We start from the raw sequence: 115,343 nt of genomic DNA, 5'->3' as shown, positions 1-115,343 counted from the left end.
AGTTTCAGGTTTGGTATGCTCTTCAATTTCTGCAACCATTTTGCGTTTCAATACTAAATCTTCAAATACTGCTTCGACTACAATATCAACCTGTTTGAATCCACTGTAATCCGTGGTTCCTGTCAATAATGACATCTGATGGGAACGCTCACTGGATTTCAAACGACGCTGTTTTACCCGTTTAGAGAGAAGATCCCATGTATATTTCAATGCCTGATTGATGCCTTTCTCATGAATATCTTTGATGCGAGCAGGCAGATTTCCTCGCGTTACGGTTACATTGGCAATACCGCCCCCCATCAAGCCTCCTCCCAAAATCCCTACATGTTTGATTTCGGCGGGCTGTTCTGAAGAGCCAGTTTCGTTCTTCAATGTTGTAGAAGCAAAAAATAGACTTCGCAATGCTTCTGATTCCTGCGTCATCGCCAGCTCACCAAATGCCTTGGCTTCAAGCTGAAAACCTTTCTCTGAGCCTTTTTCCAGGCCGGCACAAATCACATTGATGATTTTCTCTGGTGCGGGATAATGACCACGCGTTTTTTCTCGCGTTTTTTTATGAACCATCTGGAATAACAATGGCCGACCCAATGTACTTGCCAGTATACGCTGCGACCATGCCAATGGCTTACGCTTCACGATGCCTTTTTTAACATATTGCACCGCAACATCCAGCAAGATATCTAAAGGAACCGCATCATCCACAACACCCAACCGTTGCGCCTGTTTTGCCTTGAGCTGACGGCCTGTCAATATGATGTCCAAAGCAGCACTGACACCAATCAAACGAGGTAATCTCTGCGTCCCGCCTGAACCTGGTAATAGCCCAAGCTGTACTTCCGGCAAACCAAGGCGGGTTTTCTCATCCAAACTACAAATACGTGCATGGCAAGCCAATGCCAACTCCAGCCCACCGCCTAAGCACGCGCCATGGATCGCAGCGACAACAGGTAAAGGATAATTAGCAAGCTGCGCAAATAGTTTTTGGCCTTTTTCAGCCAATTTTGTTGCTTCTTCCTGGGTTTGGCAGTTAGCTATCATGCTAATATCTGCACCAGCAATGAAGGTATCTGGCTTGCCGGATACAATAACCAGCCCTTTCAAGCCTGAAACTTGTTGCGCTTTTTCAAACACTGTCAAGAACTGTTCAACAAATTCAGCTTTCAGTGTGTTGACTTTCTCTCCTGCTACATCAATGGTAATAATCCCCACCTTGTCGTCCCTGACAGAAAAACGGAATACTGATTGTTCAGGTTGCACTGCTGCTGAAATAACCGTTTCTTTTTCAGTCTGAGCCATTATTCTACCTCCAATACCATTGCTGCACCCAAACCACCCGCAGCACAAGCTGTCGTTAGCCCAAGACCACCACCGCGGCGACGCAATTCATTCAATGTCTGGGTAACCATTCTGGCTCCTGTCGCTGCAAATGGATGCCCATAAGCAATTGATCCCCCTAATACATTGAACTTGTCCATATCCACTTCACCCATTGCCTGAGTACGTCCCAACTTTTCGCGGGCAAATTTCTCACTGGCAAACATTTTTAAATTCGTCAGTGTTTGGGCAGCAAATGCTTCATGCATGTCGATAAGCGTGAGTTCATTCAGAGTGATACCCGCTCGATCCAGCGCCAGTGGTGTTGCATAAGACGGACCCAGTAACATGTCCTGCCAAACATCGATGGCAGAAAACGCATAACTACGCAAATATCCTAGTGGAATCATACCGAGATCTTTGGCAACCGATTCACGCATTAGCATCACTGCCGCTGCGCCATCAGTCAATGGTGTACTGTTTGCCGCTGTGACAGTACCATATTTGCGATCAAAGGCGGGGCGCAATTTGGCATAAGAAGCCAAAGTTGAATTTTTTCTGATGTTGTTATCTTCTGCCAGTGTTTGACTGTATGGCGGGAAATATGCCGATATGACTTCCTCTTGCAAAAATTCTTGCTCCCAGGCTTTAGCCGCCAGCACATGTGAACGGTGCGCCAATGCATCCTGCTCTTCACGACTGATATGATAAGTTTTTGCCATCTGCTCCGCGGTATCCCCCATTCTCAATCCGGTGGAATATTCAGCAACAGCAGGGGATACAGGCAATAAATCACGTAATTTCAAACGGCTGAGTAATTTTAATCGTTGGGAAAGACTTTTGGCTTTATTCATGTCAACTAATGTGCGTGCCAATGACTTAGTCACTCCGATGGGCAAAACGGATGAGGAATCTGCACCCCCAGCGATCCCTATATTGACTACCCCTGCCATAATACTTTCAGCCACGTTTGCAATTGCCTGAAAACTTGTCGCACAGGCACGGGAAACACTATAGGCATCAGTATTCACACTTAAGCCTGCCCCCAAGACAATTTCCCTTGCAATATTCGGTGCTTCCGGCATTTGAACAACCTGTCCAAAAACCAATTGGTCGATCTTCTCAGGCGACAAACCGCTCCTCATGACCAGTTCGCTTACAACAGCCCTTCCTAAGTCAACAGCCGGAATACCGTGGTAGAAAGTTGCCTGTTTCGCAAAAGGAATGCGTAACCCGCTGACAATAGCTACACGTTCCCTTTGTGGTATGACTTTTGTTGAAGAACGCCCCATAGCAACTCCTCATTATTATTAACTAAATCAATTGATTAAAAATATTTACCCACCTCATAAGAGGTCAGACCTGATGATGCATTGTTAACGCAATGTTGGAAAATAGCAAATAGGTATAAACTAAAAATGAGAACAAACTCAACTTTAAACTATTTATAATTTATACAACTTAAATGAGGAATAAGCGACAGGAGTAAAAAGAAAAGGCAATGATTTACAATCCGTTACAAGCAATTTTCTCACTGTTTGATATGGTAAAACAATGAGAAAACCGTTGTTCAGAGTAAATTAACGCAAGCCTAATTGAAAAATGAGGGCTTCTGCTTGACAACTAAAGGTAAAATCCACAGATAATTGCATTCCATCATCAACCGCTTCGATACTGTGGTGTATAACACACGGATCAGACTCCACTAATTTTACCTTTTTTATCAACATATTAAGCATAACTTTTGCTTCTTGCTCACTCGCAAAAAGACACTGGTAAGAAGCGGTACAATCTTCATTATCAATCACTGTTCCCACATCAACACAACAGCAGGCAGCCGTTTCTTCGGCACGACAACGGTTAATCGCATCAGACATTTAATTTCTCTCCGGCTAAAAAAACTTGCTGATAATTCTACGTTCTCCTAACTACCGATAACCAGCACTTACGCTGTTTGGAGCTATTTATCTCACGATTTATTGATCTGACCACGCCTTCAGAAATCCGTTTACACTTCATTAACGGAAGATGTCTATTTTTTGTTAAGCAAGTCCCAATTTAAGAATCATTTTAGTTATATTTAGAAAACATTATTGCAACATATTCTATTATCAAGCCTATACTTCGTTCGCTGGTCTGATTTGTCATTGTTGTCATTGCGACAAATCGACTCTACAATCCCGCGCTCTCAGCTACTTGAGTGGCATGTTAATAATAATTAGACAATGAGGTTTTGGTTATGGACCAGAAAAACCTATTTACACGTTCAGCGTTAGCAGTGGCGGTTGCAATCCTCTCATCCAACGCTAGTGCTGCTGGTTTTCAATTGAATGAATATTCATCATCAGGACTAGGCCGTGCATTTTCTGGGGCAGGTGCCGTTGCAGATAACGCTTCCGTAGGCAGTCGTAACCCTGCGGCCATGACCTTATTTAACAACCCATCGTTTTCTGGTGGTTTGATTTATGTCAACCCAAATGTTGATATTACCGGAAAGTCACCTGTGACTGGTCAGAGCACAGATGCTAAAAACATCGCACCACATGCCTGGATCCCAAACCTACATTTTATTACACCTATCAATGATCAATGGTATGTTGGCGCATCTGCCATAAGCAACTTTGGTTTATCCACAGAATTCAGTAATAATTATCCTGCTGGCCTAAGTGGTGGGAAGACATCACTCAAAACGTTAAACTTTAATCTAAGTGGTGCTTACAAATTTAATGATCAGTTTAGCTTTGGCTTAGGTGTCAATGCTGTTTATGCCGATGCCAAAATCACTCGTTATATGGGTGAAGTTGGTCCTGCAATATCCCGATCGATAGGACTTAATATCCCAGCAACTGCTGAAGCTGCCAAATTGGAAGGTAAAGATTGGGGCTATGGCTGGAATGCAGGACTCCTATATCAGTACGATGAAAACAACCGTTATAGCCTGACGTATCGCTCCAAGGTCAAAGTTAAGTTCAAAAAAGGGGATTACAGCAATGAAATGCCCGCTGCGCTCTCCGATGGCCTCGCTGGCAATACTATTAAAGGTACTCTGGATCTGAACTTACCTGATATGTGGGAACTCTCAGGCTATAACCGCGTTGCACCACAATGGGCAATTCACTATAGCCTCTTATATACAGGCTGGAGCGAATTTAAAGAATTACGCGGGAAAAGCAAAGATTCTGGCGCTACCTTATTCCACAAGCACGAAGGTTTCCGCGATGCTTACCGTATCTCGTTAGGTACAACTTACTATTATGATAATAACTGGACATTCCGTACCGGTATCGCCTTTGATGAAAGCCCTGTACCAGCTAAAAATCGTTCTATCTCCATTCCGGATCAAGATCGTTTTTGGTTTAGCTTAGGAACCACTTATGCGTTCAATAAAGATGCTTCCGTGGATGTTGGTGTTTCCTATATGCGCGGTAAGAAAGTACATGTTAGCGAAAAATTGAAAGAGGATGCATCAGCTCCTTTCGATAGACCATATGAGTTTGATTCTAAAGGAACCGCATGGTTGTATGGCATAAACTTTAACTACTCGTTCTAATACGTGTTCTAACCGAATAACGTAACCTAAAAAAGGATAGCACTCGCTATCCTTTTTTAATTATAGATACCTATTTAACCCGAATTCTGCTTAAGCCATCATTGGAACAGCGTCTTCTGAGTAGAAAACTTTCAGTGATGGTTTTTTCAATTTAAGGCAGTAAGCGATCAGTCCACCTAAAACGGTCAACATAAATCCTCTTATACTTCGGTGGCGAGAGTGCTCTATCTGAGAAATTAATTTTAATTGGCCATTAATCGTTTCAATGATAAAACGCTTTTTTAACATTATCTTATCCCACTCAGCTTGCATACGGGCTTTCATGTTACGCCGTTTTTTCGTGATGAAAGTGACACCGCTGTTGGCTAAATCGTCCGCCAATTCCTGACTCAGATAACCTTTATCGCCGTAAAGAGAACCCATTAATTCTGTGGTTAATTCGCGAACCGGTTCCCGATCATCCACATTACCGGCCGTGACTTTAAGCGCGAGAATTTCCCCCTGATGATTGACAACCAAGTGTAATTTGAAACCATAAAACCATCCCATTGAATTTTTTCCACGCTGTGCGATCCCCGCAAAGACCTTATGTCGAGGGATGCGAATGTTATGGCAGACACTCAAACTGGTGGAATCAATAAAAGCAATGCCTGTGGGTTTCCCTTTTAATTGAGTCAGATAGCTGCATAATGGCACCAAAACGGAAGGGGCAACGCTGATAAAACGGGTATAACTGAGTAAAGTGGCGAAGTCGCGGTGGTGGTATTGCCAAATATGTTTCAAATAAAAATTTTTAAAATCACGGTAATGCGACATATGAAAAAGGATCAAAATGGTCATGATTTCACTGGGATACATATGACCTTGTCGGCGGCGTAAACGATGCCCACTCTCAAGACAAAATTGTTCCCATTGAGAAATAAAAAAACGGCAAAAATCATCGACATCACAGAAAATTTCAACTAACTTGTCCATAGCCTGTTCCCCCTCGGAGTTGTTTTCGGTGTGCACCAAAACTTTGCTCCTGGAACAGGCTTCTCGTCAATTTCTTATCCAGAATTCGGGTTATTTAATCTATAGAATCCAATTCATCTTGAATAGTTGCCGCATTAGGATTATTTTCCGGCTCCAACTTACCGCCATTGGCCATAAAATCGTGGCGTTGGAAGTAAGCATCGCGCACCATCAAATAAGGATCCGAAGAGTTCTTTAATAACCCATCAGAATCCAGCAAGCGGGCACGGGTTTCTATACCCTCGACCATCCATTTTCCTACCGACATCCAGCCAGTGAGATAATACAGAACGGGATAAGTTATATCCGCAAAGTTACCACCTTCATCACGCAGAGTAAAACTTCCATAACCAGGCAGAACAACATAGGGACCATATCCCACGTTATAGTATCCCAATGTGCTACCAAAACGCATCGGATCTTCTTTTATCAGTTTGGGGTTCGCCATAGAAGCAACATCAATAAGTCCCCCCATTCCCAACAAGGTATTCAAAAAGAAACGGTTAAAGTGTTTTGCACCTTCATGAACATCACCACGCAAAAAACTGTTGACCATGCTGGCGGGTTCTTCAAGATTACTCATAAAATTGCTAATACCATTTCGAGCAGGCATCGGCACATAATTACGCCAACCTACAGCAACAGGACGCAGTACATACGGATCGAGAACATCATAATTAAAGTTGAACATAGCACGGTTAAACCCTTCCAGCGGATCAGAACGTCCCTGTTCCATCGTATTCGATGAACTGGCACATCCCACAAGTAAGACTGCTGTAAGAGCAACCCCGCTCAGACTATACTTCATATTGTTCTCCATAAAATTATTTTTAGATATTAACTATCGCGTTATATACCAGCTATTGCACCCAATATGTAAAATATACTGCCAATCTTTCATTAATGGTAATCAGGCAATCAAAAAGAGTGGTGATTATATAGGCAAACAGTTCGTTATGCCTTATCTCTGACAAGAAAAACAGGTATACTGCGTTTCGCTGTCCCCTTAGATGGATATAACAAATAAATTAATCAACCAATTGACAAATATACAAAAACTTAAATTACAAATAGATTAAAAGTACACAAATATGTACACAACCAATATCAACCGACTCATTTTATTGCTTCTTAGTTTACTATCCATATCCTAATTTCAAAAGATTTCCATTGCTGAACTATTAGTCAATCTAACAGTTTCAACCCGCAGGAATTGCGGGTTTATTTTATTCCCCCACCTCCCCCTGCCTCACATTCCACACCGAATCTTCCAGCATCTGGACACGGACATCTAAGCGAGTGCCTTCGGGAATGTCGCAGGGTTCACCGTCCTGATAGTAAACTTTTTCTCCGTCCACGATTTCCTTTATCCGCTTGTTCTGGAACCGTTCGGGTAAATGGGTATGCTGACGATGGAATGTCTTGATGGTAATGCAGCCGTCCTTTTGTATCCTGTCATCAATGTAGATAAGTTCCAGCCCGTTTGTAGTGGTCAGCGATTGATTCGCACCAGCCAGCTCCCCGTTCTCTGCATACATCGAATAGATGGAATATACGGCTGAACCCATCAGCACGATAATTACAATCACAGCGCCAAATCTTAATTGCCATTTCATGGCCGCCTACCAACAAATTGATTGTATTTCTTGCCTAAAAAACAGAATCCAAAAACAATCGGCATCAAAATGACCAGTAGTGGCCATATGATTGACATGAACAAAACGACAGCGAACTCCTCCGGATCGTTAGCTCGTTTTTCTATCAATGTAAAAATAATGCATGCCGCAATAAAACCGATAACGTAAATCATTGAACCCAGAATAATACCCATCGTTCAATTCCTCATAGCAGCTCAAACGCCCGCGTAAAAACATCATCTGAATACGGCTGCTTGCCGTTCTCGTGCCGGATAATGGATTTAGCCAGTGCAATCAGCGTCGGTTTATTGATGTCCAGAACTTGATGCTGTTCAGCATTCAGCGCCTTAGCAACACCCTTGATATAGGCTGAGGTGTTGTTTTCCACATTGGGTGCCCAGCGGTTGATGATTTTAGACACGCTGTTATGACCGCCTTTGTGGTAATTGGTCAGCAACTTCATGAGTGCCCGAATGCCATACTCTGGTGACTCGAACCGACAGAACCGCTTTTCAATCTTCGGGTTATGAGGCAATTGACCCTGCCATTTATTCTTTGGGTTGTGATCAATATTGCCCTGATTGTGATTCCTAATGCCTCTGGTCATCAGATTATCCCTCATGGTCGTTCAGCAATTTTTCAACATCCCAACTGCGCATACTGGTGCGAACCTCTCCCCCTGTATCCAGAAAAATAGCTGTACCGCGATTACCGTTGTAATCAATGGAATGAAAATGCGTAATACGTTCTAAAACAACCGTAGTGGAATACATCCGGCTACTGACGCCATAGGGCGGAAAATTATAGGTATTCATGATGCATTCCTATTCATTCGGGATGTTTCGCCAATTTCATACCGATCATCGATGAGTTCGTCATCATCACCATTGAATTTCGCCATCGCATCACAACAGATTGTGCAACAACGATAGTGTATGATTTCACCATCAAATACCCATGTTGATAATCTGGCGATGGATTTCAGGGGGATGATTTCATCGCAGATATGACAGCGAGCCGATTTGCGGGTTATACCGATTTTGTCTTTCAGGCAGCGTTCAGAACCGTCACCAAAATCACCCCAAAATAAATCAAATGACAGAACGGCATCCGTGTAATTTTGGTCTCTTGTCATTATTTATCCCCCAAGCGTTTATTAATGGCACGAACAGCAAACTCACGCAGCTTCTCAACACCAATAAACCCAATGGCACCCCCGATAGCCGGTGCGAAATTGGCAGGAATGCCGAACATCTCCAATCCACTGGATACACTCCATGACAGCGCACCACACAGTAGTGCCTCGACCCAGCGGTTCTTTCGTTCCACGCCGTCATAAATCAGGCGCCCGTAACAAATTAATGCCGCCAAAACAGAGCCGGATATTTGCGGCCATGAGTTTTTCAGGCCGTTTAATATGTCAGCCCATAAATCAGGATTTTCTTTCATCTTCATATTTCCACCCCATCAGAACAATGGGCGTCCGTGGGGTGAACGATGGTTACCCCTGTGAGTTGTAGTGAGTAGAGTGTTGAAACGTTGCGGTGGCGAATGCGTTGTTAATTTTATGATCGAGCTAACTATCCAAGAACAAAGCACCACTCTTTGTGATTTTTGACTAAAACGATCCTTATCAATTAGTTATGCATGTGATTTAATAGGCAAATTAATCACTATGAATCTTTTATACAGAAGGATCTTTCATGAGAGACCCCGGAAAACTAATCTGGCATGTGGCTTGTGATGAATCAGGTATAGATGGACAGCGCTTTTATGGCTTTGGTAGCCTATGGATGAAGTATCAACGCAGAGGTGATTTCTCCCGCATCATTAGAGAACTAAGAGACAAACATAGGTACTATGAAGAAATCAAATGGAAAAAAGCTAACTCCAAGAAATACGCTGATTTTTACAAAGAACTAGTTGATGTTTTCTTCCAGAATCCTTGGTTGGCTTTTCATTGCATTGTTATAGAAAAATCTATGGTCAATAAGGCATTTCATGATGGCGATTACGACTTGGCAATGAGAAAACACTTCACGAAATTAATTTCCACAAAAATAGGTAATGTTATTGCAGCACATCCTGAGCGTGATTGTTTTTTCCGTATAGAAGTCGACCCAATAGCATCCAGGTATAAAAAAGCAGATGAAGCTTTTCATGTAATCGCAAATAACACCCTATTAAAACAATTTGGTAGAAAAAATATTATTAGCTCTGTAGTGACAAAGGATTCAAAAGTCTCAGAGAATATCCAGATATCTGATTTTTTCCTTGGAGCAATAATGAGTTCATATCAAAAAAAAATATCGTCAGATACAAAGATACAGTTAGTGGAAAAAATCGCGGGACACCTTGGATGGAAAACGCTCTGCCACGACACATGGCCAAAAGAGAGAAAATTTAATATCTGGTTTTTTTATGATAAAACGCTTGGGTCAAGAGACATAGAAACAAGAAACGTACAATTATCCGTACCACTTCCTGTAAGAAAAAGAAAAAAGTAGGCGCCGACCTCTCAGCCGACATGGTTGGAGTCCCAGACCTAAGTCGAAGTGACCAACTTGGCGGTTAAACTTTTGGGAGCCGCCTCTTCATTCCCAAAACTATCAAATCTGTGTTGCTAGCATATTAAATAAAAACCAGATTTGCAAATGTAAAGAGTGCCATACAAAAGCTTTATCACTGTTTTATATTCAATTTGTTACCAACAAAATAGATTACGACTACCCACTCAAAACAAAAAAGCCACGCCATGCGCAGCCTTGGATAATTAACCCGAATTCTGCTTAAGCCATCATTGGAACAGCGTCTTCTGAGTAGAAAACTTTCAGTGATGGTTTTTTCAATTTAAGGCAGTAAGCGATCAGTCCACCTAAAACGGTCAACATAAATCCTCTTATACTTCGGTGGCGAGAGTGCTCTATCTGAGAAATTAATTTTAATTGGCCATTAATCGTTTCAATGATAAAACGCTTTTTTAACATTATCTTATCCCACTCAGCTTGCATACGGGCTTTCATGTTACGCCGTTTTTTCGTGATGAAAGTGACACCGCTGTTGGCTAAATCGTCCGCCAATTCCTGACTCAGATAACCTTTATCGCCGTAAAGAGAACCCATTAATTCTGTGGTTAATTCGCGAACCGGTTCCCGATCATCCACATTACCGGCCGTGACTTTAAGCGCGAGAATTTCCCCCTGATGATTGACAACCAAGTGTAATTTGAAACCATAAAACCATCCCATTGAATTTTTTCCACGCTGTGCGATCCCCGCAAAGACCTTATGTCGAGGGATGCGAATGTTATGGCAGACACTCAAACTGGTGGAATCAATAAAAGCAATGCCTGTGGGTTTCCCTTTTAATTGAGTCAGATAGCTGCATAATGGCACCAAAACGGAAGGGGCAACGCTGATAAAACGGGTATAACTGAGTAAAGTGGCGAAGTCGCGGTGGTGGTATTGCCAAATATGTTTCAAATAAAAATTTTTAAAATCACGGTAATGCGACATATGAAAAAGGATCAAAATGGTCATGATTTCACTGGGATACATATGACCTTGTCGGCGGCGTAAACGATGCCCACTCTCAAGGCAAAATTGTTCCCATTGAGGAATGAAAAAACGGCAAAAATCATCGACATCACAGAAAATTTCAACTAACTTGTCCATAGCCTGTTCCCCCTCGGAGTTGTTTTCGGTGTGCACCAAAACTTTGCTCCTGGAACAGGCTTCTCGTCAATTTCTTATCCAGAATTCGGGTTAATTAGCTGTTCGGAATTCCGATAACGATAAACAAGGATATTCATCTAACCATCCCTGACTTGCGGGATTTTGAACTACTGCATTTTTTGCAGGAGTTGAATAGGTTGAGTTATCTATGGTGATCAATATGTTGACCATATCACCCAAAAATCAATTTAATACATTGATTTAACAGTGATATTAGGTGCTGCCCGACCATGATCGAGTCGTCAACGCTAAGTTTACTACGGGTAGATAGCAAAAAACCCCGCGAGTGCGAGGCTATAAATTTATACTTTAGGAGTGTCAGTGACTGGTTTGTACTTTATGCACCACAATGCGCGTGTTGCAAACAATTTTCATCTGGGTCATGCCCCATAACTATTTGAGGAGCATTGCGTTCCAAACGCTCAGCTTGTTTCCAGTTGATACCAAATTGTTCCATCGGAGTTCTACCATTTGCAAAAAGTCTAGAAACGACCTCATCTGCCATTTCTTCTAGTTGCTGCATTGAGTATGACATAATATCCCCTTGGATGCGGTTCTTTTATTAAAGAAAAGACACGTCCCTTATGTCAGTATATGAATTTACTTGACAAAAAACCACTTTACATTTAAGTGGTGCTACATATTCTTTGTGCTCGCACAATATGCAATATAAGTTGGGTTATTTCAACTTATTTGTTCAATATTGTTCGTGATTATTCACTTCACTTTTAAGCTCAAGAATCATTGCTGGAGTGCCGTTGTCGTAGTCTTCATCATATCTAAATCCACTTTCTAAGTAGTATTTCTTTACATCTTCCAGTGGTGATACAATGGCTACCTTATCCACAGAATATCCGAATTCTTTCAAAAAGATGCCGTAAGTAGAGTATGAATCCAAGGCCAAACCAAGCATTTGGTTTTTTAAATCTCCATGAGCATCCTTTCTTTTTTCCATCCAAGCTATTTCAACAGATGAGCATTTTTCTTTATATCCGCCAAAAGCATAGCCAATCACTTGCCCCTTATAATAGACAACCAATTTAATAGGGTGATCAGGCTGAAGATAGCTGGAGTCAGTAAACACATTCCCTTTCAGCGAAGGGAACCATGTAAAGTTTCCTGAATTCTTCACAGAATCCAGTTCTTGTAGAGCTTGCTCGGTCGGGTATTCTAATTTCAATGATGGGTCTGGGTACTTAGATTTAAGGCGATCTTGAACAGCCTTGAAGACAACAGATTGGTAATCCTTGGACACTATCAACACTCCGGTATATTGATAATAATTATTACCGATCATACAGTATTTTGATGTCACGTCACATCCAAAACTCACGTATTAGAATAAAAGCTTTCCACAGACACATCATGTAAAAAAGAATAAGTTTTCAACAGCGATCTAGTCCCATTGTGAAGTTACCAAACCACTAAGGCAAGCCAAACCGCCCAAACTGGCAGTACAAAAAGTGCAATTGAATATACAACTATCAGTTGGATTTTACTCATAGTTAAGAACCCAAGAAACACTTACGGCGACCTTATCAATAGTTGTTGTCCACTTGGCCATTAATGTCAACGTGTTCTATGCAATCTTTTTAATTTTCTCTACACGTTTGCGTGAATTAAAGGTATTTTGCAGAGGTTGATACAAAAGGTACAGGCTTGCCTTCAAAATATCATCCACCTCAATACGTGAGTGGCTAGATAATGGTGGAGTCAACCGCTCTTGATCTGCTTAATATGCCAGAATACCTTATCTGCATATAGCTCATACGCCTCTTTTTGTTCTTCAATCCAATCGTGCTTATTATACACGGCCATCACCCCACCCAATTCGTGCCCCAGCATCTTCTCGGTGACATGGGGCGCGATCCCTTCACTTGATAAATTTGTCACCAAAGAACGTCTAAAGTCATGTGTACGCCATTCGGGTATATCAATTGATTCTCTTAGTTTCTTCATATAAAAGTTTGATGACGAACGGTCTATGGCTTTATCAAGTTCCTGTCCCGGAAATAAAACATCATTCCCCATACTTAATAGTCGTTCTATGTATGGTATCACCCGCTCAAATATAGGTCGCCTGATTACATTACCCATCTTTGAATGAGCAACTGGAGTTGTCCAAATCAAATCATCCATATTAAACTCGCTGGCAGTAGCAAGCCTTAACTCAGAAAGTCGAGCACCCCATAACAAAAGCAGTTGATGTAGCACCTTGTTAGAAGAAGCTATCTTATTATTTTCCAGCGCTAACCAGATCTTAGCCAGTTCCCTGTAAGTTAAAACTCGGCTGCCAGCGTCCGGTTTTTTGCCTATGTTTTTCAGACTAAGTTTCATGACCTCGCATGATGGAATAAATTGTCTACCTATACACCAATTAACAACTGAACGTAATTGAGTTAAAAGTACCCTAGCTTTTTTAGGGTTTTCTTTTTCCTGCTTATCGAAAAACTTAACCCAAGATGACACAGGTATGCTAGCTACTGGTGTACACAAGAATTGTGTGTACATCGTGTTGTACACGACTGACTTATAAAGTATCTGAGTGTTAGGTTTTAGCGTAGATGCGTACTTATCCCACCAGTAATCAAGACAATCTTTTAAGGTTGCCTCATCATCTGAACGAGAAAAATACGTTTTTGGATCAATCCCTTTTGTGTACAATGAGCGCATTTCGCCTACTGCTATTCGTGCATCTTTGAGCGTCATGTCTGGATAACGCCCCACAGTAAGGCGAACAGGTTTGCCATTCCAGCGATATCTATGCTGAAATGCTATGGTTCCGCTTGGGGTGATCCTGACACTTAAGCCATCACCATCAGTTAGCTCAGGTTTGCCTTTATAGGGCTTATTGTGGATGCCTCGAAGTTTGGTGTCGCTCAATGCCATATCTATAACCTGTATACAAGATGAAGTATGATTATGTACTCAATCTGTACACAATGGCAAGTGAATGAGCCAACCACAACCCAAAACGAGCCGGAGCAAATCGAAACAAATAAAGATAAAAAACTTGATTAAAACAGTTAGAAAGGGATAAGATACAAACAGCTCGATGCAAAATGAAACAGAGTAGTAAAAAGTCCCCTTAGTTAAATGGATATAACAAGCCCCTCCTAAGGGCTAATTGCAGGTTCGATTCCTGCAGGGGACGCCAGTTCAAGATATCCTGAAGTCCAATCAAATAAATCCCCCCTAATAAATTCCTTATAAATCAATAGAGATTCTTATTTTTACATCAACTTTAATCTATTTCAATCAAGATATAGCAAGGGACATAATCAGGGGCACCTAAAATTCAATTATAAAAATGCCCAAAAAAATGAAACAAATGAAACTAGATACACGACAAATCGACGCAGCAAAAGCCCAACAACAGAACGTAAGGCTAACAAAGGTAAGCTGAAAATTCAGACATACAAAATGAATGACAGCCAAAAATCACCGAGAATTGTTCATGTGCACGATCTCGCGAGTATATTGACGGGCAAAGAGAATTTGCCGCAAAAGAAGTGGAAAAAATACAGTCGGAGAAAAAACAAATTAGCAATACTATCTCAAAACCATTAGGTACTACTTTTATTGCAGCCCCCAATAGCACCCATTTATTTAATATATAATTGATTAATAACATAATAATAACTATGTTAACTCGATTACAAAAATGATTAATCCTCAATGAATAACAAACAGCTATACATTGACATTAAACTCTATTCCGCTTATTTCTGGTGATCCCTTAGTTGATGTTGCTTAAATAAGGAAGAGGAATGTCTGAATTGCAAATAACGCAAGGTAGTTTCCGTTTAAGTGACACCCGTATCCTACGGCTACCGTCACTGAAAATTATGTCTGGGGAAAATTGGGCTTTTGTTGGCGCAAATGGCAGTGGAAAATCTTCACTGGCTCGTGCATTGTCGGATGAATTAATCCAACTGACAGGTGACCGTCATTGTTCGTTTTGCACACCAATGCGTCTATCTTTCGAACAATTGCAAAAACTGATTGATGAAGAGTGGCAACGCAACAATACAGATTTACTCAGTGACGGAGAAGAGGATACTGGGCGTACTGCCGCAGATATTATTCAACTTCACCATAAAGACAACGAATTGTGCCTTGAATTAAGCGAATATTTTGGTATTAAAGATTTACTCTCGCGACGATTCAAATACCTCTCAACTGGGGAAGTCCGTAAGGTTCTGCTATGTCAAGCATTAATGGCAAACCCTGACCTGCTTATCCTTGATGAACCTTTTGATGGATTAGATAATTATGCCCGAAATCAACTTTCCCAATTATTGAGTTCTCTGGCTGCAAAAGGCATTACTTTAGTTTTGATCTTAACCCGATTCCATGAAATTCCTGATTTTGTCGAACAAGTCGGTGTATTGGCGGATTGCCACCTGACGCTGGTCGGAAAAAAAGAGTGCATTTTGGCGGGATCTCTTGTGGCACAGTTAGCGCACAGTGAGGAACTGAAAAATATTCATCTTCCCGAAGCAGATGAATACCGGACTAATGGACAATTTCCAACCGATCAACCCTTGGTATCAATGCGTGATGTTACTGTTCAATACAATGATAAACCCATTCTGCACGGATTAAGTTGGCAAGTGAATCCGAATGAACACTGGCAAATCATCGGTGAAAATGGTGCTGGAAAATCGACACTTCTTAGCCTGATTACGGGCGATCACCCCCAAGGTTACAGTAATGAGTTAGTATTATTTGGCCGTCAACGGGGAAGCGGGGAAACGATTTGGGACATCAAACGTCACATTGGTTATGTCAGCAACAATATTCATCTGGAGTATCGTGTCAGCACCAGTGTTCGAAACGTTATTCTATCGGGATTCTTCGATTCAATAGGAATTTATCAGGCTGTTTCAGATCGACAACAACAGTTAGCAGATGAGTGGCTGGACTTATTGGGGTTATCGGAACTAACGGCAAATAGCCCCTTTCATAGTTTGTCATGGGGGCAACAACGGTTAGTGTTGATTGCCCGCGCTCTGGTGAAACATCCCGCTTTATTGATCTTGGATGAACCTTTGCAAGGCCTTGACCCGCTAAACCGTCAGTTAATCCTGCGTTTCATTGACATCATGATTGCTAATGGTGATACACAGCTTCTGTTTGTTTCTCATCATCAAGAAGATGCGCCACAGTGCATTACCCATCGTCTGCGATTTATTCCTGATGGTGATATTTATCGGTATGAGACCGAGATTATTTCCGTAGGATCGCTGTAACCTTCTTTCTTCGTTCAGCATATTAATACTCCCTCTCTTAATAGAGAGGGATTCCAGTTACCGTTCTATTTAATCACTCTTTCATAAAATCAAGTCATTTTTTTTGATATTTTTTATTATTATTTTTGAATTTTTTAATCATTACTATAAAATCACCGTCCATTTTTAGATTATTTCATTGATTTTTTCAAAGATATTAGGGAATTATATGGCTTGGGCATTACTCGCCATTTCATTGGCTCTTTTAGAGAATCGCCAGAAAATTGCTTTTTTCGTCGCGCTCTTCGCTATCATTGCTGGGATCAGCACTAACGTACTTACCTATCCTGCTACAATCACACTGATAGTGATGGCTCTTTTAGGTATGGCATATATTTATTGCCAAAAAAACAGCGAAAAACATTTTGTCCCCAGAATCATCATCGAGCTGTTATTGTTTATCGGTGGTATTTTACTTTTTGTACATTACATTCCAGGGTTCCATAATCTCAAGTATCTGGATAAAGTGCAGGTAGGCTCGCTCAGCGCACCTTTTTCAATGTATTTTAACTTTGACAAGGCACTGCTGCCATTTATCCTAATATTCTGTATGCCAACTCTGTTCATCAGAAAACCTTTGGTTAATGCACCAGCTCATGGGTGGGCGTTGTTGATCGCAGCCATTCCAGCATTATTAGGGCTTGCAACAGTATTAGGTGGATTGTCCGTTGAACTTCATTTACCTAATTGGTTCCCTGCCTTTGTTATTGCTAATCTTTTCTTTGTCTCTTTGGCTGAAGAAGCGCTGTTTCGTGGCTATATTCAGCAGAAGCTCAGTCAATGGATGAATCCTTACTTAGCCCTGGTTATTACCTCCCTGCTGTTTGGCGCTGCCCATTTTGCCGGCGGTGGTTTACTGGTAATTTTTGCTACACTGGCAGGGTTAATTTATGGCCTGACCTGGCTGTGGAGCGGGCGTTTATGGGTAGCTGTTGCTTTCCATTTTTCACTCAATCTGATGCATCTGCTATTTTTTACTTACCCAATAAAATCAGTAGTCATACATTAAACTAAATTCCATTTGATCTGAATTGTCTCCCTCTATTCGGGAACAATTCAGATCACAAACTGCTTGCTAATCCCCTTTCCTGCCAGATATATGATCGCCGTCATTATCACCAAACATGATTTAAAACAGGAGATACGAGACTATTGTTTGCCGTTTTGGTCTATCGCGCCATATAATGCCCGCAGCGATCTTTTCATTTTGTATTAAAAAGTACTGATAGGAGTTTAAGCTATGGCTGTAACTAAACTGGTTCTTGTAAGGCACGGAGAAAGCGAGTGGAACAAAGAGAACCGTTTTACTGGCTGGACTGATGTTGAATTGTCCGACAAAGGCCGCTCTGAAGCACAACAAGCTGGTCAACTACTGAAAGAAGAAGGTTTCACTTTTGATTTCGCCTACACTTCCGTTCTAAAACGTGCTATTCACACTTTGTGGAACATTCTGGACCAGGTTGATCAGCAATGGCTGCCAGTTGAGAAAAGCTGGAAACTGAATGAACGTCACTACGGCGCATTACAGGGTCTGGATAAAGCAGAAACCGCAGCTAAGTACGGTGATGATCAAGTTAAATTGTGGCGTCGTGGCTTCGCTATTACTCCTCCTGATTTGACCAAAGATGATGAACGTTACCCAGGCCACGATCCTCGTTATGCAAGCCTGAAACAAGAAGAACTCCCAGTCACTGAAAGCCTTGCTACTACTATTGAACGTGTTATTCCTTATTGGGAAGAAGTTATCAAGCCACGCGTGGAAAAAGGCGAAAAAGTTATTATCGCCGCTCATGGTAACTCCCTGCGGGCATTAGTGAAGTATCTGGATAATATGAGTGAAGAAGAAATTCTTGAACTGAATATTCCGACTGCTGTACCACTGGTTTATGAGTTTGATGAGAACATGAAACCTATCAAACGCTACTATCTGGGCAACGCTGATGAAATCGCGGCAAAAGCAGCGGCAGTTGCAAATCAGGGTAAGGCAAAGTAATCCAAGAGAGTATGTAAAAAGCCGGAAATTAATCCGGCTTTTTTATGGCATTTTTGTGGTAAATTAACTTCTGCGGCTTTGGACGGCCTGAGACAACTGGCGCAGTAACGTTTCGGTATCTTCCCATCCAATACAACCGTCGGTCACACTTTGACCATAAACCAAAGGCTGACCACTCTCCAGATTTTGGTTTCCTTCAACCAGATGACTTTCAACCATAACACCAATGATCGCATTTTCACCCCCCGCAATCTGACCGCAAACATCAGCTCCGACATTCATTTGTCTTTTGAACTGCTTCGCACTATTTGCATGGCTGAAATCAATCATCACGCGGGGAGACAAGCCCGCTTTTTTTAGCCCTTCTTTAACAGCACTGACATGTCCGGCGCTGTAATTAGGTTCTTTGCCACCACGCAGAATAATATGGCAATCTTGGTTGCCTGCTGTATTAACAATCGCGGAGTGACCCCATTTCGTGACAGACAAGAAACAGTGCGATGAGCTGGCTGAATTAATAGCATCAATAGCGACTTTAATTGTTCCATCCGTGCCATTTTTGAAACCAACCGGACAGGACAATCCCGATGCCAATTCGCGATGAATTTGAGACTCTGTTGTACGTGCTCCTATCGCACCCCAGCTCATGAGATCTGCCAAATACTGAGGAGTAATCATATCAAGGAATTCACCCGCCGCAGGTAACCCCATATTATTAATATCAAGCAATAACTTACGGGCAGTACGTAATCCACCATTGATATTAAAACTGCAATCCATACTTGGATCGTTAATCAGCCCTTTCCAGCCGATAGTTGTACGGGGTTTTTCAAAGTAAACCCGCATAATAATTTCCAAATCGGCTTTCAATTCCTTACGTAATTTACTCAAGCGCTCTGCATACTCTAATGCAGCTTTTGGATCATGAATTGAACACGGGCCAATTACTACCAATAGACGATCATCTTCACCAATTAAAATATTATGAATAGATTCACGTGCTTTACGAACCGTAATAGCACTATCTTCTGTTGCCGGAAATTTTTCGAGTAATGCAACTGGTGGCAATAATTCCGTTATTTTTCTTATCCTTATATCGTCATTCTGGTAATTCATTATCCTTTCACCTAATACGTTGATAGTTATTTGAAATAATTTTGTGATCTCAATCTAACTGTTAGGCGTAGTTCTGTAAATAATATTTGTGAGTAGAAATAGGATACTTTTTTATAAAAAATACCATTGAGCGTAAAAATGATGTTAATTCAAATAAATGGCTTAATAAAAAAATATTTTTAGGAAAATCTTAAACAAGAGGCCATAGAAGTTATCTATGGCCGATAAACAACTCTAATTTACATTTTCTTGTGGTGGTTGTTCTTCGCTATGTTTCGCTGCCTTGATCCACAGGCGAGCACCATTTAGTGCAATACCTGTCAGGATAATATATTGCAGCGACATGGCTAAAACACCTTGATAGTAATAAATCACTACACTGATGACATCGATGATGACCCAAATTAGCCAGTTTTCTACATACTTACGCGTCATCAGTATCATTGCGACTATGGATAATACTGTCATCACTGAATCCCAAAATGGGAAAGCATCAGGCTGTAAATCAGGCATGATGATATCAGGACCCATTCCCTGTAGAGCGAGTACCACCACTTTTGCCATATAACCAAATATTCGATCGATATTAAATGTCATGATTAATATGGTAAAGATAGAAACCGCGGTAACAATCGCCATCTGTTTAGGGTTGAGCCACCGAATTTTAAGCTCTATTTGTTTTTGTTCATTAACTCGGCTCCATGCATACCAACCATAGATATTGGCCGCGAAGAAAAAGATTTGCAGAATGAGGCTGGCGTAGAGTTGAATTTGAAAAAAGATTACAGCGAAAAGTGAGACATTAATTAATCCAAACAGATAATTAATTATTTTCTCCTGACTAGCGAACCATATACATAACAAACCTGCTATCGTGCCAATCGCTTCAATATACGAAAGATTATAGCCACCCGTTCCTAGTGGAATATGCACGAATATGTTATCAATATTGAAAAAATCCATACTTTTTTATCCTTACCATAAATAATGTTTAGTATATCAATACAAAAAACATGAAATTACGAGATAAACAGGTTATTTTGCTCTTTGTTGTTTTGCATACTAAACAAGATAGCTAATTTAAGAAAAAAAGTCTTTAATTATTTTGAAGATTTAAAAACGATAAGGAAAAAATGTGAAGTCAGTGATCAAATTATTAAGTTATCTATCGCGATCAATCGATTATAAGAGCAATTGCCTTACTGACTGAGCTAAAGCTATCTAAGGAATGTTTGAGATGAGAATTTAGATGGTGGGTCGTGCAGGATTCGAACCTGCGACCAATTGATTAAAAGTCAACTGCTCTACCGACTGAGCTAACGACCCATCCAGAGAATGCTTGTGGTGAGAATTTAGGTGGTGGGTCGTGCAGGATTCGAACCTGCGACCAATTGATTAAAAGTCAACTGCTCTACCGACTGAGCTAACGACCCATCTAAATCCGCTTGGCAGTTATCCCTGCCAACGGCGGCATATATTACTGATTTCTCAGAATGGCGCAACGTTTATTTTAGAAAACTGGTTTAAATGCTTATTAAGCCATCAATCATCCCCAAAAAGACCGATATCTGACCTTTCGGGGATAATTATTACATGCCGGAAAGCTTTTTTTCAGCCATTTTTGCTGCATTCGTGCCAGGATATTGCTTAACCACCTGCTGATAAACAGCTTTCGCTTTATCCTTTTGTCTTTTTTCCTGCATGATTAAACCAACTTTATACAGGGAATCACTGCTTTTTTGTGACTTGGGATAGTCTTTCACAACTGTGGCAAAATAATAAGCCGCATCATCTTTCTTGCCTTTGTTGTAATTCAACTGTCCTAACCAATAATTGGCATTCGCCAAGTACTTAGATTTGGGATAGGTTTTGGAAAAGTTCTGAAATGCTGCAATCGCTTTATCATACTCTTTGGTGTTGATAGCCAAAGAGACGGCAGCATCGTAATCACCTTTTTCATTTCCTGTACTCGCCAACGCAGCAGGTTGTTTATTCCCAGCTTGTACCGAAGACTCCGCATTACGATTTCCTGATTCTGAACCCTCTGCACTTGATGGATTGGTGATTTTATCCAATTGCAGATAAAGATCTTTTTGACGTTCAATGACTTGATTTAATTGATACTGATTTTCCTGAATCTGACCGCGGAGTGTATCAATATCACGTTGAGAATCAGAAAGTTGTTGCTGGAGCTGGGTTAATAATTGACTGTGAGCGTCAGAAATACGCTCTAATTGGGAGAGGCGCTCATCGGTGGAGCCTGAGCCGACATTACTGATTGGCGCTTGGGCGGTAGCGGCCCAAGGAGCCGCTACGCCAACCAATAACGACAGACCCAACATATAACGTCTGAAGTTACTGTTCATGCATTACTCTTAGTATACGATCACAGCGCGACGGTTTTTCGCATATGCTGCTTCGTCGTGGCCAAGTACTGCTGGTTTTTCTTTACCGTAAGAAACGATAGCAAGCTGATCAGCAGAAACGCCTTTGCCTTGCAGATACATTTTCACTGCGTTCGCACGACGCTCACCCAGAGCAATGTTGTACTCTGGAGTACCACGCTCGTCTGCGTGACCTTCGATAGTCACTTTAACAGATGGGTTAGTACGCAGGAAGGCAGCATGTGCATCCAACATCTGAGCAAATTCGCCGTTGATGTCGTACTTATCGAAACCGAAGTATACGATGTTGTTGTTTTGCAGTTCTTGCATCTGCTGACGTGCTAATTCTTCGGCAGACAGAGTCTTAGAAGAATTATCAACAGTGCTTACACCAGACTGATCATTATTGCCAGTTTTGTTAGAACTACACGCTGCTACGGCCATGATTGGTAAAGCTAACATCAGCCCTTTTAGCACTTTGTTCAGTTGCATCTCTTTGATCCTTTTATAGTTTGCCATACATATTATTATGCATCACAGATACGGCGACCAGGCAGGAGATTTTACCTGTCCATCGGTAGCCGGAAGACGCGCTTTGAAACGCCCATCAGTCGAAACTAGCTGCAATATAGTTCCCCACCCTTGAGTAGAGCTATAAATCACCATAGTGCCATTAGGTGCGATGCTCGGCGTTTCATCCAGAAACGTATCTGTCAAAATTTGGACAGATCCCGTTGCCAGATCTTGTTTGGCGATATGCTGACTGCCACTTGCTGAGCTAACCATCACAACAAAACTACCGTCAGGGCTAACATCTGCATCTTGGTTCTGTGATCCTTCCCAAGTTAGGCGTTGTGGAGCACCGCCATTAATATCGATTTTATACAATTGTGGACGCCCACCCTGATCTGAGGTATAGACCAGTGTCTGGTTATCTGGCATCCAGCTTGGCTCAGTATTATTACTACGGCCATCAGTGATCTGACGAATTTGGCCAGAAGCTAAATCCATCACGTAAAGATTCAAACTACCGGTTTTAGATAATGCAAAGGCAAGTTTAGTTCCATCCGGAGAAAATGCAGGTGCCCCGTTATGGCGAGGAAATGAAGCTACTTGGCGAACAGCATTTGTTGCCAGTGTTTGGATAACCAACGCAGAACGACCACCTTCAAATGTAACATAAGCAAGTTTGGAAGCATCTGGCGACCAGGCCGGTGACATCAATGGTTCCGGTGAGCTATGTACGGTAAATTGATTATAGCCATCATAATCAGAAACACGTAGCTCATATGGATACTTACCTGCACTGTTATTTTTGACGACATAAGCTATACGAGTAGTAAATGCGCCTCGAATACCTGTCAATTTTTCAAAAATCTGATTACTAGCGGTATGAGCAGCGAAACGCAGCCATTTCTTTTCAACCGTGAATTGTTCTTGTGCCAATACCGTTCCTGGTGCACCGGCAACATCAATAAGCTGATAAGAAACCAAAAACTTACCATCTGCACTAGGCTGAATATGTCCAACCACGACTGAGTCGATCCCCAATGCAGTCCATGCAGCAGGCGTTACCTCTGATGCAGTCGTTGGTTGTTGCGGCATACGAGTAGGATCAATCGGATTAAATTTCCCACTGTTTCTCAAATCCGTAGCAATAATTGAACCAATATTTTCAGGAGACTCGCCTTCCCCAGTCCATTTAAATGGGACAACCCCAATAGGACGGGCAGAATCAACACCCTGTGTAATTTCAATGCGAACCTCTGCATGAGCAAGTGCTGCCCACATCATCAGAAAGCCCAGTATGACTTTAGACATCTGTTTAAAAGTTTGCTTCATCATCTCTCCCATATCGCGATCTTTTGCCTGCCGCAATAATTCGCCGGATTCTAACAAACGCCAACAAACAAAACTAGATACCTAAATAAAATCTGATAATTTTGTTTGTACATATAAATTATTCGAAAGTTCACCCAGAACATAACGATTATCTACCAAACATTTAACTTAATGCGGTTTAAATTCTAGAGTGAAACTCTTGAAATATTCATAAACCTCCTTGCTTGGTGGAGGTGGCATTTTTTTTGCCAAATTAGCAGCAGTAATCGCTGCCCGACATAACGCCGGATCACCCGCTCCCGCTTTGATATCAATCAATAATCCATCTGGCGCCAGTTTTATATTTAAATCACAAGTACGACCGATATAGAGATTCGAATCGTAAAATTTACTCTCTATTGCAGCCTGAACTTTTCCCAGATAACTATTAATATCTTGCTGAGAAAGACCACTTTTCTTACCGCCACCTTTTCCTGCGGTAGTCGCTCCACCCTGCTTAGGTGTATTAGACGTTAATCCCCCTAACAGATCATTAACCGTTTGAGTTTGCTTTGCCGCTTCTGCCTTAGCCTTGGCCTTGGCTTGTGCCTCAGCTTTTACTTTGGCTTCTGCCGCTGCCTTAGCTTCCGCTTCGGCTTTAGCCTGTGCCTCAGCCGCCGCTTTACGTTTTGCTGCCTCTTCCGCTTCTTTCTTCGCCTGAGCTTCTGCTTTTTGTTGGGCTTCAGCTTGCTCTTTTAGAATTCTTTCTTTTTCTGCCAGTGCTTTTGCAGCCGCTTCTTCCGCCTGCTTTTGTTCTTCACGCGCTTTAGCGGCAGCAACCTCAGACTGTTTTTTCTGCGCTTCAGCTTCCTGTAGTGCTTTAATTCTCTCTTCTTCCGCCGCTTTCAAGCGTTCCTGCTCTTCCGCCTGCTTTGCTCTCAATTCAGCAGCCTGTTGCTCAGCTTTTTTCATCCGCTGTTGTTCGGCTAACTTTGCATTGGCCTGTTGCTGTTGTTGCTGGTTATATTGCTGAACGACCGCATTCGGATCAACCATAACAGCATCAATGACAGTCCCATCTTGTCCACCGCCTCCCATTTCTGTTTTTTGCACCAAAGAACCCCAAATCAGAAATCCGATCAGGATAATGTGCAATATTACCGAAATGATAATGGCGCGATTCAGCCTATTATTTTGCTCGTTTGTCTTTCCCACGCTCGACATCCAGAAACTTTAAATGACAGCCATTGTCAGGCTCCGATAGGCTGGGTCATTAAACCCACCGATTTTACACCTGCCTGACGAAGCATATTCAACGCTTTGATAATTTCATCATAAGGAACTTCCTTAGAACCACCAATCAGGAAAACTGTTTTCGGATTGGCTTTCACCAAGGTTTGCGCTTCTGCAACAATTTGCTGTTCAGGTAACAATTCCAAACGTTCCTGATTAACAACCATGTTGTATTGCCCTACCCCAGAAACTTCCACAATGACCGGCGGATTATCAGTGCTAGAAACTGTTTTTGAGTCCACCGAATCAGGTAAATCGACTTCTACGCTTTGCGTGATAATCGGTGCTGTTGCCATGAAAATAAGCAGCAATACCAACAACACGTCCAGCAAGGGAACGATATTGATCTCGGATTTTAGCTCACGTCTGCGACTACGAGTGCGCGCCATTCGCTGATTTCCTCTTACGATTTATTACGACTTATTGGTATTGGCAGCAAAAGCCTGACGATGCAAAATAGCCAGAAATTCTTCCATAAAGTTATCGTAAACTTGTTCCAGTTTGTTAACGCGTTGGTTCAGACGGTTATAGGCCATCACCGCAGGAATTGCCGCAAACAGGCCGATAGCGGTTGCAATCAGGGCTTCAGCGATACCGGGTGCTACCATTTGCAGAGTTGCCTGTTTAACTGCCCCCAAAGCAATAAAGGCATGCATGATCCCCCAGACCGTACCAAACAGACCAATATAAGGGCTGATGGAACCTACCGTACCCAGAAATGGAATGTGATTTTCCAATACTTCCAATTCACGATTTAGTGAAATACGCATGGCACGGGAAGCTCCTGTAATAACAGCTTCTGGTGCATGATCATTTGCCTGATGTAAACGAGCAAATTCTTTAAACCCAGAATGGAATATCTGCTCAGTACCACTTAGCGAGTCACGGCGTGACTGACTTTCTTTGTAAAGGCGAGATAATTCAATGCCAGACCAAAATTTATCTTCAAATGCTTCTGCCTCACGGCTGGCGGCATTAAGGATTTTTGTCCGTTGAATAATGATTGCCCAAGAGGCGATAGAGAAGCCAATCAAAATCAGCATGATAAGCTGCACTAAGAAACCTGCCTTAAGAAATAAATCAAGGATGTTCATGTCAGTCACTGCTTAAACTCCGCGACAATAGACTTTGGAAGCGCAATCGGCTTCATTTGAGATGAATTCACGTAGACAACCAGGCATTCTGCGCTGCTGACAACTACGCCATTGCAATCAACAATTCGTTGAATAAATGTCAGAGAAGCGCCACGGATATTCGTAACTTCGCTTTCAACAACCAGTTGGTCATCCAGTTTTGCTGGTTTCCGGTAGTCAATCGTCATGCGACTAACAACAAAGCCAGCTTGCTCATCTAGCATAGGCTGTTGGTGAAAGCCTCTTTCACGCAACATCTCTGTACGAGCTCTTTCGTAAAAACACAAATACCGAGCGTGATAAACCACACCACTAGCATCTGTGTCTTCGTAGTAAACACGGATAGGCCAACGGAACAACATATTACTCATATAATCCTAATCAGGCGAATTGACGCTGTCACTATACTTAAGACAATCGCGCTTTGGAATGACCTGTCAGTAAAAAAAATTTATAGGCCATCAGCCTATAAAATTACAATTAGTTTACTTAAAGAAATGATATAAGCCAAAAAGAAGAATGAAAAATGCAGGTAACGGATGAAAAAACAACCGCCAGATAATACGTTTAGGATAAAAACCAATACCAAAAGTAACGCCAGAACAAACTGCCCAGATCAATAAAATACCTTGCCATATTTGTAGTGAACTAGTGTTGGCAGCAAAGCGAGCTGGCTCCCAAAACACACATACAGCAAGTATTAAAGCGATGATGAGGATAAGAGCCCTCAATAGGCTCTTATCCATAAGTTGGTAGCATTTATCAGCTAACATTATTTTTTGTCACTCTCAGGGACTTTTTGTGATTCGCTATGCTCAAGTGCCAAGGCAGCAATGACAGCGAAGCTACAAGCCAACAGCGTTCCGAGAATCCAAGCAAAATACCACATGACTATGCTCCTTAGTACAGTGAGTGTTTGTTGTTATCAATGTAGTTCTTATCCAAACGTCCGAATGTTTTGTAATAACACCAAATGGTGTAAGACAGCACAATAGGAACGAAGATAAGTGCAACAACGAACATAATTTGCAACGTCCACTGGCTGGATGTCGCATCCCACATAGTCAGACTGACATTCGGGTCAATGCTTGATGGCATTACGAACGGGAACATAGCAATACCTGAAGTCAGGATAATGCAAGTTACTGTCAGTGATGAGAACAAGAATGCCCAGGCTCCCTTATCCATCCAAGTAGTCAGCATAGTCAGCAAAGGAAGCAATACTCCCAACACAGGTATAGCCCACAGAACCGGATAGTTATTGAAATTAGTCAGCCATGCACCTGCCTGCTGAACCACTTCTTTATGTAATGGATTAGATGCTGCATTGACATCCAAACCTCCCGTTACAACATAACCATCAATGCCATAAATCAGCCATATCCCTGCTACCAGAAATGCAATTGCCGTTATTGCTGCACAAACATGAGTTGCAGTACGGGAACGAAGGTGTAGTTCGCCAGTTGTACGCATTTGCAGATAAGTTGCGCCTTGCGTCACAATCATCATCAGGCTAATCACTCCGGCCAGCAATCCATAAGGATTCAGCAATCCGAAGAATGAACCCTCATAGGAGACACGCAGGTAAGAATCTACCGCCAGCGGTACACCTTGCAGCAGGTTACCAAATGCTACCCCGATAACCAATGCAGGTACAAAGCTGCCGATAACCAGCCCCCAGTCCCACATATTGCGCCAATTGCTGTTTTCCAGTTTTGAGCGATAATCGAAGCCAACCGGACGGAAGAACAGTGCAGCCAAAACCAGAATCATTGCCACATAGAAACCAGAGAAAGCAGCTGCATATACCATCGGCCATGCGGCAAACAGAGCACCGCCAGCGGTAATTAACCAAACTTGGTTACCATCCCAGTGAGGGGCAACTGAATTAATCATGATGCGGCGTTCGGTATCATTTTTACCAATGATCCGCAGCAGGATACCCACACCCATGTCGAAACCATCAGTCACAGTGAAACCGATCAGTAACACACCAATCAGCAGCCACCATATAAATCTTAATACATCATAATCAAGCATAAGTGGACTCCTGCTTACTCAATATTATTCGCTGAAGAAGCGGTTTTTTGTTCAAAATGGTAACGTCCAGTCTTGAGACTGCTTGGGCCAAGGCGGGCAAATTTGAACATCAAGAACATCTCTGCGATCAAGAATAAAGTGTACAGACCACAAATCAGCACCATTGAGAAAATCAGATCGCCTACACTGCGAGTTGAAGATGCAACAGCCGTTGGCAACACTTCACCAATAGCCCATGGCTGGCGACCATATTCTGCGACAAACCAACCTGCTTCAACGGCAATCCATGGCAATGGAATGCTGAACAATGCAGCCCGCAGCAGCCATTTATGTTGACCGATACGGTTACGAAGAACACTCAAGAACGACAAACCGATAACCAGCAGCATAATAAAGCCAGCAGCAACCATGATACGGAATGCAAAATAGAGCGGAGCTACGCGTGGAATAGAGTCTTTCGCTGCGGCTTTAATTTGTTCTTCTGTCGCATCAGTTACGTTTTGGGTATAACGCTTCAAGAGCATGCCATAGCCAAGATCTTTCTTACTTTCATTGAATGCATTGCGCACATTTGGATCAACATTACCCGCACGCAGTTCTTCTAGTAATTCATAGGCTTGAATACCGTTACGGATACGCTGCTCATGCTGGCTCATCAAATCACGCAGGCCAACGACCGGTGTATCTGTGGAGCGGGTAGCAATTAAACCTAAAACGTAAGGAATTTGGATGGAATATTTATTTTCCATTTTGTCCTGATCAGGAATACCAATCAGCGTGAATGAAGCTGGAGGCGGCTGGGTTTCCCATTCTGCTTCGATTGCTGCCAATTTGGTTTTCTGCACGTCCCCCATTTCATATCCAGATTCATCACCCAGAACGATGACAGACAGTACCGCAGCCATACCAAAACTTGCTGCAATGGCAAAAGAACGTTTGGCAAACGCCAAATCGCGCCCTTTAAGCAGATAGTAAGAGCTGATACCCAATACAAAAATGGCACCAGTAACATAACCGGCTGCAACAGTGTGGACAAACTTCACCTGTGCAACTGGGTTAAGTACCAGTTCACTGAAGCTCACCATTTCCATTCGCATAGTTTCGAAGTTAAAGTCAGACGCAATCGGGTTTTGCATCCAACCATTCGCAATCAGTATCCACAATGCAGAGAAGTTAGAGCCTAATGCAACCAGCCAGGTAACTGCCAAGTGTTGTTTCTTACTCAGTCGATCCCATCCGAAGAAAAACAGGCCAACGAATGTGGATTCGAGGAAGAATGCCATCAAACCTTCGATGGCCAGAGGCGCACCGAAAATATCACCAACATAATGTGAAAAATATGACCAGTTGGTTCCGAACTGGAATTCCATGGTCAAGCCCGTTGCGACACCCAGAGCAAAGTTGATACCAAATAACTTACCCCAGAATTTTGTCATATCTTTATAAATTTGTTTGCCAGAAAGGACATATACCGTTTCCATGATCGCAAGCAAAAATGCCATACCGAGCGTTAATGGTACGAACAGAAAATGGTACATGGCAGTTAAAGCAAACTGTAATCGTGACAGTTCGACAATATCAAACATCTTGACTCCTTGCTCCTAGCAGGAAGACACCGACTTGCGGCAACCCGACTTCGTAAAACGAAAGTCTCGTAACTACCAGCAATAAATGCCTCAAACACAACAATGAATTATTACAAAATCAAAAATTCAATAGATACCACAATAATATTACGCCTATATTCACATACAATAAATAGCTTTTACGTGACTCAGCTTAGAATTCTGAATATAAGTCAACAACACCATACATTCTCAGACTAATATCTATATATACTAGATCAATTTAATCAAGTTTAGCGAATACAATCTAGAGTAATAAATTGATTTTAGTCAATTTTTTCCTTTTTTTGTTAAGCTTTACAGTTATTATTTCATTATAGTTTATTTCATGTTAATAAGTTGTTATTTGCGATGGTTTGTAATTTATTTTTTGCTGTAAAATTCGTTAGAAAATTAACTTTTCGTTTTCATTCTTTAAAAAATATATTTTTCCGATATTTCCAATTTAATTAACCAAATAAATAGATTTCCCTAAAATCTGGTTCAATTAAATTGAGAAATAACTTCCCTTATAAATGAACTAACTTACTGTTAATATTATAAATAAAAACAAAAGGCCACCCTGAGGCAGCCTTTTTCTATAAAAATAGTTTATTTTGAGATTCTTATATCAATAACGCTTTTACAGCATTGCCAATGTCTGCAAGGCTACGGACAGTCTTCACACCCGCAGCTTCCAGTGCAGCAAATTTTTCATCTGCTGTCCCTTTACCACCCGCGATAATCGCTCCGGCATGGCCCATACGCTTACCTTTAGGTGCAGTCACACCAGCAATATAAGCAACAACTGGTTTAGTCACATGTTCTTTGATATAGGCCGCCGCTTCTTCTTCGGCTGAACCACCAATTTCACCAATCATGACAATCGCTTCTGTCTGTGGATCTTCCTGAAACAGTTTCAGAATATCAATGAAGTTTGAACCTGGGATCGGGTCACCACCAATACCAACACAGGTCGATTGCCCTAATCCAGCATCTGTGGTCTGTTTAACGGCTTCATAAGTCAATGTACCTGAACGGGAGACAATGCCCACTTTACCTGACTTATGAATATGGCCAGGCATGATACCGATCTTACATTCATCCGGTGTAATCACTCCCGGACAGTTAGGGCCAATCATACGGACACCTGCTTGATCCAGTTTTACTTTAACTGTCAACATATCGAGTGTCGGAATGCCTTCTGTAATAGTAATGATCAGTTTAATGCCTGCATCAATCGCTTCCAGAATGGAATCTTTACAGAATGGTGCCGGAACGTAGATGACAGAAGCGGTTGCGCCAGTTGCTTCAACGGCTTCACGTACGGTGTTGAATACAGGTAATCCTAGATGCTCAGTACCACCTTTACCTGGTGTTACGCCACCCACCATTTGAGTACCGTAAGCTATCGCTTGTTCGGAGTGAAAAGTACCCTGGCTGCCAGTAAAACCCTGACAAATCACTTTGGTGTTTTTATCGATTAAAATAGACATTATTTATTCCCCGCTGCTGCTACTGCCTGTTTAGCTGCGTCTGTCAAACTGGTAGCCGCAATGATGTTTAAACCGCTATCCGCCAGTTTTTTAGCACCCAGTTCAGCATTGTTTCCTTCCAGACGAACGACTACCGGTACGTTAACACCCACTTCTTCCACCGCACCAATAATGCCGTCAGCAATCAAGTCACAGCGGACGATACCACCAAAGATATTAACCAAAACAGCTTTAACATTTTCATCTGACAAGATGATTTTAAATGCTTCAGTAACACGTTCTTTTGTTGCACCACCACCTACATCAAGGAAGTTTGCCGGCGCACCACCGTGCAGTTTGACAATGTCCATCGTTCCCATTGCCAGACCTGCACCATTCACCATACAACCAATGTTGCCATCCAGTGCAACATAGTTCAGTTCCCATTGTGCAGCCTGAGCTTCACGAGGATCTTCCTGTGAAGGGTCATGCATTTCACGCAGTTCAGCCTGACGGAACATAGCATTACCATCAGCGCTCAATTTTCCATCCAAACAAACCAGATCACCCTGAGTTGTGATCACCAGAGGGTTGATTTCGACTAATGCCAAATCACGCTCTAAGAACAGGTTAGCCAATCCCAAGAAAATCTTGGTGAATTGGCCAACTTGTTTACCAGTCAAACCAAGTTTGAACGCCAATTCACGGCCTTGATACGGCATAGGGCCAGACAGTGGGTCGATAATTGCTTTATGAATTAGCTCAGGCGTTTCTTCCGCCACTTTTTCTATTTCGACGCCACCTTCAGTAGAGGCCATGAACACTACACGACGTGTACCGCGGTCAACAACAGCACCAAGATACAGCTCCTTGGCAATATCAGTTGCCCCTTCCACCAAGATCTGATGAACAGGTTGCCCCTGCACATCAGTCTGGTAAGTTACCAGTCGTTTACCCAGCCATTGTTCAGCAAAAGTGCGGATATCTTCCTTACTATTGACGACTCTCACACCACCAGCCTTACCGCGGCCACCTGCATGAACCTGACATTTAACGACCCAAGGGCCTGAACCAATCTTGGATGCTGCTTCTTCTGCTTCGCGCGGAGTGGTACATGCATAACCAGCAGGTGCTGGTAAACCATACCGTGCAAAAAGTTGTTTTGCCTGATACTCGTGTAAATTCATGATGTTCTATCCATAATTTAATTTAAGAAAGGTAAATTACCTTCTATTTTGTTGCTCTGGATATGACCAGCCCCAAGGGGCTGGCCTGCATATATTTTTACATCAACGTCGTACTACTTCAGACTGGCGGAGTTAACACTCTCCGCCGATAGTGATGCTATACATCCAGCAACAAACGTGTTGGATCTTCCAGCATTTCTTTAATGGTCACCAGGAAGCCGACTGACTCACGACCGTCAATCAGACGGTGGTCATAGGACAGTGCCAAGTACATCATCGGAAGGATCTCAACCTGACCATTTACAGCCATTGGGCGATCTTTAATGGCATGCATACCAAGGATCGCGCTTTGTGGTGGGTTAATGATCGGGGTGGACATCAGGGAGCCGAAAACACCGCCGTTAGTAATGGTGAAATTACCACCGGTGAGTTCTTCAACAGTCAATTTGCCGTCGCGGCCTTTGATAGCCAGCTCTTTGATGCTTTTCTCAATATCAGCCATACCCAATGCATCTGCATCACGCAATACCGGTGTAACCAGACCACGCGGTGTAGATACAGCAATACTGATATCAAAATAGTTATGGTAAACCACATCTGTGCCATCAATGGAAGCGTTCACTTCTGGATAGCGTTTCAACGCTTCAACAACCGCTTTCACATAGAAAGACATGAAGCCCAGACGCACACCATGACGTTTCTCAAACGCATCGCCATACTGCTTGCGCAATTCCTGAATTGGCTTCATGTTGACTTCATTGAAAGTCGTCAGCATTGCCGTATTGTTCTTCGCTTCAAGCAAACGTTCTGCAACACGCTTGCGCAGACGCGTCATTGGGACGCGTTTTTCACTACGATGTGGCAATAAGGATGGCTGTTCAGCAGAGGCAGCAGGCTTATCATTCCCTTTTTTATTTGCAGCGATATATTTTTCGATGTCTTCACGGATAAGACGACCACCAACACCACTGCCTTTAATTGCAGCCGGATCTAAATCATGCTCTGCAATCAGACGACGAACAGCCGGGCTTAGTGCATCGTTGCTTTCTTCTTCCAAAGACGCAGTCTGACGCTGTGCTGGCGTTGCCTCTGTTTTTACTTTTACTTCGGCAGGTATCCCCGTGCTATCACCCAAACGAATACGACCTAACAGTTGTTTGGACAGTACTGTAGCACCCTCTTCTTCCAAAATGGACTCCAAAACACCTGCTTCACTTGCTGGTACTTCCAAAACAACTTTATCTGTTTCAATTTCAACCAGCACTTCATCGCGCTCTATGGTATCACCTGGTTTTTTATGCCACGTTGCAACAGTGGCATCTGCGACAGATTCAGGAAGGTCTGGAACCAGAATTTCTACGCTACTCATTTTCTATCCTTAATTTATTCAACGTTCAGTGCGTCATTAACCAGTGCTTGCTGTTGCTGCTGGTGAACAGACGGATATCCCACTGCCGGGGAAGCAGATGCCGGACGACCTGCATAACGTAAAGAAGCCCCAAATGGGATTGCTTCACGGAAATTATGTTGACTGCAATACCATGCCCCTTGGTTCAGTGGTTCTTCCTGACACCAGACAAAGTCATGGACATGGGCATACTGCTCAAGCTGAGCTTGCAGGTGCTGACGTGGGAATGGATACAACTGTTCAATACGCACAATAGCAACATCGGTCTGTTCATTTTTACGACGCTGCTCCAGCAGATCGTAATAAACTTTACCGGAACAAAGCACTACGCGCTTAACACCTTTTGGATCCAAAGCGTCAATCTCACCAATCACTGGCTCAAATTTGCCATTCGCCAATTCATCCAGAGTAGACACCGCCAATGGATGACGTAGTAGTGATTTCGGTGACATAACGATGAGCGGACGACGCATACCACGCAGAGCCTGACGACGCAGCATGTGATAAACCTGGGCTGGTGACGATGGTACGCAAACCTGCATGTTTTGTTCAGCACACAGTTGCAAATAACGCTCCAGACGTGCCGATGAGTGCTCTGGTCCCTGCCCCTCATAACCATGTGGCAGCAGCATAACCAAGCCACACATACGGCCCCATTTCTGTTCACCAGAGCTGATAAATTGGTCAATCACAACCTGAGCCACGTTGGCAAAGTCGCCAAATTGAGCTTCCCAAATCGTCAGGGTACGAGGTTCAGTTGTTGCATAACCGTATTCAAATGCCAGTACAGCTTCTTCTGAAAGGACAGAATCCCATACGTTAAATACACCCTGCCCATTGTGGATATTTGCCAAAGGCACATAAACAGAAGCATTGTTTTGATTATGGACAACGGCATGACGGTGGAAGAAAGTACCACGTCCCGCATCTTCACCAGAGATACGTACAGGGATACCTTCATCAACCAAGGTCGCGTAAGCCAGTGTTTCCGCAGCACCCCAGTCAAATAATTTATTGCCATTAGCCATTTCTGCACGGTCGCCATAGATTTTCGCAACACGTGAGTGCATGACGACTTCGGCAGGAACGGTGCTGATGCTTTTGCCAAGATCTTGCAGACGTTTCATATCCATCTTATGTGGATACTCTTCATCCCATTCATGGTTCAGATAGGGTTCCCATGTGAATGAATGCAGTCCCATTGGACGCCATTCATCAACGACACACTCCCCATGATCCAGTGCATCACGGTACAGATTCACCATCTCAGTAACGTCGTTGGCTTCCAGCAAACCTTCTGCTACCAGCTTATCTGCATAGATTTTACGGGCAGTTGGCTGTTTTTTGATTTGCTGGTACATCAATGGCTGAGTTGCACTCGGCTCATCAGCTTCGTTATGGCCGTGGCGACGGTAACAAACCAGATCGATCATCACGTCACGTTTGAAGGTGTTACGGAAGTCAAGCGCCAAACGTGTGACGAATGCAACAGCTTCCGGATCATCTGCATTAACGTGGAAAATAGGCGCCTGAACCATTTTCACAATATCAGTACAGTATTGTGTTGAACGGGCATCTTTCGGGTTAGAGGTGGTGAAACCAATCTGGTTATTCACAACGATACGAACAGTACCGCCAACTTCATACCCGCGAGCCTGAGACATGTTCAGCGTTTCCTGAACAATCCCCTGCCCTGTGACTGCGGCATCACCGTGGATGGTGACAGGCAGAACCATGTTACTGCGACCTTCATCAAGACGATCACGGCGGGCACGTACAGAGCCGATAACAACAGGGCTGACAATCTCAAGGTGAGATGGGTTAAAAGCCAATGCCAAATGCACCAAACCACCTTCGGTTTCAAAATCAGAAGAAAAACCTTGATGGTATTTTACGTCACCTGTACCCAAGTGCTCTTTATGTTTACCCGCAAATTCGTCAAACAGATCAACCGGCTTTTTACCCAAGAGATTGACCAGAACGTTGAGACGACCACGATGTGCCATTCCCAATACCACCTCGCGGGTACTTTGTTTACCTGCGTGACGGATCAATTCTTTTAACATAGGGATAAGTGCGTCGCCACCTTCTAGAGAGAAACGTTTCGCCCCCGGGAACTTAGCACCTAAATAGCGTTCCAGACCTTCCGCTGATGTTAATTCTTTCAGGAAACGACGCTTTTCTTCTGCACTAAACTGTGAACTTACGGTCACTGACTCCAGGCGTTGCTGGATCCAACGTTTTTCTTCCGTATTGGTGATATGCATATATTCCGCACCAATTGAACCGCAATAAATGCGTTTCAGTGCGTCATACAGATCAGCCAATTTCATTGTCTCTTTACCAATGGCAAAAGAGCCTACATTAAACGTTTCTTCAAAATCTGCTTTTGTTAAATTATGGAAAGCAGGATCAAGATCAGATACAGGTTCCTGTTTCCATAATCCCAATGGATCAAGGTTTGCATGTTGGTGTCCGCGGAAGCGGAATGCATTGATGAGCTGCAAAACTTTGACTTGTTTTGCATCCATTGCTGGATCACTGACTGAAGTGTGGTAACGTGTAGCATCCTTTGCCAGACGACGGAAATAATCGCGTGTCTGTGAGTGAAGTTGTTCGCCACTAAGTCCTGCATCTGGCAATTGTTGGAAAATTTCTCTCCAACTTGCATCAACAGAATTAGGATCGGTTATATAGTCTTCATAGATTTGCTCTATGTAAGACTGGTTTGCACCAGCCAGAAAGCTTGAGTCCAGCCAGTCCTTCATTGCGCCGTTCTGCATTGTGAGCCCTTAAGCTTTAAAAGCTTTAGTTTTCGCCGTGGTTAACAAATACCGCTTAATTAGCGGTGTTGATAAAAGGTTCATTTGGACGTGCTTAATGCATGTTCTTCTATGGGTTTTCCTACCCTTCAAGGAACCTTTAAAAATTGGTATTCAGTTTTTAAAGGTTCCTTTATTTAGAAACATATTTCGTCTTTAGCAGCAGGCAATTTATCATTTTTCATTCTTTATGCCCTCCACTGATTTGATATTTATTTCAAAATTGTGGAGGGCAACATTATATGCACTATTTACACACTATTTATGTGTTATTTATGCACAATTTTTTATTTCGCTACGCGCTATGTTTCAGCAACATAGATTTAATATGACCAATTGCTTTTGTTGGATTTAATCCTTTAGGACATACGTTGACGCAATTCATAATTCCATGGCAACGGAAAACACTGAATGCATCATTCAGATTATCCAATCGCGAACTTGTTTCAGTGTCACGACTGTCAATCAGAAAACGGTATGCCGCCAAAAGACCGGCTGGACCGATAAATTTATCTGGATTCCACCAAAATGATGGACAAGATGTTGAGCAACAGGCACATAAGATACATTCATACAAACCATCCAGCTTTTCACGCTGAACTGGTGACTGCAGGTGCTCACGTGCGGGTGGATTTTTACCATCATTAATCAGATAAGGACGGATTTTTTCATATTGTGTGTAGAACTGCCCCATATCAACAACCAGATCACGAACCACAGGCAGACCTGGCAATGGGCGAATAACAATTTTCTTATTGCCACGACGCAATGCTGAAATGGGTGTAATACATGCCAAACCGTTTTTACCGTTCATATTCACGCCATCAGAGCCACAAACACCCTCACGGCAAGAGCGACGGAATGACAAGGTTGGATCTTGCTCTTTTAGCTGGATGAGCGCATCCAGCAACATCATGTCGCGCCCTTCCTGTGCTTCCAGTGTGTAGTCCTGCATACGAGGTACATCATCGACATCTGGATTATAACGATAAATCGAAAATTCAAGTTTCATAATCTATTTCTCCGCAACTAGAACACCAGCAACGCAATTAGTAAGAACGCACTTTCGGCGGGAAAGCTTCACGCAGCGTTGGCTGCATATTCACTTCACGACGGGTCATGCTCTCAGTTTGCGGTAAATACAGGCTATGACACAGCCAGTTAGCATCATCACGTTCAGGATAATCAAAGCGGCTATGGGCACCACGACTTTCTGTACGGAAGTTAGCAGCAACCGCAGTTGAATAAGCCGTTTCCATCAGGTTATCCAATTCCAAACATTCGATACGTTGGGTATTGAATTCTGATGAGGTATCATCCAGACGAGCACTTTTCAGACGTTCGCGGATCACTTTCAGTTCCTCCAGCCCTCTTGCCATCGCATCACCTTCACGGAATACCGAGAAATTATGCTGCATGCAAGCTTGCAATGCTTTGCGGATTTCAACTGGGTCTTCACCTGAACGGGTATCATTCCAACGGTTCAGACGTTGCAATGCTGCATCGACATCCGATTCGCTGGCATCACGACTAGTGCCTTGTTCCATCAGACACTCTTTCAAATGCAAGCCTGCGGAACGACCAAATACCACCAGGTCAAGCAGTGAGTTACCACCCAGACGGTTTGCACCGTGAACAGATACACAAGCAATCTCACCCACAGCAAACAAACCAGGGATCACCACATCTTCGCCTTTTTCATTTACTGTCAACGCCTGACCCGTGATCTTAGTTGGGATACCGCCCATCATATAATGACAGGTTGGGATAACAGGGATAGGTTCTTTTACCGGATCGACGTGAGCGAAAGTACGGGATAATTCAAGAATACCTGGCAGGCGAGATTCCAATACTTCTTTACCGAGATGATCCAGTTTCAGTTTCACGTGCGGCCCCCATGGACCTTCACAGCCACGACCTTCACGAATTTCGATCATCATAGAACGTGCGACCACATCACGGCCAGCAAGGTCTTTAGCATTTGGTGCATAACGCTCCATAAAGCGTTCACCATCTTTATTCAGCAAATAACCGCCTTCACCACGGCAGCCTTCTGTAACCAGAACACCTGCGCCAGCAATGCCAGTTGGGTGGAATTGCCACATTTCCATATCCTGAACAGGGATACCTGCTCGCAATGCCATCCCCACACCATCACCGGTATTGATATGTGCATTAGTTGTGGATTGGAAGATACGGCCAGCACCCCCTGTTGCCAGAATAGTCGCTTTGGCTTTGAAATAGACCACTTCACCGGTTTCAATGCAAATCGCGGTACAACCAACGATTGCGCCATCCTGATTCTTAACCAGATCCAACGAATACCATTCGGAGAAAATAGTCGTGTGGTTTTTTAAATTTTGCTGATACAGGGTATGCAATAGAGCGTGACCAGTTCGGTCAGCAGCGGCAGCAGTACGAGCAGCCTGCTCACCACCAAAATTTCTGGATTGCCCACCAAATGGACGTTGGTAAATACGGCCATCATCCAGACGTGAGAATGGCAATCCCATGTGCTCCAGTTCTAAAATTGCTTCTGGGCCAGTTTTACACATATATTCGATAGCATCCTGGTCACCAATATAATCGGAGCCTTTCACCGTATCATACATGTGCCATTCCCAATTATCTTCATGGGAATTGCCCAAAGCAACAGTGATCCCGCCCTGTGCTGACACAGTGTGGGAACGAGTTGGAAACACCTTGGAAATCAAAGCACAGGATAAACCCATTTGTGAAATTTGCAGTGCAGCACGCATACCTGCGCCACCAGCACCAATAACAACAGCGTCAAATTCTCTTACTGGTAGTTTCATTTATGCACCCCACACAACCATTGTTCCGTAAATCAAATAAGTTAACAGCGCTACAATAATCACCAGTTGAAAAACCAGACGCAGAGCGAGCGGTTTGACATAATCTGTCAGTACCTGCCACATGCCAATCCATGCATGAATTAGAATGGAAAACAGAGTCAACACGGTGAATACTTTAGTGAGGGATGAAGAAAAGAAACCACGCCAAACTTCATAGGTAATATCCGACGTTGTTGCAACAAAACCAACGAGATAAAGGACGTACAAAACAATAATAATTGCGGATGCGCGCAGTAGCAGCCAATCCTGAATACCCGTACGACCCAAAGCGGATGCGTTGCTTACCATAATAATACCCCAGCCAGAATAGACAGAATAACCGCGATTGCTATTGCTACTTTGGCAGATGCACTACCGGTAGCGAGATTTTCTTCCAGAAAACCAAAATCCATCAATACATGGCGAATACCTCCACAGATGTGGTAAGCCAGCGCCGTCAATATCCCCCACAGGATAAATTTGGCGAAGAAGCCAGTCATGATGTCAGATGCTTGCAGGAAGCCTTCTTGCGAAGACAACGACATCCCCAATAACCACAGTAGAATACCAACTGCGATAAAGGTAATGACGCCTGAGATACGGTGCAAGATCGAAGCTATCGCGGAGACGGGTTGGTTAATCGTCCGCAGATCAAGGTTGACAGGTCTTTGTTTTTTCACAATTTTGCCCACAAAGCTTTTTTTATTTTCCATCCTCCGGTCCTGGGCGGGAATCAGACAGCGCTTAAGAGGATACAAAGACACAACATATAGCTTAAACAATCCTTACTGTTCATTAAAAGTTGTGATTTGGTTACGCTGGGTGCTCCTACATCAGGATAATCCGGAGACCTTACGGAAGTATAAGTACTTCACATTGTTATTACAATTCCCACACAATATGATTATTAACATTTAGCTTGAACAGTGAGAAAGATCACGCTTCAAACATTACTCATGAAATTCACAATCTTGTTTGACAAAGATTAAACATTTATCTTACATATATATCGCTATATATTATTTTCCATCATTTTATGATGAAAAATTAATCTTAACGAAAAATAAAAGTTATGCAAAAGTATCATATCAGCACAAAATGATAACATTTTATGTCAATAATACTTTAAACATAACTTCCAGAAACTTTTTAACAACCTGAAAACCATTGTCATCCGTAATGAGATTTCAGCGTTAAATGTGATACCAGCCTGATTTTAAATTCTCTCCGGTAGCACAATGCCTTTGGCACAGTATAAATTGCGCCTATCTGGTTGTTAGGGGTTATAAAAATAAGCGCTAAGGAGATATAAATGGCTGATAAAAAGGCTACGTTGAACATGAATGGTTCAGCTGCTATCGAACTAGACGTACTAACGCCGACCATAGGTCCTGAAGTGATTGACGTTCGTACCCTCGGCTCAAAAGGCTTCTATACTTATGATCCAGGTTTTACTTCCACTGCCTCCTGTGAGTCGAAAATCACCTATATTGATGGCAATGAAGGCATTTTGCTACACCGTGGTTTTCCCATCGATCAGCTTGCAACGGAATCGACCTATTTGGAAGTCTGTTACATACTGCTATATGGCGCTCCCCCTACTCCCAAAGAGTATGAAAAATTTAAAACTACGGTGACCCGCCATACTATGATCCACGAACAGATCACTCGTCTGTTCCACGGTTTCCGTCGTGACTCCCATCCAATGGCCGTACTTTGTGGTGTTACAGGCGCACTGGCTGCCTTCTATCATGATGCTCTGGATGTCCATAACCCTCGCCATCGTGAAATCACTGCTTATCGCCTGCTGTCCAAAATGCCAACTGTTGCAGCAATGTGTTACAAATATTCCATTGGTCAGCCTTTCGTTTATCCACGCAACGATCTGTCTTATGCGGCTAACTTCCTGCACATGATGTTCTCAACACCGTGTGAGGAATATAAGGTTAATCCAGTATTAGAACGCGCTATGGATCGCATTCTCATTCTGCATGCAGATCACGAGCAAAATGCTTCAACTTCAACGGTGCGTACCGCTGGCTCTTCTGGTGCCAACCCATTTGCTTGTATTGCTGCGGGTATTGCGTCCCTTTGGGGACCAGCACATGGTGGAGCAAATGAAGCCTGCTTACGAATGCTGGAAGAGATCCAAACTGTCGAACACATCCCTGAATTCATCGCTCGTGCCAAAGACAAAAATGACTCTTTCCGTCTGATGGGCTTTGGTCATCGTGTTTACAAAAACTATGACCCTCGCGCGACAGTGATGCGTGAAACCTGCCATGAAGTGCTAAATGAGCTTGGTCTGAATGACAGTCTGCTGGAAGTGGCAATGGAATTAGAACGCATTGCCTTGCATGACCCATACTTCATTGAGAAAAAATTGTATCCAAACGTCGACTTCTATTCAGGCATTATCCTGAAAGCCATGGGTATTCCGTCAACCATGTTCACCGTGATTTTCGCCATAGCCCGTACTATTGGCTGGATTGCACACTGGAATGAAATGCATGATGAAGGCTTGAAGATCGCACGTCCGCGTCAGCTTTATACTGGTCATACAAAACGCGATTTCGAGAGCCAGTTGAAAAAGTAATTTGATCAATAACACTATTCATGCTTTGGTCATATTATGCACATTTTGAATAGTGTATTTCTGCACCTCTTATACCAGTTTTTGTTCTGATATTAGAGGTGTAGTTTTGTTTTATCTCTCTGAACCCGCCATATATTCCCTTGGCGGTCTCCCCATAATTTTGCGAAAAAATGTCACAAAGGCACTATCGTTGGCAAAACCGAGTTCTTGTGCAACGTAGGATAACGTTTTATTCTGCGCCAATAATTCTATCGCCTTTACCAATCGCCATTGCTGCCGCCACTGTTGATAATTCATTCCTGTTTCACGCTGAAATATCCGGGTAATGGTTTTCTCACTGGCGCCAATATCAGTAGCCATTATGTGCAATGGTGACGGCAACTGATCAAATGACAAATGTGTTAACCGCCGATCGGACGGTAATGGCAATAAAGTTGGTTCCCTACGCGCCTCGCGAATTTCATCAAAAAATAGTGCTAACAAATTTGCCATTTTTCCCTGATGCCAATCAGAGTCAAAAGAAGATACCGCGATACGCTCCAAAAGAGCCTGTAATAGTGGTGTGGCTTCCAATACTTCACTTTGTGTCGGAAGTAACACCATTTCAATTGATTTCAAGTAATTAGAATTTAAATAAATAGAACGGTAACCTACAGAGCTGCGCATTTCTGCCCGATGTTGTGTCTTAGGAGGGATCCATGCCACTCTGGTTGGGGGCAGAACAGAGATCTGGTTTGCCAATGTGATCTTGATACAACCCCGCTGGGTAAACAACAATTGCCCCATATCATGTTGATGAAAGCCAGAATCGTGTTGTCCCATCTCTGCAGCAATCCCTATCACAGGCATATTTAAGTTATCGGGATCAAAATAATCACTTTGTTGCAACCATGCCATATTCATTCCTTCTGATTTAATGTCCGATAAGATAAATAAATAGTCTTTATTACCATAAAAAGACAATAACCATAATGCTAACCTTTCAAGTCATTACTTATCAGCAAAAGAAAAAATCATGCAAACTAAACCACCACTTTGGCTTGCTATCGCCTTGATGATGTTCCCGCAGATTGTAGAAACCATCTATAGTCCGGCATTAACCAATATTGCCGTTGGGTTTTCCGTCAACCCGGAGCAAGCAGCCCAAACATTATCACTCTACTTTTTTGCTTTTTCCTTTGGTGTTGTCATATGGGGACGTATGTGTGATGTCATTGGCAGACGCCCAACTATTATTGCTGGCCTATCACTCTATGGTCTCGCTTCCCTGCTGGCATTATTGACACAACAATTTTGGTTATTACTCGTTGCCAGAATGCTGTCTGCTTTCGGAGCCGCAGTTGGCTCTGTCGGCACACAAACCATTATGCGTGATGCTTATCGTGGGGAAGAGTTAGCACGCGTCTTTTCTATCATGGGAGTTGCCTTAGCAATCAGCCCTGCCATTGGTATGCTCAGTGGTTCAACATTGAACTATTTTGCTGGCTATAAGGCTATCTTTACTGGATTAATTATTCTGGCAGTTATCCTGACCTGTTGGTCTATTGCCCGATTACCAGAAACTCGGCCAACCAACGTAACAAAAGTCGCTTTATTCAGCACAGTAATTATGATGCTTAGAGATATTTCAATTTGGCGAAATGCGTTCCTGATCGCATTTTTCAATATTTGTTTGTTCAGCTATTATCAATTAGCGCCATTTCGTTTCCAACAATTTGGATTATCACAGAAAGTATTTGGTTATACTGGCCTGTTATTAACTTTTGGCGTTGTATTAGGCTCGCTATTAAACAAATATCTATTAAAGCAACAATGGATATCAACCCAATTAGTTGCCCTTGCTTCATTAATTAGCTTATTCAGCGGGATCGGTGTATACCTGCTCGAAAATAGCTGGCTCTTTATTTTTCCAATGTCAGGAATAGTCATCGCTTATGGGTTGGCGATACCGAATATTTTAGCGTCTGCATTAACCAACTATTCAGATAGGGTAGGCACTGCCGGTGCTTTACTTGGGTTATTTTACTATTTGCTACTGGGATTTGGTTTGGCGCTAGCAGGCTGGAGTCAGGCATTAGGCAGCGTATTGATAGGTTGTGGGAGCGCAATAACTGTTTTATCCCTCTTGCAAGATAAAAAGCCCCCATTCCAAAAATGGAAATAAAATCAAGGGGCTATATAGCTAAAAAATCAAGCTGGATTAGGAATATCGATAAAAGTCACATCCAATCCATAATTATTTGCCAGCCATTCACCGAGCGCTTTGATACCATAGCGCTCGGTCGCATGGTGCCCTGCTGCAAAAAAGTGTAACCCCATTTCACGGGCAACATGGATAGTTTTTTCCGATACTTCTCCCGTCACAAAGGCATCAACACCAAACTCAGCCGCCTGTTCAATAAAACTTTGGCCACCGCCTGTACACCATGCCAGTGTGCGGATCTCTTCTGGTGCACTATCACCACAGTGCAGTATCTTTCTCTTGAGGCTTTTTTCAAGACGTTCAGTCAATTCTGCTGGTGTAATAGGCTGATCAAAAGCACCATGAGGAAGAAGAGTATCAATTTCGCCGATAACCTTTACCCCCATTTGACGTGCCAGTTGGGTATTGTTACCCAAAGCAGGATGGGCATCTAACGGAAGATGATAGCCATACAGGTTGATATCATTGCAAAGTAGTGTTTGCAAACGACGACGCTTCATGCCACGGATAACAGGAGATTCATTCTTCCAAAAGTATCCATGATGAACGATGACAGCATCCGCCTCAAGGCGAACAGCTTCATCCAATAGTGCCTGACAAGCTGTCACACCTGTAATCACCCGCTGGACATGGGGACGACCCTCCACCTGTAATCCATTGGGAGCATAATCTTGAAATTCACGGATCTTCAATTCCGTATTAAGCACATACTCCAATTCAACATTATTCATCACATCCCCCTTGTCACTTAGCATTTTTTTCATCATAAAATACATACCTGCCATGAATTAACTAAATCCAATATAAAACAAAAACACCTTGCCAGCATAAACCGGCAAGGTGCCAAAATATAGCGTTCAATATGTATATCCAAAATGCCCAGTCAGGCTTAATCATAATGCTATTTTAGCGATTTCGTATATCTAAAGTCATTTCTGAACATTCCAGCCATACTGGCTTATCGCTGGTTTTTAGCCATACTTTATACAGATAGCTATAAAAACGGGCGCGATCACGACGAAATAGCATAACAGGAAGCGCAATGACACCCAGTGATATAGCACCAATACGCCGCAATAAAACCTGATGCCAAGAGTATGCTCGATATATAGACATTAATGCCCCCCATGGGCTTACTCTGTAATATGTATAAAATTTTATCCGATAAAATGAAAACTTACTACTCATCCGACCACTATTTAGTGGTATAAATCACTTTTTTTCCATGATTGCGTAATTGAATTACAAAATTATACTTAAACAGAAACAAAACAAACAAATTGAAAACAAAAAATTAACTCGACATAGTTTGCTACACTTGCTTTATGATGCTTTGTCGATGAATTCCGCAGATTATTTATATTTTTTTACGCTTTCGAAAACCCTTTTAATAACTTCTTTGTATGGTATTTCTATGCTGTAACTGACTGTTTCTTGAAGAAATAAGCAAGGAGATACATCACCATGAATATCTTCCTGATCCTTGGCATTTTTCTGGTAACGCTATTACTGGGTTATCTCATTTATGCGTTATTGAATGCGGAGGATTTTTAAATGGCAATGTCCGCTTTTTTACTGATTGCCAGTTTCCTGCTCATGCTGTTTCTATTGGGTAAACCTCTTGGTATTCTGATTGTCAGGCTCGTCGAAGGAGAGCTACCTCGCAGGCTGATCAAAACAGAAAATATCTTATGGCGCTGTTGTGGCCTGAAGAAACCGGGTAGTGATGTCAAAGAAATGAACTGGTGGCAGTATGCTCTCGCCATCTTAATATTCAACATAGCCGGACTATTGCTACTGTTTACTTTGCTGATGAGCCAAGGCCATCTGCCACTAAATCCACAACATCTTGTTGGTATGAAATGGGATCTGGCCTTTAATACCGCTATCAGTTTTATCACTAATACCAATTGGCAAGCTTATAGTGGGGAAAATACCCTCAGTTACCTGAGCCAAATGGCCGGATTGACTGTTCAGAATTTTCTGTCTGCGGCAACGGGAATTGCTGTAGCTTTTGCCTTAATGCGGGCGTTTTCCCGCCAAGGTACTAAAACAGTAGGAAATGCGTGGCTCGACATCACACGTATCACAGTATATCTTTTGCTGCCGCTGGCGATCATTTTAGCTTTATTCTTTGTCAGTCAAGGCGTTATCCAAAACTTTTCTCCCTATGCCCTCATCCACTCTCTTGAGGGGCAACAACAATTGCTGCCTATGGGACCAGTCGCTTCCCAAGAGGCTATAAAACTTTTGGGAACCAATGGCGGAGGATTTTTTGGCGCAAACTCAGCCCATCCATTTGAAAACCCAACTTCACTGAGTAACTTTGTCCAGATCCTGGCTATTTTCCTGATCCCTTGTGCATTATGTTTCGCATTCGGTCTGGTTGTTGGCGACAAGCGACAGGGATATGCCTTGCTCTGGGCTATGAGCATTATTTTCATTATTGCCACCAGCGTTGTCATGTATGCCGAAAACGCAGGTAATTCCCATCTCATACATCCTAATATTGGTAACCACTTTAATATGGAAGGTAAGGAAGCTCGCTTTGGCATCCTTGCCTCTTCTCTCTATAGCGTTGTGACGACAGCCGCTTCCTGTGGTGCCGTAAATGCGATGCATGACTCCTTTACCGCGCTGGGTGGCATGATGCCCCTCTGGTTGATGCAGACTGGTGAAGTCATATTTGGAGGGGCAGGCTCTGGCCTTTATGGCATATTACTATTCGTCCTGCTTGCCGTATTTATTGCAGGTTTGATGATTGGCCGTGCACCGGAATACTTAGGCAAAAAAATCGATGTTTATGACATGAAAATGGTCGCATTGGCGATTTTAATCACCCCTTCACTTGTGTTATTAGGCACTGCTCTGGCAATTTCAATCGACGCAGGTCGTAGTGCTATTTCAAATCCTGGTGCTCATGGTTTTACCGAAGTGCTTTATGCTTTCTCATCCACAGCCAACAACAACGGCAGTGCCTTTGCTGGACTCAATGCCAACAATATCTTTTACAACCTATTGTTGGGCGTCATCATGTTTCTTGGGCGCTTTGGTCTCATTTTGCCTGTTCTGGCAATCGCAGGTTCCATGGTTACCAAAAAACGCCAGCCGATTAGCAGCGGCACTTTACCGACCCACGGCTCGCTCTTCATTGGATTATTAATTCTGGTCATTCTACTTATTGGTGCCCTTACGTTTATCCCTTCCCTGGCTCTAGGCCCTATCGCAGAACACCTACAACTTTGGCCATGAGAATGTGAGGTAACGTATGAAAAACAAACAACAAGTATTATTTGAACCTGCTTTAATTCGCAATGCGCTTATCGATTCGTTAAAAAAATGCCATCCGGCTCAACAATGGCACAATACGGTCATGTTCGTTGTTTATGTGGGAAGTTGCCTGACCACCGCCTTATGGATCAGCATATTAATGGGACAATTAACGGGCAGCGCGCTCTTTACTGGTGCCATTGCTCTCTGGCTATGGTTTACCGTACTGTTTGCCAACTTTGCAGAAGCGCTGGCTGAGGGACGTAGCAAAGCTCAAGCATCCAGCCTGAAAGGGGTAAAAAGAACCAGTTGGGCAACTAAATTAGCATCATGCAGCCATCAAGCCGCAAAAGAAAAAGTCACTTCTGACACTTTGCGCAAAGGCGATATTGTGCTGGTGGAAGCAGGAGAAATTATCCCTTGTGATGGCGAAGTCCTTGAAGGAGGAGCTTCCGTTGACGAAAGCGCGATTACAGGAGAATCAGCCCCCGTTATCCGTGAATCCGGCGGTGATTTTTCCTCTGTCACCGGCGGTACGCGGGTTTTATCAGATTGGTTAATCGTCGAATGTACAGTCAACCCGGGAGAAACTTTTTTAGACAGAATGATCTCAATGGTTGAAGGGGCTAAACGGCGTAAAACACCCAATGAAATAGCGCTCACCATTTTACTTACCGCACTGACCATTATTTTCCTGCTGGTTTGTATAAGCCTGCTGCCTTTTTCCTTGTTTAGTGTCCAAGCCAACCAATCTGGCGCGCCAATCACACTTACCGTATTGATTGCCTTACTGGTTTGTCTGATCCCCACCACGATTGGCGGATTACTGTCAGCCATTGGGGTTGCAGGCATGAGCCGTATGCTGGAAGCCAATGTCATTGCCACCAGCGGGCGGGCCATTGAAGCTGCTGGGGATGTAGATGTTTTACTACTCGATAAAACTGGCACTATCACGCTAGGAAACCGTCAGGCATCCCAATTTTTACCCGCATCGGGCGTAACAGAACGGCAGTTAGCTGATGCTGCCCAGCTCTCTTCCCTTGCAGATGAAACACCGGAAGGTCGTAGTATCGTGATCTTAGCGAAACAACGTTTCAATATGCGTGAACGTGATCTGCGGGAATTAAAAGCGACGTTTGTCCCTTTCTCTGCAATGACGCGCATGAGTGGCGTCAACATTGGTAACCGCATGATCCGCAAAGGTGCCGTCGATGCTATTCGCCGCCACATTGAAGCTAATCATAGTCATTTCCCAGATACTATCGATAAATTGGTACAGCAAGTTGCGCATAAGGGAGGAACCCCTTTGGTTGTTGCTGAGAATCAGCAGGTCTTAGGCGTTGTTGCCTTAAAAGATATTGTGAAAGGCGGAATTAAAGAACGTTTCAGTGAAATGCGCAAAATGGGGATCAAAACTGTCATGATCACGGGTGACAATCATCTCACTGCAGCGGCAATTGCCGCCGAAGCAGGCGTTGATGACTTTCTGGCAGAGGCCACTCCTGAAGCGAAACTCGCCCTTATCCGCCAATATCAATCCGAAGGGCGTCTGGTTGCCATGACGGGGGATGGCACAAACGATGCACCAGCTCTGGCACAAGCAGATGTTGCCGTTGCCATGAATTCAGGGACACAGGCGGCGAAAGAGGCAGGCAATATGGTTGACCTGGATTCCAATCCCACCAAGTTAATCGAGGTTGTACATATCGGCAAACAGATGCTAATGACGCGCGGGGCTTTGACCACATTCAGCATTTCCAATGATATTGCTAAATATTTTGCCATCATTCCCGCTGCTTTTTCGGTCACATATCCACAACTTAATGTGTTGAACATTATGCACCTGCATTCGCCAGAATCTGCGGTACTGTCTGCGGTTATCTTCAATGCGATAATCATCATCTTTTTACTGCCATTAGCCCTAAAAGGTGTCAGTTACCGCCCAATGAATGCATTGTCACTCTTGCGCCGGAATCTATGGGTATATGGCCTTGGTGGCTTGCTTGTGCCTTTTGTGGGTATCAAGCTGATTGACCTATTGCTCACTGCCTTAATGTTTAACTAACGATCTTTTAACTATCGCGTATTTAAAAATCGAGCTTCAAATAAGGTGATGAAAAATGATCTGGTTACGTTCTTCCATTGTTCTGCTGGTATTTCTTAGCTTAATCACTGGGATTGCCTATCCATTACTGGTGACGGGAATAGCAGGATTTTTATTTCCCCATCAAGCCAAAGGATCGCTAATAGAGCAGAATGGCGAACAAGTTGGCTCTGAATTAATTGGTCAAAATTTTACCAAAGCCATCTATTTTCATGGACGGCCTTCTATGACGGCCGAAAAACCGTACAACACCCTGTCATCAGGCGGCAGTAATCTCGCTATAACCAATCCTGTGTTGAGCAGCAAAATACACCAAAACATTATTCGGGTACGTTTATTTAACTATCCCGAAAATTCTCCGATCCCTGTTGATTTAATCATGGCATCGGGTAGCGGTCTCGATCCCCATATATCCCCTGAAGCGGCTGAATTCCAGGCACAACGTGTGGCGATAGCCCGTCACATGCCTCTTGAAGTCATTCATCAACTCATCCAACAGCACATTCAATACCCCCTGCTGGAATATATGGGGCAACCTATAGTCAATGTACTGGAACTGAATCTGGCGCTGGATAATCTGGATAAAAAGGCAGATTAAGATATGGAACAGAATGAACTACTGCGCCCTGATCCTGATGAATTACTGACACTGGCTAACGAAAAACCACGTGGCAAACTAAAAATATTTTTTGGTGCTTGTGCGGGTGTCGGCAAAACTTATGCCATGCTGCAAGAAGCCCAACGGCTATTGGCACAGGGTTTAGATGTCATTGTCGGTGTAGTTGAAACCCATGATCGACAAGAAACCGCAGCCCTGCTAAAAGGTTTACCTCAATTACCCGCAAAATATTTCCGCCATAATGAACGCAGGATAGCAACGTTTGATATTGATGCCGCCCTTGCCCGCCATCCGGCCATTATTCTGATGGATGAACTGGCATTCAGTAATCCCAAGGGTTGCCGCCACCCGAAGCGCTGGCAAGATGTCGAAGAATTACTGGAAGCTGGTATCGATGTATTGACAACCATCAATGTGCAACATTTGGAAAGTTTGAATGATGTTGTCGGCGGTATTACCGGTATTCGTGTACGGGAAACCGTGCCTGACCATATCTTTGATCAGGCCGATGATGTGGTGCTGGTTGATCTTCCGCCTGACGATCTGCGTCAGCGGCTCAATGAGGGTAAGGTTTATATTTCAAGTCAGGCAGAGCGTGCCATTGAACATTTTTTTCGCAAAGGAAACCTGATTGCCCTGCGTGAATTGGCTCTGCGCCGCACAGCAGATCGCGTAGATGACCAAATGCGCGCTTTTCGTGATACTCAGAGAAAAGAACCCGTATGGCATACGCAAGAGAATTTACTGTTGTGTATTGGCTACAACGCCGGCAATGAAAAACTGATTCGGAAAGCCGCTCGTCTGGCCGCAAAGCTCAACTGCATCTGGCACGCCGTTTACGTTGAAACGCCCAAACTACATCGATTGCCAGAAAGCAAACGACGTACCATTTTGCAAGCCTTAAAGCTGGCACAAGATTTGGGGGCTGAAACCGCAACACTCTCCGATTCTGACGAAGAAAAAGCCATCCTGCGTTACGCCAGAGAGCATAATCTGGGTAAAATCCTTATTGGCCGCTATTACAATTCACATGTAAATTTTTTTGGCTTTAAATGGTATCGTGACTTTTCAGAGCGTCTGGGAAAACTCGGCCCTGATTTGGATTTGATTATTGTTGCCTTGGAAGATAAAAAAAGCAGCGATAAAGAGCCAAAAGATAGCCGAACATTCAATGACAAGTGGCGAGTCCCGATTCAGGGTTTTTGGATGGCTATTGTACTCTGTGCCCTGATAACTCTTTTTTCCCGAACCTTCTTGCTGACCCTTGATAAAGCCAATCTGGTGGCGCTCTACCTGCTCGGTGTTGTCATTATTGCTCTGTTTTATGGTCGTTGGCCATCTGTCTTTGCTGCTTTTGTCAATGTCATCAGTTTTGATCTTTTCTTTGTCCAACCACATTGGTCATTGGAAGTCAAAAACATACAATATTTGCTCACATTGGCTGTCATGCTGATTGTCGGGGCAGTTGTTGGAAACCTCACTTCAGGTATACGCTATCAAGCCAGAGTCGCCCGTTATCGCGAACAACGAACACGGCATCTATATGAAATAACTCGTACACTGAGCAAGGCTCTGAACGAAGAAGACGTAGCGCGTATCAGCTATCATTTTCTATCCAATAGCTTTCAGGCCAAAACAGGGCTGTTACTGCCAGATAGCAACCAACATTTATATCAAGTAAAAGCCAATAATGGTGGTCAAATGCAGATCGATGAAGCGATCGCAAAATGGTGTTTTGAGAAAAAACAACCTGCTGGAGCTGGTACTGATACACTACCAGCAGTTCCTTATCAATTACTGCCTATCGCTACATCCTCGCAGGTCTTTGCCGTCCTTGCTATTGAATCTCCTAACCAACGCCAATTACTAGTACCGGAGCAACAGAGGTTATTACAAATCTTCGCGGGGCTTATTGCCAATGCGCTGGAACGCTTGCACCTTGCCCGTAGTGCAGAATCCGCCAAGTTAGAAACTGAACGGGAACAACTGCGTAATTCATTGCTGGCAGCACTATCTCACGACTTACTTACCCCGTTGACCGTACTATTCGGGCAGGCTGAAATACTGATGTTGGATTTATCCACAGAAAACTCTCCCCGTATCCAACAAGTTAATCAAATTCGCCAGCAAATTCTCAGCCTTTCGCGGCTAGTTAATAACCTGCTTGATATGGCACGACTGCAATCAGGTGGCATTCAGCTTAATCTTGCATGGTATCCACTGGAAGACATTGTCGGCAATGCTTTGCGCTCTCTGGAACAACCCCTTAATCACTATATTATCGAACTTTCTTTACCTAACGATTTATTATTGCACTGTGATGCCACCTTATTGGAACGTGTTTTTATCAACCTGCTGGAAAATGCCATTAAATATGCTGAGGAACAGACTCCACTGGGGATACAAGCCACAATAGAGAGCAAAACAGATCAAAAGCAGGTACATATTGAAATCTGGGGTACAGGAACAGAAATTCCACAAGAGCAAGAAAAACTTATTTTTGATAAATTCTCACGCGCCAGCAAAGAATCGGCTATACCTGGTGTCGGATTAGGTTTGGCGATCTGCCGTTCCATTATTGAAATCCACGGTGGAAAAATATGGGCAGCTAATAATAAAAAAGGCGGTGCTAGTTTTCATTTTCGTCTGCCATTGGAAGAGCCACCAAAAATTGAAAATAATCTCAAGGAGATGTAAATAAAAATGAGCCCGCCCCCAAACTCAATATATTCAAACAATGCGCCTGTCAAACAATATGCCTGATTTCATTATTTCCTGCGAACAGGCAAACCTGTTCCACGAATTCCTTCTTGTGGCAGAACTAACACGGCTACCGACCATGCAGGCATGATTACCTCACCATTTTCTGTTAGTTGCATTCCCGCAGCCAAAGACTTTTCACCTAATTCACTTTGAATATCATTTAATTTCAGCCCCTTGACATTAAGATCGTTGACAATCACAGACCAAGGTGCAGCATTAATGACGACGACCAAACCATCAAACCGCCAGTCACGATCACTCGACGTCATATTGCCATCATCAATCGTCATGACCAGTAAACCAAGTTGCTGATGCGAACCAACATTAACGAAATCAATACGCTGCCTGATAGCAGCACCATCGCCAAGTGTCATCAATGGTGAAAACTGACGTAAGCGCAATAGCTCCTGATAAAACGCCATCATCTGTAATAATTCATTTTTCCCTGGTTTTTCCACCTGATTTTTCACCCGACTAATCAGTGGATAATTTTTGCCGTCATTACCACGTTCAGGTAATCCCACGTCATAATTATTGTCTTTATAGTCATAGCCAACGCGATTAAACCAATCGCCAGCATCATAAGAATCACGGGTAAATGATTTTGAACGCAATAATTCTGACCCTTGTTGATCAAAAGCCAAACCTTGCCCAAGGAATACCGTCGCAAGAGAGATCGCCTGCATACGAACCCTTGTCATCAAATCCGCCTCTTGGGCAGCTTTATAGCTAATCATGTCCCACAGTGTTTGATTGTCATGCTTAGATACATAATTCAGTACTTCAATGGGATCTAATGCATAACCCGCAGCAGTACCCTTATAATCAATTTCCCTGCCTGTTTTTATCTCGCCATCTTTATCAATCATGACGAAATCCGCCAAATTACCAGCCATACCTAGACGTACCAGATCCCATAAATGACGAGCTTGATCTGCCTCTAAGTTAGAAATTTCGTTCGGTAATATTTCGGCACCATTGCCGACTCCCTGATGACTGCGAATACTATCAGCAACATCAAAAGGCCCGCCACCACGTACTGCATCTCGCAAACGGTCAGAGAAAGTTCCAATGCCACTCCCCTTAAGATTCACTTGTGATGCAGTTTCAAATCGATCATCCTGCCCAGAATTCCAGCCCTCTCCAAAAAAGTAGATCGATGGGTTAATAGCCCGTACTTTTTCTAATGCCGATATAATTTGTGCTTTGGGGTGATAACCCATTAAATCGAATCGGAATGCATCTATTTTATAATCTTTAACCCAGGTCACCAGTGAGTCTTCAATCAGCTTGGCAAACATACGACGTTCCGGTGCCGTGTCAGCACAACAGGTATTATTTTCAACCTCGCCGGTTAGCTCATCCAAACGGTGGTAATACCAGGGTACAATCTTATCCAGCACCGACGTTCGGGATGCAGGGCCTGACGCATCAGCATGGTTATAGACAACATCCATGATCACATTCATGCCCAATTGCTGTTTGATAGCCTGTATCATAGAGCGAAACTCTTTTATACGACTGGAACCTTCTGGATCAGTGGCATAAGAGCCTTCCGGCACTGAATAATGAAACGGATCGTAGCCCCAGTTATAAGAATCCGTTTTTGCCACCAGCGTATTTAATTCCTGTACTTGCGGATTATTGATATTGTCATCATGCTGTAATTGCTGCAAAACCTCCCGCACAGTCAATGAGCTATGACAGTAACTAGCAAAACGGCTCTTTTTCACCATCGGATTGATTTGACACAGACGTTTAAAAGAGTGATCAAGATCAGCCACCTGATGACTAAATTCATTAACGGAAGCGATATCAAACACAGGCAATAACTCCATATGCGTCATCCCTGCCTGACTCAACGCCTTAAGATGCCTGAACATATCGCTGTTATTATCAGTCAGTGCCAGATACTTACCACGCCAGGCTGTAGGTAACGTGCTGTCTGTAGCGGAAAGATCGCGAATATGTGCTTCATAAATAGCCATGCGGGCAATATCCGTGGGTGTCTTTTGTGGATGTGGCATTAACAGATTATCCCAATTTTGCGGTTTCAGTGCTGCATCATCCAAATTGACGACCTGACTATATTCTGAATTCGTAGACAGGCTATAAGAATAGGGATCGGTAACTTCATAACGTTCAATATTGCGGGAATAGGGATGGTAGACTTTTAAGGCATAGCGATAATAAGCGCCAATTAAATGCTTATCCCCTTGCCATGACCAGGCGCCACTTGCTGCATCACGCTGCATTGTATGATGGGCGATAACCTGCTTATTTTGATTGTAAATAACCAGCCCAACCTCTTGGGCAGTAGGCGCCCACAAACGGAAAACCACTCCCTTGTCGTTTATCCGTGCCCCATATTCCAGCTTATCAGCAGCATCGGCAAAACGATCATCCAACACACCCGCCGTTTGTACTTGAGTTGCTGATATTAGAAGACCTTGCTCATTAGCAGCCAAAGCCACCAAATCGCCCATCAAAAGCAGATCAATATCCGTACCCTCTGGCAGACGAAACGCTGCCCATTTCGCCAGATGAGGAAACTTTCTTGCTGTCTCCTGACTCAGATTCGTCTGTGTTAGCGTCAGATATTTATCGGTAAAATAACCTTGGTTATCAGGCGCAACCTTATTGTTGTGATTGTAATATAAGCGAACAATAGGCTTGCCTGCTCCACCTGACCATAATAATGTTTGTCGATCAACCCAATGTGCGGAAGCTTGAGAAATGTCTGACTCAGCATGACAACGATAGATTTGTTCACTACCCGATATTTGCTTCAAACTAGGTGCCATCAGTTCCTCCTGGGTTTTGAGCGAATGATTTTTATCTTGTATACAGCTAGCTTGTGCGCAACTTGTCAGTGATAAAATAAATAAGCTGCCGAATACAATAAGATAAACCTTTCTCCAAAAGTCAGATTTCATAGTCAAACCTTTTTAATAGAAAGATCACATCAACTATCTTATTTTTAATAAAATGAAAATAATGATTAGACATTGTATTAGATAAGTTCACCTCCTCCTTTATTGATAAATATCAGGAGGAGAATAAAGGATGAGTTACCTTCTGTGATGCACATCATAAAAAACATTCCGCAAGAAAGCTGAGTTCTATTTTTTACATGGATTAATTTACCACTTCTTGGGCAATCTTTAATTAATGGTGCTTTCACATAATTAAAATTTGCAGAAATTCGAAAAATAAAGTGCATAAAAATTTTTATGTATTTTAGTGGAATTCTATATATTCAGATCAACAAAATTAGCCTATGATTCATTCCTCTGATACAAACGTTAATATCAAATACAGGATTAATTCAATATGAGTACCTGGCTGATTTATGCCTTACTCTCCGCGCTAACAGCAGCGCTGGTCGCTATCTTTGGAAAAATTGGGTTGCAAAATTTGGATGCCAATACAGCAACCGCCATTCGTGCTGTCATTATGGCACTGTTTTTGGTAGGCGTTGTCGTTGTGCAGGGCAAATTGAATCTTATCAGTGAAATTCTAGCCAATCGTAAAGCGCTACTGTTTATCCTGTTAAGTGGTGTTGCCGGAGCCCTCTCTTGGCTATTCTATTTTCTGGCGATCAAACATGGTAATGTTTCTCAAGTAGCTCCTATCGATAAATTGAGCGTGGTCTTTGCCGTCGTTCTGGCGGTAATTCTATTTGGTGAGAAAATTTCTCTGATTGCCGCCGCAGGTGTCGCACTGATTACCGTCGGTGCGTTGATGGTCGCTTTAGGATAATCCGGTCGTCCACAATAACCCGATATCTCATGACAATGAAAACACGCTATCACGGCCATAAAAACGAAAAAAGCCGCAGCAACCGCGACGGCTTTTATCGTTTCCAATCAGCAGTAACAATCAATCCGCAGCAAATACCTGATTGACAATTTCCTGTGCTTCTTGCTCAATTTTTTCACGATGCTCCGCACCAAGGAAGCTTTCGCAATAGATTTTATAGGCTTCTTCCGTACCAGAAGGACGGGCAGCAAACCAACCATTGTCACTCATCACTTTCAAACCACCAATGGAAGCACCATTACCCGATGCGGTGGTCAAACGAGCGGTAATCGGGTCACCTGCCAATATGTCGGCCTTGACCATTTCCGGTGACAATTTGGACAGCAATGCTTTTTGCTGATGGGTCGCTGGTGCCTGAATACGGCTATAGCTTGGTGTGCCAAATCTGGCTGCCAGTTTATCGTAACGTTGTTGTGGATTCTCACCGGTAATTGCAGTCATTTCAGCAGCCAGCAAGCAGAGGATAATGCCGTCTTTATCGGTTGACCACGGAGTACCATCAAACCGCAAGAAAGATGCGCCAGCACTTTCTTCACCACCAAAGCCCAATTCGCCTTTATGTAGCCCGTCCACAAACCATTTGAAACCGACAGGGACTTCCACTAATTCACGCCCCAGATCAGCGACAACACGATCAATCATGGCACTGGAAACCAGTGTCTTACCCACTGCGATATTTTTCGACCATTGTGGACGATGACGGAATAGGTAATCGACAGCCGTTGCTAAGTAATGATTAGGATTCATCAAACCAGCCGGTGTAATAATCCCATGACGGTCATAATCAGGATCATTAGCAAAGGCTAAATCAAATTTACCCCGTAATTCCAGCAAGCCCGCCATTGCCCAACGGGATGAGCAATCCATGCGGATCACACCGTCATGATCCAGTGTCATAAAACGGAAAGTTTGATCGACTTTATCATTCACCAAAGTCAGATCGAGATTGTAATATTCCCCAATCCGCTGCCAGTAAGTAATTCCAGAGCCACCCAATGGATCAATACCAATCTTTAAGCCAGCCTGTTGGATCGCCGCCATATCCACAACTTCACCCAGTGCAGTGACATAAGGGTCGATTAAATCTTGAGGATGCAGATATTCACTTTTTAATACCTGTTCATAAGGCAGGCGCTTGATCCCATTGAGACCAACAGCCAATAATTCATTTGCACGTTGTTCAATGATTGCCGTCAAATCGGTATCGGCAGGCCCACCGTTAGGCGGATTATATTTAATACCACCATCTTCTGGCGGGTTATGGGATGGCGTAATCACGATACCATCAGCCAAATTTTTTCCCTGACGGTTATGGCATAAGATAGCATGGGAAATGGCAGGAGTCGGCGTAAATCCATTATTTTCCTGCACAATCACATCCACATCATTCGCCGTTAACACTTCCAATACGGAGATGAATGCCGCTTCTGAAAGTGCATGGGTATCTTTACCCACATAACATGGTCCAGTAATCCCATGTTGTGAACGAACTTCCACAATCGCCTGCGAAATAGCCAGAATATGCGCTTCGTTAAAACTATTGCGCCCAGAACTGCCACGATGGCCGGAAGTACCAAATTTGACCTTATGTGCTGGGTTTTCAGGATGTGGTTGTAAGGTGTAATACTGTGAGGTGAGCTGAGCGATGTTGATTAAATCATGTTGCTGGGCGAGCTGCCCGGCTCTTGGATGAATTGCCACTTTATTATTTCTCCTGGGAAACCGCACTGACTTATTGCCAGCGCAGTACTAATAAACTAAGCGATTGTATTAATAGTTGGGCAGCTAACGCATTGAATTAAATAGTGCCACACACTTTTTCAATCAAATTTGCCGGAAACTTCATATCCTGCATAATATGTTCAATCATGCTGCGTTTACGGTCAGTGTTGGTATTAGTGATCACCCAAAAAGGTGTACCGGAAACGTGACGTGGCTTAGTTTGCTTGCCATTAGCCAATAAGGTGTATTCATCACCGGCGAAATAGGTACGGGTGCGGCCATGCATCGCTTCCGTTGCTTTAGAAAAACTCTCGCTGTTCAGGCTATACAATGTCGACAAGATCAGCATAAAGCGCTCAACAGATTTTTTCTTTTCAGCATATTCATCAGAAAGCAATAGTTCACGAATAACGCGGACAGCATCACGAGAACGGGCAACCGGGGTTTTAACAACAGGTGCAGGGTCATTGGCAGGCTCTGTAATTTGTACTGGCTGCCCGACGTCTAACTTCAATATGCGCCGTAAAATATCAGATGCACTTTCACCGATATGCAGAGTTTGGCTTGCAATAAAGCGGTAAAGTTCTTCATCAACTTCTATCGTTTTCATTTCTATCCAGTACTGTTCTTAATGAAAAAATTATCTTGGGATTATAAGATATAATGCCACAAAACAAAACAATTAAACTTTCAATAACTTAAAGTGATTCTTTTTAAAATTGAGAATCTTTAGGAAAGCAACTTTCCTTTAAAATAAATCAATTAGTTACAACTATTTCATCCCATTGAGTTTGTCACAATTCACGCATCATGATATTAAGCATCTCAATATTAAACATTGTATAAATGGTATTAAATTCAGGCAAACCATGAAATCAAATCGTCAATTAAATTATCATCTTCACACTGTAAAAAATCCGCAATCTTCAACTTCCATTGTCTTGATCCACGGGCTTTTTGGAGATTTAAACAATTTGGGCGTATTGGGGCGTGATTTACAGCAACATTATTCGGTGATTCAAGTCGATGTACGTAATCACGGTCTTTCACCACGTATGGAAAATATGGATTATCGCGATATGGCACAGGATGTCCTGACATTGCTTGATGAGCTAAATGTGCCCAAAGCTACTATTATTGGGCATTCCATGGGTGGCAAAATCGCCATGACCATGACAGCTATTGCACCAAAACGGATTGAGAAAATCGTGGTGATTGATATGGCTCCCGTCGTTTATCCGGTTCGCCGCCATGACAGCATTTTCGCAGCACTGAACAAAGTCACGGCAGCCGATATACAAACCCGACAAGCAGCAGCAGATATTATGCGCCAGGATATTCGGGAAGAGGGTGTTATTCAGTTTTTACTGAAATCATTCCGTCAAGGGGAATGGAAATTCAATTTGCCCGTTTTGCAAAAAGAGTACGAAAAAATTATCGGGTGGGAGACTATTCCTGCCTGGCACGAACCTGCCCTGTTTATTCGCGGTGGAAATTCAAATTACGTTACTGAAGAATATCGGGAAGATATTATCAACCAATTTCCACAAGCAACAGCATGGGTTGTTGCTGGTTGTGGGCATTGGGTGCATGCAGAAAAACCTGAAGCTGTACTCAGGGCAATTCATCGTTTTTTAGGCACAAAATAATGACGGATATCAACCCATCTGAATATGGGTTGATAAAATAAAGAGTTAATATAAAAATAATTATATCTAATTCATTACTGGCGATTTAATATATAAAAAAGAAAAAAGCAATTAGTAATCATCACACCAATATTAAATAATACATCCTACAGATAAATAAAACATATTGACTTTAATTAAGGACAAAGAATTATGAAAGATAACATCTTATATAATCCCATTGCTCATCTTTACGAAGATTTTTCAGACTCTAGTGCCCAAATAAAAATAGTCACTCGTACTCTCCTCAATCTGGCAGGGGATGTAAAAGGAAAATCGATGTTAGATTTAGGATGTGGATATGGCTTATTTAGTCGGGAATTCAGAAATCGCGGCGCTTCAAAAGTTATTGGCGTTGATATATCAGATAAGATGATAGAAATTGCTAAAAACAAATCACAACAATATGGCGACGACATAGAATTTCATATCAGAGATGTCAGCAAAATGGAGTCATTTGGCAAATTTGACCTGATAGTTGCCGCCTGGTTATTTTGCCATGCGGAAACACTTGAACAACTTGAAAGTATGTTTCGTGTAATTGCAGATCATCTTAAACCTTCCGGTAAACTTATCGCTTATACCTTTGAACCTGATTATCGTTTAGCAAAAGGGAACTATGAAAATTATTGCATAAAAGTGCTAAGTGAAGAACCTGTGAAAGACACAACCCTTGTGAAGGCTGAATTTCTTACTACCCCCCCCAGCCCTTTTACTATGCATCGTTGGAGCCGTGAACAATATAAGGATGCAATCACTAAGGCGGGATTAAAATTTGAATGGCATAAACCCATGCTGTTGGAGAGCGATATTGAAAGTTATCCACCAGGTTTTTGGGATGATTTTCAAAGAAATTGCATTGATGCAGCCCTTGTTTGTCAGCTCTAACAAAATAATCCCCCACGGTTTTTAGGGGGGTTACTTTATGAAATATTTTTATTAGCTACTAAACTAACAAAAAATTTCATTACAAAAATAATATAAATTACTGATATTATTTATGATAGCGTTTTCATTATACCCTAATGTATTTTTCTATTGTTTTATTTAATAATTATACCCTCTAAAAACTCTCACTACAAACACAGCATAAGCCTCTCGTAAAAACAACCTTACCCATCATTCTTATTAATAAAAATCATTATAACAACATACTTCCATATAAGATTTTTTGTGATTGAAAAATGAACAATTTTCTGATTAATAATATCATTGAAATAATAAGGCAACTTATGTTTCTTTAATTTTTATTTTTATAATTACATAATAAATGAGATATATATGAACATTTTAAATAATAACACAGCAATTTCTAATTACACATCAGCAGCTTTACATTTACTTAATCAAACAATGGGGTATACCTATCAAGCGGCACTTCGTGCTGCCACGGTTCTCGGTGTAGCTGATCATTTGAGCAATGGGCCAAAAACAGTGCATGAACTCGCCAAAACTGTCGGAGCCCAAGAGCAACAATTACATCGAGTTCTGCGGCTGCTTGCCACACGAAATATCTTTCATGAAACCGAAGAAAAATCGTTTTCACTCACTCCAGCCGCAGAGTTTCTGCGCAAAGACACACTCCATTCCCTCCACGCCGCAGTCTTGATGTTGACTGACCGGACATGTTGGCAATCTCTTGGTGAGATTGTAGAAAGTGTCCGTGGTAATCCTGCCTTCAAACACCTCTACGGACTTTCTTTCTTTGATTATTGGGCACAGACGGACACGCAATCTGATGATTTTCACGTCGGTATGTCCTCAATGTCTAAAGTGGAAAATCTGTTTCTCGTCCACAGTTATGACTTCCCGAAAAATGCAACAGTTGTCGATGTAGCTGGCGGGTTTGGTGGCCTGTTATTAAACGTATTACAGGCTAATACGACTCTGCGAGGGATCCTTTTCGACCAACCACACGTACTGGCCAGACATGAACTTGGTGCGCTAGGCGACGATACGCGGTGGGAGATTACTTCTGGCGACTTTTTCGAGTCATGTCCTCAGGGCGATATATACCTGCTCAAGTACATCATGCACGACTGGTCTGATGAACAATGTATACACATTCTACGTAACTGCCGACAAGCGATGTCCCCTGATGGACGAGTATTGGTGATGGATCCGGTGATCCCTAACGGCAACGTTTCACATGCAGGTAAGGAAATGGATCTTCTCTGTATGGGGATCTACGAAGGAGGACGTGAACGTACAGAAGATGAACTCCGACAATTGTTGGCTAACGCAGGCTTGAAACTCAATCGTGTCATTAATACAGGCTGTCACATTTCGATTGTTGAAGCCATTGCCGAATGAGTTCCTGCGCATGAAGTCAGCCAGGTAAAGCTTCCTTATTTTCACAATATATTGAGGAAATAATCATGTCTTTTCACAAAAGAAGTCTTGCTATTGTCGGAGGCGGGGCTGCTGGGGTGGCGACATTCATCGCAGCAGTGCAACATCGTGCAGCGCAAATCATTTATATTATTGAACCTGGGCCAGTTGGCCCAGGAATGGCCTTTTTCAATTTGGATGGCGATATACTGTGCAATACCTCAGTCGATACCATGTCAGTCGTGGCAGATAATCCTCTGGATTTTCTGGATTATTTGCATAAACACGGCCATAGCGTTACACCAGAATCTTTCGTGCCGCGGCAGTGGGTAGGCAACTATCTGAATGAAAGATTTCTGGAATTTAGTACTCTCGCTCTTAAGGCTGGTATTGAGGTTTTCCATGTATCTGACTGGTTTCGGGGATTGAAGGTTAATTCACATCGTTGTTATACACTCTGGCATGGTGATGGCTTGACACCTCACTCTCTGGAAATAACTGATGTCATTTTCTGTACAGGCTTAGGTGCTTCTCGGCTCCCTGAAGTGTTGAAACCCCACTTGACTCGCCCAACGTTTATTCACAATCCCTATCCAGAGAAAGATATGTTAGCCAGAATCCCCCCGCAATCACGGGTATTGGTTATCGGCAGTAAACTTTCAGCCATCGATGCGGCTATTCTTCTCTGCCGTGAAGGCCATAACGTCACCATGACATCGCCGTCCGGAGATATTCCCGCTGTCCGTTCGCGGTTTATACGAAGCCCCGGAACCTTTTTTGAACATGAAAACATAATGTCGATAATGACCCGTAAAGGGAATCAAGTGACAAATATTTTCCCTGATTCATTGAAACATGCGTATCTAAAATATTTCTACCGCGCACTCAACAAATACACAAAAATACCATGGCGAGAGCAGTTTTCTAATGCCAATAGTTATCGCGAGCGTCTTCGTGAAGAAATCGCGATTGCCGAGCAAGGAAAGAGTCAATGGCAAGATATGATAGTCAATTTCATGCACGTCATTAACGAAGTGCATTTAAATGATAACGCTTATTTCGGCGGTTCATTTCATCCCAACGTCGAAAAAATGCTTCATCGCTATATCACTGCCATTGCATTACCCAATGCACGGAAACTTCTGCACTATATGGATAGTGGTTCTCTGATCATTCAGAAAGGAGAAATTCTAAATGTTGCCATAGAGGAAGGAGAGATAAATACCTGGTTAGTCAACTTAGGGCAGGATTATCAACCATTTGATGCTATTGTCGCTGCGGTTGGTTATCACCGACCTGACTTTATCATTGATGAGGATGGGATACTTGAGATTGATACTCACGGCCAGCGCTCAGAACGCGCCATATCGATCTCGCCGGAAATGGCCGCTATCCTCCCTGACTTTAAGGAAAAAGAAAGTATTTGGTTTGTCGGAACGCCTGCACATAAGCGGCTATGGGTGCCCAATGCCCTCGTTGTGGTCACGAATATCGCGAATCGGGTTATTAAAAATATGCTGAGATTAGATGTTCAGGTCACATCAACTATCAGCAATACCGAAAAAGAGCTGGAAATCAGCACATAATTTTAACTGCTCCACCCAACATGGATTTTACTTCAAGCCAGGATGGTAATCACACAATCCAAAGTTAGACTTAGTTCAAATTTTTATTGAAAAATGGCTCACGCTTGTGAGCCATTTTCTTTAATAAGATCCCGTTAATAAAACCATCAAACCAGTTTAGATTTACCGTTTATGGTATCCGCCCAAGCTGTCATGACAGTTGATTTCGTTTTATTATCAAGCGCATCAATAAAGCCGCTGTCCCCCATATTCGGGGCAAATCCACTCATGGCCTGTACCAAAGAATCTACCGCATTGGCAGAAAGTGCCGTATATTCACGCTCGCCCTGAGCATCTTTATCCCCCATTTGGGTGATGATATCCGCACGGTTACCATTAAAGTAATCGTCGAAAGTCACAGAACCCATTGCTTCAAACTGCCCCTGTGCGGAAGTCTCTTTGATATTACGCTGGGTCAATAGCACCAAATCGTAACCGCTGCGTTGGAACCACAGGTTTTGCCAGTTGATATCGTTGAAAATAATTTTGTCACCTTGCTTGATATCTTCAACCACGTTATCGATGGCATCACCGCTGACTACAAAGCTATTCACACCTGTGCCACCCTTAAAGCGGTTTTGGTAGCCGCCCAGTATCAGCAGATCATCACCGTCACCACCGTTAAGCTGGCTGAATTTCGATACCACATCAGCAATCAGATGATCGTCACCTGTCCCACCATTGATTACAGCGTGATAACCCATCAGTTTGATGGAATTGTTGCCCGCATTGCCATTAATCTGGTTATAATTGCCGAATACCGTGGCAAAATCGTTACCTGCGCCCAAATTGGCTCGGTTATTATTGCCAATGGCTACAACGTAATCCTGATCTTCTCCCGCTTCAATGCGGTTAAAATTGCCGGAAGTCACGATATAGTCACGTCCCTTACCGCCATCAATGACACCACCTTCACCAAAAGCAAAGACCTGATCATCACCGTCCCCCATATAGGCGTAGTTAATCCGTCCAGCCAATACCGCAACATCGTTGCCTGCACCACCAAACATCATGTTTTCGCGTCCCATCATCACGCCCGTATCATTACCTTCACCGCCCGCAAAGATATTCGAGGTGCCTACGGAATAGAAGACGTCATCACCACGGCCGCCCCAGAAGTTGTTGTTCTCTCCTACATAAGCGCCGAGATCTTTACCGTCACCGCCCCAGTTAAAGTTGTAGTTACCGAGGGAGATGTTGATATCACCATCACCTTGCAGATGACCGCTCTTTTGCAGGAAGTCGAAGGTGGTATCCTGCATATTCAGCAAATCGGCTGTCAGGTTCTGTTTCAGATTAGTAACCAACGATCTCATCTCGGCCTGTTTATCCTGATTGAACAACGTTGCAAACAGATTTGGCAGATTCAGGGAAGTTAACCCAAAATCACGATCTGCCTGAGAAGCGGCTGCTTCCGGTGCTACTTCACCCTCTTTAGTAATGGTTACAAGCTCTTCTTGCTTTTCATCAGGTGCTTTTGTTTTCAGACCGTGGCTTTCCGCAAAAGATTTCACACCATCAGCCCCCATATTCAAGCCGGCTTTCAGGCTGTCGAGCAATTTTTCTGAATCAGTGAAGGCTTGCAGTTGATCACTACTGAATTCACCGATGATTTCCAGCATTTCACGCAGAATGGCAACACCATCAACAGATTGACCTGAGCGGGAAACAAGACCGCCTTGCGGGGTATAATCCACGCCAAAGATATCCGACAGTGTGGTATCCGCGCTGACACCTGCCAGCTCCCTCTGCAATTTGTTTTTGATCTGACGTGGCAAGTCCGTAGGACTAAAGGTAAATGTGTTTTTCGCCATGCCCGTTGGAGTATAGCCTTGCGTCATCAAACCAAACAGCGATCCCATGTTGGTATCCAGAATCGACTGGATATTGTCACCAAACATAAAGTTCCAGTTACCGGTCGTTACCTGAATATCAGCCCCTTGCCCACCAACAGCAAAGTTGAAGGCCAGCTTTTCATTCGCTTGACGGAATTTATCCGCCCGACTGATTTTGCCCATTTCAGGCGTATTGCCATTTCCACCCAACCATTGGCTGTATTGCGTGTTCAGCGTGCTTTCGAGATCACTTTTCAGGCCACGGCTGCTACGTTCATTGTGGGAGTCGAGATCCGTCAGGGTCTTATAGTCCACACCGCTGGTCAAATCGAGACCGGACAGATCACTGACATATTTTTTCGCACTTGCCAATGTCCATTGCTGCTCTTGCGTCGCCAGCCAGTCTGGTGAATTAAACGATCCGGCAATGTTTTGCAATACACCAGAAATACGGGCTGCACCACCAAATGGGTTGACCAGTGGCGGTGTTGGAATGGATTTATCCAACATAACGATCAGATCGTTACTGCGTCCCATATTAAAACTGATGTTACGGTTGCCTACGAACAGTTGTGCCCCTTCCAATGCCTGATAACCCGCAATATCAACACTGTGTTTGCTGTTACCATCGCCAATATGAACCATCACATTGTTATCACCAAAGGCCAGAGACTTAAAGCCACCTGTACCTACCTTGATCCCCACATTGGTGGTTCCCCAGTTAATGGCCGTAAACTCACCATCACCAACCTGCACCTGAATATTGCCGGAATAACTCAGTTGCTTGTTTGATGAACCCGCTGGAATTACAGACTTATTGTCATCTTTTGCCTGATCGATTTTTGGTGCATGGAATGTTTCGCTATTGTCCGCAATAGCACCTTGTGCTTTTGCATCAACACCAGTCTGACCTACACGGGACAAGCTGATGTCATTTTCAGAAATACCGCGACGGAGCCGATCCGTGTGGCTTTCCACTTCACCTTTATCATTCCATCCCAACACGATCTTATTGTCCGTGAGTTTGTGCACCCATTGTGCCTGCGCATCTTTGGTGTATTTGCGGCCAATGCTGTCTACCGCAACTTCACTGCTGCGCGCCGATACGGTGGTACGGATACCCTGTTTATCCAGTGCCGAAATAAAGCGCTGGGCGAAACCATTGCGGTTGTCATCGCCTATCAAAGAACAACCCACAAGGCTGATATGGTCTGGTGTGCCGGCCAGTTTGAAATCAGTACGGAACTGTTTCAGTCTCAGAGCCAATTCATCCGCACTGTAACCGCTCATGCGAGTATGATTCTGCACTGACGCTTCACGTCCATGTCCAACAATCTGCCAGCGTAATTTGCCAGACTGTAATTTATCGGACAAGACAGCCGGATCACCATATACCACACGATATTGACCGTTGGTATCAAGCTGAACAATAATACTGGAATCAGGATGCTTGCTCGCCAGACTTGCAGCGGCTTGCGCAGCAACAGGGTCATTTTCTGTCTGAATAATGATCTGACCGTTAAAGCGGCTATCACTATTTTCAGGCTGTGGTTTGACATCAACATTGCCCCAGGAATCAACATGTTGGTTATTCACATGCATATGGCTTTCCGGCGAGTTATTACCCAATGGTTTTTTCACCTCGTCAGCACCATCAATCTCTACACCCGCTTTTATGCCGCCGTTTTCACGCTGGGGTTCGGAAAGTGCTGAGATAATCTGATCGGCATATTGGTGCATCAGCCGACTGCTGGCCTCATGACCATAGAAGGTTTGTTCACCCGATACCTGATAACCCGCTGCAACCAGTTTGGCACGCAGTTTTTCGCCTTCGTTACCCAACCCTTCGTTATCGGTCAAAAGCATAATTGGTGTCTGTTTCGAGATGCCATGCAGATTTTTCTCAAGCGAAAACTGGCCATTAACCGCTTTCGCCAACACACCGATGATACCCGCTGGGTTTGGCACTTCATGAGCGGTAATGGCTTTAGTCATGCTTGGCATTGGTCTGTCCAGCAATAAACCGGAAACCGCCTGTCCGTTGCGCTCGGCATAACGGGCAAGATCTGCTGCCACAGCTCCCCCCATAGAATAACCATGAATAATGATATTTTCTGGCTTAATACCACGGTCATTAACCAGATAGTTGAACATGGTACGGGCATCCTGATACAGTCCTTTTTCACTCGGATGACCATCGCTGGCGCCATAGCCCCGCATGTTCACCGCCAGCATATCAACACCCTGTTTTTGATAGTGGCTTTGGATGGTACTCGCCTGCTCTTCCGCAGATGAACCGGAACCGTGAATGAAAAGCACGATTTTTTTCGCCGGACTATTTGCCGCCAAGTTATGTTCACCCTGATCCGGTTGATCACCATTATGGTAATAACCTGTCAGACGCCCCGCCTTGCCCTGTAGCGTGATCTTATCCGCTGTACCTTTGGTGACAGCTTCATCCAATATTAGCTGAGTGCCATCATCGACGTTGCGGCGATTTTCTCTGGCGCCGTAAAGCTCATCGTTAAGGAAACGAGTTACTGGATTGAATGGCTCTCTGTCACGCGGAGGTGTACCGTCGTTATCAATGGCAATTTTTTCCAACACTTCATCTTTTCTATCGGAGTGACTCAGTGCTTCCCGATCTTCGCCTGCAACCTGCTTCGGCTTATGAAGGTTTGTTTCAATCTGTGCTTCCTGCAATGCCTGTGCAAAATTGAACAGTTCGGTAGGTGTCCAGACACCCAATTTTGGTCGCCATGCATGACCTATCACTTTATCAGCACCACCCGCCTTAAGTACTCTGGCAACAATGCTGGAACAGTTGTCGGTCAGGAGTTGATAACGGGCATCAGGGTTTTGGCTGATTTTCTGCCATTCAGCCTGCATTGCCGCCGCGTCCAATCCCGCCAGATTAATCCGGAATACACGTCCCTGATCGCCCTCACTGGCCTTGAAGTCCTGAATATTGCTCAGCTCTCGTTCAGCAAACTGGCGGATAACATTGGTAATGCGTTTTTCTGTCAGCTCAGGCGATTGGCCGGCAGCCCTGCGCAGCGCCTCAGCAAAATCTCTGCCCACTTCAAACATGTCAACGCCGCCATCTTCCCACTGTTTGATAAACGGTCGGGAAATCGCTTCTGGTACGCCAGCAGACTGTAATAGATTAGGGTTCGCCAGTGCAGCTATAGCAAAACTTTCACTGATATCCTTGAATTTTGCATCAATACCTTTGGCTATCTGGAGTTTTTCAATAAATTTCTCCAGCTTGAGCTTCCCATCGTGCATACCAAAGTTATCTTGTTCTTCAGACGCGACATCGTGTTCCAGCGTGTTATTCTGGGACGCTGGTTGACTCAGGTCATACCAACGTACCCTCAAGTCAGGGTATTGCTCAGAAGAAACATTGAGAATATCGCTGAGGTTGGAGGATTTGCTGCCTTTTGGCCACCAACTGACGTAGTTTTTCTCATTAAATTCACCCGCCTCTTCTGCATTGATCTGAACACGCCCTTGCCCGATTTGCAGGGCAGCATGTCCCAAGCGGCTGTGATCACTCGGTTTCCAGACAAACAGGGTTGCACTGACGGGAGATAATTGTTGTTCAATCGCCTGATGTACTTTTCTCAAACCGGAGATATCGATTCCCTTGCCATCTTGCGACAACTCAGGGGAAGACAAGTTTGAAAAGACCGCATCAGCCACTGATTGACCATATTCTTTAGTGACAGCAGCCTTAACCTGTTCAACGGCTTTTTCTGCACTTTCCGCTTTCATGGCAATCTGGATATTGGATTTACCGCGGGTAACAAAATCTCCCTGCTCATCAATATAAAGATGTTTGGGATCTTTGAGGTTGGCATTGCCCAGTTTGTTATATAACTCACTGAAACTACCTTTGCCTGCGTTCACTGTCGACTCAGCAAGTAGCAGAGATTCTTCCATGCGCACATTGATCTGTGACAGCAAGTTTTTCAACGCAGGTGTACGTGCTGAATCCGGATGGCCTAACAAATAACCTTCAACCTGATGACGTAAATGAGTCAGTTTTTCTACCGCTTCAAGGTCATAATCTTCGCTGTTTTGCAGGCTGTTTTCATAACTCCTGAGGGCGTCCAGTATATTACGGTAGCTGTCACCGAGAATTTTACCTTTAACGTAAGCGGCTTCCTGCAACTCGCTGACAGACATCAGGTTAATTTCCGGTTTATATTTCCAGCTACCCTCTACTTTTTCAGCGATAATGCGGGTACGCCCATGATCGAGGGAAATAATTTGCTTTTCTGACAGATACAATGATTCAGGCAGTTGGTTGTAACTTTCGTAGTTGGCAAGGATAAAACGCTCAGCAGCTTTGATCTGAGCTGAATCGTTTGGATCTTCCACCATGATAGTTTTGGAGACGTCACTGTTATTGCCTGGCCACGGGCGGACATCAAAGCTGCCATCATCGGATTCACGCACTAACAAATTACGTTCTGTACGCAAGCCATAGAATGGCAATGCTTGATTTAGCAGGCTATCGATGGCACTGGTTTTGATATCCAGATCAACCAACGTATCCGGCTTATATTTGTCAGGGTCCAATGCACGCAACTTATCCTGCTCTGCAAAGCTGAGTGAATCAAAACGCGCCTTTACAGAAACTCCCGCTTCTGTCAATCTGCGTCCAATGGATTCTGGTGACACCCCTTGATACTCTTTGGCCGCTTTATCCAGCAGGCGGATTTCGCCTACCAGGCCTTCACGCTGCAATTGACGCAATACCGGCAATTCAACATTCCAGAAGTAGTTGCCAAGACGTAATCCCCCTTCCGCAATGACATAGACATCATCACGCGATCCGGTTGCATAGAGAGAGCTCCAGAATCCGGTATTGCTGTATGCCGAAGCGTTAATGACCGATTGCAAGGCTTTCTGTTCCGCAATATCAGAATCGAGGAATATACCGCCCCAACGCATCAGTGTCTTGTTCAGTTCAATGGCAAAAGAGTTACCTTTTACATCAATATCGTAAACTACCTTCTTGCCATCAGTCTGTACTGCATCAAGAATGTCACGGTATTGTTTGAAATTTCTGCCAGACCAAAATGAAACGATGCTTTTATCACCATGTACAGGCTCGAAGCTATAGCCATAACTTTCCAGCCTTGAGACGAATTCAACACGCTTATCCCAGTTGTAATCAATTGTGGCATCAACAAATAGTTTCGCCAGAGAAGTGATCTGGTCTTTCGGTACGCTATTTTCTATAGCATTCAGGTAGCCTTCAACAAAGGTTACCATTTTCTGTCTGAGGTCATCTGGAATATCTGCATCAACACGGTTAAAGCCAGGGACAGGAATGTAGCTATCTGTCGCAGCCCCCTTGTCACTATCCAGCCAATGATAAACATCAGCCACTTTTTGTGCCCTTTCTGCCGTCGCAGACACTTTTGACGTATCAATGGATTCTGGCTGAGCCAGAGCTTCACCCAGTGCTTTCAAGCCACTGAGATCCAGTCCTGAAATTTTCGGGGTGTCTCTTACCCATTCAGCCACAGTATTAGTGGATTGACTAACAAGCGGATTGGCCGATGTTTCTCCCTGCATTGATGTCAAGATAGAACCACCAGAGGCTTTTTTAGCACGTATCCCCGCATTGATCTGTAAACGATTCAACGCCTCTTTGGCATCGCTCAGTTCACCCAGATCTTCATCCAGATCGTATAATTCTTCACTAAACCCACCATCAGCCTGAACAATCGATTCAGGGTTGATGTGACTCTTGGTGCTTTCTAGTTTTTCAATATTTTCAGAGTGGTGAGTGTTATCCGCTGTAGCTGACAGTCCACTGCCTGCTGTACCTGTGCGCGTCGGCTTATAATTGCTATCCAGTTTAGAACCCTTGGCATTATTTTGTACTTGCGCAGTTTTACTGTCTGCCGCCGAGACTTCATGCTGACCACGCTGTTTTGCTTGCTGTACTGCTGCCTCACCATCACGTTCCGCCTGCTCAGCCCGTTGCTTATAGCTGATGGCTTCTGTTTCCCTGTTTTCAGCCTGGATACGAGCGTCTTCAACATCTTGGTTGGCATTCTGATGGTTTTGTTCGGCCTTGAGTATTCCCACTTCCGATTTGGCAACAGCATCCTTGATATCACTCAACCGTCCTGCCGCCGCTTTTTGTGAATTATCCAGTTGGTTCTGCGCAATTTCGTCAGCTTTGTTCAATTCGGTCTGAATACGCTGCTGCAAGCCAACAGCAAACTGATCACGCCATTGTTGACCGGCTCCCCCATGATATTCAGCATGGTTATCCAATGCTTCCAGACCCTTGGCTTTCGCCATCAGTTCCGCTGTCACCGCTTGAGCTTCGTCTTTGATCGCATCACGCTGCGTCTGACCATTAGCGTTCAGGGTATCCAGATCGGTGGCTTCCAGTTGTGCTTGAGTACCGGCAATTGCAGCCAGTTGTCGATCTTTTTCCTGCTCTAAACGCTGACGATCCGCTTGTGCCTTTTCCTTATCCTGCAAAGCGTTATGGGCGGCCTTATCCTGCTGCACATGGTCAGTAATAGCACTGTCTGACAGATAAGAGGATGAAGTTGCAGAAACGTTGTCCAGAACGTAACCCAAGCCATCACTCAAGCCGATTCCAGAAAATCCCAGTAGGTTTTTGCCCGCTTTGGCGGTTAAGGTCAGTGTCTGGTTTTGCCACTCGCTTTTACCATTGGCAGCCGCATAAACAACCTTACCATTCCACCACACTTCCAGCCCGTTATCAGCAGAGCTGCCAACACGCCTTGCAAAATCGAATTTGACGGTAATTTCTTCGCCCTCTGTCAAATTCTGGATATTCTGGCAGATATGCGTGTTACCCTTGACATCAAGTTCACTGACGCGATCGCCATGCCCTTCTGCACTCAAGCCGTATGACTTAGCTGAATGACTAGCTTCAATGCCATTGGTGTATGTCCATCCCTTGTCGCCTTGCTCAAAATCACCATTGACGATCAAGTTGCGTGACTGATTTTTTGGATCCAGGTGTTTTTCGTTACCGAGTGTCTTTTCGATATTTCCCACATTCGGGGTATCCACCCCCGTCACAGAACCTTTCAGGCTGTCCTTCAAGTCAGAAGTGACTTCATCCATTTCTGTCAGCTTAAAGCCATTCAGAGAGGAGACTTCCGGCAGCTCAATGGCTCCGCGTCCTTTATGGGTTCCTGATGTATTGGCCTCATCCCCATTCACCAGATAATTGATGCCCTGACTGCACGCGCTGCCAAGCACTGTCTGCTTGATATTATCGAACAACGCATTCAGTTTATTGCTCTGGGTATTGCTTTCCGCCACGGCAAGGCTATAGAAATCACCGTTACCTACCTGAATGGCCACGTTGTTACGAGCATAAGAAGCGTTGATGTTCAAGCCATCACCCACATGGATATTGGCATTGCCTTTGCCTTTCATGACTGAAACATTCAGGCCATCACCCACACGGGTATTAACGTTGAATTTGCCCCAGGCCACATTGACGGAAACCCCATCACCCACTTTGGTATTAATATTCAGGTCGCCATGAGCAGCCGTCACGCTAAGACCATCACCCACGGTAGTCGTGATATTGCCTTTACCTTTGGCGGCCGTGACCTGTATGCCATCACCCACTTTGGTGACAATATTGCCCTGGCTCCATAACGCGTTGAAACTATCGCCGTCACCAATCTGAGTCACGATATTGGCTTCGCCCTTGGCGAGCACGACGTTGCGACCATCACCGACTTTGGTAATAATGTTGGCTTTGCCCCAGGCACCAGTGTAGTCATCCCCTTCACCGATATGAGTCACGATGTTGGCTTGCCCTTGAACAACGGTAATTTCCTGACCATCGCCGACTTTGGTCATGATATTCGCGTCACCTTTGGCAAAGTTATAGCGTTCACCGTCACCAACATGGGTCATGATATTGGCTTTGCCCCAGGCTACATTGATACCCAATCCATCACCGACTTTGGTGATGATATTGGCTTCACCTTTTGCAAACCCGACTGTCGTGCCGTCACCAACATGGGTCATGATGTTGCCGATTTTGGAAATCAACAAACCGACGGTAGTTCCATCACCCGCTTTAGTCAGAATATTGCCTTTGCCAGCCAGCAAAGCCGCCGTAGTGCCATTTCCGACATGGGTCACCACATTGGCTTCAGAAGCCGCCACAACGCCCATAAAATCATTACCGACTTTCGTCACGATATTGACTTTGCCTAATGCCACTACCCCTGTCAAGCCATCACCGACATGAGTCATGATATTGGCTTCACCGAACATAGCCGCCAGCGTTGTACCATTGCCCACTTTTGTCATGACATTGGCGGTGCCCGCAAACAGGCCAATGCTCGTACTTTCTTCCCCCTGACGGGTAACATGAGTATAAATATTGGCTTTACCCACCATTAACGCGGCAGTCAAACCTGTGCCCACTTTGGTGAGTACATTCGCCCCGCCGATCATGGCAGCAAAAGTGGAACCATTACCAATCTGGGTAAAGAGATTGCCTTTGCCAATCATGGCAGACAGCGCATCACCATTACCGACTTTGGTCGCAATATTGCCTTTCGCGATCATCAAGGCAACACTCATGCCATCACCAATGTGGGTGTAGACGTTGCCGAACGCCAGCATCAATGCCAATGCATCGCCATCGCCGACTTTGGTAAAGATATTGCCAGCACCACCCATCAGCGCCCAGGCATCTCCATCACCGACATGGGTGAAAATATTGCCTGCCCCCACCATTGCCGCAATAGCTGTACCATGACCTGCTTTAGTGAAAATATTACCTGCCGCAGCCATGACGCCCAGTGTTTGTCCATTGCCTGCATGAGTCAAAATGTTGCCGAGACCCAACATGATGCCCGTGGTATCGCCATGACCGACTTTAGTCAGGATATTCGCCCCACCCAGCATAACGCCGGTGGTTTTGCCGTTACCGACATGGGTCAGGACGTTGGTGCCACCGCCCATGACAGACAAGAGATCGCCTTTGCCCTTTTTCGTCAGGACATTGGCTCCACCCAGTGCGATTACCGCCGTATCTGAGGATCGGCTATTTGAAGAATCGGTATTGGAAGTATCTATATCATCGCTGATATGGCTAATAATATTGGCACCGCCAAACATCGCTGATTTCAGAGTACCTTCACCGATTTTGGTCAGAACGTTTGCGCCCCCCACAAGAATGGAGGAAACGTCACCCTTCCCTATTTGGGTCAGGACATTGGCTCCACCAACTCCAGACCACAATGCGTCACCGTTGCCAATCTGGGTATGGGTATTAAAACCACCGCCCATCGCGATCCGGCTATCACCATTGCCTTTATGAATAGAGATATTACCTACGGCCAAAAGATGGGCAAGATAGCGACCGTCACCAACGCGAACCAATACGTTTGCCGCACCGCCAGCATTGACATTCATTTCCCCTTGCTGACTTTGGTGAAGCAGTACGTTAGCAATACCGGCACCATTGAACTTAAGGTTGCCTTCTTTGCCTTTTTTGATAATAACGTTTGCTCCGCCACCACCATTGAATTCTGTGTCACCAAACTCAGCGCTATGTTCAATCACATTAGCAATGCCGGCGCCTTTAAAGCTGACATTACCACGGGTGACGTTGGATTTGATGATATTGCCACCCCCGCACCTGCATAATGGATATCACCAGAACTGTCACCACTGACCGTTGCCGATTTGAACAGATCAAGTTCACTGTATTCATGCATATCAGGCACACGACTGGATGTTTTGCGCACAGCATTAGCACTGTAATGAATATCACTCAGCGAGTAGCTACCGGTTCCCATATCGTGATAACCGTTAGCATAAGAGATATTTTCGTTTGCCAGATTTGCTGTATGGTGACCTTCTTTATACCAAGGGCGGGCGAAATATTGCAGCGTTCCTGTTTTTGGATCGTTCCTCAGCTCAACCACTACAATCTTGGTATATTCACCAAGTTGCTTACCATAAATGTAGGTGTTTGGCATCCGGTTGGATTTCACGGCCTTCACATCAACGGTGATTCCATCACGATAAATGGCATAACCACCCATTTTGGCATCAGACAAGGTGATATCTGCCGCGTCAATCTGGACACCATTACCATAATTCACCCACTCGTTTTCTGTCAGTTTTTTCTCAACTGCATAAACCGTTACCTGCTTTTGTCGTTCAACAGTCAGGTTTGACAATGTGTATGCGCCGTCAGTATCAACAGAATTAAAGCCACCTTGAGCAGAGATATCTTGTTTTTCCAGCCCTTTGAGATGCTTCCCTTCTTTATACCAGGCGGTCGATAAATATCTCAGTTTGCCCGTTACAGGATCATTACTGAGCTGAACTTTGTTAATTTTAGTGTGAGTACCATCCTCAAAGGCAAACAGGTATGTATTCGGCTCCCGTGTGAATTTAAGCCCCATGACCTGATGGGGATCACCAATCCACGTACCGCTCATCGTGGCATTGGTCAGTACAATTTCTTCTGCCTTGGCATATTCCATCCCTTCTCTGCCGAAGTCATTGGCCGTACCCTTGCGGGTAATTTCGTTATAGCCCCCCGCCCCCGTGAAAGAGATATTACCGTGCGCAACATCGGAGTAGAGGCTGTTATAACCACCTGCGCCTTCAAACCGGATATCGCCTCTGGTTTCAGAATATCTATCATCTATCTGATGAATACGTTCAATACGGTTAGACGCGCCTGCACCGCGTAATGTAACGTCGCCAATTTTCCCTTGACGAACAATACTGTTGGCTGCTCCCGCGCCCTCAAAATCGATGTTGCCACTCTCAACTCTGGAGCTAATAATATTTGCCGCTCCGGCACCCTTGAAAGTCAAATCACCATGAGAATCTTGATAACGGTTGAACCAGGTACGATCAATCTTGTTGGCACCACCTGCTCCGGCAAAGTAAAAGTTTCCCTGATTGGTTTCATGCCAGAGTTCGTTGTATACACCTGCCCCCTTGAAGCTCACATCACCCTGTAAGCCTTTGCGGGTGATGCTGTTGTATCCGGCTGCGCCAGAATAATCGATACCACTCTTATCACCGGTATGCTGGATTTTCACTCCACCAGCGGCACCCTCAAATCGGATTAGCCCACTCTGAGTTTTGTTGATTGAAGTGAAACCGGAGCCCCCTTTCACTGTCAGATTGCCACTCGTGTCATTGACTTTCAGATAGCCAGTCGCTCCCGAAATAGTGTCGTCGCCCCATGTGGTATTGACTGTCACATTAATAGAACCGACGACTATGTTGTCATTTCCGCCATAAGCATTAATGACACCATTAACGCCGACGCCGAAGGCGTGTATTGCGTTTCCATCATCATCATCTTCGTATCTCTCAGTAAAGAAGTATTCCGCACTGCGGCTAGATGACTTTCCCATAAAATAATCCTGATATCGGGTAAAAATTAAACAGTAAACCACTGTACCCGACGGATACAGCGGTTATTTGGAACATCCAGAGTTCCCCTGACTGTGCAGGCTTTTTGCCCTTTCCATGCGGCAAAGACACGCCGACGCAGATCGCAGGCGATATCACGCGCATGTCCAAAGGGCGCGATCATCTCTGGAAAAAAGATATGCTGGCCGGAACGCCAATCTTCCCGCGAAATTTCCCGTTCGCCGGAAAGGATCGCATCCCGACTGTGGTCAGACAAAAAAGCCCAATTACAAAAAGCAACTGGGCGTTGATGTTCATCTTCGTAATAGCAAAACTGATTAAGCTGAAATGCTGGCAAGATACGTTGTTGCCATTCAGCAACTAAATAACGCCGGTGTAAGGGGGAATGCTGACAAAGCAACATTACCCCACCAATCATTGCCTGTATTTCATTCGCACTCAGTGTTGCCGGTTGATGTGTAATCATCATAGGTAGCAAAACTGCCTGATTGAATTTGGCTGATGTTATTTTGATGTTGCAGAATTACGTGTTGAACGTTTTTTCGGTTCAGTCGATTCTGAAATAGCCGCATCTGTTTCAGCCGGTTTTTCGCTTTCATCTATTTCAGGCATAGGTAAAAAGCCAGCAGCGACCAGTTTATTGATTTCAGCTTCCATTCTTGGATCTTCCAGCATACTTTTGACCATAGAAACCATATACATAAAACCAGAAGCAGGCATATGAATAACTTGCTTTAACTGTAATTCCTGATCATTTTCTGCCAGCATACCACTCGCCATTCGGTTTGGCTCTTGCCCCACAAAATAAAGAGAGAATACGCCTTTGTTATAATTAACGCTTGAGATGGTTTGAACAAATTTTTCAGACATAGCACTATCCATTAACTAAATATTAATTTAATGTTAAATTTGCATTAAATTAAAATGATTAAATCATAAATGAATTCATATACATTATGGCTTCATTTATGATTAAACCTTATTGCTACAATTCCCTGAGTAAGCTAAAGTAACTTATCTTTCCTTAATTTTTCAAGAACTATTATTTTTTATTTTTCAAGCGCTATCCAACATACAAAATGGCAAAAATAAGGTATCAACATATAATAAATAGTAAAATATTTGTTTAGGCGCTACATTTTCCCTAATTATTCACAGACACCTTGATAAAAGGTAATATCTTTTAACAAATTTGCTAAAATTATTAATAAATCAATGCCCCATACGTTTTTGGGTCATTTTCTTAATCAAGCGTATGATTTTTATTTAAAATAGATTTAATTTAATGAATGAAATAGAAAAAACAACAATATCATTAATTAATTTAATAATAATGATATCTAATAAAACCCAGAAATCCACATTAAATAAAAACTTAAACAATAATGATGATTATATTTCCACTCTGAATAATTTAAAAAAAGAATGTAACATTAGAATTAAAAATAAACACTCTATAAATAAGCAGTTAGGTGACATATCACTACCCGCCGTTTTGTTCGGCAATGATGGACACCCTTTCATTCTGGCAAAATATGATGAACAGCGAGTATTAATCCAAAAACCTCATCAAGAAACACCAGAGATATTAGGTAAAGAAGAATTTATCAATTTATGGAGCGGCAAGTGGATAAAAATAACACAAAAAAGCAATCAATTTAATATTCATTGGTTTATTCCTGAATTTATCAGGCAAAAGAAAAACCTGATGGAGATACTCCTGTACTCCTTCGTTTTGCAAATTCTGGCACTTATTTCCCCGCTGGTTGTGCAAGTTGTCATGGACAAAGTTCTCGTGCATCAAGCATTTTCCACATTGGATGTGCTGATTTTTGGACTTGTGGTTGCCGGACTGGTTGAAATCATTCTGCGGGGCTTGCGCGAATATCAGTATGCTCACACCGCCAACCGGATTGACATAAAACTGGGGTTGAAGCTGGTTAAGCACTTGTTTGGCCTGCCGTTGCTGTTTTTTAAATCCCGCCAAGTGGGTGCGATTGTGACACGAGTACGGGAACTGGAAACGGTTCGGGAGTTTTTAACCGGCTCCATGTTCACCTTGTGCATCGACGTTTTATTCATGTTCATCTTTATTTATGTCATGAGCCTGTTGTCCGGTATGCTCACCTTAATTTTCCTGCTTACCCTCCCCTGCTATGCCCTGCTTGCCTGGTGGGTGACACCCAAAATGGAAAAGGCAGTGGAAAAACAGTTCACTCATGCGGCAATGAATACCTCTTTCCTGACCGAGACCGTTGCCGGTGCTGAAACACTGAAAAGCCTCGCTGCTGAACCCCGCTTTATTCGCCGTTGGGATAACCAGACCGAAAATATGGTCAGCACCAGTTATGATGTGCAGCAATGGGATAATCGTTCCAGTCATCTGGTGACGGTGATACAAAAAATCACCAGTGCTGTCATTATCTGGCTGGGCGCTTCCGAGGTGCTTTCCCTGCACATGACGATTGGTCAATTGATCGCCTTCAATATGATGGTAAGCCATACCCAGCAACCTCTGGCTAAGTTGGTGCAGCTCTGGGGGCAATTTATCCGTTCACGCATTGCCGTTGATAAGCTGGGAGATATGCTGAACCTGCCAACAGAGCAACAATCAGGCAACGAACAGGTTGTATTACAAGGAGCTATCTCATTTTCTGATATCGTCTTTCACTATCAACCCGATCTTCCACCCACTATCAACCATTTCACGCTCGATATTCGGGCAGGAGAAAACGTAGGCGTTGTGGGCACTTCAGGCTCTGGGAAAAGCACTCTTGCACGTTTGCTGTTACGACTTTATACCCCAGAGCGTGGAACTATCACACTGGATGGCATTCCCTTGCAAAACTTCAAGATTGCATCCATCCGGCAGCAGATTGGTATCGTTTTGCAAGAAAACTTCCTGTTTAATAAAACTGTGTATGAGAACCTGTCCCAGTCATGTCCTGACGCCCCGTTATCCGCCGTCATTGAAGCCGCAAAGCTGGCAGGGGCACACGATTTTATTCTCCGATTGCCGATGGGGTATGACACGGTGATCGCCGAAGGGGGACAATCGTTATCAGGCGGGCAGAGACAACGTCTTGCCATTGCCAGAACCCTGTTATCCGATCCCAAGATCTTGATCCTTGATGAAGCCACCAGTGCATTGGATGATGAATCGCAAGCCATCATTCAATCCAACATGGCTGAGATTGCCCAAGGCAGAACGGTCATCACCATTGCACACCGGCTCTCCACGGTACGCCAATGCGACCGGATCATTGTGTTACATCAAGGCCAAATCATCGAACAAGGCAGCCACCAACAGCTTCTGCAACAAGGCAAACACTATCGGAAACTTTGGCAGTTACAACAAGAATTAAAACAGGAAACAACACAGGAGGAGCCTGCCCATGTTTAAGGCTATCTTGCGCAAAGGGATTAAACGGTTACATACTGCCACTCCCCACTATGATTTTTTACCGACCCATCTGGCATTGTCACAACGTCCACCTTCCCCGTTCGCCCGCTATACGGCAATAACGCTGAGTATCAGTGTTCTGGTTGCGGTGCTCTGGGCTTGTCTGGGGAAATTGGATGTACAGGCAACAGCAACCGGACGCCTGATCGCTTCTGGCCGTTCCCAAATCATTCAGGCTTACGAGCAAAGCCGCCTGATCGCCATTCATATCACAAATGGTCAGCATGTTGAGAAAGGGGCACCACTGTTAACGCTCAATACACTCGGCGTCAATCAGGATATTGCCCGTTTGATCGAGCAACGCAATTATCTGACGGAAGAAGAAATTCGTTATCAAGCTCTGCTGGAAAAACAATTCCCTAAATCTCTGCCGCTTTTCCAACAACAATCCGCCGATAAGCAGGAAAGAATTCTGGCACATTACGCCCACGAACAGCAGGAGTTCGACTCAATTATGACCACTATTCACGCGGAAATGGAAGAGAACCTGACTTCCCAAAAAGCGCGGCATAGCGATATACGGTCATTAACCCACCTGCGCGAAAATATTAACCAACGTTTGCAGGCGCGAAAAACATTGAGCCAAAAGCAGGTTATCAGCAAGGTGGAATATCTCGAACAAGAAAAGGAACTTCTGGAAACAGAAAGGGTGATCGCGCAACAAAAATCGGAACTCGATATTCTGATGGCGAAATACAAGAGTCTGGAAGAGCAGTTAAAGAGCGTCAAAATTAAAAAAGAGCGGGAATGGTTTGAGAAAAGGAAACAGGCAAAAATTCAGTTGGCGGTAACACAACAAGAAATTTCTAAAATGCAAGAGCGGGAAGAACTTGAGGTTGTGCGTGCTCCCGTGACCGGCACAGTTCAACAATTAAGTGTCCATACCCTCGGCGCTGTTTTGCAACCTGCGCAGAATCTGATGGTGATTGTTCCTGACGAGCATGTACAACTGGCTGAAATCCAGATCCTGAACAAAGATGCCGGTTTTGTCCGGCCTGGTCAGCATGTCACTGTTAAAGTCGATGCATTTCCTTATACTCGCTATGGCACGATTGAAGGAGAGTTATTGAGCATTTCACGGGACTCCACCACCGACGAACGGTCAGGTCTGGTTTTTCCCGCGCAAATCAGCCTCAAACAGAACAATATTATGGTGGATGGAAAACCTGTTGAAATCACGGCTGGGATGTCTATTGTTGCGGAAATCAAGACGGATCAACGCAGAGTGATTGATTATCTGCTCAGTCCAATCCGAGAATATCAATCTGAAGCGTTAAGGGAAAAATAATCATGACTGATACTTTTTCCTTTGCAAACAATTACGCCCTGGATTGTCTCGTTCATTTAGGGAAACAGTTCCATAAAGTGGCTTCTGTCGGGCAATTACATCATTCCCTGGGGCTGGATTCCCTTGCACTGACAGATCCACAACTACGTGAAGCGGCGGATGCTATTGGGCTGTGCAGTAAGTTTGAACGTTTGACACCTGATAGCGTTGCCACATTACCTGTACCTGCATTGATTGAATTGGATAAGCGTTGGTGGATTCTGTCAGAAATTCGTTCTGATGCATTTAAAGTGTTCGATCCTATCACCGGACAATATGAAGTGCATGCACTGACTCATCCAATGCGGGGTGAACAGGATCACAGCGGGTGTGAATATAAGGTGCTGCTGGTAGCGGATAAATTCCTGACCAAGCAGCAGGTTAAATTTGGCCTAAGCTGGTTTTTCCCTTCTATTTTCAGGCAAAAAAGCCAGTTACGGGATATTTTTCTGTATGCCATTGTATTGCAGCTTTTTGCATTGGCGGCGCCTTTATTATTTGAAAATGTCATCGATAAGGTGCTGGTTGGGCGGAGTATTTCCAGCCTGCATGTTTTAGGTATGGCGATGCTGGCACTGGCGTTGGCAGAACCTCTTTATGGCTTCCTGCGTAATACCGTGTTTGGGCATATGGCCAGCCAAATCAATGCTGAACTCTCCGGCAAATTGTATCGCCACCTCGTCGGTTTGCCCCTGCCCTATTTCAAACAGCGGCAAACAGGACAAATTATTGCCAGAGTCAGGGAGATGGCGCAGATCCGCCAATTTTTGACCGGTTCTACCCTGATGCTGTTGCTTGACCTGATTTTCATTGTTCTGTTTCTGGGTGTGATGTTCCATTATTCCTCCCTGTTAACCTGGATCGTAATCAGTTCGCTGGTTCTCTATTTCTTGCTCTGGATCGCCGTCGGGCCAATCATTCGACGCAAGGTAGAAAAAGAGTATGAAGCTGATGCTAATGCCACCAGCTTTCTGACAGAAGCTGTCACGGGTATTGAAACCATTAAAACTACTGCGACAGAAAAACGCTTTCTGCACCAGTGGCAAAAGGTGCTCAGCCAGCAGTTAATCCGGCGTTTCACGGCGCAAAAAAGTGGGCTTGCCGCCGGACAAGGCATTGAACTGATCCAAAAAGTAGTTGCTGCTCTGCTGCTATGGTGGGGAGTTCGGGGTGTACTTGATGGGGATTTATCCCCTGGTGAATTAATTGCCTTTAATATGTTGGCGGGGCATGTTACCCAACCCATCCTAAGATTGGCACAAGTCTGGCAAGATTTTCAGCATACGCTGATCGCCCTGCGTCGGGTGGGCGATATTCTTGATGAACCTATGGAAAGTAGTAAACAGGGGCTGGTATCAGCTCCTGAACTGGCAGGCCAGATTGAATTCCGCAATATACGCTTCCGCTATCATACTGATACGCCAGAAGTGCTGGCAAATTTGTCACTGAACATTAAGGCCGGAGAATTTATTGGCATTACCGGACCATCGGGTTCCGGCAAAAGTACATTAACCCGCCTGTTACAACGCCTATATGTGCCACAACACGGTCAGGTTTTGGTGGATGGCATGGATTTAGCGATTGCCGACCCAGTATCACTGCGCCGTAATATGAGCGTAGTCTTGCAGGAGAGCATTCTGTTTTCCGGCAGCATTGCGGACAATATCCGCCTGTGCAAGCCCAATGCCAGTGATGAAGAGGTCTATCGGGCTGCAACCTTGGCGGGGGCGGTTGATTTTATCAATGCATTTCCACATAAATTTGACCATTATGTTGGCGAAAAAGGGGGTAACCTTTCTGGTGGACAGCGGCAACGTATCGCATTGGCAAGGGCATTGCTCAATGATCCCAAGATTCTGATCCTTGATGAAGCGACCTCCGCACTGGATTATGAGTCAGAAGCCGCCATCATGAGCAATATGGATGAAATATGCCGAAACCGAACCGTGATCAGCATTGCTCATCGGTTAAATACCCTCCGCCATGCCGATAAGATTTTCGTTTTAGATCTGGGGAGTATCACTGAATCAGGTTCACATGATGCTCTGGTACAGCAAAATGGCTTATATGCACAACTTTGGTATCAACAAACGAAGTGATGACTAAAAAAGAAACTTATCTTATTCACAAACAGCAGCCCGATATCATTCTGGTTAGGAGTATCGATAAAAATATCATCACTGACATTGTACACAGAAAAATTACCTCAAAAGGGGACTTCCACCGACAAAAAGCGGAAAGGGAAACTAGTAGCGACACGCGTCCAGCTAAGGTATTATTGCCCGCTATATTATTGGTACACGCCCATTATCAATTGAATTTATGGCAAAAGAACAAACTGATCGCACCACACTGGATTTGTTCGCAGATGAACGCAGGCCTGGGCGACCTAAGACAAACCCGCTGTCCAGAGATGAACAGCTTAGAATCAATAAACGCAACCAGTTGCGGCGAGATAAAGTCAAAGGACTGCGGCGAGTGGAACTCAAGCTCAATGAAGATGCCGTCGATGCACTAAACCATCTGGCAAAACAGCGCAACATTAGCCGCAGTGAATTGATTGAACAAATGTTATTAGCTCAACTGACAGAAAAAAATCACCTTGCCGATTAACGGCTTTTATTAAACACAATGAAGCGCTATCACCACACAAATCTGACAGATTTGTCATGGATGTTTGGTCAAAATAACGCTTTTCATGTTACTGAAACTGACATTTTTCTAGCTGATTTCAGCGTGATGTGTATAGATTTAATACACTAATAAAACAAGAGGTTAACCCATTTTATGGCAATAATAGGTATATTCTTCGGTAGTGATACAGGCAACACAGAAAACATCGCCAAAATGATCCAAGAAAAATTGGGCGGTGCTGATGTTGCTGAAGTCCACGATATTGCCAAAAGCAGCAAAGAAGACATTGAAGCCTTCGATATCCTGCTGCTTGGCATCCCAACCTGGTATTACGGCGAAGCTCAGTGTGACTGGGATGATTTTTTCCCAACGCTGGAAGAGATCAACTTCGAAGGGAAACTGGTTGCTTTGTTCGGCTGTGGTGACCAGGAAGATTATGCAGAGTACTTCTGTGATGCTATGGGCACCATTCGCGATATTATTGAACCTCATGGTGCCATTATTGTAGGCCACTGGCCAACCGAAGGATATCACTTTGAAGCCTCTAAGGGCATGGCGGACGATAACCATTTTATTGGTCTGGCCATTGATGAAGATCGTCAACCAGAATTGACGGATGAGCGCGTTGAAGCCTGGGTACAACAGATCACGGCTGAAATGAGCCTGTCAGAAATTCTGGGTGCTTAATAAGAAGATAAAAGCCCTTTCAGGCAGGATTATTCTTGCATAATGTGTCATGATATCTGAATAGGCATGGTTTTCATTTTTAATATCCATGCCTATAATCAGCAACGTGAAACAGAATCATGATTCCCTCACGATACCCCCAAGTATCACAAGTTCACTTAACTCAAGTTACAGGACTGAATCCGCATGACCGACAACAATAAAGCATTGAAAAATGCTGGACTTAAAGTAACACTTCCACGACTGAAAATTCTGGAAGTGCTACAGGACCCAGAATGCCATCATGTCAGTGCGGAGGATCTCTACAAAAAGCTGATTGATATCGGTGAAGAGATTGGCCTCGCCACTGTCTATCGCGTGTTGAACCAGTTCGATGATGCCGGCATTGTCACGCGCCACAATTTTGAGGGCGGTAAATCGGTTTTTGAACTCACTCAGCAACATCACCATGACCATCTGATTTGTCTCGACTGCGGTAAGGTCATTGAATTTAGCGATGAGTTTATTGAAGAGCGTCAGAAAAATATTGCTGAGCGTTATGGAATCAAGCTCTCAAACCACAGTCTTTATTTATATGGTCACTGTGCTGCTGGTGACTGCCGCAAGGATAACGCACTGCATGATGAAAAAGCATGATAGGTAAACAAGCGCCAAATAAGGTAACTGAAATAATCCGCTTCTGGTGTTTGTTCGTCTGAATAAGCTACTGCCGATTAGAATTCCAACTAATCGGCAGATTACCTTATTAATCTATTGCTCTGATTTCCCCTCATTGCTCAAAAGCAGCCGTTAGAATTTAACTTCATCGATACGGCTAAAGCGTTTTCCATCAGTACTGACAGAGCGAATTTTCACATTGCCGCTGACATGAGGTCGCTGCCTGTCATTGTAATCCTGCCATGTTTTCCCATTATCCAATGAGTATTGGATAACCATTCCCGGTAATGCAATATTGGCTTCCAGTGTTCCAGAAACAATTCGGCCGCCCGGTACAGGCAAACGATATGAAATTTTGTCTTTATCCAGCTTAGCCAGCTCACGCTGCCCGATCAGATTAGCAAAGCGCTCCCAGTCATGTTGCAGGAGAGTTGTATCAACATAGTGTGTTATTCCGCCTTTATATTCTCTGCCTTGCTGGTAATTCTGCTCCCATCTGGCTTGATGCCATGCCCGTTCCGCCAGCGGCAGTAAACGCGGATAAATCATATATTCCATTTGATCATCGGTGCGCACGGTTTCACTCCATAATTGCCCCGATACACCATAAGCGCCCGGCCAGCGTTTATTGCTATGAGCATTAAAGTGATTGCCATCCCGATCCACCGAGGTTTCAGCATTTTGTGGCATATTGTTCGGAGCAAAGCTGAAAATTTTCGCTTCATCATTAAAGCGAGTTGCCCAATAATAGCCCCGCTCTTTCGGATGGACTTCATATGGCATATCCAGATAGACATAATCAGGGCTGGAAACAATGACCCGATAACCTTTATTCGCCCAGTCATTGACAGAATCATAACCTCCCCAATACAGGGTATCCCAGAAGTTCACCGTCACCTGTTTAGTCGCAAAATCTTTTGCCGATTTAGCCTGTTTCAGTCCATCCTGCCATACCTGCATGGTGCTGATACCGTGGGCATTAACGATTTTGCTGACTTCAATGGCAAAATAACTGGCAAGTTCATCTACATCTTTAATAACACCTTGCGCTATCATTTTCTGACAAGCCTGAGATTTTGCCCACGGCTTGTCTTCGATTTTTTGGTTGATAATCCCTTTGTCTGGCACAATTGTCCCATTTTTGTCCTGATATCCTGCCCCCAAACGGATATTTTTCGCCTCATCGCCACCAAAATGCCATGTATTTAACGGCAGACCCGCTTCTTTGTGCATGGCAACAATTTCGCTAATCACTTTATTGATAAATCGTTTTGCCGAATCCATGCACGGGTTAAGGTAACTGTGGCGATCATAGAACTGCACGGAGGTGGTATTCGAGGTATCTGTCTGATCAAGCAGGCGATATTCATTAGCTTCCTGCTCTTTGCCCTGCGCCATCAGTTTCTTATAGCGCGCTTCCATCGACATCACTGCGGCACGAGCGTGGGCGGGTATATCAATTTCTGGGATCACTTCTATCTGACGGGCTTTGGCATAGTTCAGAATATCAATGTAATCCTGACGGCTAAAATAGCCACTTCCCATATTGTTATTCTCTGGCCCTGATCCCAATTGCGGCAATAAGCACTGAGTCTCACTCAAATCATGGCAACGTTGACTGCCGATTTCAGTCAATTCCGGTAAATCAGGGATTTCTAAACGCCAACCTTCATCATCACTCAAATGGAAATGGAACTTGTTCAGTTTATAGCGGGACATTTGGTCAAGCAGACGCAAGACAGCTTCTTTGCTATGAAAATTTCGCCCAACATCAAGGAACACACCGCGATATTCAAACCGAGGTGCATCTTTTGCCGTCAGTGTCGCAATCTTTGGCATACCATTGGCAGGAAGTAAGGAAAACAGCGATTGTAGGCCATAGAATACACCAGATTGATCAAATGCGATGATTTGTGCCCCTTTGGTGGTAATCTCCAATAAATACGCACCTTTTATTCGCCAAGGCTTGGTAAATTGGTTTGCGTTGATTTGAGTTGCTATTCGGTAACCGTTATCCGTTAAATGAATATCACGGGCTTTAAAACGTTCCCTGATCACGTTAATAGTTTCGCCGCTCAACCCGCCCAACTCTAATTTCACGCCACGGGATAAATCCACATCCTGGGAATGAACGGAAAGCTCTCTCGGTGTCGGAATAATCTGCCCTCGCAGTTTATCTTCACTGATCGTTGCCACTTGTTGGTTTTTTGCAAAGCGGTTTTCAGGCGTCATCAGGGTATTGTTATCCGTTGTGGTTCGTTGCCACTGTTCGCCTTTCAGATCAGATAAAAATTCGCTGATGTTTTCAGTATCGGTATTTGCCAAGATTTTGGGCGTCGCATCACCAGAAGTTGCATACCAACGCGGCATAAAATCTGTACTGTAAATCTGCCAATATTCACCAATAATGGGTAACACGATCTCTTCATTGGCTTTGATGCCCGTAAATTGCTTCGTTGGCTCCAGTTTATGTAAGTCACCGGTAATATGGGTGATTTTGTATTGATCATTATCCAATTTCAGGATTTGGCGAATACTGTGAAAATAGAGCGCCCAATCGGAAGAGTTGATTGCCTGATCACCATTGCTCAAGGTAATGTTAACCCGATTACAGGCCGCCGAATCAGCGCCAAGAATGGCACAATCTGTACCATGTGCACCCGCCTGATTATCAATGACTTTGAAATTAACTTTTAACTGACTGAGTAAATCCACAATCTGTTGTGATGACATGGATTGCTGCAATGACATTGGTGATGCCATTTCTGCATGAGCGTTGCCTATAAATCCAACTGCCGTGATAAATGCTGCCAAAGTACGTAATTTAATAGTTTTCATAAATTACCTCGTCCGAACTTATTATTTTTTCAATGGGCAAATTTTGGGGCAAATAATGTACAAGTCTGGCCAGGCAATAACCCTACATAACATGTGACTATAAGGCAATTTTTAATCTTACCTGAAGGAGTTAATTTTCATTACAAGGCTATCAAGCACAAAAAAGCGTGAAAATAATCACGCTTTTTTGTGGGAAGGATCACATTATCTTGGTGAGATTATTACTCTTGCGAAATTTTTGCCCAAGTATCGCGCAGGCCAACCGTACGGTTAAAGACCAGATGTTCAGCACCTGAGAGACGGCTATCAGCACAGAAATAACCTTCGCGCTCAAACTGATAGGTTGTTTCTGGTAAAGCATTTGCCAACCCTGTTTCGACAAATCCTTTACGGATCACCAGCGAATTCTGATTGATAGTAGACAAGAAGTCAGCTTCTGCCCCTGGGTTTGCTACGCTAAACAGACGGTCATACAGATAGAATTCTGCCGGTACACCGTGTGCTGCGCTTACCCAATGAATGACACCCTTAACCTTGCGACCATCGGCTGGATCTTTGTTCAGGGTTTGCTCGTCATACTGACAATAAATTGTCGTGATATTGCCTTCTGCATCTTTCTCAACTCGCTCGGCTTTAATCACATAAGCATTACGCAGACGGACTTCTTTACCCAGAACCAGACGCTTATATTGGCGGTTTGCTTCTTCACGAAAATCTGCACGATCAATGTAGACTTCGCGACTGAACGGCACTTCACGGCTGCCCATTTCTGGTTTGTTCGGATGGTTAGGCATTGTCAGAATAACTTCACCTTCCGGCATGTTTTCAATCACCAGTTTCACTGGATCAAGAACCGCCATCGCGCGCGGTGCATTTTCATTCAGATCATCACGGATGCAGGATTCCAATGCGGCCATTTCAACGTTGTTATCCTGTTTTGTCACACCAATACGACGACAGAATTCACGAATAGAAGCCGCAGTATAACCACGACGACGTAATCCAGAGATAGTTGGCATACGTGGGTCATCCCAACCATCAACGATTTTTTCTGTCACTAACTGGTTAAGTTTACGCTTGGACATCACCGTATATTCCAGATTCAGGCGAGAAAACTCGTACTGACGTGGATGACAATCAATCGTAATGTTATCCAATACCCAATCGTACAAACGTCGGTTATCCTGAAATTCCAGTGTACAGATGGAATGGGTGATCCCCTCCAGCGCATCAGAAATACAATGCGTGAAATCGTACATTGGATAGATGCACCACTTATTGCCTGACTGGTGATGCTCGGCAAATTTAATACGATAGATCACCGGATCACGCATAACAATGAACGGGGATGCCATATCAATTTTGGCACGCAGACACGCCTTACCTTCAGCAAATTCACCGGCACGCATTTTTTCAAACAGAGCCAGGTTTTCTTCTACACTGCGATCACGATATGGACTGTTTTTGCCTGGCTCTTTTAACGTACCGCGATATTCACGGATCTCTTCTGGACACAGTTCATCGACATACGCCAGACCCTTATTGATTAATTCAATCGCGTATTGATACAGGGTATCGAAATAGTCGGAAGAATAGCGAATATCCCCACTCCACTGGAAACCCAACCACTGAACATCAGTTTTAATCGATTCAACGTACTCGATATCTTCCTTGACGGGGTTTGTATCGTCAAAACGTAGGTTGCATTGTCCCTGATAGTCTTGAGCGATGCCAAAATTCAGGCAGATCGACTTGGCATGGCCGATATGCAGATAACCGTTGGGTTCAGGTGGGAAACGGGTATGTACGGATGTATGTTTACCAGTTGCCAGATCTTCGTCAATAATCTGACGAATAAAGTTTGTCGGGCGGGCATCTGCCTCACTCATCGTTTTTTCCTCAATGCAAAAAGCGCTTCAACATAACCTTCTATAATCTAATAAGCTGAACCGAGAAACAATACTTTGTTCGTGGGAAATGGTGGAATGGGTAAAGTTAGTGCGGAAAAGCGGGAAGTTCAAAAGCTTCCCGCTACAAAATCAACCAATTCGATGATTATTCAATACCACAATTAGTTGATCTACTTAATAAAACCTTTCGCTAATAAGTCACGCATAGCATTAGCTATCAATTCCGCGCGAGTCCCAACAACAATTTGTACACTCTGTTTATTCAGGCGAATAACCCCTGAAGCACCAAGGTGTTTCACCAATTGATTATTGACTAAATTTGAGTCTTTAACTGACAAACGCAATCTGCTGATACAAGCATCAATACTTGTCAAATTATCTGCCCCTCCCACAGCGGCAATATATTGACGCGCTTCTTCCTCAATATCGTGTACAGAGTGACGGTCTTTCTTCACCATATCGACATCATAGCCATCAGTTTCATCTGTGGCCGATAATTCACGTCCGGGGGTCATCAAATTGAATTTTTTGATGGTGAAACGGAAGACAACATAATAAAGGCAAAAGAACACCAAACCCTGCAAAATCAACATGTACCAATGGACAGCCAGTGGATTACGCGAGGAGAGTAACATATCAACAAATCCCGCACTGAAGCCGAAACCGGCAATCCAGTGCATTGCCGCTGCAATGTAAACCGAAATTCCCGTCATGATGGCATGCAAAACATAAAGCACTGGTGCAACAAACATGAAAGAGAACTCTAGCGGTTCAGTTACGCCTGTAAAAAAGGCCGCAAATGCTCCGGCCATCATGATACCCGCAACTTTGGTTTTATTTTCAGGCCGAGCACAGTGGTAAATCGCCAACGCAGCTCCTGGTAAGCCAAACATCATAATCGGGAAAAAACCCGCCTGATAACGACCAGTGATCCCCATAATAGCAGTGCCTGCTTCAATGGATTTCTGACCACCGAGAAAGTTAGGAATGTCATTAATACCAGCAACATCAAACCAGAATACTGAGTTCAGAGCATGATGCAGACCAACAGGTATCAATAGACGGTTAAAGAAGGCGTAAAGACCTGCTCCCGTTGAACCAAGACCCATGATGCTTTCACCAAATGCCACCAGCCAATCATAAACTACGGGCCAAATGACTATCAGGATAAAAGAGACAATAATCATCAAGAAAGAGTTCAAGATGGGTACTAAACGACGACCGCCAAAAAAAGACAAAGCCTGTGGCAGTTCTACTCTGCTGTAGCGGTTATACAGCTCAGCGGAGAATACACCTACCAAGATCCCAACAAATTGGTTATTTATCTTGCCAAATGCCTTGGGAACTTCTTCAATCGGAATACTTTTAATCATTGACACTGCTGCCGGAGAACATAATTTCATGACAACAATAAATCCGATAAGTCCAGCTAATGCAGCGGCTCCATCTTTATCTTTCGACATACCATAGGCGACACCAACTGCAAACAGCATTCCCATGTTATCCAAAATGGCATTACCTGATGTGATCAAAAATGCCGCCAACGCGTTATCGGCTCCCCATCCCGTTGGATCAATCCAATAACCTATACCAACTAATATTGCCGCTGCCGGCAATGTTGCCACAGGCACCATCAATGCCCGCCCAATTCGTTGTAAATAGTTCAGAATGTTCACTTATGCCCCCTTGAAGCTCCGTTAATGGAGTCTTTTAGTTAATTAATGATAAATGCCATTATTTATCTATTTATTGTGAAAGGATTTTTTAGTCTAAAAAAAATATTTTGTATCGCAAATTAAATCCCTCTGATTTGTGATTAACATCACCGCATTAGGTGAATTATCAATCAAAAACATAGCTATAACACAAAACTTATTTTATTATGAAAAATATCTCTATCACACTGAATGGGGCAAGACTCCACATAGAAAAGTATGATGTGCGCTTCTGTTCCAAAACTATCACGCACTACACTGATAATATTGAAATTCAAATATCACGTATGTCGTGTATAACTTATCTTCATTAAATTTTTTAATGCTTTTTTAAGAGGTAATCATGAGGCTAATTCCCCTAACGACGGCAAGTGACGTTGGCCGATGGTCTGCTCACTATATTGCAAGCAGAATTAATGAGTTCAATCCAACGGCTGAACGCCCTTTCGTACTAGGGCTTCCCACAGGCAGTACACCACTGGCAACCTATAAGGAACTGATTTCCCTATATCAGGCTGGAAAAGTAAGCTTCAAACATGTTGTGACATTTAATATGGATGAATATGTTGGACTATCGGAAGATCATCCCCAAAGCTATCATTCATTTATGTACCATAATTTCTTCAACCACATTGATATCCCAAACGAGAACATCAATTTGTTAAACGGAAATGCGGAAGATATTAATGTTGAATGTCAACGTTACGAAAATAAAATCAAATCCTATGGCAAGATACATTTATTTATGGGGGGTGTTGGTAATGATGGGCATATTGCCTTTAATGAACCGGCATCTTCTCTTTCTTCACGTACGCGAATTAAAACACTGACCCTTGAAACGCGAACTGCCAATTCCCGTTTTTTCAATAATGATGTGGAACAAGTTCCCAAATATGCATTAACCGTTGGTGTAGGTACGTTAATGGATGCTGAAGAAATCATGATCTTGGCAACCGGAATGAATAAAGCGCAAGCTCTGCAAGCCGCAGTAGAAGGGAATGTTAACCATATGTGGACAGTAAGCTGTCTCCAGATGCATCCAAAATCACTCATTGTCTGTGATGAACCCGCCACCATGGAATTGAAAGTAAAGACTGTGAAGTATTTCCACCAGTTAGAAGCTGACATCGTTAATGAATTCGCCAGCTAAACTGATTCAGGAGTAAAGATATCAATGTACGCATTAACTAATAGCATTATTTATACCGGATATGACAGGCTCGATAACCATGCAGTCATTATTGCGGATGGTTTGATTAAACAAGTCTGTCCGGTCAACGAGTTACCAGAAGAAATTGAAAAACACGATTTACATGGTGCAAATCTCGCTCCGGGATTTGTTGATCTACAAGTGAATGGTTGTGGTGGTGTCCAGTTTAATGAGCGATTGGAAGATATTTCAGAAGAGACTCTGCATGCCATGCAGCAAACCAATCAGCGTTACGGTTGTACCAGTTTCCTGCCTACCCTCATTACCAGTCCCGATGAATTAATGATAAAAGCCATTGAAGTGATGCGCGCCTATCTGCAAAAAAATCCCAATCAGGCATTAGGACTGCATCTGGAAGGACCTTATATCAACCCCATAAAAAAGGGGACTCACAATCCAGCTTATATTCGCAAACCCACTCTTGAAATGGTTAATTACCTGTGTCTGAATGCGGATGTTATTACCAAGATCACACTCGCTCCTGAAATGGTAGAAAGCAAATATATTCGACAATTGGCCGAAGCGGGCATTACTGTTTCTGCTGGTCATTCCAATGCCACCTATGAAGAAGCTCGGCATGGTTTCCAAAATGGTATTACGTTCTCTACCCACTTATATAATGCCATGCCGCCGATTTCTGGCCGTCAGCCAGGGCTGGTTAGTGCCATTTATGATTCACCAGAAGTCTATGCCGGCATAATCTGTGATGGAATGCATGTATCATGGCCAAATGTCCGCAATTCCAAGAGATTAAAAAATGAAAAACTTATCTTGGTAACGGATGCCATCGTTCCTGCCGGACTTGCTTCCGATGCTATGGAACAATTTACCTTTGCTAATAAAACAATATATTATCGAAATGGCTTATGTGTTGATGAAAATGGAACACTGAGCGGCTCATCAATCACAATGATTGATTGTGTTAAAAATAGTGTGGAACATGTTGGTATTGCTTTGGATGAAACGTTGCGAATGGTAACGCTTTACCCAGCCCGCGCAATCGGTATTGATAAACATCTCGGTACGATTGAGTCTGGCAAGGTAGCGAACCTGACCGCATTTACTCACGATTTCAAAATCTGCAAAACCATTGTTAACGGAAATGAAATTAAACAGCCGTGAGTATAGAGACTGATGAGTAATGAGAACGCACAGAAGCAAATTGGTAATATTGATTTAGTCAAACAGCTAAATAGTGCTGTGGTCTACCGGCTGATTGATCAGCATGGGCCAATATCACGTATCCAGATTGCGGAAGAGAGCCAACTTGCCCCTGCTAGCGTAACCAAAATTACTCGTCAGTTACTGGAACGTGGCCTGATAAAAGAAGTCGAACATCAGGCCTCCACTGGCGGAAGACGCGCAATCTCTATTATTACTGAAACACGCCATTTCCATACTATTGGAGTCCGACTTGGGCGCCATGATGCAACCGTGGCGCTATTCGATATGAGTGGCAAGACGTTAGCGGAAACACATTATCCTGTGCGGGAAAATACTCAGCAGGAAGTCGAGAAACGGATTATTTACGCCATTGAAAGTTTCATCGACAAAAACCAGCACCGGATCCGTGAATTGATCGCAATTTCCATTATTCTGCCCGGACTGGTTGATCCCGACCAAGGTATTATCCGCTATATGCCCCACATTAAGGTAGATAACTGGCCTCTGGTTAAGAACCTCAAAGAACATTTCAATACCTGCTGTTTTATTGGTCATGATATTCGCAGCCTTGCATTAGCAGAAAATTATTTCGGGGCAACACGTGATTGTGAAGATTCCATTCTGGTGCGTATCCATCGCGGTACGGGGGCGGGTGTTATTGTTAACAACAATATTTTACTCAACAAACTCGGCAATCTGGGTGAGATAGGCCATATCCAAATCGATCCTCTGGGTCAACGTTGCCATTGTGGTAATTTTGGTTGTCTGGAGACCATCGCTTCTAATTCAGCAATAGAAACTAAAGTACAACAACAATTACTCCAAGGGTTTCCAAGTCAGCTTGCCTTGGATAATTGCAATATCCATGCAATTTGTCTTGCAGCCAATGCAGGTGATCTGCTGGCAACAGAAGTCATCAGACAAGTAGGGTTCTATCTTGGCAAGGCTATCTCAATCGCGATTAACCTATTTAACCCTCAGAAGGTAGTGATTGCCGGAGAAATCACTGAAGCAGAACAGGTATTGATGCCGACTATCAAAAGCAGCATCAATACCCAAGTATTAAAAGCATTCCGCGAAGACCTCCCCGTGGTGGTTTCTGAGCTAAATCACTGTTCAGCAATTGGAGCATTCGCATTAACGAAACGCGCGATGCTTAATGGCGTATTGTTGCAACATCTTCTTGGAGGATAAATCCCACTATTTTCGCCGAGTTTGTCGGCAAAACGATTATAAGACAAACAAACAAACGATTTTGTGCATATTTCTTCAAAAAAGCAGTTGACGCATCTGTCTGATATACGCATAATTCGCCCCGCACCGCCGATGAAGGCAAAGCGAAAAAAGATGGCTACGTAGCTCAGCTGGTTAGAGCACAGCACTCATAATGCTGGGGTCACAGGTTCGATTCCCGTCGTAGCCACCATCTTTGCGGGAGTGGCGAAATTGGTAGACGCACCAGATTTAGGTTCTGGCGCCGCAAGGTGTGCGAGTTCAAGTCTCGCCTCCCGCACCATTTTCTTTATCGGGTTATACTTAGAATGCAGTTTAATGACGATTTTAAGTTTTAGTGTGTTGTTTCAGGTGGGGTATCGCCAAGCGGTAAGGCACCAGGTTTTGATCCTGGCATACCCTGGTTCGAATCCAGGTACCCCAGCCATTTTTACTGAAACAATAAATTAAAATGAGATAGTGTCAACTAAGCGTTTCGGAAATAACAAAGGTTGCAGTAGTAACATTCAGGTGGGGTATCGCCAAGCGGTAAGGCACCAGGTTTTGATCCTGGCATGCCCTGGTTCGAATCCAGGTACCCCAGCCATATTACTGATAGTTATTACAACTCTTACAAACATTGTAAATGGCTACGTAGCTCAGCTGGTTAGAGCACAGCACTCATAATGCTGGGGTCACAGGTTCGATTCCCGTCGTAGCCACCATTTAAAAACTTCAGTTGGGGTATCGCCAAGCGGTAAGGCACCGGATTCTGATTCCGGCATTCCCAGGTTCGAATCCTGGTACCCCAGCCATAGTTTTCAATAAGTTATATCATGTGACAAGTTGAAAAAGAATATACACTAAGAATATTCTTTAATGCACAGACCACCAATGAAGGTGGTTTTTTTGTTTTACAGCCGTCAAAATCCCCCATAAAAGCCACTTCAGCGATTACCAAATAAATAAGTATTCGGTTATCTACTTCACCAATTCAACAACACACAACTCTTAAAACCAACTAAATTAGCCCCATAAGGGGCTAACAGAAAGTAATATCCATCACAGCCCCAATGCATATTTCAACGCAAGATTTTTCATCACCCCTGAACGTTGTGCGCCCATCAATGCCAAATTTCGTATCGTTTTTAACCCCGGTAAATCACGGCTGAATGCAGTATGGAAAAAATCCATTCCTGCCTGCATCACCAAATTATCCGGCATCCTGCGACGCTGATAACGCATTAAGACAGCCAAAGAATCCCAATCTTCCAACAATTCTTTAGCATGAGTCAGCACCTTGAGTAACACATCAACATCCCGATAGCCTAAATTCACTCCCTGCCCTGCCAGCGGGTTGATGGTATGAGCTGCATCTCCCAGCAAAACTACCCCTTCTTGCACGTAATGGCTGGCATGATGACGAGTCAGTGGAAATGAACCCGCAGCAATCGGGGTAACGTTACCCAGGCGAGTGGGAAATGATTGAAAAATTTCTCGCTCAAGTTGTACCATCGTCATAGATTGCAATTGGCGAATACGAGCGGGGGAATCGTACCAAACCAATGAAGCCCATTGATCGAATAACGGCAGGAAGGCCCTGGGACCAGAAGGAAAAAATTGTTGCCATGTTGTCTCTTGTTGAGGCTGGTCGGTCTTGACACTTATCAGCATACATGACTGCCGATATTGCCACCCGTTACTGCCAATACCCGCCAATTGACGGACTTGAGAGCGGGCACCATCTGCGCCAATAATCAAACGTGTGTCAATTTCTGTGCCATCCGCCAATGTGACCAGCCACGTTTTACTCTCATGCTGACGTAACATAGATTTCAGCGACGTAGGACAAAACAAGGTCAAGTTTGGATAACGCTCGAATTCCTGCCACAATGCCAGTTGCAAGATGCGATTTTCAACCATATGCCCTAACTCTGGCAGCCCTAAACTTTCAGCGTCAAAAATGACATTCGAATCATTTTGCTCCCATGTTTCCAGCTTCCGATAAGGGGCACTGCGCATTCGCAATACGTTTTCCCATGCTCCCAATTGCTTCAATAAATCCACTGAAGCACAGCTTATCGCAGATATGCGAACATCAGGTTCACTATCCGCATCGTAAGACGCGGGGGGGTGGTGCTCCAATAATGCGACTCGCCAACCTTCCTGCGCCAATCCCAATGCTGTCGCAGCGCCAATCATACCTGCGCCAACGACAACGATATCGAATTTTTGTTGTGGATTATTCATATTCATCACGTCATTAACTTATTGATTAAAATAGTCTACCGGAATTTTCCCTTTCCGGCTGTGAATATCCGCTGTTACAGTCTGGTCACTGGTGCCTCAAATGACTACAATAACCAACAATATTATGCTAAATACACTACGTGCAATATTGTGCAATATATTGCGCTTTTCAGCGTTGAAGCATCATTCCACTGGAAACACCGGATACACAAAATGTCGACGATAAAAAAACTGTATATCAAAACCTGGGGCTGCCAGATGAACGAATACGATTCATCCAAAATGGCCGATTTGCTGGAAACCACTCACGGTTATCAGTTAACCGATGTCGCCGAAGAAGCAGATATCTTACTCCTGAATACTTGTTCAATCCGTGAAAAGGCTCAGGAAAAAGTCTTTCACCAACTTGGCCGCTGGAAGGGGCTGAAAGATAAAAACCCTGAAATCATTATCGGTGTGGGTGGTTGTGTTGCTTCCCAGGAAGGGGATTACATTCGCCAGCGCTCACCTAGCGTCGATATTATTTTCGGACCACAAACCCTGCACCGCCTGCCTGAAATGATTAATCATGTAAAAGGCACTCGCAGTCCGGTTGTTGATATCAGTTTCCCAGAAATTGAAAAATTTGACCGCCTGCCTGAGCCTCGTGCCGATGGCCCGACCGCATTCGTTTCCATCATGGAAGGCTGCAATAAATACTGCACATTCTGCGTTGTACCTTACACTCGCGGAGAAGAAGTCAGCCGTCCTTGTGACGATATTTTATTCGAAATTGCACAACTTGCTGCACAAGGTGTACGTGAAGTTAATCTGCTCGGTCAAAACGTTAATGCCTACCGTGGTGCAACGTTTGATGGAGATATCTGCACATTTGCAGAACTGTTGCGTCTGGTTGCGGCTATTGACGGTATCGACCGAATTCGCTTCACCACCAGCCATCCAATTGAGTTTACTGATGACATTATTGCTGTCTACGAAGATACCCCTGAGTTAGTAAGCTTCCTGCATCTGCCAGTCCAGAGTGGTTCTGATCGCATCCTTACCCTGATGAAACGCGCCCATACTGCACTAGAATACAAAGGTATTATTCGCCGTTTGCGTAAGGCTCGCCCTGACATTCTGATCAGTTCTGACTTCATCATTGGTTTCCCAGGTGAAACACAGGATGACTTTGAAAAAACCATGAAACTGATTGCCGATGTTAACTTCGATATGAGTTTCAGCTTCATCTATTCAGCGCGTCCAGGAACACCTGCGGCAGATTTGCCAGATGATGTCAGTGAAGAAGAGAAAAAACAGCGTTTATATCTGCTCCAGCAGCGCATTAACCAACAAGCTATGAGTTTCAGTCGTGCAATGCTGGGCACTACACAGCGCATTCTGGTTGAGGGTCCGTCACGCAAAAATATCATGGAACTTTCTGGCCGTACCGAAAATAACCGTGTGGTTAACTTTGAGGGAACGCCTGACATGATTGGTAAGTTTGTTGATGTCGAAATTGTGGACGTATATGCCAACTCCCTGCGTGGTAAAGTTATCCGTACTGAAGATGAGATGGATCTGCGCATCCATGAGTCACCTGAATCAGTCATTGCGCGTACTCGCAAAGAAGATGAACTCGGCGTTGGCTTTTACCAGCCTTAACAGGCCCTAACATAGAGATAATCAGTGACACAAATAAACTCACAAGTAGCAACCCAAGAAATCTTTCTGGAACCCGCAGACAATCAACGTCTGATGAGTCTGTGTGGACCACTTGATGATAATCTGAAACAACTTGAGCGTCGTTTGGGTATTGAAATCAATCGCCGTGATAATCGTTTCAAACTGGCAGGTAAACCATTGTGTGTTAGTGCGGCTGCGGGGATCTTGCGTCACCTTTATGTCGAAACCGCGCCCATACGCGGTGTGATACCTGATCTTGAGCCTGAACAGGTTCATCTTGCTATTACCGAAAGTCGGGTGCTGGAACAAGCAGCGGAAAGCGTTCCCGAATATGGCAAGGCCGTTAATATCAAAACCAAACGGGGTGTTGTAAAACCCCGTACTCCCAATCAGGCACAATATATCGCTAACATCCTTGATCACGATATCACGTTCGGGGTTGGGCCTGCGGGTACAGGGAAAACCTATTTAGCTGTCGCCGCAGCGGTTGATGCACTGGAACGTCAGGAAATCCGCCGCATCCTGTTGACCCGCCCTGCGGTTGAAGCAGGTGAAAAACTGGGCTTTCTGCCTGGTGATCTCAGCCAGAAAGTCGACCCTTATCTGCGGCCGCTTTACGATGCCCTGTTTGAGATGATGGGATTTGAAAAAGTTGAGAAGCTTATCGAAAGAAATGTCATTGAAGTGGCACCACTGGCTTATATGCGTGGACGTACTCTCAATGATGCCTTTATTATTCTCGACGAAAGCCAGAATACGACTATCGAACAGATGAAAATGTTTCTGACCCGTATTGGTTTTAATTCCAAGGCAGTTATTACCGGTGACGTGACTCAGATCGATCTACCGAGAGGCCAAAAATCAGGCCTGAGTCATGCAATAGAAGTTTTATCTGATGTTAATGAACTGAGCTTTAACTTCTTACATAGTGAAGACGTTGTTCGCCATCCGGTGGTTGCAAAAGTTGTTATCGCCTATGAAGCATGGGAAGCCGCAGAGCAGGAACGTAAAAAAGTGCTCGCAGAGAAACGCCGACAGGAAACACAATGAGTTCAGTCATACTAGATTTGCAAATTGCATGTGAAAACCCCGCAGGGCTTCCCGAAGAAGCCCTTTTCCAGCGCTGGCTGGAAGGTGTTTTACCACAATTTCAGGCGGAAAGTGAAGTGACTATCCGCTTGGTTGATGAGGCAGAAAGCCACGATTTAAACCTTACTTATCGTGGGAAAGATAAGCCAACGAATGTGTTATCCTTCCCATTTGAAGCACCACCTGAAGTTGAATTATCCTTACTCGGTGATTTAATCATCTGTCGTCAAGTTGTTGAAAAAGAGGCAGATGAGCAACAAAAAACGGTCGAAGAACACTGGGCGCATATGGTGGTTCACGGCTGCCTTCATCTTCTGGGATATGACCATATTGAAGACGATGAAGCGGAAGAAATGGAAACTCTGGAAACAGAGATCCTAAAAAAAATGGGTTATGCTGATCCCTATCTCGCGGAAAAAGAATAACCACTGCCAACATTTTTATGTTAAACATAATAGTCTACGATTTTATATGGGGAATTTTCATTAAAACGCCATGAGCGACGACCATCCTTCAAGTAACGATAGCCCTGACCCTAAGAAAGGCTTTTTTGCACTTCTTAATCAGCTTTTCCACGGTGAACCGAAAAACCGTGATGATTTGGTTGAACTGATCCGTGATTCTGAGCAGAACGACCTCATCGATCCTGATACCCGCGAGATGCTCGAAGGTGTTATGGATATTGCTGATCAACGCGTGCGTGACATTATGATCCCACGCTCACAGATCGTTACCTTAAAACGCAACCAATCTCTGGACGAATGTCTGGATGTTATTATTGATTCAGCCCACTCACGCTTTCCAGTGATCAGCGAAGATAAAGATCACATTGAAGGCATATTAATGGCGAAAGATCTGCTACCCTTCATGCGTACAAATGCAGAACCTTTCAGCATTGATAAAGTACTTCGTCAGGCTGTTGTCGTGCCGGAAAGTAAACGTGTTGACCGCCTGCTGAAAGAATTCCGTTCCCAACGCTACCATATGGCGATTGTGATCGATGAATTTGGCGGCGTTTCGGGGCTGGTCACAATTGAGGATATTCTTGAACTGATTGTGGGTGAAATAGAGGACGAATACGATGATGATGACGATAACGATATTCGTGCTTTAAGTCGCCATTCCTATTCAGTACGGGCATTGACTCAAATTGAGGATTTTAATGACGTTTTTGGCACCAATTTCAGCGATGAAGAGGTTGATACTATTGGTGGGCTAGTCATGCAGGCATTTGGGCATCTGCCTTCACGTGGGGAATCCGTCACCATTGATGGCTACCTTTTCAAAGTGGCAATGTCTGATAGCCGTAAAATCATTCAGGTTCATGTAAAAATACCGGATGATGCTGACGTTCCTGGCCTTGATAAACAATAAATAGGATCTGGATGAACAAAGCCTCATTAATAAGTTGCCAGCGGCTACGTGCTGTGCTGGCACTTTTCTTCGGAGCCAGTGGAACACTGGCTTTTTCACCTTTTGATTTCTGGCCTGCTGCACTTGTTTCCCTTTTCGGCCTGCAAATCCTTTCCTTGAACAGAACAACCCGTCAAGCTTGCTTTATTGGTTTATGCTGGGGTCTTGGCTTATTTGGCAGTGGTGCACATTGGGTTTATGTCAGTATCGCCGATTTTGGCGGCATGCCAACCGCTATCAATATATTTTTGGTGATCCTGCTATCTGCCTATCTTGCCCTTTATCCTGCTCTGTTTACTGGTTTATTGAACCGCTTTTTTCCAGCTTCTAATAGTATCAGGTTGGTTATTGCCAGCCCGGCGCTGTGGCAATTGACAGAATTCTTGCGTGGCTGGGTGCTATCTGGGTTTCCTTGGTTGCAGTTTGGTTACAGCCAAATTGATGGCCCGATGAAAGCTATTGCGCCTATTTTGGGTGTAGAAGGTATTACTTTCTTGCTGATGATGATCAGCGGACTACTGGTTTTTGCTGTCACTCAGAAAAAAATTTCCGCAACTGTCTTCGCCATTATCCTGCTGCTGTTACCGTGGACAATGAAGCGCTACCAGTGGTATACCCTACAGCCAGAAAAAACCACTAATATCGCTTTGGTTCAAGGGAATATTCCTCAAGCCATCAAGTGGGACCCCGCTGTTCTAGGGAAAACGTTAGATATTTATTTGGATAACAGCCGTCCTTTCATTGGTAAATCGTCAATCATCATCTGGCCGGAATCGGCTATTCCTGATTATGAATATCATCAAAGTGATTTCCTGACTAAATTGGATATCGTGTTGAGGAAACACAATACCAGCTTAGTCACTGGCGTTGTGGACGCCCGACCGACATTAGAAGGTTATAAATTCTATAACAGCATTATCGTATTGGGGGATAAGACACCTTACCAATATCCGGCTCCCACCCGTTACGACAAACATCATCTGGTACCGTTTGGTGAGTTTGTGCCTCTGGCATCAATACTGCGGCCACTAGCACCTTTATTCAATTTGCCAATGTCTTCTTTTAGCCAAGGTAATTACATCCAGCCTCAACTTTCTGTTGCCGGACACAATATTACTGCCGCTATCTGTTATGAAATTATTTTAGGTGAACAAGTACGTGATAATTTCAAACCTGACACAGAGTTCCTCCTAACCGTTTCTAATGATGCCTGGTTTGGACACTCCATTGGCCCTTGGCAGCATTTCCAAATGGCACGGATGCGCGCTCTTGAACTAGGCCGTCCTCTGCTAAGAGGAACGAATAATGGTGTTACCGCAGTAATCAACCCTGACGGCTCCATTCAGGCTGAACTGCCACAATTTACTCGACAGGTATTGGAAGCCACAGTAACTCCAACCACAGGAATAACACCTTATTTTCGCTTCGGAAATTGGCCAATATGGGGAGCAAGCGTCCTGTTTTTCATCTTTGCCTTTATAAAAAAACGTCGCAAAAATTAATTTTCTATTTTCCTTTAACTAAATGTTAATAATAGTCAGGGCATAGTACTTATGCCCTGATTTCATTTAATCATCGATTTAATCACCGAAATAATAAAAATTTATACCATATATCACCACAAATCACCCACAAAAACAAAATATTATTTTAAATAGATCAAAGTGTGAACAATATTCGATATTATTCGCGTTTTAACCACACATAAATGAAATTGTTTATTTATAGTGCGATGCGGGTCGCGAAACAGAAACATTATGGTTTCAAAAAAGTAACACTTTGAATTATTTTTTTACATCACACAAACAAAACAACCCAAAAAATCGTTCCGACAGTCTTATTTATGTAGAAACATGCAAAAGCACAATTATCTATAAGAAAATCCAATTTCACAAAAAATAGCCAGATAAAGGAGCTGTATATGCGTAAGTTGATATTAACCATGATGTTACTTAGCGCAGTTGGGGCTGCCCATGCTGAGGAATTGACAGGAACACTGAAAAAAATCAAGGATAATGGCATTATCGTTGTTGGACACCGAGAATCTTCTGTTCCATTCTCTTACTACGATAATCAACAAAACGTTGTTGGTTATTCCCAGGATTATTCCAACCTAATCGTTGATGCCGTCAAGAAAAAGCTGGATATACCTAATTTGCAAGTTAAGCTGATCCCGATTACCTCCCAGAACCGCATTCCCCTGCTGCAAAACGGTACTTTCGATTTTGAGTGTGGCTCTACTACCAACAACTTTGAACGACAAAAACAAGCGGCATTTTCCAATACTATCTTTTCCGTCGGTACTCGCCTGCTGACCAAAAAAGATTCAGGCATCAAGGGATTTGATGATCTGGCAGGAAAAAATGTCGTTGTCACTTCCGGTACAACCTCTGAAATCCTGTTAAATAAGCTCAATGATGAGAAGCAAATGAAAATGCGGATCATCAGTGCCAAAGATCATGGTGATTCATTCCGTACTCTGGAATCAGGCCGTGCTGTCGCCTTTATGATGGACGATGCCTTGCTCGCCGGTGAACGCGCGAAAGCCAAAAAACCCGATCAATGGATCATTGTTGGCAAACCACAATCGGAAGAAGCATACGGTTGTATGCTGCGCAAAAATGATCCTCAATTCAAGAAATTGATTGATGACGTTATTGTCAAAACACAAACCTCCGGCGAGGCAGAAAAAATGTTTGATCGCTGGTTTAAAGAACCTATTCCACCTAAGAACCTGAATTTAAACTTCTCCATGTCAGATGAAATGAGAGCTTTGTTTAAATCACCAAATGATAAGGCATTGAATTAATTAATCAAAGATCCGATTTAATTGGAAAAACAGGTATGAGGTAGTTGTTTCCTACCTCATTTTTTCCAAATTTAAATTCGATGAATGATAGCTAACCCCATATCAGGAAGTTCGATTATGTCCGCTAACTGGGATTGGGGCATCTTTTTACAAGCTGCCCCTTTTGGTAATACCACCTATCTGGGGTGGCTTATTTCTGGTTTTCAGGTAACAGTAGTTCTTTCCGCCTGTGCCTGGATCATTGCATTCGTTGTCGGCTCATTGTTCGGTATTCTCCGTACAGTTCCGAATAAATTTCTTTCCGGGCTTGGAACCTGTTATGTGGAGTTATTTCGCAACGTTCCTCTCATTGTCCAATTTTTTACCTGGTATCTGGTCGTTCCTGAGTTTCTGCCCAAAAACCTAAGTGATTGGTTCAAAATGGAGCTGGATCCCAATATTCAATTTTTTATCTCCTCAGTCATCTGCTTAGGATTATTCACTGCTGCCCGTGTATGCGAGCAAGTTCGCGCGGCAATTCAGTCACTCCCAAGAGGGCAAAAAGCCGCAGGGCTGGCAATGGGCTTAACTTTGCCACAAACCTACCGTTACGTTCTGCTGCCAAACGCCTACCGAGTCATCATTCCCCCAATGACCTCTGAAATGCTCAATCTGGTGAAAAATTCAGCTATCGCTTCCACAATCGGCTTGGTCGATATGGCTGCCCAAGCGGGTAAATTACTGGATTATTCCGCACACGCCTATGAATCATTCACAGCGATCACATTGGCTTATGTGGGTATCAATCTGGTGATTATGTTTGCCATGAGCATACTGGAGAAAAAAGTACGTTTACCCGGCAATATGGGAGGGCGATAAGAAATGTATCAGTTTGACTGGAGTTCGATTGTACCAAGTTTGCCCTTTCTTCTGGATGGATTGTTGATAACGGCAAAAATTACCGTGACAGCCGTTATTATAGGCATTGTCTGGGGAACCACTCTGGCGATGATGCGCCTCTCATCCGTCAAGGCATTGAGCTGGTTTGCTGCCCTATATGTTAACCTTTTCCGCTCGGTTCCATTGGTAATGGTATTACTGTGGTTTTATCTGATTGTGCCTAACTTATTACAAAATATTCTAGGTATATCACCAAAAACCGATATCCGTTTAATTTCTGCAATGGTAGCTTTCTCACTCTTTGAAGCAGCTTACTACTCCGAAATAATTCGAGCAGGTATCCAAAGTATTTCCCGTGGGCAATCCTCTGCTGCCCTGGCACTGGGGATGACGCAACTGCAAAGCATGAGGCTGATCATACTGCCACAAGCATTTCGGGCAATGATCCCATTGCTGCTAACACAAGGCATTGTATTATTTCAGGATACTTCTCTGGTATATGTATTGAGTCTGACGGATTTTTTCCGTACAGCAACGAATATTGGTGAGCGCGATGGAACCCAAATTGAAATGGTTCTGTTTGCCGGCTTTGTTTATTTTGTGATTAGTTTTTCCGCTTCTATGCTGGTTAACTATTTGAAGAAAAGGACTGTTTGATGATTTCCCTGAAAAATGTATCCAAGTGGTATGGCCAATTTCAGGTTCTTACTGACTGCTCAACTGAAGTCAAAAAAGGCGAAGTAGTCGTGGTCTGCGGGCCTTCTGGCTCCGGTAAATCCACACTGATAAAAACGGTCAATGGCCTTGAACCTGTCCAGCAAGGTGAAATTCAAGTAAACGATACAAAAGTCAATGACAAGAACACCAATCTGGCACAATTACGCTCCAAGGTGGGGATGGTGTTTCAGCACTTTGAACTTTTTCCTCACCTATCGATTATTGAAAACCTGACACTGGCTCAGGTTAAAGTGTTAAAACGCGACAAGAAAGAAGCGACTGAAAAAGGCTTAAAACTGCTGGAGCGAGTTGGATTAACCAGCCATGCAGATAAGTTTCCTGCCCAGCTCTCCGGTGGTCAGCAACAACGTGTTGCCATTGCCCGAGCACTCTGCATGGACCCGATTGCTATGCTGTTTGATGAACCTACTTCCGCCCTTGATCCTGAAATGATTAATGAAGTACTGGATGTTATGGTGGAATTGGCGAACGAGGGTATGACCATGATGGTGGTAACCCATGAGATGGGATTTGCCAAGAAAGTAGCTCATCGCGTTATTTTTATGGATGAAGGTAAAATTGTCGAAGACAGTAAGAAAGAAGATTTCTTTGCCAACCCGAAATCAGAACGTGCTCGCGATTTTCTGGCGAAAATTCTGCACTGATTTTTCCTCATCGGCGGAAGGCAAAACTGCCGCCGATCTTAAATTTCCCCTAAAAATAAGTCATTTTCCGCATTCCTCCTTTAACAAGAGTTGTTGCCCCTATCCCTTATCAGCTATGCTATGGGATCTTTGATTTCATAAACAAACCAAACGCGCTAAAGGCGTAGCTTTATTACTCACCATAGGATTATCGGTGCCATGCAAGAACAATATCGTCCAGAAGACATAGAACAACAAGTCCAGCTTCATTGGCAAGAGAAGCAAACGTTCAAAGTGACAGAAGACAACAGCAAAGAAAAATACTATTGCCTGTCCATGCTACCTTATCCTTCTGGCCGACTACATATGGGCCATGTCCGTAATTACACCATTGGTGATGTGATTTCCCGTTACCAGCGCATGCTGGGCAAAAACGTACTGCAACCTATCGGGTGGGATGCATTTGGTCTGCCAGCAGAAGGGGCTGCGGTCAAGAATAATACCGCCCCAGCCCCGTGGACTTATTCCAACATTGACTATATGAAAAACCAGTTAAAAAAACTGGGTTTTGGCTATGATTGGGATCGTGAAGTCACCACCTGTACGCCAGAGTACTACCGCTGGGAACAGTGGTTTTTCACTAAATTGTACGAAAAAGGTCTGGTATACAAAAAAACGTCCGCCGTTAACTGGTGCCCGCATGACCTGACTGTTCTCGCGAATGAGCAGGTTATTGATGGCTGCTGCTGGCGTTGTGATACCCAGGTTGAGCGTAAAGAGATCCCACAATGGTTCATCAAGATCACCGATTATGCCGAAGAGCTACTAAACGATCTGGATAAACTGGAAGATTGGCCAGAACAGGTCAAAATCATGCAGCGCAACTGGATTGGCCGTTCTGAAGGCGTCGAAATCACGTTCAACGTTGCTGACAATCAGGAAAAACTCACCGTTTATACCACACGCCCGGATACCTTTATGGGAGCGACCTATGTCGCTGTAGCGGCGGGTCATCCTCTGGCAAAACAGGCAGCGGAAAATAATCCTGAATTAGAGAAATTCATCGACGAATGCCGTAATACCAAAGTTGCCGAAGCTGATATGGCAACAATGGAGAAAAAAGGTATGCCAACCGGCATGTTTGTCATTCATCCATTGACCAACGAAAAACTCGCTATCTGGGTTGCCAACTTTGTCCTGATGGAATACGGCACAGGTGCGGTGATGGCTGTTCCAGGACACGATCAACGTGACTGGGAATTTGCCACTAAGTACAACCTGCCAATAAAAGCCGTTATTCTTGATAACGATGGCAATGTACCAAACGTTCAGGAAGCGGCTGTTACTGATAAAAATTCACTGGTCAATTCCGGCGAATTCAGTGGCCTGAACCATGAAGAAGGCTTCAATGCTATCGCAGACAAACTGGTTGCAATGGGTGTCGGACAACGTAAAGTCAATTACCGCCTGCGCGACTGGGGCGTTTCTCGTCAACGTTATTGGGGTGCGCCAATACCAATGGCAACACTGGAAGATGGCACCGTTGTTCCTGTTCCAGAAGATCAATTGCCGGTAATTTTACCAGAAGATGTCGTGATGGATGGGATCACCAGCCCAATCAAAGCTGATGCTGAATGGGCCAAAACAACCATCAATGGCCAGCCAGCACTGCTTGAAACCGATACCTTTGATACCTTTATGGAATCCTCATGGTATTACGCACGCTATACCTGCCCAGATTATGATCAAGGTATGTTAGATCCGGCTGCGGCCAACTATTGGTTGCCAGTGGATCAATACATCGGTGGTATTGAACACGCTATCATGCACCTGATGTACTTCCGTTTCTTCCACAAATTGATGCGCGATGCGGGCATGGTCAACTCTGATGAACCTGCTAAGCGCCTGCTGTGCCAAGGCATGGTTCTGGCTGATGCCTTCCACTACACTGGCAACAGCGGCGAGAAAGTCTGGGTATCTCCGACTGATGCCATTGTTGAGCGTGACGAGAAAGGCCGTATTGTAAAAGCAACGGATAAAGACGGTCATGAACTGGTTTATACCGGCATGAGCAAAATGTCGAAATCCAAGAACAACGGTATCGATCCACAAGTTATGGTCGATAAATATGGTGCAGATACCGTTCGTCTGTTCATGATGTTCGCTGCACCACCAGAACTGACTCTGGAATGGCAAGAGTCTGGCGTGGAAGGTGCTAACCGCTTCCTGAAACGTGTTTGGCGTCTGGTTTATGAACACAGCAACAAAGGAACAACCCAACCACTGGATGTCAGCAACCTGACGCCAGAACAAAAAGATCTGCGCCGTGATTTGCACAAAACCATCGCGAAAGTCACTGACGATATTGGTCGCCGTCAAGCGTTCAATACTGCCATTGCGGCCATTATGGAGCTGATGAATAAACTGACTCGCGCACCACAGGAAACAGAGCAAGATCGTGCTCTGATGCAAGAAGCAGTCACTGCGATTGTACGTATGCTTTCACCTATTACACCACACGTTTGCTTCGTCATGTGGAAAGCACTGGGTAATGAGGATGACATTGACACTGCGGCATGGCCACAAGCTGATGAGCAGGCAATGGTAGACGATACTAAACTGGTCATTATTCAAATTAACGGTAAGGTTCGTGGTCGTATTACGGTACCAGCAGATGCAACAAAAGAATATGTCCAAGAGATGGCAATGCAAGAATACGGTGTGAAGAAATATCTTGAAGGCGTCAGTATCCGCAAAGTCATCTATGTTCCAGGTAAATTACTGAATCTGGTTGTAGGTTAATAATAGTAGGTTGATAACAGGAGACCCCATTTGTGGTAGAAAATAATCTACGACGTTATATTTGCATGATATTGATCGGGTTAGCGGTGCTAGTCACCGCTGGCTGCGGTTTTCATCTTCAGGGCACAACACAGGTTCCAAAAGAACTGCAAACATTGCAATTAAGCTCTGGTGACCCTTATGGGCCTCTGGCACGGGCAGTACGCCAGCAACTTCGGCTGAACGATGTCAAAATTGTTGAAAATGGTGATGCTTCTGTACCTATCCTGAAACTGGTTAGCTCTGATGAAAACAAAGAGACAGTGTCTATCTTTCTGGATGGTAAAGCGGCTGAACGTCTGTTGGTACTGAATGTTGATGCGCAAGTTCTGATGCCGGATGGTAGCATCTATCCATTGCAGGCAAAGGTCGATCGTTCGTTCTTCGATAACTCTTTGGAAGCACTGGCAAAAGATGCAGAAGATGAACTGGTTAAACAGGAAATGCGTGAACAGGCTGCCCGTCAGCTTATGCGCCAATTGCTGACCGTCCATAGTGCAGAACTCCTGAAAGCCGAGGCAACCCAAAAAGCTGCGGCTAAACAAAAGCAATGATCCGACTGTATCCTGAACAACTCCTTTCGCAGCTCAATGAAGAGCTGCGAGGCAGCTACCTGTTGTGGGGCAATGAGCCATTACTATTGCAGGAAAGTCAAGACAGTATCCGTAAAGTGGCTGAACAACATGGTTTTATGGAACATTTCACTTTCACATTGGATAACCATACCGATTGGGATGAGATTTTCGGCCTGTGTCAGTCACTTAGCCTGTTTGCCAGTCGTCAGTCTCTCAACTTGCTGCTGCCAGAAAATGGCCCAAATGCCGCAATGGCAGAGCGGTTAACCAAACTGTCAGGGTTACTGCATTCAGATATCTTACTGATATTACGTGGACACAAACTGACTAAAGCACAGGAAAATAGCCCGTGGTTCAAAGCGATTGGGCAAAATGGGGTATATGTCAGTTGTTTGACACCTGAGCAAAATCGCCTGCCACAATGGGTGGCACAACGTGCCAAAAACATGGGGCTATTACTGGAAAATGAAGCCAATCAATTACTCTGCTATTGCTATGAAGGAAACCTATTGGCAATGGCTCAGGCTCTGGAACGCCTTTCTCTGCTCTATCCTGATAATCGATTGACACTTCCTCGCGTAGAAGAAGCGGTCAACGATGCGGCTCACTTTTCGCCCTATCATTGGATTGATGCTTTGCTGGCAGGAAAAGTAAAGCGGGCATGGCATATATTGAAACAGCTCCGGCAAGAAGATACCGAGACAATTATTTTACTCCGTACTATACAGCGGGAGTTAATGCTGCTCCTGGTACTTAAACGTCAATATACGACCATCCCTTTGAAGACTTTGTTTGATCAACACAAGATTTGGCAAAATCGCAGGACATTGTTATCAACCGCATTACAGCGCCTGTCACAACAAGAACTACAATCTGCCATACATTTGTTGACTCAGATGGAACTACGCGTCAAACAGGATTATAGCCAATCCATTTGGGCTGACCTGGAAACGCTTTCCATGTTGTTATGCGGAAAACCATTACCAGAGAGCTTCCTGAATGCTTGAATCTATTGATCCAATCAATATCGATCAAGATATTGATTCAACAAATATTGCCTCAAACAATGCCTCAAACAATGCCCCAATCAATGCCATTGATTCTGCAACCAATGGGAATGCTCCGGTTATTCAGGCTTTATTCGGTGGCACATTCGACCCTATCCATTACGGTCATTTGCGTCCTGTGGAAGCATTGGCTCAATTAGCAGGACTCAAACAGGTCATCTTATTACCGAATCATGTCCCCCCGCACCGCCCTCAACCGGAGGCAACCTCCCGGCAACGACTGGAAATGGTTCGTCTGGCGGTGCGAGATAACCCTCTATTTACCGTGGATACCCGTGAGCTGGAGCGACAAACGCCTTCTTACACAGTAGAAACCCTGAAATCCTTTCGTCAGGAAATCGGCGAGCAACGTCCATTGGCATTCATCATTGGTCAGGATTCATTACAAACTATTCATACCTGGTATAAATGGAAAGAATTGCTCAACATTTGTCATCTGTTGGTCTGCTCCCGTCCGGGTTATCAAAGTCAACTTTCAGCTCCTGGTATGCAATCGTGGTTTGAAAAGCACAAAACTGATTCTCCACTCCCACTGAGCCAAAAACCACACGGTTATATTTATCTGGCCGCCACTCCGTTGTTAAACATTTCAGCAACGGATATTCGCCAGCGCCACCAGCAAGGGATAAATTGTGATGATTTGCTTCCCCCATCGATACAAAATTATATCGATTCACAAGGGTTATATAAGAAATAACAAAACCATGCGTGATTTGCAGCTAACTCGCTTACTTTTATAGAGATTGGCATGCTATTATTCTGCGTTACTTAACCAATTTTATGAAATAAAGGTGATCCTTTTGCAAGGCACAGAATTACAACAATTTGTTATTGATAAACTTGAAGATTCCAAAGCACAGGATATTGTTTCTATAGACGTTCGTGGAAAATCCAGTATTACTGACTGCATGGTTATCTGCACCGGAACATCAAATCGCCACCTGATGTCTGTGGCAGATAATCTGGTGGATGACTGCCGCCAAGCCGGTATTATGCCTTTAGGTGTTGAAGGGCAAGGCATTTCAGACTGGATAGTCGTCGATCTCGGCGAAATTATGGTCCATGTAATGCAAGAAGACAGCCGCCGTATGTACGAACTGGAAAAACTCTGGAGCTGAGTTTGAAGTTACAACTGGTCGCTGTAGGAACAAAAATGCCGGACTGGGTACAGACCGGCTTTATGGATTATTTGAGTCGCTTTCCCAAAGATATGCCTTTTGAGCTTATTGAAATTCCAGCGGGAAAACGGGGCAAAAATGCTGACATCAAGCGCATTCTGGAAAAAGAAGGTGAACAGATGCTGGCTGCCGTTGGTAAAGGTAATCGTATTGTGACTCTGGATATTCCTGGTTCTCGTTGGGATACCCCACAATTAGCACAACAGCTTGAACGCTGGAAGCTGGATGGCAGAAATGTCAGTCTGTTAATTGGCGGCCCTGAAGGTTTAGCCCCTGCCTGCAAAGCAGCCGCGGAACAAAGCTGGTCACTTTCTCCTTTAACCATGCCGCATCCTCTTGTACGGGTTTTGGTTGCGGAGAGCCTTTATCGGGCGTGGAGCATCACTACTAACCACCCTTATCATCGGGAATAAATTGGGTAATCTGACACCGTGAATTCTGGCAATGGGATGAAGAATCAACGACCCCCTTTTCGCGATCATTCGGCTGAATCAGCCTTATTCATACGCCGCGCATTCGTGGCGTTTATAGGCATTATTATTTTAACAGGCATCCTATTTGCCAATCTTTATCATCTCCAGATTACACGCCACGAAGATTACCAGACCCGATCGAATGGAAATCGTATTAAACTCGTTCCCATAGCCCCAAGCAGGGGCATCATTTATGACCGTAATGGTACACCGCTGGCAACTAACCGAACTATTTATCAGTTAGAAATCGTGCCACAAAAAGTCGCTGATCTTGATAAAACATTAAATGAGCTGCGCTCTGTCGTCGGGCTGACTGATGAAGATATTGAAACCTTCAAAAAAGAGCGTCAACGCGCACGCCGTTTTACCTCTATTCCTCTAAAAACATCATTAACCCCAGTTCAGGTTGCTCGGTTCTCCGTTAGTCAATATCGTTTTACGGGACTGGAGATCAAAGGCTACCAACGTCGCTATTACCCTTACGGCTCCGCACTCACCCATGTGATCGGCTACGTTGCTAAAATCAACGATAAAGATGTAGAACGATTAGAAAAAGAAGGCATTTTTGCGGATTATGCTGCAACCCACGATATCGGAAAACTGGGTATTGAACGTTATTACGAATCTGTCCTGCATGGCAAACCAGGTTATGAAGAAGTCGAAGTCAACAACCGCGGTAAAGTGATCCGCCAGCTACATGAACAACCACCACAGGCTGGTAAAGATATTTACCTGTCAATCGACTTAGAGCTACAAACCTATATTGAAGAGATACTGACGACCAGCCGCGCAGGTGTTGTTGTTACCGATCCTCGTACGGGAGAGGTTTTGGCTATGGTGTCCAACCCAAGCTATGATCCGAATCTGTTTGTCTACGGTATTTCGAGCCAGGATTATAAATCTCTGCTCAATGACCCCAATCGCCCCTTAATTAACCGAGCCACACAAGGTGCTTATCCACCAGCATCAACGGTGAAGCCTTTTATTGCCGTTGCAGCCCTTAGTAGTGATGTCATTACAAAAAACACCACAATCAATGATCCTGGCTGGTGGCAACTGCCAGGCTCAGAAAAGCGTTACCGTGATTGGAAACGCTGGGGACATGGCAAGCTGAATGTGCATAAATCGATTGTTGAATCGGCAGATACTTTTTTCTATCAAGTCGCCTATGATATGGGTATCGATAAACTGTCAGAATGGATGACAAAATTCGGCTATGGTCA

Annotated in this window: 92 protein-coding genes, 9 tRNA genes and 2 pseudogenes (2 of these 103 only partly in view); 50 read left to right on the top strand and 53 right to left on the bottom strand. The window is 43.9% G+C overall.

Features of this window, described 5'->3' with window-relative positions; genetic code table 11:
• From fadJ to Xish_RS13945, 3 genes are all read right to left on the bottom strand, one after another.
• Positions 1 to 1,296 carry the 5' portion of a fatty acid oxidation complex subunit alpha FadJ gene (gene fadJ, locus Xish_RS13955; RefSeq protein ID WP_099118347.1) on the bottom strand. Its footprint begins 888 nt before the window's first position, so the window shows 1,296 of its 2,184 coding nt (coding positions 1-1,296); its start codon is at positions 1,294 to 1,296; its stop codon lies beyond the left edge, outside the window.
• Positions 1,296 to 2,606, bottom strand: a complete 1,311-nt coding sequence (gene fadI / locus Xish_RS13950; RefSeq protein WP_099118346.1) for an acetyl-CoA C-acyltransferase FadI — start codon at positions 2,604 to 2,606, stop codon at positions 1,296 to 1,298. The genes fadJ and fadI overlap by 1 nt, the downstream gene beginning before the upstream one ends.
• Positions 2,607 to 2,894: 288 nt before the next feature.
• A complete protein-coding gene (locus tag Xish_RS13945; protein ID WP_099118345.1) occupies positions 2,895 to 3,191 on the bottom strand; it encodes a YfcZ/YiiS family protein in 297 nt (98 codons plus the stop codon).
• Between the two features lie 362 nt (positions 3,192 to 3,553).
• Between Xish_RS13945 and fadL the strand changes: the two genes are divergently transcribed.
• Positions 3,554 to 4,864 (top strand): long-chain fatty acid transporter FadL, encoded by a 1,311-nt coding sequence (gene fadL, locus Xish_RS13940; protein WP_099118344.1) that lies wholly within the window; start codon positions 3,554 to 3,556, stop codon positions 4,862 to 4,864.
• Positions 4,865 to 4,954: 90 nt separating this feature from the next.
• Here the strand turns inward: fadL and Xish_RS13935 are convergent, their stop codons facing one another.
• The 8 genes from Xish_RS13935 to Xish_RS13900 form a co-directional block, all read right to left on the bottom strand.
• The gene (locus tag Xish_RS13935; protein ID WP_099118768.1) at positions 4,955 to 5,839 is read right to left on the bottom strand and encodes an IS982 family transposase; all 885 of its coding nucleotides are present in this window, start codon (positions 5,837 to 5,839) and stop codon (positions 4,955 to 4,957) included.
• Between the two features lie 94 nt (positions 5,840 to 5,933).
• Complete coding sequence (gene mlaA, locus Xish_RS13930; protein ID WP_074023106.1) at positions 5,934 to 6,686, bottom strand: phospholipid-binding lipoprotein MlaA; 753 nt, start codon at positions 6,684 to 6,686, stop codon at positions 5,934 to 5,936.
• A gap of 418 nt (positions 6,687 to 7,104) precedes the next feature.
• Positions 7,105 to 7,494 carry a phage tail fiber protein gene (locus Xish_RS13925; protein ID WP_099118343.1) on the bottom strand — a complete coding sequence of 130 codons (390 nt, stop codon included), beginning with the start codon at positions 7,492 to 7,494 and terminating at the stop codon, positions 7,105 to 7,107.
• Positions 7,491 to 7,709, bottom strand: a complete 219-nt coding sequence (locus Xish_RS13920) for a hypothetical protein (RefSeq protein ID WP_099118342.1) — start codon at positions 7,707 to 7,709, stop codon at positions 7,491 to 7,493. Before Xish_RS13920 ends, Xish_RS13925 begins: the two co-directional genes overlap by 4 nt.
• An 11-nt stretch (positions 7,710 to 7,720) precedes the next feature.
• Positions 7,721 to 8,122, bottom strand: coding sequence for a structural protein (locus tag Xish_RS13915; RefSeq protein WP_099118341.1), 402 nt, complete (start codon positions 8,120 to 8,122; stop codon positions 7,721 to 7,723).
• A 4-nt stretch (positions 8,123 to 8,126) separates the two neighbouring features.
• Positions 8,127 to 8,330, bottom strand: a complete 204-nt coding sequence (locus tag Xish_RS13910; RefSeq protein ID WP_099118340.1) for a hypothetical protein — start codon at positions 8,328 to 8,330, stop codon at positions 8,127 to 8,129.
• On the bottom strand, positions 8,327 to 8,650 hold the full coding sequence (locus tag Xish_RS13905; RefSeq protein ID WP_099118339.1) for a hypothetical protein: 324 nt from the start codon (positions 8,648 to 8,650) through the stop codon (positions 8,327 to 8,329). Before Xish_RS13905 ends, Xish_RS13910 begins: the two co-directional genes overlap by 4 nt.
• Positions 8,650 to 8,970, bottom strand: a complete 321-nt coding sequence (locus tag Xish_RS13900) for a phage holin, lambda family (RefSeq protein WP_244185927.1) — start codon at positions 8,968 to 8,970, stop codon at positions 8,650 to 8,652. The genes Xish_RS13905 and Xish_RS13900 overlap by 1 nt, the downstream gene beginning before the upstream one ends.
• A gap of 248 nt (positions 8,971 to 9,218) precedes the next feature.
• Here Xish_RS13900 and Xish_RS13895 point away from each other — a divergent pair, with 248 nt between their 5' ends.
• Positions 9,219 to 10,022, top strand: coding sequence for a DUF3800 domain-containing protein (locus Xish_RS13895; protein ID WP_099118338.1), 804 nt, complete (start codon positions 9,219 to 9,221; stop codon positions 10,020 to 10,022).
• A gap of 282 nt (positions 10,023 to 10,304) precedes the next feature.
• On the opposite strand, the gene Xish_RS13890 is transcribed toward Xish_RS13895, so the two are convergent.
• The 5 genes and pseudogenes from Xish_RS13890 to Xish_RS13875 all read right to left on the bottom strand — a co-directional run bounded on the left by Xish_RS13890 (position 10,305) and on the right by Xish_RS13875 (position 14,138).
• Positions 10,305 to 11,189: an IS982 family transposase gene (locus Xish_RS13890; RefSeq protein ID WP_099116568.1), complete on the bottom strand. Its 885-nt coding sequence runs from the start codon at positions 11,187 to 11,189 to the stop codon at positions 10,305 to 10,307.
• Between the two features lie 397 nt (positions 11,190 to 11,586).
• Entirely contained in the window at positions 11,587 to 11,784 is a 198-nt protein-coding gene (locus Xish_RS13885; RefSeq protein ID WP_099118337.1) for a hypothetical protein, read from the bottom strand.
• Between the two features lie 162 nt (positions 11,785 to 11,946).
• On the bottom strand, positions 11,947 to 12,504 hold the full coding sequence (locus tag Xish_RS13880; protein ID WP_141553984.1) for a hypothetical protein: 558 nt from the start codon (positions 12,502 to 12,504) through the stop codon (positions 11,947 to 11,949).
• A 324-nt stretch (positions 12,505 to 12,828) separates the two neighbouring features.
• Positions 12,829 to 12,939: pseudogene (locus Xish_RS19025) on the bottom strand (antiterminator Q family protein); the annotation flags it as partial.
• Positions 12,940 to 12,962: 23 nt separating this feature from the next.
• On the bottom strand, positions 12,963 to 14,138 hold the full coding sequence (locus Xish_RS13875; protein ID WP_099118335.1) for a tyrosine-type recombinase/integrase: 1,176 nt from the start codon (positions 14,136 to 14,138) through the stop codon (positions 12,963 to 12,965).
• A gap of 193 nt (positions 14,139 to 14,331) precedes the next feature.
• On the opposite strand from Xish_RS13875, the gene Xish_RS13870 reads away from it, so the two are divergent.
• From Xish_RS13870 to gpmA, 5 genes are all read left to right on the top strand, one after another.
• Positions 14,332 to 14,406 (top strand) — tRNA-Arg (locus tag Xish_RS13870).
• A gap of 266 nt (positions 14,407 to 14,672) precedes the next feature.
• A complete protein-coding gene (locus Xish_RS19410) occupies positions 14,673 to 14,819 on the top strand; it encodes a hypothetical protein (RefSeq protein ID WP_425274998.1) in 147 nt (48 codons plus the stop codon).
• A gap of 200 nt (positions 14,820 to 15,019) precedes the next feature.
• Positions 15,020 to 16,504, top strand: a complete 1,485-nt coding sequence (modF, locus tag Xish_RS13860) for a molybdate ABC transporter ATP-binding protein ModF (RefSeq protein ID WP_099118334.1) — start codon at positions 15,020 to 15,022, stop codon at positions 16,502 to 16,504.
• A gap of 208 nt (positions 16,505 to 16,712) precedes the next feature.
• Positions 16,713 to 17,552 (top strand): CPBP family intramembrane glutamic endopeptidase, encoded by an 840-nt coding sequence (locus Xish_RS13855; protein ID WP_099118333.1) that lies wholly within the window; start codon positions 16,713 to 16,715, stop codon positions 17,550 to 17,552.
• 231 nt (positions 17,553 to 17,783) lie between these two features.
• Positions 17,784 to 18,536, top strand: a complete 753-nt coding sequence (gene gpmA / locus Xish_RS13850) for a 2,3-diphosphoglycerate-dependent phosphoglycerate mutase (RefSeq protein WP_099118332.1) — start codon at positions 17,784 to 17,786, stop codon at positions 18,534 to 18,536.
• Positions 18,537 to 18,599: 63 nt separating this feature from the next.
• Here gpmA and aroG read toward each other — a convergent pair whose 3' ends face one another.
• From aroG to sdhC, 23 genes are all read right to left on the bottom strand, one after another.
• A complete protein-coding gene (gene aroG / locus Xish_RS13845; RefSeq protein WP_099118331.1) occupies positions 18,600 to 19,652 on the bottom strand; it encodes a 3-deoxy-7-phosphoheptulonate synthase AroG in 1,053 nt (350 codons plus the stop codon).
• A gap of 234 nt (positions 19,653 to 19,886) precedes the next feature.
• Positions 19,887 to 20,615 carry a nicotinamide riboside transporter PnuC gene (gene pnuC / locus Xish_RS13840; RefSeq protein ID WP_099118330.1) on the bottom strand — a complete coding sequence of 243 codons (729 nt, stop codon included), beginning with the start codon at positions 20,613 to 20,615 and terminating at the stop codon, positions 19,887 to 19,889.
• Between the two features lie 287 nt (positions 20,616 to 20,902).
• Positions 20,903 to 20,978 (bottom strand) — tRNA-Lys (locus Xish_RS13835).
• A gap of 31 nt (positions 20,979 to 21,009) precedes the next feature.
• A tRNA-Lys gene (locus tag Xish_RS13830) sits at positions 21,010 to 21,085 on the bottom strand.
• Positions 21,086 to 21,241: 156 nt separating this feature from the next.
• Positions 21,242 to 21,994 carry a cell division protein CpoB gene (gene cpoB / locus Xish_RS13825; protein ID WP_425275036.1) on the bottom strand — a complete coding sequence of 251 codons (753 nt, stop codon included), beginning with the start codon at positions 21,992 to 21,994 and terminating at the stop codon, positions 21,242 to 21,244.
• A 33-nt stretch (positions 21,995 to 22,027) separates the two neighbouring features.
• Positions 22,028 to 22,528, bottom strand: a complete 501-nt coding sequence (pal, locus tag Xish_RS13820; RefSeq protein ID WP_074022399.1) for a peptidoglycan-associated lipoprotein Pal — start codon at positions 22,526 to 22,528, stop codon at positions 22,028 to 22,030.
• A gap of 42 nt (positions 22,529 to 22,570) precedes the next feature.
• A complete protein-coding gene (gene tolB / locus Xish_RS13815) occupies positions 22,571 to 23,857 on the bottom strand; it encodes a Tol-Pal system beta propeller repeat protein TolB (protein WP_425275035.1) in 1,287 nt (428 codons plus the stop codon).
• A gap of 189 nt (positions 23,858 to 24,046) precedes the next feature.
• Complete coding sequence (gene tolA, locus Xish_RS13810; RefSeq protein ID WP_167383271.1) at positions 24,047 to 25,072, bottom strand: cell envelope integrity protein TolA; 1,026 nt, start codon at positions 25,070 to 25,072, stop codon at positions 24,047 to 24,049.
• 35 nt (positions 25,073 to 25,107) lie between these two features.
• Positions 25,108 to 25,539: a colicin uptake protein TolR gene (gene tolR, locus Xish_RS13805; RefSeq protein ID WP_099118327.1), complete on the bottom strand. Its 432-nt coding sequence runs from the start codon at positions 25,537 to 25,539 to the stop codon at positions 25,108 to 25,110.
• A 24-nt stretch (positions 25,540 to 25,563) separates the two neighbouring features.
• Positions 25,564 to 26,253 (bottom strand): Tol-Pal system protein TolQ, encoded by a 690-nt coding sequence (tolQ, locus tag Xish_RS13800; RefSeq protein ID WP_099118326.1) that lies wholly within the window; start codon positions 26,251 to 26,253, stop codon positions 25,564 to 25,566.
• Entirely contained in the window at positions 26,250 to 26,654 is a 405-nt protein-coding gene (gene ybgC / locus Xish_RS13795; RefSeq protein WP_099118325.1) for a tol-pal system-associated acyl-CoA thioesterase, read from the bottom strand. Before ybgC ends, tolQ begins: the two co-directional genes overlap by 4 nt.
• 114 nt (positions 26,655 to 26,768) lie before the next feature.
• Positions 26,769 to 27,056, bottom strand: coding sequence for a cyd operon protein YbgE (gene ybgE / locus Xish_RS13790; RefSeq protein ID WP_099118324.1), 288 nt, complete (start codon positions 27,054 to 27,056; stop codon positions 26,769 to 26,771).
• Positions 27,056 to 27,172, bottom strand: a complete 117-nt coding sequence (cydX, locus tag Xish_RS13785; RefSeq protein WP_099118323.1) for a cytochrome bd-I oxidase subunit CydX — start codon at positions 27,170 to 27,172, stop codon at positions 27,056 to 27,058. The genes ybgE and cydX overlap by 1 nt, the downstream gene beginning before the upstream one ends.
• A gap of 11 nt (positions 27,173 to 27,183) precedes the next feature.
• Positions 27,184 to 28,323: a cytochrome d ubiquinol oxidase subunit II gene (cydB, locus tag Xish_RS13780; RefSeq protein WP_099118322.1), complete on the bottom strand. Its 1,140-nt coding sequence runs from the start codon at positions 28,321 to 28,323 to the stop codon at positions 27,184 to 27,186.
• Positions 28,324 to 28,337: 14 nt separating this feature from the next.
• Positions 28,338 to 29,909: a cytochrome ubiquinol oxidase subunit I gene (cydA, locus tag Xish_RS13775; protein WP_099118321.1), complete on the bottom strand. Its 1,572-nt coding sequence runs from the start codon at positions 29,907 to 29,909 to the stop codon at positions 28,338 to 28,340.
• 644 nt (positions 29,910 to 30,553) lie between these two features.
• Positions 30,554 to 31,423, bottom strand: coding sequence for a succinate--CoA ligase subunit alpha (sucD, locus tag Xish_RS13770; protein ID WP_099118320.1), 870 nt, complete (start codon positions 31,421 to 31,423; stop codon positions 30,554 to 30,556).
• Positions 31,423 to 32,589: an ADP-forming succinate--CoA ligase subunit beta gene (sucC, locus tag Xish_RS13765; protein WP_099118319.1), complete on the bottom strand. Its 1,167-nt coding sequence runs from the start codon at positions 32,587 to 32,589 to the stop codon at positions 31,423 to 31,425. Before sucC ends, sucD begins: the two co-directional genes overlap by 1 nt.
• 157 nt (positions 32,590 to 32,746) lie before the next feature.
• Positions 32,747 to 33,958: a 2-oxoglutarate dehydrogenase complex dihydrolipoyllysine-residue succinyltransferase gene (gene odhB, locus Xish_RS13760; RefSeq protein WP_099118318.1), complete on the bottom strand. Its 1,212-nt coding sequence runs from the start codon at positions 33,956 to 33,958 to the stop codon at positions 32,747 to 32,749.
• A gap of 14 nt (positions 33,959 to 33,972) precedes the next feature.
• Positions 33,973 to 36,780: a 2-oxoglutarate dehydrogenase E1 component gene (gene sucA / locus Xish_RS13755; RefSeq protein ID WP_099118317.1), complete on the bottom strand. Its 2,808-nt coding sequence runs from the start codon at positions 36,778 to 36,780 to the stop codon at positions 33,973 to 33,975.
• Between the two features lie 334 nt (positions 36,781 to 37,114).
• Entirely contained in the window at positions 37,115 to 37,831 is a 717-nt protein-coding gene (locus tag Xish_RS13750; RefSeq protein WP_099118316.1) for a succinate dehydrogenase iron-sulfur subunit, read from the bottom strand.
• 37 nt (positions 37,832 to 37,868) lie between these two features.
• Positions 37,869 to 39,635 carry a succinate dehydrogenase flavoprotein subunit gene (gene sdhA / locus Xish_RS13745; protein ID WP_099118315.1) on the bottom strand — a complete coding sequence of 589 codons (1,767 nt, stop codon included), beginning with the start codon at positions 39,633 to 39,635 and terminating at the stop codon, positions 37,869 to 37,871.
• Entirely contained in the window at positions 39,636 to 39,983 is a 348-nt protein-coding gene (sdhD, locus tag Xish_RS13740) for a succinate dehydrogenase membrane anchor subunit (protein WP_099118314.1), read from the bottom strand.
• Positions 39,977 to 40,366, bottom strand: coding sequence for a succinate dehydrogenase cytochrome b556 subunit (gene sdhC / locus Xish_RS13735; RefSeq protein ID WP_099118766.1), 390 nt, complete (start codon positions 40,364 to 40,366; stop codon positions 39,977 to 39,979). The genes sdhD and sdhC overlap by 7 nt, the downstream gene beginning before the upstream one ends.
• A 620-nt stretch (positions 40,367 to 40,986) precedes the next feature.
• Here sdhC and Xish_RS13730 point away from each other — a divergent pair.
• A complete protein-coding gene (locus Xish_RS13730; RefSeq protein ID WP_099118313.1) occupies positions 40,987 to 42,270 on the top strand; it encodes a citrate synthase in 1,284 nt (427 codons plus the stop codon).
• Positions 42,271 to 42,381: 111 nt separating this feature from the next.
• On the opposite strand, the gene Xish_RS13725 is transcribed toward Xish_RS13730, so the two are convergent.
• Positions 42,382 to 43,167, bottom strand: coding sequence for an AraC family transcriptional regulator (locus Xish_RS13725; RefSeq protein WP_099118312.1), 786 nt, complete (start codon positions 43,165 to 43,167; stop codon positions 42,382 to 42,384).
• 118 nt (positions 43,168 to 43,285) lie between these two features.
• Between Xish_RS13725 and Xish_RS13720 the strand changes: the two genes are divergently transcribed.
• Positions 43,286 to 44,434, top strand: coding sequence for a multidrug effflux MFS transporter (locus Xish_RS13720; RefSeq protein ID WP_099118311.1), 1,149 nt, complete (start codon positions 43,286 to 43,288; stop codon positions 44,432 to 44,434).
• A gap of 26 nt (positions 44,435 to 44,460) precedes the next feature.
• On the opposite strand, the gene Xish_RS13715 is transcribed toward Xish_RS13720, so the two are convergent.
• Together Xish_RS13715 and Xish_RS13710 are read right to left on the bottom strand one after the other, a co-directional pair.
• Positions 44,461 to 45,204, bottom strand: a complete 744-nt coding sequence (locus Xish_RS13715; protein ID WP_099118765.1) for a type 2 GTP cyclohydrolase I — start codon at positions 45,202 to 45,204, stop codon at positions 44,461 to 44,463.
• Between the two features lie 175 nt (positions 45,205 to 45,379).
• Positions 45,380 to 45,589 carry a YbfA family protein gene (locus Xish_RS13710; RefSeq protein ID WP_099118310.1) on the bottom strand — a complete coding sequence of 70 codons (210 nt, stop codon included), beginning with the start codon at positions 45,587 to 45,589 and terminating at the stop codon, positions 45,380 to 45,382.
• Between the two features lie 348 nt (positions 45,590 to 45,937).
• Here Xish_RS13710 and kdpF point away from each other — a divergent pair, with 348 nt between their 5' ends.
• The 5 genes from kdpF to kdpD are packed head-to-tail and all read left to right on the top strand — an operon-like array spanning position 45,938 to position 53,163.
• Positions 45,938 to 46,027: a K(+)-transporting ATPase subunit F gene (gene kdpF / locus Xish_RS13705; RefSeq protein ID WP_065814091.1), complete on the top strand. Its 90-nt coding sequence runs from the start codon at positions 45,938 to 45,940 to the stop codon at positions 46,025 to 46,027.
• The gene (gene kdpA / locus Xish_RS13700) at positions 46,028 to 47,725 is read left to right on the top strand and encodes a potassium-transporting ATPase subunit KdpA (RefSeq protein ID WP_099118309.1); all 1,698 of its coding nucleotides are present in this window, start codon (positions 46,028 to 46,030) and stop codon (positions 47,723 to 47,725) included.
• 16 nt (positions 47,726 to 47,741) lie between these two features.
• A complete protein-coding gene (gene kdpB, locus Xish_RS13695) occupies positions 47,742 to 49,808 on the top strand; it encodes a potassium-transporting ATPase subunit KdpB (protein ID WP_099118308.1) in 2,067 nt (688 codons plus the stop codon).
• Positions 49,809 to 49,863: 55 nt separating this feature from the next.
• On the top strand, positions 49,864 to 50,445 hold the full coding sequence (gene kdpC, locus Xish_RS13690; protein ID WP_099118307.1) for a potassium-transporting ATPase subunit KdpC: 582 nt from the start codon (positions 49,864 to 49,866) through the stop codon (positions 50,443 to 50,445).
• A gap of 3 nt (positions 50,446 to 50,448) precedes the next feature.
• Positions 50,449 to 53,163 (top strand): two-component system sensor histidine kinase KdpD, encoded by a 2,715-nt coding sequence (gene kdpD, locus Xish_RS13685; RefSeq protein WP_099118306.1) that lies wholly within the window; start codon positions 50,449 to 50,451, stop codon positions 53,161 to 53,163.
• Between the two features lie 71 nt (positions 53,164 to 53,234).
• Here the strand turns inward: kdpD and pulA are convergent, their stop codons facing one another.
• Positions 53,235 to 56,033: a pullulanase-type alpha-1,6-glucosidase gene (gene pulA, locus Xish_RS13680; protein ID WP_099118764.1), complete on the bottom strand. Its 2,799-nt coding sequence runs from the start codon at positions 56,031 to 56,033 to the stop codon at positions 53,235 to 53,237.
• A 529-nt stretch (positions 56,034 to 56,562) separates the two neighbouring features.
• Here pulA and Xish_RS13675 point away from each other — a divergent pair.
• Entirely contained in the window at positions 56,563 to 56,991 is a 429-nt protein-coding gene (locus tag Xish_RS13675) for an EamA family transporter (protein WP_099118305.1), read from the top strand.
• 120 nt (positions 56,992 to 57,111) lie between these two features.
• Here the strand turns inward: Xish_RS13675 and pgm are convergent, their stop codons facing one another.
• Entirely contained in the window at positions 57,112 to 58,752 is a 1,641-nt protein-coding gene (pgm, locus tag Xish_RS13670; RefSeq protein ID WP_099118304.1) for a phosphoglucomutase (alpha-D-glucose-1,6-bisphosphate-dependent), read from the bottom strand.
• Between the two features lie 97 nt (positions 58,753 to 58,849).
• The gene (gene seqA, locus Xish_RS13665; RefSeq protein ID WP_099118303.1) at positions 58,850 to 59,383 is read right to left on the bottom strand and encodes a replication initiation negative regulator SeqA; all 534 of its coding nucleotides are present in this window, start codon (positions 59,381 to 59,383) and stop codon (positions 58,850 to 58,852) included.
• Positions 59,384 to 59,642: 259 nt separating this feature from the next.
• On the opposite strand from seqA, the gene ybfF reads away from it, so the two are divergent.
• The 4 genes from ybfF (at position 59,643) to Xish_RS13645 (ending at position 64,378) form a co-directional block, all read left to right on the top strand.
• Positions 59,643 to 60,422 carry an esterase gene (ybfF, locus tag Xish_RS13660; RefSeq protein ID WP_099118302.1) on the top strand — a complete coding sequence of 260 codons (780 nt, stop codon included), beginning with the start codon at positions 59,643 to 59,645 and terminating at the stop codon, positions 60,420 to 60,422.
• Between the two features lie 192 nt (positions 60,423 to 60,614).
• Positions 60,615 to 61,349 carry a class I SAM-dependent DNA methyltransferase gene (locus Xish_RS13655; RefSeq protein ID WP_099118301.1) on the top strand — a complete coding sequence of 245 codons (735 nt, stop codon included), beginning with the start codon at positions 60,615 to 60,617 and terminating at the stop codon, positions 61,347 to 61,349.
• A 393-nt stretch (positions 61,350 to 61,742) separates the two neighbouring features.
• On the top strand, positions 61,743 to 62,774 hold the full coding sequence (locus tag Xish_RS13650) for a methyltransferase (protein WP_099118300.1): 1,032 nt from the start codon (positions 61,743 to 61,745) through the stop codon (positions 62,772 to 62,774).
• A 65-nt stretch (positions 62,775 to 62,839) separates the two neighbouring features.
• Positions 62,840 to 64,378, top strand: coding sequence for an FAD/NAD(P)-binding protein (locus Xish_RS13645; RefSeq protein ID WP_099118299.1), 1,539 nt, complete (start codon positions 62,840 to 62,842; stop codon positions 64,376 to 64,378).
• Positions 64,379 to 64,524: 146 nt separating this feature from the next.
• On the opposite strand, the gene rtxA (Xish_RS19210) is transcribed toward Xish_RS13645, so the two are convergent.
• Genes rtxA (Xish_RS19210) through rtxH form a run of 4 tightly spaced genes read right to left on the bottom strand, consistent with a single transcriptional unit; the run spans position 64,525 to position 78,573 of the window.
• Positions 64,525 to 75,918, bottom strand: coding sequence for an MARTX multifunctional-autoprocessing repeats-in-toxin holotoxin RtxA (gene rtxA, locus Xish_RS19210; RefSeq protein WP_279625660.1), 11,394 nt, complete (start codon positions 75,916 to 75,918; stop codon positions 64,525 to 64,527).
• Positions 75,858 to 77,684: an MARTX multifunctional-autoprocessing repeats-in-toxin holotoxin RtxA gene (rtxA, locus tag Xish_RS19205; RefSeq protein WP_279625632.1), complete on the bottom strand. Its 1,827-nt coding sequence runs from the start codon at positions 77,682 to 77,684 to the stop codon at positions 75,858 to 75,860. Before rtxA (Xish_RS19205) ends, rtxA (Xish_RS19210) begins: the two co-directional genes overlap by 61 nt.
• 26 nt (positions 77,685 to 77,710) lie before the next feature.
• Complete coding sequence (rtxC, locus tag Xish_RS13635) at positions 77,711 to 78,172, bottom strand: RTX toxin-activating lysine-acyltransferase RtxC (protein WP_099118298.1); 462 nt, start codon at positions 78,170 to 78,172, stop codon at positions 77,711 to 77,713.
• Positions 78,173 to 78,207: 35 nt separating this feature from the next.
• Positions 78,208 to 78,573 (bottom strand): protein RtxH, encoded by a 366-nt coding sequence (gene rtxH, locus Xish_RS13630; protein WP_099118297.1) that lies wholly within the window; start codon positions 78,571 to 78,573, stop codon positions 78,208 to 78,210.
• A gap of 415 nt (positions 78,574 to 78,988) precedes the next feature.
• Here rtxH and Xish_RS13625 point away from each other — a divergent pair, with 415 nt between their 5' ends.
• The 6 genes from Xish_RS13625 (at position 78,989) to fur (ending at position 86,450) form a co-directional block, all read left to right on the top strand.
• Entirely contained in the window at positions 78,989 to 81,106 is a 2,118-nt protein-coding gene (locus Xish_RS13625; protein ID WP_099118296.1) for a peptidase domain-containing ABC transporter, read from the top strand.
• A complete protein-coding gene (locus Xish_RS13620; protein ID WP_099118295.1) occupies positions 81,099 to 82,454 on the top strand; it encodes an HlyD family type I secretion periplasmic adaptor subunit in 1,356 nt (451 codons plus the stop codon). Before Xish_RS13625 ends, Xish_RS13620 begins: the two co-directional genes overlap by 8 nt.
• Before the next feature lie 2 nt (positions 82,455 to 82,456).
• Complete coding sequence (locus tag Xish_RS13615; protein ID WP_099118294.1) at positions 82,457 to 84,592, top strand: type I secretion system permease/ATPase; 2,136 nt, start codon at positions 82,457 to 82,459, stop codon at positions 84,590 to 84,592.
• A 223-nt stretch (positions 84,593 to 84,815) separates the two neighbouring features.
• The gene (ybfE, locus tag Xish_RS13610; RefSeq protein WP_074018441.1) at positions 84,816 to 85,106 is read left to right on the top strand and encodes a LexA regulated protein; all 291 of its coding nucleotides are present in this window, start codon (positions 84,816 to 84,818) and stop codon (positions 85,104 to 85,106) included.
• A gap of 174 nt (positions 85,107 to 85,280) precedes the next feature.
• Positions 85,281 to 85,814 (top strand): flavodoxin FldA, encoded by a 534-nt coding sequence (gene fldA / locus Xish_RS13605; RefSeq protein WP_099118293.1) that lies wholly within the window; start codon positions 85,281 to 85,283, stop codon positions 85,812 to 85,814.
• A gap of 186 nt (positions 85,815 to 86,000) precedes the next feature.
• On the top strand, positions 86,001 to 86,450 hold the full coding sequence (fur, locus tag Xish_RS13600; protein WP_074022359.1) for a ferric iron uptake transcriptional regulator: 450 nt from the start codon (positions 86,001 to 86,003) through the stop codon (positions 86,448 to 86,450).
• A 153-nt stretch (positions 86,451 to 86,603) separates the two neighbouring features.
• Here fur and Xish_RS13595 read toward each other — a convergent pair whose 3' ends face one another.
• The 3 genes and pseudogenes from Xish_RS13595 to nagE form a co-directional block, all read right to left on the bottom strand.
• Positions 86,604 to 89,309: a beta-N-acetylhexosaminidase gene (locus Xish_RS13595; RefSeq protein ID WP_099118292.1), complete on the bottom strand. Its 2,706-nt coding sequence runs from the start codon at positions 89,307 to 89,309 to the stop codon at positions 86,604 to 86,606.
• Between the two features lie 221 nt (positions 89,310 to 89,530).
• Entirely contained in the window at positions 89,531 to 91,198 is a 1,668-nt protein-coding gene (glnS, locus tag Xish_RS13590; protein ID WP_099118291.1) for a glutamine--tRNA ligase, read from the bottom strand.
• Positions 91,199 to 91,401: 203 nt separating this feature from the next.
• Positions 91,402 to 92,895, bottom strand: a pseudogene (gene nagE / locus Xish_RS13585) (N-acetylglucosamine-specific PTS transporter subunit IIBC); the annotation flags it as partial.
• Between the two features lie 382 nt (positions 92,896 to 93,277).
• Here nagE and nagB point away from each other — a divergent pair.
• From nagB to Xish_RS13540, 9 genes are all read left to right on the top strand, one after another.
• Positions 93,278 to 94,084, top strand: coding sequence for a glucosamine-6-phosphate deaminase (gene nagB, locus Xish_RS13580; protein WP_099118290.1), 807 nt, complete (start codon positions 93,278 to 93,280; stop codon positions 94,082 to 94,084).
• Positions 94,085 to 94,108: 24 nt separating this feature from the next.
• Positions 94,109 to 95,266: an N-acetylglucosamine-6-phosphate deacetylase gene (gene nagA, locus Xish_RS13575; RefSeq protein ID WP_099118289.1), complete on the top strand. Its 1,158-nt coding sequence runs from the start codon at positions 94,109 to 94,111 to the stop codon at positions 95,264 to 95,266.
• 12 nt (positions 95,267 to 95,278) lie between these two features.
• Positions 95,279 to 96,502: a DNA-binding transcriptional regulator NagC gene (gene nagC, locus Xish_RS13570; RefSeq protein WP_099118288.1), complete on the top strand. Its 1,224-nt coding sequence runs from the start codon at positions 95,279 to 95,281 to the stop codon at positions 96,500 to 96,502.
• A 155-nt stretch (positions 96,503 to 96,657) separates the two neighbouring features.
• A tRNA-Met gene (locus Xish_RS13565) sits at positions 96,658 to 96,734 on the top strand.
• A gap of 5 nt (positions 96,735 to 96,739) precedes the next feature.
• A tRNA-Leu gene (locus tag Xish_RS13560) sits at positions 96,740 to 96,824 on the top strand.
• Between the two features lie 69 nt (positions 96,825 to 96,893).
• Positions 96,894 to 96,968: transfer RNA gene (locus Xish_RS13555), tRNA-Gln, on the top strand.
• Positions 96,969 to 97,052: 84 nt separating this feature from the next.
• A tRNA-Gln gene (locus Xish_RS13550) sits at positions 97,053 to 97,127 on the top strand.
• A 41-nt stretch (positions 97,128 to 97,168) separates the two neighbouring features.
• A tRNA-Met gene (locus Xish_RS13545) sits at positions 97,169 to 97,245 on the top strand.
• Between the two features lie 15 nt (positions 97,246 to 97,260).
• Positions 97,261 to 97,335, top strand: a tRNA-Gln gene (locus Xish_RS13540).
• Between the two features lie 247 nt (positions 97,336 to 97,582).
• Here the strand turns inward: Xish_RS13540 and ubiF are convergent.
• On the bottom strand, positions 97,583 to 98,770 hold the full coding sequence (ubiF, locus tag Xish_RS13535) for a 3-demethoxyubiquinol 3-hydroxylase (protein ID WP_099118287.1): 1,188 nt from the start codon (positions 98,768 to 98,770) through the stop codon (positions 97,583 to 97,585).
• Between the two features lie 213 nt (positions 98,771 to 98,983).
• Here ubiF and miaB point away from each other — a divergent pair, with 213 nt between their 5' ends.
• The 16 genes from miaB to mrdA form a co-directional block, all read left to right on the top strand.
• Positions 98,984 to 100,414 (top strand): tRNA (N6-isopentenyl adenosine(37)-C2)-methylthiotransferase MiaB, encoded by a 1,431-nt coding sequence (gene miaB, locus Xish_RS13530; protein ID WP_099118286.1) that lies wholly within the window; start codon positions 98,984 to 98,986, stop codon positions 100,412 to 100,414.
• A 24-nt stretch (positions 100,415 to 100,438) separates the two neighbouring features.
• On the top strand, positions 100,439 to 101,485 hold the full coding sequence (locus tag Xish_RS13525; protein WP_099118285.1) for a PhoH family protein: 1,047 nt from the start codon (positions 100,439 to 100,441) through the stop codon (positions 101,483 to 101,485).
• Positions 101,482 to 101,949 (top strand): rRNA maturation RNase YbeY, encoded by a 468-nt coding sequence (gene ybeY / locus Xish_RS13520; protein WP_099118284.1) that lies wholly within the window; start codon positions 101,482 to 101,484, stop codon positions 101,947 to 101,949. The genes Xish_RS13525 and ybeY overlap by 4 nt, the downstream gene beginning before the upstream one ends.
• A 70-nt stretch (positions 101,950 to 102,019) precedes the next feature.
• Positions 102,020 to 102,898 (top strand): CNNM family magnesium/cobalt transport protein CorC, encoded by an 879-nt coding sequence (corC, locus tag Xish_RS13515; RefSeq protein ID WP_099118283.1) that lies wholly within the window; start codon positions 102,020 to 102,022, stop codon positions 102,896 to 102,898.
• Between the two features lie 11 nt (positions 102,899 to 102,909).
• Positions 102,910 to 104,439 (top strand): apolipoprotein N-acyltransferase, encoded by a 1,530-nt coding sequence (lnt, locus tag Xish_RS13510; protein WP_099118282.1) that lies wholly within the window; start codon positions 102,910 to 102,912, stop codon positions 104,437 to 104,439.
• Positions 104,440 to 104,858: 419 nt separating this feature from the next.
• A complete protein-coding gene (locus Xish_RS13505; protein WP_141553983.1) occupies positions 104,859 to 105,746 on the top strand; it encodes an amino acid ABC transporter substrate-binding protein in 888 nt (295 codons plus the stop codon).
• A 117-nt stretch (positions 105,747 to 105,863) separates the two neighbouring features.
• Positions 105,864 to 106,604 (top strand): amino acid ABC transporter permease, encoded by a 741-nt coding sequence (locus Xish_RS13500; protein WP_099118280.1) that lies wholly within the window; start codon positions 105,864 to 105,866, stop codon positions 106,602 to 106,604.
• Positions 106,605 to 106,607: 3 nt separating this feature from the next.
• Positions 106,608 to 107,282 carry a glutamate/aspartate ABC transporter permease GltK gene (gene gltK, locus Xish_RS13495; protein ID WP_099118279.1) on the top strand — a complete coding sequence of 225 codons (675 nt, stop codon included), beginning with the start codon at positions 106,608 to 106,610 and terminating at the stop codon, positions 107,280 to 107,282.
• Entirely contained in the window at positions 107,282 to 108,007 is a 726-nt protein-coding gene (locus tag Xish_RS13490) for an amino acid ABC transporter ATP-binding protein (RefSeq protein WP_099118278.1), read from the top strand. The genes gltK and Xish_RS13490 overlap by 1 nt, the downstream gene beginning before the upstream one ends.
• A 198-nt stretch (positions 108,008 to 108,205) precedes the next feature.
• Positions 108,206 to 110,788 (top strand): leucine--tRNA ligase, encoded by a 2,583-nt coding sequence (leuS, locus tag Xish_RS13485; RefSeq protein WP_099118277.1) that lies wholly within the window; start codon positions 108,206 to 108,208, stop codon positions 110,786 to 110,788.
• Between the two features lie 32 nt (positions 110,789 to 110,820).
• The gene (gene lptE, locus Xish_RS13480) at positions 110,821 to 111,381 is read left to right on the top strand and encodes an LPS assembly lipoprotein LptE (RefSeq protein WP_279625631.1); all 561 of its coding nucleotides are present in this window, start codon (positions 110,821 to 110,823) and stop codon (positions 111,379 to 111,381) included.
• Complete coding sequence (gene holA, locus Xish_RS13475; RefSeq protein ID WP_099118276.1) at positions 111,378 to 112,409, top strand: DNA polymerase III subunit delta; 1,032 nt, start codon at positions 111,378 to 111,380, stop codon at positions 112,407 to 112,409. The genes lptE and holA overlap by 4 nt, the downstream gene beginning before the upstream one ends.
• An 88-nt stretch (positions 112,410 to 112,497) precedes the next feature.
• Positions 112,498 to 113,166 carry a nicotinate-nucleotide adenylyltransferase gene (nadD, locus tag Xish_RS13470; RefSeq protein ID WP_425275034.1) on the top strand — a complete coding sequence of 223 codons (669 nt, stop codon included), beginning with the start codon at positions 112,498 to 112,500 and terminating at the stop codon, positions 113,164 to 113,166.
• Between the two features lie 94 nt (positions 113,167 to 113,260).
• Positions 113,261 to 113,587, top strand: coding sequence for a ribosome silencing factor (gene rsfS / locus Xish_RS13465; RefSeq protein WP_074018466.1), 327 nt, complete (start codon positions 113,261 to 113,263; stop codon positions 113,585 to 113,587).
• 2 nt (positions 113,588 to 113,589) lie between these two features.
• Positions 113,590 to 114,060: a 23S rRNA (pseudouridine(1915)-N(3))-methyltransferase RlmH gene (rlmH, locus tag Xish_RS13460; protein WP_099118274.1), complete on the top strand. Its 471-nt coding sequence runs from the start codon at positions 113,590 to 113,592 to the stop codon at positions 114,058 to 114,060.
• 36 nt (positions 114,061 to 114,096) lie between these two features.
• A protein-coding gene (gene mrdA, locus Xish_RS13455) for a peptidoglycan DD-transpeptidase MrdA (RefSeq protein WP_244186053.1) crosses the window boundary here: on the top strand, positions 114,097 to 115,343 show its 5' portion. It continues 664 nt past the right edge of the window; the window shows 1,247 of its 1,911 coding nt (coding positions 1-1,247); it begins with the start codon at positions 114,097 to 114,099; the stop codon falls past the right edge of the window.

This window comes from Xenorhabdus ishibashii (genome assembly GCF_002632755.1).
In the GTDB taxonomy this organism is placed as follows: Bacteria; Pseudomonadota; Gammaproteobacteria; order Enterobacterales; family Enterobacteriaceae; genus Xenorhabdus; species Xenorhabdus ishibashii.
The sequence above is the reverse complement of the archived record's forward strand: the minus strand, read 5'-3'. Positions and strand labels throughout refer to the sequence as shown.

Coding starts and splice junctions, on each gene's coding strand:
- tolB (WP_425275035.1), bottom strand. CDS start 23,857: ATGTCTAAAGTCATACTGGGCTTTCTGATGATGTGGGCAGCACTTGCT.
- ybeY (WP_099118284.1), top strand. CDS start 101,482: ATGAGTTCAGTCATACTAGATTTGCAAATTGCATGTGAAAACCCCGCA.
- rtxA (WP_279625632.1), bottom strand. CDS start 77,684: ATGGGAAAGTCATCTAGCCGCAGTGCGGAATACTTCTTTACTGAGAGA.
- Xish_RS13935 (WP_099118768.1), bottom strand. CDS start 5,839: ATGGACAAGTTAGTTGAAATTTTCTGTGATGTCGATGATTTTTGCCGT.
- Xish_RS13915 (WP_099118341.1), bottom strand. CDS start 8,122: ATGACCAGAGGCATTAGGAATCACAATCAGGGCAATATTGATCACAAC.
- kdpB (WP_099118308.1), top strand. CDS start 47,742: ATGAAAAACAAACAACAAGTATTATTTGAACCTGCTTTAATTCGCAAT.
- fldA (WP_099118293.1), top strand. CDS start 85,281: ATGGCAATAATAGGTATATTCTTCGGTAGTGATACAGGCAACACAGAA.
- Xish_RS13500 (WP_099118280.1), top strand. CDS start 105,864: ATGTCCGCTAACTGGGATTGGGGCATCTTTTTACAAGCTGCCCCTTTT.
- Xish_RS13730 (WP_099118313.1), top strand. CDS start 40,987: ATGGCTGATAAAAAGGCTACGTTGAACATGAATGGTTCAGCTGCTATC.
- Xish_RS19410 (WP_425274998.1), top strand. CDS start 14,673: ATGAATGACAGCCAAAAATCACCGAGAATTGTTCATGTGCACGATCTC.
- cydB (WP_099118322.1), bottom strand. CDS start 28,323: ATGCTTGATTATGATGTATTAAGATTTATATGGTGGCTGCTGATTGGT.
- mlaA (WP_074023106.1), bottom strand. CDS start 6,686: ATGAAGTATAGTCTGAGCGGGGTTGCTCTTACAGCAGTCTTACTTGTG.
- nagB (WP_099118290.1), top strand. CDS start 93,278: ATGAGGCTAATTCCCCTAACGACGGCAAGTGACGTTGGCCGATGGTCT.
- cydA (WP_099118321.1), bottom strand. CDS start 29,909: ATGTTTGATATTGTCGAACTGTCACGATTACAGTTTGCTTTAACTGCC.
- pal (WP_074022399.1), bottom strand. CDS start 22,528: ATGCAACTGAACAAAGTGCTAAAAGGGCTGATGTTAGCTTTACCAATC.
- Xish_RS13925 (WP_099118343.1), bottom strand. CDS start 7,494: ATGAAATGGCAATTAAGATTTGGCGCTGTGATTGTAATTATCGTGCTG.
- Xish_RS13615 (WP_099118294.1), top strand. CDS start 82,457: ATGACTGATACTTTTTCCTTTGCAAACAATTACGCCCTGGATTGTCTC.
- ybgE (WP_099118324.1), bottom strand. CDS start 27,056: ATGTTAGCTGATAAATGCTACCAACTTATGGATAAGAGCCTATTGAGG.
- pulA (WP_099118764.1), bottom strand. CDS start 56,033: ATGGCACCTAGTTTGAAGCAAATATCGGGTAGTGAACAAATCTATCGT.
- seqA (WP_099118303.1), bottom strand. CDS start 59,383: ATGAAAACGATAGAAGTTGATGAAGAACTTTACCGCTTTATTGCAAGC.
- Xish_RS13710 (WP_099118310.1), bottom strand. CDS start 45,589: ATGTCTATATATCGAGCATACTCTTGGCATCAGGTTTTATTGCGGCGT.
- Xish_RS13645 (WP_099118299.1), top strand. CDS start 62,840: ATGTCTTTTCACAAAAGAAGTCTTGCTATTGTCGGAGGCGGGGCTGCT.
- Xish_RS13855 (WP_099118333.1), top strand. CDS start 16,713: ATGGCTTGGGCATTACTCGCCATTTCATTGGCTCTTTTAGAGAATCGC.
- Xish_RS13750 (WP_099118316.1), bottom strand. CDS start 37,831: ATGAAACTTGAATTTTCGATTTATCGTTATAATCCAGATGTCGATGAT.
- odhB (WP_099118318.1), bottom strand. CDS start 33,958: ATGAGTAGCGTAGAAATTCTGGTTCCAGACCTTCCTGAATCTGTCGCA.
- lnt (WP_099118282.1), top strand. CDS start 102,910: ATGAACAAAGCCTCATTAATAAGTTGCCAGCGGCTACGTGCTGTGCTG.
- Xish_RS13625 (WP_099118296.1), top strand. CDS start 78,989: ATGAATGAAATAGAAAAAACAACAATATCATTAATTAATTTAATAATA.
- Xish_RS13505 (WP_141553983.1), top strand. CDS start 104,859: ATGCGTAAGTTGATATTAACCATGATGTTACTTAGCGCAGTTGGGGCT.
- Xish_RS13655 (WP_099118301.1), top strand. CDS start 60,615: ATGAAAGATAACATCTTATATAATCCCATTGCTCATCTTTACGAAGAT.
- Xish_RS13900 (WP_244185927.1), bottom strand. CDS start 8,970: ATGAAGATGAAAGAAAATCCTGATTTATGGGCTGACATATTAAACGGC.
- corC (WP_099118283.1), top strand. CDS start 102,020: ATGAGCGACGACCATCCTTCAAGTAACGATAGCCCTGACCCTAAGAAA.
- ybfE (WP_074018441.1), top strand. CDS start 84,816: ATGGCAAAAGAACAAACTGATCGCACCACACTGGATTTGTTCGCAGAT.
- sucA (WP_099118317.1), bottom strand. CDS start 36,780: ATGCAGAACGGCGCAATGAAGGACTGGCTGGACTCAAGCTTTCTGGCT.
- fadI (WP_099118346.1), bottom strand. CDS start 2,606: ATGGGGCGTTCTTCAACAAAAGTCATACCACAAAGGGAACGTGTAGCT.
- Xish_RS13875 (WP_099118335.1), bottom strand. CDS start 14,138: ATGGCATTGAGCGACACCAAACTTCGAGGCATCCACAATAAGCCCTAT.
- Xish_RS13675 (WP_099118305.1), top strand. CDS start 56,563: ATGAGTACCTGGCTGATTTATGCCTTACTCTCCGCGCTAACAGCAGCG.
- Xish_RS13720 (WP_099118311.1), top strand. CDS start 43,286: ATGCAAACTAAACCACCACTTTGGCTTGCTATCGCCTTGATGATGTTC.
- Xish_RS13895 (WP_099118338.1), top strand. CDS start 9,219: ATGAGAGACCCCGGAAAACTAATCTGGCATGTGGCTTGTGATGAATCA.
- Xish_RS13715 (WP_099118765.1), bottom strand. CDS start 45,204: ATGAATAATGTTGAATTGGAGTATGTGCTTAATACGGAATTGAAGATC.
- kdpA (WP_099118309.1), top strand. CDS start 46,028: ATGGCAATGTCCGCTTTTTTACTGATTGCCAGTTTCCTGCTCATGCTG.
- sucC (WP_099118319.1), bottom strand. CDS start 32,589: ATGAATTTACACGAGTATCAGGCAAAACAACTTTTTGCACGGTATGGT.
- Xish_RS13620 (WP_099118295.1), top strand. CDS start 81,099: ATGTTTAAGGCTATCTTGCGCAAAGGGATTAAACGGTTACATACTGCC.
- gltK (WP_099118279.1), top strand. CDS start 106,608: ATGTATCAGTTTGACTGGAGTTCGATTGTACCAAGTTTGCCCTTTCTT.
- aroG (WP_099118331.1), bottom strand. CDS start 19,652: ATGAATTACCAGAATGACGATATAAGGATAAGAAAAATAACGGAATTA.
- cpoB (WP_425275036.1), bottom strand. CDS start 21,994: ATGTTGGGTCTGTCGTTATTGGTTGGCGTAGCGGCTCCTTGGGCCGCT.
- Xish_RS13725 (WP_099118312.1), bottom strand. CDS start 43,167: ATGGCATGGTTGCAACAAAGTGATTATTTTGATCCCGATAACTTAAAT.
- Xish_RS13650 (WP_099118300.1), top strand. CDS start 61,743: ATGAACATTTTAAATAATAACACAGCAATTTCTAATTACACATCAGCA.
- modF (WP_099118334.1), top strand. CDS start 15,020: ATGTCTGAATTGCAAATAACGCAAGGTAGTTTCCGTTTAAGTGACACC.
- Xish_RS13910 (WP_099118340.1), bottom strand. CDS start 8,330: ATGAATACCTATAATTTTCCGCCCTATGGCGTCAGTAGCCGGATGTAT.
- leuS (WP_099118277.1), top strand. CDS start 108,206: ATGCAAGAACAATATCGTCCAGAAGACATAGAACAACAAGTCCAGCTT.
- Xish_RS13945 (WP_099118345.1), bottom strand. CDS start 3,191: ATGTCTGATGCGATTAACCGTTGTCGTGCCGAAGAAACGGCTGCCTGC.
- nagC (WP_099118288.1), top strand. CDS start 95,279: ATGAGTAATGAGAACGCACAGAAGCAAATTGGTAATATTGATTTAGTC.
- Xish_RS13885 (WP_099118337.1), bottom strand. CDS start 11,784: ATGTCATACTCAATGCAGCAACTAGAAGAAATGGCAGATGAGGTCGTT.
- miaB (WP_099118286.1), top strand. CDS start 98,984: ATGTCGACGATAAAAAAACTGTATATCAAAACCTGGGGCTGCCAGATG.
- Xish_RS13490 (WP_099118278.1), top strand. CDS start 107,282: ATGATTTCCCTGAAAAATGTATCCAAGTGGTATGGCCAATTTCAGGTT.
- ybfF (WP_099118302.1), top strand. CDS start 59,643: ATGAAATCAAATCGTCAATTAAATTATCATCTTCACACTGTAAAAAAT.
- kdpD (WP_099118306.1), top strand. CDS start 50,449: ATGGAACAGAATGAACTACTGCGCCCTGATCCTGATGAATTACTGACA.
- glnS (WP_099118291.1), bottom strand. CDS start 91,198: ATGAGTGAGGCAGATGCCCGCCCGACAAACTTTATTCGTCAGATTATT.
- Xish_RS13595 (WP_099118292.1), bottom strand. CDS start 89,309: ATGAAAACTATTAAATTACGTACTTTGGCAGCATTTATCACGGCAGTT.
- pnuC (WP_099118330.1), bottom strand. CDS start 20,615: ATGGATTTTTTCAATATTGATAACATATTCGTGCATATTCCACTAGGA.
- Xish_RS13920 (WP_099118342.1), bottom strand. CDS start 7,709: ATGGGTATTATTCTGGGTTCAATGATTTACGTTATCGGTTTTATTGCG.
- fur (WP_074022359.1), top strand. CDS start 86,001: ATGACCGACAACAATAAAGCATTGAAAAATGCTGGACTTAAAGTAACA.
- kdpC (WP_099118307.1), top strand. CDS start 49,864: ATGATCTGGTTACGTTCTTCCATTGTTCTGCTGGTATTTCTTAGCTTA.
- Xish_RS13905 (WP_099118339.1), bottom strand. CDS start 8,650: ATGACAAGAGACCAAAATTACACGGATGCCGTTCTGTCATTTGATTTA.
- fadL (WP_099118344.1), top strand. CDS start 3,554: ATGGACCAGAAAAACCTATTTACACGTTCAGCGTTAGCAGTGGCGGTT.
- nagA (WP_099118289.1), top strand. CDS start 94,109: ATGTACGCATTAACTAATAGCATTATTTATACCGGATATGACAGGCTC.
- sdhD (WP_099118314.1), bottom strand. CDS start 39,983: ATGGTAAGCAACGCATCCGCTTTGGGTCGTACGGGTATTCAGGATTGG.
- Xish_RS13890 (WP_099116568.1), bottom strand. CDS start 11,189: ATGGACAAGTTAGTTGAAATTTTCTGTGATGTCGATGATTTTTGCCGT.
- sucD (WP_099118320.1), bottom strand. CDS start 31,423: ATGTCTATTTTAATCGATAAAAACACCAAAGTGATTTGTCAGGGTTTT.
- ubiF (WP_099118287.1), bottom strand. CDS start 98,770: ATGAATAATCCACAACAAAAATTCGATATCGTTGTCGTTGGCGCAGGT.
- gpmA (WP_099118332.1), top strand. CDS start 17,784: ATGGCTGTAACTAAACTGGTTCTTGTAAGGCACGGAGAAAGCGAGTGG.
- sdhA (WP_099118315.1), bottom strand. CDS start 39,635: ATGAAACTACCAGTAAGAGAATTTGACGCTGTTGTTATTGGTGCTGGT.
- tolR (WP_099118327.1), bottom strand. CDS start 25,539: ATGGCGCGCACTCGTAGTCGCAGACGTGAGCTAAAATCCGAGATCAAT.
- kdpF (WP_065814091.1), top strand. CDS start 45,938: ATGAATATCTTCCTGATCCTTGGCATTTTTCTGGTAACGCTATTACTG.
- ybgC (WP_099118325.1), bottom strand. CDS start 26,654: ATGAGTAATATGTTGTTCCGTTGGCCTATCCGTGTTTACTACGAAGAC.
- cydX (WP_099118323.1), bottom strand. CDS start 27,172: ATGTGGTATTTTGCTTGGATTCTCGGAACGCTGTTGGCTTGTAGCTTC.
- rtxC (WP_099118298.1), bottom strand. CDS start 78,172: ATGATGATTACACATCAACCGGCAACACTGAGTGCGAATGAAATACAG.
- rtxH (WP_099118297.1), bottom strand. CDS start 78,573: ATGTCTGAAAAATTTGTTCAAACCATCTCAAGCGTTAATTATAACAAA.
- holA (WP_099118276.1), top strand. CDS start 111,378: ATGATCCGACTGTATCCTGAACAACTCCTTTCGCAGCTCAATGAAGAG.